The organism is Oscillospiraceae bacterium NTUH-002-81 (genome assembly GCA_032620915.1).
In the GTDB taxonomy this organism is placed as follows: Bacteria; Bacillota; Clostridia; order Lachnospirales; family Lachnospiraceae; genus JAGTTR01.
In genome coordinates, this window is the sequence record CP136052.1 from 212672 (window position 1) to 328014 (window position 115343).

The following is a 115343-nucleotide window of genomic DNA, read 5'->3' on the forward strand; positions in this document are numbered from 1 at the left end:
ATTACCCTTTGTGCCGGTGCGCAGCTGGAATCCGCACCGCTGGAGGCGGCCCGGGTGTTCCAGGGGGTTATGACCGATCAGGATGCGACGGTTTCTCCCAGAGATTTCTTCTGGGAAGGCGATAAATATGTGCTGGGCAACAGTACCTCTGCCGGGGATGACAGCCAGAATGCGGATGTATATGATCTGGCAGATTATGTGAGCTATAAAAACTGGAGAAAAGAGTAGTGGCAGTGAGAAAACACATGGAAACGGAGAAAAAGAATAAAGGCTATACGCTCATTGAGCTGGTGATCGTGGTGGCGATCTTTACGATATTGCTGGGCATTCTGTCCCCGTCCCTGAATGCCATTCCTTATTTTCGGATGCGCCGGGCGGCAGGCTCTGTCAATGAGGCGCTGAAACGGACGAAAACAGAGGCGATGAACCGGCTGGTGGGAGAGATGAAGCTGGAGTGGAAGGAAAACGACGGCTATTACATCAGCTATTATCTTGACCGGGGGAAAGTCGGCGGCACGTCCCATGTGCAGCAGGATCAGCCGGAGAAAATCGCTCCGGCCAACCTGACCATTACCTATACGGATAATCGGGGAACCTATGATTTGAAAACATTACCCAGCCATTCTCTGATTCTTACCTATGACCGGGCCAGCGGCGCATTTCTTCCCATTCAGTCTCAGGTCGTTACCCAGGAACTGATCCTGTCGGATCTGGAGGCGGGAAAGGATGTTACGTTTTACCCCATCGGACGGAATCAGTACTGCCAGAAGATCACGGTTACCGCTGGGAATCACAGCCGGTCGGTGGTGCTGAACCAGAAGGCGGGCACCTGTCAGCTGGTCAATGAGTAAAAACAGATAGAAGAGGTAGGAGCGGCGCGATGAAGAAGTGGCGTGAGGAAAAATTTGATAAAAGGATACGTCCGAAAAGAAAGCATCGGGTGTCTTCGTGTGGGGATAACCGAGGCGTGACACTGATGGAGATGGTGGTTTCTGTGGCGATCATCGGCATTTTTGGTGCCGTGGTGGCTGGGTTCGTGACTTCCGGCGCCAATTTTTACCGGAAATCTGCGGATACCGTGCAGGTACAGTCCGATATGCAAAATACGATGGACACGGTGGAAAATCAGATCATGAACGCCAGTGAAGGGATCGGATATACGGATAACGGGGACACCCGGGTACTGACGACAAACCGGCGGACATTTGTGGCAACCGGCAGCATGACGCCTTATACGGATGTGATCACCTGGAAGGCAGCAGAGGAGAAACTTTATTATGCGCGGACAAGCACGGACAGTTCGCTGGCGGCAGCAGAGTCGGTGCTGGCAGAGCATGTCACAGATTTCAGCGTAGATATGAGCCAGGCCAAAAGCGAGGGTGTGGTTCGCTTTTCCATTACCATCAACAAACGGGGAAAAGAGGAAACACAGGCATGTACCGTAACCCTTCGAAACGGTCTGGATATTGCCGGACAGCGGGACGGATATGATGCAGCAGAAATCATGCGGTGGATATAAGGAGGCAATTTCCTCATGAGAACATACAGAAAGCAGACCATGCAAAAAGGTGTGCAGAAAAAGAAGCACCAAAAAGTGCGCAAAAAAATACAGAAGAGATTGTATGGCGGTGCAGCGCTGGTACTTGCCGGTGCATGCGCCGCAGGTGTTTTCTGGCAGGGCAGTCTGTCGGCGGCGGCTTCGGCAGCCATGATGCCGGGCATCGAGACCATTGTCAGCGAGAACACGGAAGAAAAACCATTCCGTATTCTGGAGCTGGTGGACAACAGTGCGGATGCAGAGCTTGGCTGGCTGGTCAAAGGGCAGGAGCCTTATATCAAACTGTATAGCTATACATACACGGACGGGGAGGGCAACACCCAAACCGTACATTTTAACAGTCTGGAGGAAGGGCTGCAGCGGCTGCCTGCGGAACAGCGAAAAGCATTTGCCATGAATGTGCGCCTGGATGCGGACGGACAGATCGACGGGGCGGCATCCACCGGCATCAGCACCGTGGAACGGAAAGAGACCAAAGAGGAAGAGGCCCCGTTGTCTTATACGGATTATGAGGAAGCCTATTTCCTGACAGAGGATCAGAACGTGGATGACTGGAACGAGATCGTCCTTACCGATGAGGAAGGAAACCAGCGGGTGGATACGGTGCAGGTCAACGGATCCTATGTGGAAAATCTGGCCGGTACGGGTAATTACCGGAAACAGGAGCAGCAGTATTATCCCATCCGGGAAGGTGTGGAGGCAGACCGTACGCAGCTTGGGAAATACCGGGAAAATATACAGAATTTTTCCTATATTGAGGATGAAACCGACAGGGCAGCTTACTTTGTTACCTTTGCGGAAGTGCCCAATGAGGAAGTAAATGCGGCGCTGGAAGGAGATCCACAGGCAATTCTGTCCGAATATGATTATGCCAACGGCAAATACGGATATTATGAAAATGTATATGAGGCACTGACAGAGGAGACCGCGCAGCAGATTACTGCGGGAAATTACAGCTTTCCGGGAGAAAATCCGGACATGGATGGTATTGCTGACAAGGCGCTGCTGGTGCAGGATCATTCTGCTGCCGGTGCAGCTTCCACCCATGGCGGCAGTCAGGACAATCCGATGATTTACTGGGGAGAATCTATTGACAGTTATCCCTATTACAAATATACGCAGGCAGGTACCCTGTCAGAGGTGATGGCTGCCGCGGAGACTGCGGGCACTGCCGCGCAGCGAAACGATGGAGATATCACGGAAGAAGACGGGCAGTACTGGTACTGGCATGCGGATGCAGACGGCACACTGGAGCAGCTGGAGCTGAGCGTGGTTGTGGGGCGGCAGCCCGTGGATGATGCACATGTACAGCATATTTCCGAGGAAGTAACAGACAATTATTATTACCGGGTATGCCAGGTGTGGTTCTGCTGCCGGCCCGGGGAAAATGCGGTGACAGATCCTCTTTCCTACAGCTATTATGGCTGGTATTACCCGTCCTATCCCGACGGAGAAGACAGGTATCTTCCGGCGGGCGATCAGACGGCTACCCATTATGTATCTCTGGCGGAGTATGCGCTGGTGCCCGGCAACGGAGACTATGACTTTGTCCCGGGAGGAGATACTTCGGTTCCTGTACAGGTGGATCACCTGTATTACCGGGGCGGCTATGAAAACCATGACTGGATGAAACGGTATGTTTTTCATTTAAGTTCCGGGGAGGCCTTCGACGATTTCCAGATGGAGGTGGACACCCGGCTGGCATCTGATTTTACGAAAAAAAATATATGCGGGATCGGAGGATATGGCGGGAACCGGTATCGGCACTGTGCTGGAAGATGCACAAGACGTAAACCCGGCGGATTATGATCTGATCTATGTGAACGGTTCTTTATCTGCACAGACGGCTCAGGCAGTTTTGGATTCCGGGATTGCCTGCATCGTCAATGCCGACCGGGCCCAGACAGATGTGTTGAAAGATATCTTTGCAGCATTTATCAAAGATGCGGATGGGGATGGACACTATGTGACCCAGTATGTATATTTCTTCCGTGATCAGAATGCGGCGGGAACGGCTATAAGCAGTCTGGTCAACACCGGCTTCCATCAGGCGCTGTCCGCAACACAGACAGAGGGATTTGAGGAGATAACAAAGTATATTCAGCAGGAAAACCGATATCGTGCCCTGGGAGAAGATGGCACCCAGCTGGATCCGCTGAGCGAAGAGCTGTCTCAGGCCCGGGCACTGGAGTATATCATCAACTACCAGTACAAACGAAACGTGGTGACGAAAGAAAACATCCGGGTGCTGGAAATCATGCCGGATGTGAACTGCGGGCAGGTGACAGAGGAGGCGGTAAAGGAATGGATGGGGCTGGAAGGTGGTTCCAGGATCCGGCAGATCACAGCTTGCTGCTATGAACACAGTACAGGGGAAGGGCCGGAGCTTCTAACCGACCATGACACGACAACCTTTTGGCATTCCCAGTATAATAATAGAGCGCATACAGGAAAACATTATCTGGAAATTCATTTTGTGGAACCGGAAACGGTGAGTGGTTTTCTGTACACGCCCAGGCCGGGAGCCGGTGGTGGTGGCCAGAATGGTATTCTGAAGTCCTGTCAGGTAGATTTTTATGACGGGAACGGGAAACAGGTCACTGATAGCATTACAAAGGAAAATATCAGTTCTTCCAGTGACAGAAGTCAGAAGAAGGTTACCTTTGGAAAAACGATTTCCAATGTGTCAGTTATGAAGATTACTTTTCTGACAACGGAGGGAAATGGAACGAATCAGGAGAATATGTTTGCTTCAGGAGCAGAGCTGGGCGTTGTTTGTGCCGGTGATGACGGTGTGACCACATCCGTGACTGTGGATCAGATGACTGCTTCGGAATTTGTCGGCCATAAAGAAGACATTCTTGCCAAATACGATATGATCTATATCGGTGATGGAAAGCAAAGCACCAGCGATCCGCGCATCACCGGTGCCGAGAACCTGAGGTACAGTCACGTGGGCGCCGGGATCCGGACAACAGAAAGTACCACGGAGCTTCACAAGCTGCTGGGACAGCTGGATAATGAGTATGATGCAACCTGGAGTCAGAATGGACTGCGCCGGTTTGCTCCGTTTAATACCTACGGGGAAAATGGTGGCGGCTATTTCCGCGGGTCCGGCAATGATATGACCCGCGTGCAGATGGAGGAATTGCTGGAATTTGTCAAGAGCGGTTACCCGGTGGTGCTGGGCTCATCCCTGGTAAATGGAAGCAGGGTGAATGCCGGTGAAGTGGATACCTCATCCTATTATTATGAATTTTTATCAGAGGCAATTGCATACGATAATGTCATGAGCCTGTCTGATCTGACTGCAGGAAGAAAGAATCTGTCCTTTTTTGCCAACTTGTCCAAGCCGGTGATCCAGTTTACGGAGAAACCCAAGGATCCGCCGCGGCTGGGGGAGACGGCATCTGCGGACAGCGACTATGTTTCCGGGGAATTGCGGTATGTATTTACCATTGGCAATGACTCTGATTCTGCACCGGCCACGAACACGTATGACTGTGATCTGTATCTGGATCTGAACTTTGACGGTAACCTGTCACAGAAGGAATCTCAGAAAAAATATATGGTTATTCAGGATGCGGACGGCGTGGTGCTTTCTCCGGTGGAGGATGCAGATGGCAGTTCCCATTATGAATTGCGGGCCGGGAAAACATATACGATGACCAGAAAGCTTCCTTCAGATTATTTTAAACTGATTACCTGGAAGCTGGAGATCACCAGTAACCGGAACAGCTATATCCACACATCGGAGATCGGATATGCGAAGCAGAAAAATACCGGAGCCAAGCAGGTGATCAATGTTTTACAGCTCCTTCCCACCAGGTATACGTGGAAGCTGGAGACGGACAGCAACTTTACGCGGCTGGCCAGCCAGCTGGATGACTTTGATATCAACATAACGACAGAAGAGGTAACAAGGATCAACAGCTACAGCCGGGCGCAGATGGATCAGTTACTGTCCGACAAGCAGATGCTGGTATTGGGATTTGCGGATGTATATCAGGACATTTCCAATGCCAACGGACAGGTGGATGCCATCCTGGATTTTGTAAAATCAGGAAAGAGTATTCTTTTTGCGCATGATACGACTTCTTATGTCAATTATGATTACAATAAGATGTATAAGCAAATCGCTTCTACGGCTTATGGTGTGGATGAGAATACGAGTATTTACTGGGATCAGTGGTTGCATAATACGGCGAAGAATGTTACCTGGGGATTGTCCCTGAATACGGTATTGCGTTCTGTGGTGGGCATGGATCGGTATGGCATTACCTCGGATGCCCGGTTGGGAACCCAGACGGTATCTGCCCTGTTAAAAAAAGGGCAGGCGCTGACAGATGGCAACAGCGTCAGCTTCGCAGAACTGATGCAGGCAGCCGGTGATATTGCTTACCAGGCCGGCAGCAATCGAAGTACCAGTTATGCACAGACACAGGGGTACACCAATGGTCTGGTGGAATCTTATAAAATGGGTACGGGCAACACCCTGGTAACAAAAGCGACAAAACTGAATGACGGTGCCATCACCCAGTATCCGTTCCGTATGGGAGACACGCTGAATGTGGCGACAACCCATGGACAGTATTATCAGCTGGCGCTGGAGCAGGATCAGGATATCAATGGGAACAGCGACGGAGAGACAGATGTGGTTGTCTGGTATTGCCTTGCGGATAAGTATTATGCGAATTCGCCCAACGATGCCAGAAATAACTATTATTTCTACAGTAAGGGCAATGTGATCTACACGGGAGCCGGACATGAAACGGTGAAGGATGAAGATGAGATCCGCCTGTTTATCAACGCCATGGTGGCAGCGGCCAATGTTACTGCCGTGGAACCGTCAGTAAACTTTGTGGATCACTTAAGTCAAAAGGCTGCCATTGAGAGCAGCCGGTATTATGCCACCGACCAGACTGCCTGGACAGAAGGGGAAGGTAACGTGCTGGAACAGGATATGGACTTCTACATCGATGTCCGTGATTACAACATGGTCAGCATGGATTTGAGCCAGGAAGATCTGGACAGGCAGGAAATGACCATATCCTTCTACATCCAGGATGACAATGGACAGGTTGTTGCTGATGCGCCGGATGACAATGCCGGGCAGAAGCTTACGGACATTACAGCACAGATCGGCCAGCTTGTCGGATACGACGGCAGCACCATTGCCCTGGGAGATGACGGTACCTTCCACAGCAGTCAGAGTAATGCTTTCCGGCTCACTGTTCCGCACATAGAGCGGTATCTGCGGCAGGGCACCAGCGGCTATAAAAATAACTGCCGGCTGTATGTAAAAGTCACCAGTACCGTTTATCTGTACGGGCAGCCCAGAACCAGTACCAGCTGGGCGGGTATTGACCTGCGGCAGCGGCAGCTGTTTGATATGAACTAAAGAATAAAAATATTCCGGACGAAAAGAACCCTATCAAAGACTGTATAAATCTTTGATAGGGTTCTTTGGTTCTAAATATCCATGAAATCAGCTTTTTAGAAAAATTAATGAATGTGATATTCCTGCATCAGCTGTTCCCGGAAAGCGGGGTCATCCAGTGCGTGCTTCATATCATCAAACCGTTGGTCATCCAGAAGATGTCTGGTCAGTTCGCGTTCCTGCTCTGTATTCTTCTGTTCTTCCTTACGCCCCTGTTCATGTCCTTGCTCATACATCATTTGGTCGTGCTCAAAACTTTTCATATATTGCAGTGAAACCTCCCCGTCATGCTTGACCTGATCTACCATTAACTGGATCTCTCTCAGGTCCTCATTGATCGCATTGCTCTGGTTCGTGTTCTCCATGTAGCTAAGCAGCTGGCGTAAGCTTTTGGATATGTTGCCTTTTTTGCCCCGGGTGTACAACACCCAGGTCTCCGCATCATCGTTATACGGCAGTTCCGGTTCTTCCAGACATTTGTTTTTGATCGTGTATAGCACCCGGTCACAGCCGAAGGGATCATAATCGCAGATAAAGATCACATACACTTTCTTCAGTTTGCCGAAATTTTCTCCGGATTTCAGAGCCACCCTGTCAATGGCAGCATGATAAAACCGTGCCCACTTCGGAAAAGCTTTTATTTGTGCAGCATCTTTGTTATGATCCGGCTCTACATCATAAACCGTTGGTATTGCTTCGTCATGGATCTGAACACTGCCGTCTTCTTCGATATAGACATCCAATCTGGCACCACGAAGACCCGTATTCAAGCCGATAAACGTCTTCTGCGGATGAATTTTCAAATGCGGGAATTTCCGATCAAACAATGTCTCCAGCAACTTACGGATAAATGCTTCTCCTGTATCTGGATACGTCAGCATCGCGTTGAATAAAAAATCATCCAACAGGTTTAATTCTTCCAGCGTTTTCCTTCGTCTTTCCATTTTCATTCTCCTCCTTATGATGGTAGAGAAGAATGTGTGTTGTACAGACAATGGCGATACGTGTCCGTCCTCACCTTCTCCGCCATATTTTTTGTTTTTGCATATGGGGATTGAGTGACCGAACGGTCAAGAACTTTCCCAGATATGTAATTATAGTGTAGCAGACACATATTTTGGTGTCAATGAAATTATGTATTATAAGATGCTAATCTTCCTCAATGACCTGGATTTCCATATAGTCGAAGTCTACAGAGTCAATGAAATTGTCCTGCCGGAAGCGGGCCTTGGCATGGTGCTGAAACTCGCTGATGGTGGATTCCAGCCAGATGGGTTTGCTCAGGTCGAATTCATAGCAGGCTTCTTCCAACGCATGAAAAATCTTATGTGTTCTTGTATCTGCACTGTCATCGCAGATGACGGTATCTTTCATCAGATGATTGTCTTTCATCAGTTTAACCCAAAGACGAAACATGGATGCACCTCTCTTTGCATAGTCTGTTTTTTATTATAGCGCAGATTTTATTTTTTTCAAAGAGGAGAACGCTGCGTCATGATAAGTTCCCGGATAAATTCCTGTCAATTTCAAGTAGACATTTTCCCAGAATATGTTACAATACCATAGGCTGATCGTGGGATCAGCGCCCGGGACAGCCGGGCGGAAAGGAACTTGCATGGAATTTGTTTACGACAGGGATGGCAATGTGGACAGCTGGGAAGCGGTGATGTTTCTGTACAAGTCAGCGCTGAAGAAAATGACGCTGAATATGCAGATTTTGAACGATGAGTTTGAATACGTGCACCAGTATAACCCCATTGAACATATCAAATCGCGCCTGAAGGAGCCGGAGAGCATCGTAAAGAAGCTGAAACGGCACGGATATGACAGCACGCTGGAAAATATGGTGAAATATGTGAAGGACATTGCGGGCGTGCGGATCATCTGCTCTTTTACCCCGGATATTTACCGCCTGGCAGATATGATCAGCCGGCAGAATTATCTGAAGGTGCTGGAAGTGAAGGACTATATTAAGAACCCGAAGCCAAGCGGCTACACAAGTTATCATATGATCGTATCGGTGCCGGTGAATATCGAGGACCGTGTGGAAGACGTGAAGGTAGAGATTCAGATCCGTACGGTGGCGATGGATTTCTGGGCCAGTCTGGAGCACAAGATCCAGTACAAATATGAGGGACAGGAAAGTGCGCCGGAGTATATCAGTCGGGATCTGCGGGACTGTGCCAGAATTGTGGCAGAGCTGGACGAACGTATGTGGAAGCTGAACCAGGCAATCCAGGAGAATTAAAAAATACCCCATAAAATGAGGAGTGCCCCGACGGTTTCCCGCCGAGGCTATTATGAAAAAATTTATCTATGTGTGTAATGAAAAACATTACGTAAACGCCCAAATCTTTATTTTCTTTCGATGATTTTAGTATAGTCTTTAATTATGAATAAATTGTGAACAAACCTTAAACAATGTGTGAAAATGCACAAAAACAAAAAAATGAAAGAAAAAAATTTTTGAACAAATCTGATAAAAACTTCTGAAAAATCCGCATGCAAATTGCAAAAAACTTTCTGAGAAGGAAGAAATAGGCGGTTGTCAACGGAAAACCAAAATGATACAATGATTTATCATAAGAAAACAAAGATACGTTGGGGAAACGGGTTAAAAAAGAACGCAGGAGGATAACAATGGCAGGATTTATGGATATGCTGGGCAAGCGGCCGGAGACAGAAAGCGGCAGTTCTTATCAGAGAACGGTACTCCGTGAAGTGGCCAGGAAGCTGAATGATCTGGAAGAACAGAATGAGCAGAATGCGTTGGCAATAGAGGAAGTCCGGAAATTGCAGAGAACCGTATTGCAGCGGCTGGATGCAATGAAAATGGACAAGGAAGATGGTATTGGCGGACGGCCGGGAGCAGGGGATATCAGTGCCCGGACAGAGGGCATTAATGACCTGCAGAAGCAGATAAGAATGCTGACCCAACAGCTTTCTTCGGGGGTAGACCATCTGGGAACAGAGATTGGTGATATTGTCCGGAAGCTGGCAGATTTGGATGGACAGATACAGCAGGTACAGGCGCAGCAGGAGCAGCAGGTACAGGTGCAGCAGGAGCAGCTCCAGCAGATGCAGGCACAGGTTCAGGAGGAAGAACGTCCGGCAGAGGATGGGGAGTCCCTGAAGGATCAGCTGGATACGCTGCGGCTGTCTCTGGAGGATACGGTACACAAAGAAAATATCAAGTGTTTTCGGAATATTCAGGGAGCGCTGGAAGAGCAGGGCGACGGCAGAAGCTATGATCTGAATGCACTGCGCAAATATCTGAAGGTGATCGTATGGTTCCAGCTGATCACCATTGCGCTGATCGTGCTGCGGATTCTGGGACTTTTATAGGTGTTTTTGAAAATTTTGAAAAAATAAAAACCTCCGTGGAGAAATGTTTGAAATGCCGGAGTATCAGATTACATCTGACACTTTTGGAGATTCATCACATTAGTTCCCGGAGGTTTTATTTTGTTCTGTAAGCTTACTCGAAATGGAATCCCTTCAACAGTGCACCCAGATTGCTGCCGATCTCCTCAGCCTGAGGGATTTCCACAGCTTCTTCCTGGATCTCTTCGGAAGCCACATCGTTCAGTGCTTTCATGCTGAGGCTGATCTTGCCGTCCTTGATGCCGATGACCTTCACTTTTACGGTGTCCCCCTCATTCAAAACGGTGCGGGGATTTTTGATATGCTTGTCAGAAATCTGAGAAACGTGCACCAGGCCGGTGAGACCGTTGCTTAACCGGACAAAAGCACCATAGTCTTTCACAGATTCTACCACACCCTCGGTGACGAGGCCCACCTGCACGTTGGATACCAGCGCTTTTTTCTCTTCGGCCTCTTTTTCTTTCAGAATCTCCCGGGCGGAAAGCACCAGGCGATGGGCTTCTGCGTCAGCGGTGATGACCCGCACCTGAATCTCTTTTAACAGCCAGTCCTCCAGATTTTCCACATAGGAAAGGGAAAGCTTGGATGCCGGAATGAAGCCGCGGATGCCTTCCACGTAGGCGATGACGCCTTTGTTGACCACGCCCTTGATCTGTACAGTGAGATCAGTGCCGTTTTCCATATATTCCTTTAATTTATCCCAGGCGAGAACGTCATTGGCCTGTTTCCTGGACAGGAGAATGTTGCCGTTGCCGTCATCCAGACTGATGACCTCTGCGGAAACCGTATCGCCGATGGCCACGTCCTGTTTGATGGAAAAATCGGGGTCTTCGGTATAGTCTGCCAGGCGGATAATGCCCTCGGTGTAATATTTCAGATCCAGAATAACCTCAGACTCTGTGACACCGATCACGGTGCCTTCGATGATGTCGCCTTCCTCGATCTTGCGGAAGGAAGCTTCCAGTTCTTTGTTGTAAGATGCCATGGTTTCTTCGCTCATGGGTTCGGTCCTCCTCTAATTTGTTTCCAGTTATTATAACACATTCTTTTGGAATATGCTTGAATAATTTGTCAGAAAACGCTAGAATGATAAGGATTGTAATGTTACAGTTTCGGACGCAGATCCTGCGGACAGGCTGTGATAACAAAAAACGGGAACACCTGCAGGGCGGGGAGGAAATAGAAAGTGACGAAGGATGTAATCATTGGGATCAGTGGACTGCAGTTTACGGGAGAGAGCGGGGCGGACAGCCTGGAGATGATCGCGCCGGGAGAATATTTTTTGAGAAACGGACGCCATTATGTGAAATACGAAGAAGTGATCGAGGGATTTGCCGAGCGCAACCAGAATCTGGTGAAAATTTCGCCCAATAAGCTGGAAGTGACCAAGAAGGGACTTACCAACATTCACATGGTTTTTGAAGAAAATAAGAAAAATCTTACCTGCTACAGCACGCCTTACGGGAATCTGATGATCGGCATTGAGGGCGGCCCGGTGAGCATCCAGGAAACAGATGACAGGATCGAAGTCCGCGCCAACTATTCCCTGGACATCAACTACGAGCACGTGGCCAACTGTGAGATCAGGATGCACATCCAGTCCAAGGAGGCGCAGCAGTTTTCACTCACAGAAATGTAACAGCCGGTTTATTTTTCGGGTTCTTCGAAAGAATCCATACACTGTACCATACGGATATAACGGGAATCCCGGTCTTTGATGAGACCCGGGATTTCTTCTTTTCTGTAGGAATAGAAGCCTTCGCCGGATTTTACGCCCAGCTTGCCCTGCGCCACCAGATCCTGGAGCAGGCGGGAACCGTCCTTGTCATCACACAGATCCTCGAACAGATAATTGGATACGCTGTTGAAAATATCCACGCCGCCCATGTCTACCACACGGAAAGGCCCCAGGCAGGCGTAGCGCATGCCGATGACCAGGCTGCAGGCCAGATCCACTTCCTCCATGGAAGCAGCGCCGGATTCTACCAGGTGGGCAGCTTCCCGCAGCAGGGCGTACTGGAGACGGTTGGCAATGAAACCGGGGATATCCTTCTGTACCTTCACCGGCTTCTTGTCCAGCTTCCGGGACAGTTCCATGACAGCATCGGCTGTTTCATCGGTGGTCTTTTCACCCTTGGTGACCTCCACAAGCTGTACAATGTGGGGCGGGTTGAACCAGTGCATACCGGTAAAACGCTCCGGCCGATAGACAGCCGTTGCCATCTCTGTGATGCTCATGCCGGAAGTGTTGGTACACAGGATAGCATTCTCCGGAACCAGATGGGAAATCTCGTCCCAGAATTTTTTCTTCACATCCATGTCCTCACTGATGCTTTCGATGACCAGGTCAGCGTCTGCAAAGCAGGCTTTGTCGTTGGTAAAGGCGATCAGTTTGATGAGTGTCTGGGATTCCTCCTGGCTTACCACGCCCTGTGCCACCAGCGCTTCCTGGTTGACGCGGATGTTTTCCTGTGACCGGTCAAGGGTCTCCTGGCGGCGGCTGTAGAGCGTCACCGCAAATCCTTTCTGGGCGAAAATCTGTACGAGTGAAGTGCCCATGGTGCCGCCTCCGGCAATGATAATGTGTTCGGTGTTCATCAAATATCCTCCTTATTCTCCCTTTTTGAAAAATGATATCCAATACAAGAACAGGCCGCCCGAACATCTCGGACAGCCTGTATTTTCTGAAAATACGTTATTTGTTCTTGCTGCTGCGTGCTGCCAGTGCTTTCTCCTTTGTACGTGCCCAGAAGCCTTTCTTTTTCTGTTCCGTGGTATCAACCGCGCCGCGGAGCCCCTTCACTGCAGTGATGTAAATACCGCTGACAACCGCTTTGACTTCCTTCTTCACCGGAACCTGATCAAAAATTGCCTCGTCGCACATCAGGGTCATCACACGGGGACCAATCTTGGCCTTTACAATCGGCACCTTGGACCGTCTTAAGATCTTCGGTGACTGGTCGATGACGGTCTGCGGCAGGCCGGAATCCTTCAGGCGCATACGCTTCTTGTCAATGATCAGCATGGACATGGACTGAGCCATGGCATCCATCTGCTCGCGCTGTGCATCCTGCTTCTTCTCCATGCGCTTTGTGAAAAAATAAAGTGCAACGAATGCTGCGGTGAGCACCAGTGCGATTACAAGCAAAACAATAGTAAGTGTAGACATTTATACTATTCCTCCCGAATCCTTTCAAAATACAGAAAATATTGTAACATTCTTTAGGACAAAGTGCAAGGGTTTTAACGGTGTGGTTTTCATGTTACAATGAGGAAAAACAGGATGGTTCACAGGGAAAATGCCGTGATGTGTTTTGGGATACGAAAGGCACAGCAGCCGGATAGTTTTTCGGAAAAAAGGAGATAATATAGGAAAAGATCGAAAATCATGAATGGAAAATAAAATAACCGGCGGCGAAGGAGGATGGACGATGGAATTTGGAAATCTCTTTTCCTGGATCAGCCTGTGTCTCATGGTGCTGCTGGTGTTTTTTGAGCGGAAGGATCCGAAGACATTGTGGGCCTGGCTGCTGGTGCTTACGTTTATGCCGGCGGCCGGGCTTCTTCTGTATGTGCTGGCGGGGCAGAATTACCGGCGGAAAAAGCTGTTTCATCTGAAAGAAATGGAGGATGAGCTGCAGCAGACGCTGGCTGTGCAGGAGCGGCTGATGGCGCTGCCGGGAAAATCGGTAACGGAGCCGGAGATGGCGCAGTTTGACAGCCTGATCCGCTATAATCTGCAGGCGGCGGACGCGGTGCTCACTGTGGACAATCGCTGGGAGATTTTTACGGAGGGAAAGGCGCTGTACGGGGAACTGACGGCACAGATCCGGGCGGCGAAGACATACATTCACATTCTTTCCTATATTATACGGCGGGATGAGGTGTTTGCGGCGCTGGAGGAGGAGCTGGCGGAAAAAGCGGCAGAGGGTGTGACGGTGCGGCTGCTGGTGGATGCCATGGGCACCCGGGCGCTTGGAAGAAGGGATTATAAGCGGCTGCGGCAGAAAGGCATTCAGGTGGGCATCTTTTTTCCTGCGGTGCTGGGGCGACTGCAGCCGCGGCTCAATTACCGGAATCACCGGAAAATTATCGTGGTGGACGGTTGCGTGGGGTTCATCGGCGGGTTTAACATTGGCCGGGAATATCTCGGAAAGGATAAAAAGCTGGGGCACTGGCGGGATACCCATCTGAAACTGACGGGATCGGCGGCGCTTCTTCTGAATGTGCGGTTTGCGCAGGACTGGAATTATGCCTGCCGGGAGGATCTGTTTGCCCAGCGGGCGCTTTTTGCACCCAGAGCCGGGGATTACCAGGGGCATGCGCTGGTGCAGATCATTGCCAGCGGGCCGGATTCCAGATGGCAGCATATCCGCAACAACTATGTACGGCTGTTTCACGGGGCACGGAAGCGAATCTATATCCAGACGCCCTATTTTGTCCCAGATGAAGCCGTTTTGCAGGCGCTGCGCATGGCGGCCCTGTCCGGCGTGGATGTGCGGCTCATGATCCCGTGCAAGCCGGATCATCCTTTCGTCTATCGGGCCACCTGCTCCTATGCGGGGGAGCTTCTGGAGGCCGGGGCGCGATGCTTCCGTTATATGGATGGGTTTCTCCATGCCAAGTGTGTGGTGGTGGATGGCCTGGCCTGCTGCTGCGGGACGGCTAATCTGGACATTCGCAGCTTTTGTCTGAATTTTGAGGTCAATGCGGTGATCTATGACCGGGCGCTGGCAGGGCGGATGGAGGAGATTTTCCGGGAGGATCTGAAATCCTGTCAGGAAATCACCCGGGAAGCCTATGGAAAACGCGGGCTGGGCGTGAGGCTGGGAGAGCAGTTTTCCCGGCTGTTGTCGCCGATTTTATAAAAAAATGAAGAAAATTTGAGTGGGGTGCAACAGTTGAGGCGGGAAAAGACACTATAAGATAAAAGGGGTGGTGGAATGGAACAGGAAAACTTGTTGGTGAAGCAGGCGCAGCAGGGGGATGTCCATGCTTTTGCACAGCTGTATGAGTGCTGTTATCGGGATCTGTACCGGTTTGCCCTGTACAATCTGGGACAGGAAGAGGATGCCCGGGATGTGGTCAGCGATACAGTGCTGGCGGCTTTTGAGGGCATTGGGAGGCTGCGCAGCGCGGAGGCGTTCCGTGGCTGGATTTTTCAGATTTTGCTGAATCAGTGCCGGAAACAGCGACGGCAATATATGCATAAGACAGAAGAACTGACAGAGGAGCTGAAGGAGCGGCTGCCGGACGCGCAGATGGATCCCTGTGAATCCATGGATGTGCGCCGGGCATTTCAGACGCTGCCGGAAGAAGACCGGATGATCGTATCTCTGTCGGTGCTGGGCGGTTACAGCAGCGGGGAGATCGGGGCGCTTCTGCACCGGAACGCCAATACCGTGCGCTCCCGGCTCAGCCGTTCCATGCGGCGGATGCAGGTGCTTCTGGAAGGATAGGAAGGAGGATTGTGCAGATGGAAGAGAAAGACAGAATGAGAAGAGAAAACGTGCAAAACAGTGAGAATGCGTTAAAAGATACATATGAAAAGAAGTTGTCAGAAGAGCAGGTGGAGCAGGATGAGGTCGGAATAGATGAAGAAAAACTGACAGAAGAGCAGATGAAAGAGATCGGCGCAGTTATCCGGGCGGCGGCAGAGGATACACCGATCCCGTCGGAGTTGGAGCCGGAAGCCATCGAGGAACTGCTGCGGAAGCATCGGCAAGGCCAGGAGAGCACATCAGGTAAGGACGGAACGCCTGCAGGCCAGACCAGTGCATCTGACATAAACGGAACGCATGTAAGAGAGGCAAATACTTCTGATATAGATGAAACGCATGTAGGAGAGGCAAGTACTTCTGATATAGATGGAACATTCTCAGGAGTGGATCGTGTATGGGAAGAAAATGGTGATCGGCGAAGCAAGAAAAAGCGGCCGGGTTTTCTCCGTCATGCCAGAATCTACATCGGAGCAGCGGCTGCTGCAGTATTGGTGATCACGGCACTGTGGCGGTTCTCTGGTGGAGTTGATAACGGTTATACAGGGGATGAGACGACGATGGCGACCAGTGAAAGTGCGGAGGAATACGCAGAAGAACTGGCGGAAGGTGTCGTAGGAGGAAGATACAGCGGGCAGCGCATATGCTGCGGAAGGCACCACGGGCAGTGCAGACACAGCAGCAGATCAGGCAGATACGGCCCGGGCGGCAACCGGTGACGAGAGCACAGAGCGCATTCGAATCGCGAAAAGTTATGAGGAGATTTATGATCTGCTCAAAGAAAGCAATCTCACCGTTGATACCGGGGTGTTGTATTCCGTGGGAATCGATGCTGCGGGAGTTATGGAAGAGTCTGCGGTGGAAGATAGTGCCGCAGGCACCGGAAGCAGCGGAGCTGCCAGACAGGACACTTTGCGCAGCAGCGGCAGTGGAGAGACAACAAAGGCAACAGCGGTGGAAAGCGCAGAAGCTTCTGCAGATTATTCTGAGACGAATGTCCGGGAACAGGGCGTGGACGAAGCGGACATTGTAAAGACGGACGGCACTTATGCATATGTGGTTTCCTCCGGCAGCAACCAGGTGAACATCATCCGACTGGCAGATCTGACTGCCTGCGGCCGGGTGACTGCGGAGAACGGCGGCCGCATCCAGGAGATTTATGTGGAGAACGGGCGTTTAACCCTGCTGACGCAGGTGGAGACCACTGCTTTGACGAGACGGGCAGGCGTCGCAGCGGGAAGTGCTGGGGTGCAGGACAGCGACGGCAGCATATCAGGTGGCACCACAGGAATCACGGATCAGGACATACAGGAGACGCCCCAGGTGGACGTGATCTATGGTTCGGACTATCAGACAGAGTGCCGCCTGACGGTGTACGATATCTCAGACCCGGCACGTCCGGTGAAGCTTGGCGGCATTTCCCAGGAGGGCAGTTACCGGACTTCCCGCATGGTGGACGGCTATGCATACGTGTTTACCGACTGCTGGAAGGATTTTTCAGAGGGTACTGACCCTACAGCATATATTCCCGAGGCCAACGGGCAGAAACTGGCCAGCGGCTGCATTTATCTGCCGCAGACAGATGTGACGGGACATTATATCCTGATCAGTTCCGTGAATATGGAGGAACCCTCGCAGGTGAAGGAAGCCAAAGGCGTGCTCTGCGACGGAGACGAGTATTATATTTCCACAAACAATATGTATATCACCCAGATGCATTACAGTGCGGCGGGGGATGAGAGTACAGAGATTTTCCGGTTCGCTTTCCGGGATGGTGTGATCCGCGGTGCGGCGGTGGGTACCGTGCCGGGATACGTAAAGGACAGCTTTTGTCTGGATGAATACGACGGCCATCTGCGGCTGGTGACGACCCGGTGGAACCGTGGCTCCCAGATCAGCAGTCTCTATGTGCTGGATGGTGATCTGGATACGGTAGGCAGCCTGGAGGATGTGGCGCCGGATGAAGAGATCAAGTCCGCCCGATTTGTGGGCAGTCAGGGCTATTTTGTAACATTCCGTCAGACGGATCCTCTGTTCTGCGTGGATCTGTCCAGGCCGGAGGATCCCAGGATCGTGGGCGAAGTGAAGGTCAGCGGATTTTCCTCCTATCTGCATCTGTATGGGGACGGACTGCTGCTGGGCATTGGCAGTGAGGCTGACGAGGACACCGGACGGGAGACGGGAGCCAAGATTTCCATGTTTGATATCAGTGAGCCGGGACAGATGACAGAACTTGACCGCGTGGGCATGAAGGACATCAGCCTGTGGAATATCAGCGATTACCGTTCTCTGCTGGTGGAGCCGGAGAAAAATCTCATCGGTTTTTCCACAGACCGGTGGAAGAAAGGAAAAGAGGAAGCCGTTTACCATCTTTACCGCTGGGAAGAGGACAAAGGCTTTGTGGAGCTGCTGTCCTATGAGATTCCCCAGAAGAACGGCACAGATATTTCTCGCGTCAGAGGATTCTACGCAGGCAGTCGCTTTTATGTGGTCAGTGAGCGGGAGATCGCAGCATTTGACATGGAGGACGGGTTTTCTCAGTCGGGGACATTTTCTTTCGATTCTATTAAGAAGTAGTAAAAACTCTTTCCAAGCTGCCGAAAATATGGTTTAATAATACTGTTAAATAACGATCGTGCAGAATGAAATTTCGTTATGGTTCGTAAGTGGCATCTGCAAAGGTGTATCTTTCACAGATACGGGTAAAATGTAACAAATCTTTCTGCATGTCAGAGGAAAGGATCTATTATGAAGAAACAGACAGTATTTATGGCAGCAGTGCTGGCCGCCGTTGCTCTGGCGACCGGTTGTGGAGCAAAGAAGAGCGAAGTAAAGACCGATTATGTGGATGATTTAAGCAAATATGTGACCCTTGGCGAGTACAAGGGACTGGAATATGAGGAGACCTCCACGGAGGTGACAGACGAGGATGTACAGGCGGAGCTGGATTACCTGCTGGAATCCAAGGCGGATGTGGAGAAGATCATGGACGGCACCGTTGCGGATGGTGATACAGTGAACATTGATTTCACCGGTATGAGAGACGGTGTGGCATTCGACGGCGGCAGCGGTACTGGTTATGACCTGACCATCGGTTCCAACTCTTTCATTGATAACTTTGAGGAACAGCTCATTGGTATGAAGCCGGGTGACACGAAGGAGATCAACGTCACCTTCCCGGATCCCTATCCGAATAACCCGGATCTGGCAGGCGTACCGGTTGTGTTTGAGGTGACTGTGAACTATATCTGCGGTGAGAACATCATCCCGGAGATGAGCGATCAGTTTATCGCAGACAACACCGATTACCAGACGGTTGACGAGTACAAGGAATATGTGCGCGGCTACCTGAAGGATTATAAGGAGTCCACCGCAGACTCTGACAGAGAACAGGCACTGTGGCAGCAGGTGATGGACAACTGTACGTTTGTAGAGCTTCCGCAGGATAAGGTAGACGAGGAAGTAGAGAATATGTACAATTCCTACGAGCAGTATGCAGGCTACTACGGTCTGGAGATGGCTGATTTCCTGGAACAGATGGGCATGAGCGAGGAGGATTTCCGTACAGAGCTCACTTCCTATGCAGAGAATCTGGTGAAGAGAAATCTGGTGTTCAATGCCATCGTGGAGAAGGAAGGCCTGACCGTCAGTGATGACGAGTACGAGAAGACCGCAGAGGAAAAAGCCACTGACTATGGTTATGAGTCCAAGGACGCCATGGAAGAGGCACTGGGCGCAGATACCATCCGTGAGGATATCCTGTGGGATAAGGTGCTGACCCTGATCGCAGACAATGCGACAGCAAAGCCCGCTTCTGATCCGACGGATGCGGCAGCTCCCGCGGATACAGCCGGTGATGAGACACCGACGGAAGCAACAGAGGAAGAAGGAGCAGAAGAGAATAATTGGCTCAAGTCATCAGACAAATAATAAGTAAAGCAATATTTGAGACCGCAGACCCCGAAAAGGGCCTGCGGTTATCATAAATTATAGGGGGACGGTTATGAAGGTATTGAATTTCGGATCACTGAACTATGATTATGTGTACGACGTGGATCATATCGTACAGCCGGGGGAAACCATCAATTCGCAGGGCATGGGAACCTTTTTCGGCGGCAAGGGTCTGAACCAGTCCATTGCCCTTGCCAAAGCCGGTGTCGCTGTGTACCAGGCCGGTCTGGTGGGCGAGGACGGCGCAGATTTTTACAGAGTGTGCAAGGAAAACCATGTGGACACTACATATCTGGGGCAGGTGGACGGCAAGAGCGGCCACACCATCATTCAGGTGGACAGGAACGCCCAGAACTGTATCCTGCTTTACGGCGGAAGCAACCGGCGGATGACGAAGGAATACATCGACAGCGTGCTGGATCATTTTGAGGCGGGAGACATCTTGGTGCTGCAAAATGAGATCAACTGTCTGGATTATGTGATCGACCGGGCGTATGAGAAGCAGATGACCATTATCCTGAACCCGTCGCCCTACGACAGCGGGCTGGACAGCTGTGACCTGACGAAGGTGTCTGTATTCCTCATCAATGAGGTGGAAGGACGGCAGATCTCCGGCTACGCGGAACCCCAGAAGATTCTGGATGTGATGCGGGAAAAGTTCCCGGCATCGAAGATCGTGCTGACACTGGGCGGAGACGGTTCTGTGTACGCAGACGGTGAACAGCAGATCAGGCAGCCCATCTACAAAGTAAAAGCAGTGGATACAACAGCTGCCGGAGATACGTTTACCGGATTTTTCGTGGCAGGTCTTGTGAAAGGACTTCCGATGAAGGAAGTGCTGGATCTGTGTGCAAAAGCAGCGGCCATCGCTGTTTCGAGAAAAGGTGCTGTGGCATCGATTCCGACCATGGATGAGGTACTGCACACCGAGCTGTAGGAGAAAAAGATGACAGATAAGATCCTGATTGTGATACCGTCCCTGGAGCCGGATGAAAAGCTGGTGGAACTGACCGGGGAACTGAAACGGGAAGGATTTTCCCACATTTTGATCGTGAATGACGGGAGCGGCCCCGCGTATGATGATATCTTTGCCCGGGCGGTGGCAGAGGGAGACTGTCGGCTACTGACCCACAGTGTGAACCAGGGAAAGGGCCGTGCCATGAAGACGGCGTTCAATGAATTTCTGCTGCACCCGGATGGATGTGAGGGCGTTGTGACGGTGGACTCCGATGGTCAGCACCGGCCTGCGGATATCCGCAAATGCTGTGAAGCGCTGCTGGCGCACCCGGACAGCCTCATTCTGGGCAGCCGGAATTTTGATGAGAAGGGCGTGCCGCTGAAAAGCAGCTTCGGTAATAAGCTGACCCGGAAGATTTTCGGATTCTTAAGCGGCATCCACATCCGGGATACCCAGACCGGGCTGCGGGGATTTTCACCGGCACTGGTCCGACGGTTCCTTTCTACGCCGGGAGAGCGGTTTGAGTACGAGATGAACATGCTCATGGATTGCCGGGAGTACAACATTCCGGTGCTGGAGGTTCCCATCCAGACCGTGTATCTGGAGGGCAATGCCTCCACCCATTTTCACCCGGTGCGGGATTCCATCCGCATTTATGCCATTTTCGGGAAATTCCTGGCCACGTCGCTGTCCTCTTCGGTGATCGACATTGTGCTGTTTACCGTGTTTTCCGGAATTTTACAGTGGCTGCACCTGGGGCATGTGATCCTAGCGGCGACCGTGGGTGCCCGGGTGGTTTCTTCTATTTATAATTTTCTGATGAACAAGGGCGTGGTATTCCGGTGCGAAGGAAAAATCCAGACCACCTTTTTCAAATACTATGCACTCTGTATCGTACAGATGCTCTGTTCCGCAGGGCTGGTGGCGTTGTTTGTGAAGCTGCTGGGTATCCATGCTACCATTGTGAAAATCGTGGTGGATACGCTGCTGTTTCTTGTCAGCTTTCGGATTCAGAAGGAATGGGTATTTAAAAAATGACGATATTTATTGCGATTGGAATTGTGGTCTGTCTGGCAGGCCTGTATACGAGAGTGGGGGGCAGACGGTTCGAGGAGGTTCTGCCCCTCTCGCTGTTTTCTGTGGTGCTGATGCTCTATGTGGCCGGTATGGCGGGGCAGCTTTTCATGGGCAGAAATGTGGTTTTGGCTGTCGGCGTGGGCAGCGGTCTGGTCTGTCTCTATTTTCTCATCCGGGAAAAACGTACCTTTCTTGACCGGGTACTGACACCGGGCTTTGCGGCGTTTGTGCTGATCACCCTGTTTTTCTGGTGGAACAGCGAAGGCCGGGTGTTCATGCAGTGGGACGATTTTTCCCACTGGGGACTGGTGGTAAGAAACATGCATTTCTTTGGAAAGCTGGGAAATGTGGCGGAGGCCACCACCAAGTTCAAGGATTATCCTCCGGCCACCTCTCTGATGGCTTATTTTTTCACCAGCTTTGGAAGCTTCAACGAGACAAATGCCATCCGGGGGCTGGGCGTCATGAGCTATGGCTGCATGCTGCCGTTGCTGCGAAAGGTGGAGTGGAAGCAGAAGCAGTCCGTATGGGGCGGCGCTTTTCTGATGGTGATTGCGTTTCTTCTGCCCACGGCGCTGCACAAAAATACATACGTGGGACTGTATGTGGATGCCTTCCTGGGCGTGCTCTATTTCTTCGTGGTGTACGCCATCGTCACCTACGAGGCGGGATGGTTCCGGGCGCTGAACGTGGCGGCTGGCTGTATGATGCTGGCGCTGACCAAGGCTTCGGGAACCGGGCTTGCGGCTATGGCAGTGGTGTTCGTTCTGGTGCCGCTGCTTTTGACCGCAAAAGACCGGACGGAGCGAAAAGCACTGCTGTGGGACGGCATTTTCGGTGCAGCGGGCCTTCTCATCGGAAAAAAATCCTGGGATATTTACCTGTCGCTTTCGGGAACGGAGCGGGCGTGGAGCGCTTCGGAGATCAGCCTGCGGGGCATTTTGGATCTGTTTGTGGGAAAAGCACCGGAATATCGGATCATCACGGTGAAAAAGTTCTGGCAGTTTTTCCTGACGGAGCCCATGGGCGGCTGGATCGTCTCTTTCCCGCTGGCGGTGTGGTTCCTGCTGTTTGTGATTTTTGCGGTGCTGTTCGTGTATCTGTGCAGGCCGGAAGACCGGAAGCGGTTCCGGGCCGTGTTTGCTGGGCTGATCGTGGGATTTGTGGTATATCTGCTGTTTTTGCTGGTGTTGTATCTGTTTTCCTACTCGGAGTACGAGGCCATGCGGCTGGCGTCCTGCGCACGGTATACGAACACGTATCTCATCGGCATGCTGGGCTCCTACATCGGCATTTATGTCTGGTATTTCCACAGGGAGGAAAAACAGATGATGCTTGTTTCGGCGCTGGCGCTGGTGGCCACGGTTCTGTGCATGACCAACTATGGCGTGAACGATGTGCTCATTCATCCGATAGAGGCGGCACAGACGTCCCAGAAGCTGAAGGATGGCTATTACGGGGCACTGCGGTTCCAGAACAAGCTGGATTATACGAAGGACCGGGTATATGTGATCTCCCAGAACAGCAATGGGCTGGACTACTGGGTGCTGCGCAATATGTTTACCCCTGTGCAGATCAATGCCAATTATACATGGAGCATCGGCGTCAAATATGGAGACGGGGATGTGTTTACCGCTTATAAAAATATTTACAGCTGGTCGGATGACCTGCAGCAGTTCGATTACGTGTATCTGTTCCGGGTGGACGAGGCGTTCGCGGAGCAGTTCGGCGTACTGTTTGACAATCCGGCGGATATCGGCAATGACCGGATGTACCGGGTACGGCACGAAGGAGGAGAACTGGTACAGTTAAGCTTTGATGCGGACATGAGTAGTTACTAAAGGAAAGATCAGTCTGGTCAGTTCAGCCATGGGCTCTCGTGATTCGCTTTTCATGCGAGCATGACAGCTCATCCACGAGATCCCATGACTGAACTGGTGGAAAAATAATTGTTTTTGTGGTAAAATATCAGGAAAAGTTTTTCTGTGGAAAACGGGAGGAAGAAGAGATGGAATACGTAACACTTGGGAAAAGTGGACTTCGCATATCAAGACTGGGCTTTGGCGGCATCCCGATCCAGAGGATCGACCGGGAGGGCACGAGAGTGCTGGTAGATCGTCTGGTGGAGGACGGCATCAATTTCATTGACAGTGCCAGAGGCTATACCGTCAGCGAGGAGTATCTGGGATACGCGCTGGAAGGCAGAAGGGAGAAATTTGTTCTGGCAACGAAATCCATGGCCCGGACGAAGGAAGCCATGGAGGCTGATATCGAGAAGAGCCTGCACAATTTCCGGACAGACTATATCGACCTTTATCAGGTGCACAACCCCAGTATGGAGCAGCTGGAGCAGGTGATGGCGCCCGGCGGTGCGCTGGAAGCGCTGATGGAAGCCAAAGAGGCAGGGAAGATCGGCCATATCGGCCTGACGGCCCACGCGGAGGCGGTATTTGAGAAAGCACTGGAGCTGCCCTGGGTGGAGACGATCATGTTTCCTTATAATATTGTAGAAACCCAGTGCACGCATCTCATTCATGCGTGTGCGGAGAAAAATATCGGCTTTATTGACATGAAGCCGCTGGCGGGCGGCGCCATCGAGGATGCCGACCTGGCCATGCGTTTCGTCTGTACGAATCCGGATGTGACTGTGGTCATTCCGGGCATGTACAATCTGGACGAGATCACACAGAATCTGCAGGCGGTGCAGCGCACGGAAGCGCTGACTGCTGAGGAAAATCAGAAGATCGAAGCAGTCCGCAAAACCCTGGGCAGCAATTTCTGCCGCCGGTGTAATTACTGTGCTCCGTGTACGGTTGGCATCCCGATTCCCAGCGTCTTTCTTTTCGCAGGATATCTGGAGCGCTATGGACTGGGAGACTGGGCGAAGGACCGGTACGGCAGCCTGAAGGTGAAGGCCAGTGCCTGTATCGAATGCGGCGCCTGTGAGCCCCGCTGTCCGTACGAGTTGCCCATCCGGGAGATGATGAAGCGGGCTGCAGAGGAATTTGGCGAGTAGGAAGGAAGTAACAGAAAAAGAATGTCAGTGGTAGATAAGTTTATTGATTACGTGCATGACGAGGTGGTGGAGCACCCGGAGAAAAGCTGGGAGAAGATGGTGTTCGGCTTCCAGGCCAACAAGCTGAAAACCCGGATTTTGCCGAAGAAAAACCTGTCGAAAGGCTATCAGAAGCTGGAGACAATGATGATGGCACTGGTGGCGGATGCGCTGAAGGATCAGGGAAGCTACGTGTGGGGCAATATTTTTGCACCCTGTGAGATCATGGAGGCACTGGGCCTTCGTACCCTTTCCATTGAGTGCCTGTCCTGCTATTTTTCCGGCTATCATCTGGAGGACTATTTCATCGACCGGGCGCAGAACAGCGGCATTGCACCGACCCTTTGCTCCTACCACAAGACGTTTATCGGCGGCGTGGAGAGCGGCGCGGTGAAACGCCCGGAATATGCGGTGACCACCTCCCTGTCCTGTGACGGCAACCTGAACACCTTCCGTTATCTGGAAAAAAAGATCGGCGTGCCGTACACGTTCCTGGATGTGCCGTACGCGGACGATGAGGCATCGGTGGACTATCTGGCAGAACAGCTGAAAGAATTTGCGTATCGTCTGGCGGAGCACTGCGGCAGAAGCTTTGACGAGGAAAAGTTAAAAGAGATCATCCGCACGGAAAACGAGACAAGAGATCTGCTGGAACAGTTTTTCCAGCTGCAGAAGGATCACTGGTATCCCGGGGAACTCATCAGCCACCTGTATCTCATGATGGGGACGCACCTGATGATGGGTACCAGGGAACTGCGGGATCTGGCGGCTTTTCTCGTGGAGGATATCCAAAAATATCCGGCCTTTGACGGCAAGCGCATCCTGTGGGTGCATCTCATGCCTTTTTATCAGGAAACGCTGAAAGAATATTTTAACGAAAATCAGAAATACCAGATCATTGCCAGCGATATGGAGCTGGACGGCCCGAGACATCTGGATGAGAATGCCCCGTTCCGGGCGCTGGCACAGAAGATCATTGCCAACCTGTTCAACGGTTCCTATTCTCATAAGGCGAAGGTCATCGGCGATCTGGCGGAGGAATTACAGCCCGATGCGGTCATCCATTTCTGCCACTGGGGCTGCAAGCAGGCGGCGGGCGGCAGTATTCTTCTGAAAGAAAAAATGCAGGAGCTGGGCATCCCCATGCTGATCCTGGACGGGGACGGCATCGACCGGCGCAACAGCCATGACGGACAGATCCGCACAAGGCTGGAAGCATTTCTGGAAATGCTGGAGGCGGAGCAGAAAGTATGTTAGGTTATATTTGTAAATACACGCCGGTGGAGATTTTTGAGGCCATGGGCATCGAGACGAAGCGGATCGAGCCGGAGGTGACCAGCTTCGGGCAGGCCGATCTGCGCATGCATCCCAACATCTGCAGCTTTGCTAAGGGGGTGCTGGAGGATGTGATGGCTGGGGACTATGACGGCCTGATCCTCACCACCTGCTGTGACAGCATCCGGCGGCTGTACGATGTGCTCAAAGAGCAGTACCCGGAGAAATTTATCTATATTCTGGATGTGCCGCGGATCACCAAGGAAGCGGGCATTACCCTGTATGAGCAGCGCATCCGTGCCATGATCAGAGCCTGCGAATCCTATTACGGGAAAACTTTTGAGGAAACGAAGCTGGCAGAGATCCTGGCGGCCAGAAAGGACAGTGCGCCGATTTCCGTCAGCCCGAACCGGGCCAAAGGAACGCTGAACATTGGCATTGCCGGTGCCAGGGCCGGACAGCTGCTGAAGGACATTCTGGAGGAACAGGGCGTGCACACGGCCTTTGACCTGACGTGCACCGGCCTGGATCGGAAGGTTCTCTATGAGCCGGAGCAGGTGCTGACCGGCTACACGAGAGGACTGCTGAGCCAGTTTCCGTGCATGCGGATGGAGGCGGCGTCCAACCGGGACGAGCTGATCTTACGCTACGCGGACAGCGTGGACGGCATCATTTACCATACGGTACAGTTTTGCGACAATTATGCATATGAATACGCCTGGCTGAAAGGGATTTTGAAGAAACCCATGCTGCTGCTGGAGACGGATTATACAAAACAGAGCAGAGGGCAGGTGCTGACAAGAATTGAGGCTTTCCTGGAATCGCTGGGCAAGGCGCGGGGAGGCCCGAGAGACATCGGAGGGGACGGCATGAAATATGTACTTGGCGTGGACAGTGGTTCCACATCCACCAACGCGGTTATTATGGACAGCGACCGGCATCTGCTGGCGTCGGCGGTGGTGCGCACCGGTGCCAAGGCCGGGGAGAGCGCAGATCGGATTCTGACGGAGGTGCTGGAAAAAGCGGGCCTGAGAAGAGAGCAGCTTTCCTGGATCGTATCCACCGGGTATGGCCGGGTCAGCATTCCCTATGCGGATGAAAATGTGACGGAGATCAGTTGCCATGGCCGGGGCGCCCATTATTTTAACCCGGATATTCGGACAATCTTGGATATCGGCGGGCAGGACAGCAAGGCCATCCGCCTGAAAGCGGACGGCGAAGTGGCGGATTTCGTCATGAATGATAAATGTGCGGCGGGCACGGGCCGTTTCCTGGAAATGATCGCCCGGACGCTGGAAGTGGACATTGACGATCTGGGGCCCATCGCCCTGCAGTCCACGGAGGAGATCGAGATCACCAGCATGTGTTCGGTATTTGCCGAGTCCGAGGTGATTTCCCTGATCGCCAACAATAAGGAAAAAGCAGACATTGCCAACGGCATCTGCCGTTCCATCGCGGGCAAGGCCTGGTCGCTGATGAAGCGGGTGGGCATGGAGCCGGGCTTTATGATGACCGGCGGCGTGGCCAAGAATCCGGGGGTGGTGAAAGCTGTGGAAGACCGGATCGGCGCCAAACTGTATATATGCCCGGAGCCGGAGATCGTGGGCGCGGCGGGAGCTGCGCTGTATGCGCTGGATCGAGTGACAGGTAAGGTGTAAAGTGATGAGCGCAAAAGAAAAGGAAGCGACGTCGAAGACGGCATTTACTTTTCTTGCGCCATCAGCGAACGAACTATCTGCAATAGCAGATGATAAAGCGCGTCAGCGCGGGTTCGTGAGCCTGAGTTCGTGCTACACTGTGAAAATAAGCACGGAAGTGTGAATGATAATAAAAAGCGGAGGGAAAACGATGAACAGCAACAATCCAAAGTATGTGGGAAAGAAGAGAAAGACCAGTCCGGTGCCGTATTTTGCGGTGCTGGCATTTCTGATCCTGGCTTACCTGATTTCCTCAAAACTGCGAAGCTCCAATCAGGAGGAGCGTCTGTCTGGCATCAAGGTGGAGAAGGAGGTCAGTGTGCTGCTGACAGAGCTGGGCTATCCGGGGGATGACCCGACGGTGGCACCGGCTGACGGCTGGGAGTGGCAGGAGGACGAGGATCCCCAGTGCTGGCTCAATCCGGAGACCGGCGGCAGAATGGTGCCGGTGCTGAAGGAAGACAGTACGCTGGATCACTGGTATTATTTAAGCTCTCACGGCAAGACATACGTGATCCAGGAAGATGGCACCTACGTGCCGGAGGAGTAATTTACAAAGATGCAGTTAATGTATGAGATCCCGGACAGCTTCTGGAGCCTGTTCCGGTCAGTCAACAGGGCCGCCTATATGGAGGCCCTGTTGATTCTGAATGAAGAATATCAATATAACAATTATTTTCTGAGCAGGGATGTGTGTATACAGATCCTTGGTGATTTTTACGCAAAAAAACGGGTGGCCCTTGCCCGGGAGGACAACGAGAACGACCAGGAGGCCAGCGAGCCCCCCGCGTCCCGGATCCTGAACTGGCTCATCCGCACGGGCTGGCTGCGGCGGCAGGAGGATTATGAGAGTCTGACGGCAAACATCGTCATTCCTGATTACGCGGCGGTATTTCTGGAGGCCTTCGAGCGGCTCACTCAGGAGGACAGCGGCGAGACCGACATCTATATTCAGAACATTTATGCCACGCTTTTTTCCTTTCGCACAGCGCCCACGGCCAACGAAGGCATGCTGAAAACAGCGCTCATCAACACGCGGCAGCTGAACCGGTCGCTGCAGACGATGCTTCACAGTATGGAGGGGTTTTTCGGGCGTCTGCTGGAACAGACCGATTACGGTGCCCTGCTGGGTGAGCATCTGAACGGTTACGTGGAGGATGTGGTGGGTCAGAAATATCATATCCTGAAAACCGGGGACAATTTTTACCGCTATAAAACGGATATCAAAAAATGGCTCCGGGAAATGCGGGAGGACGAGGACTGGCTGGCAACGCTGCCCCATGCGGAGGAGACGCTGGATCTCGTCGATGCCATTGAGCGGGGGTTTGACGATATCGAGCACCGGATCGAGAGCATTGACCGGGAGCACAGCAAATATGTCCGGGCCACGGTGACGAGACTGGGGTATCTGCTGAACCGGGAGGAGGACATGAAGGGCCTGCTGGTGCAGCTGATGACGGCCATTGGCGGGGAAAATATGGATGAGCGGCTTGCGGAAGCCGCCGGGCGGATGAACCTGTCCAGTCTGGACATTCTTTCGGAAAAATCCCTGTACAAGCCGAGAAAGCTCCGGGCGGATTTCATCAGCCAGATGGAAGAGCGGGAGGAAGAGACGCCCCAGCTGTCTACCAGAGAGGTGCTGCGCCTGAACCGGATGCAGGGCCGCTACAGCCGGAAAGAGATCCGGGAATTTCTGGACAGCCATGCCAGGGACGGCGTGTTCCGGCCTGACGGCGATTCTGTGCGGACACCGGCGGATTTTGAGAAACTCATTCTGGCCTATGACGACAGCCTGCGCCGGGACAGCCGCTATGTGGTGACGGACACCGGGAAGCGGATACAGGCCAATGGATACAGTTATCCGGCGCTGATCTTCACAGAAAAGAAGAAAGAATCTGCCTCGAAGACCGGTGATATTACGGATAAGGATAACCAACAGATAGAGGTCGAATGGGATGAGACTGCGAATCGGGTCGGCCAGCTGAATTGACAGGTTGAAATCGGGAAGGCAGAAGGAGACGTGAAATGATAGAATACTACGAGCAGCTGATGAATGAGGAGCAGCAGGAGCTGACCCGCATCATCAAGCTTTTATTCCGGCAGACGTTTTTGCTGGAGCATAAATATGAAAAAAGAAGCGGCCGGTTTGTGCCCAGCCAGGACTTCCGCATTGCAGACCGGCATCTGGAATTTCTGAAAGCTTATTTTGCCGTGGCTGGCATCCAGGTGTGTGAAAACAGTCATATGGGGCTGATCTATTTGCAGGGAGAAACGATTGTGGGGGAGAAGCTGCCACGGCTGGCCAGCATTTATGTGTTGGTGCTGAAGCTGATCTATGACGAGCAGATGGCAGCGGCGTCCTCCAGTGTGCAGGTGCATACAACGCTGGGTGAGGTCAATGGCCGGGCCGGTGAGTTTGGCCTGTTGAAAACCACCCCGTCCCCCACGGAGCTTCGCCGGACGGTTACCTTGCTGAAACGGTATCAGATCGTGGAGCCGCTGGACGTGATGGAGGATCTGGGGGCGGAGAGCCGACTGGTCATCTATCCCAGTATCCAGGCCGTGCTGCTGGGCGACGATATCCGGGCGCTGCTGAAACTGTACAGTGGCAGTACCGAAGACAGCGAGGAAACGGTGGACAGCAGAGAAGCCGAAGAAGAAGTGGCGGAAGATAATGATGAGGATACAGCAGATAGCAGTGAAAACGACGGAAAGGAGAATTCGATTGGAGAATCAGAAGACGACGGAAGAGAAGCCCTTTCAGGCGCTGTCTCGGATCTGCCTGAACAACTGGCATTACATAGACAAAAAAGTGCTGTCTTTCCGGGACGGCATTAATTTCTTTACGGGCCATTCCGGCAGCGGAAAATCCACCGTCATTGACGCACTGCAGGTGGTGCTCTACGCCAACACGGACGGCCGGGCATTTTTCAACAAGGCGGCGGCGGATGATTCCGACCGAAGCCTCATCGAGTACCTGCGGGGCATGGTGAGCATCGGCGATAACGACGAATTTTCCTATCTGCGGAACCGGAATTTTTCCAGTACCATCGTGCTGGAGCTGACCCGGACGGACACCGGGGAGCGGGAGTGTATCGGCATCGTCTTTGATGTGGAGACGGCCTCCAACGACATTTCCCGGATGTTTTTCCGCCACAGCGGGCCGCTGCCGGAGCATCTGTACCGGAAGGAAAAGCGGTGCATGGCGGCAGCCGAGGTGCGGGAGTGGATGCAGACGAATTTTTCTGCGGAGGATTATTTCTGCACGGGACATAATGAGCGGTTCCGCCGCCAGCTGTATGAAAATTATCTGGGCGGTCTGGATATGGAAAAATTCCCGCTGCTGTTCAAGCGGGCCATTCCCTTCCGCATGAACATCCGGCTGGAGGATTTTGTCAAAGAATACATTTGTATGGAAAAAAATATCCGCATCAGTGATATGCAGGAGAGCGTGCTCCAGTATGGCCGCCTGCGGAAAAAGATCGAGGATACCCAGGCGGAGGTGCGGGCGCTGGAAGAGATCTGTGACGGTTCTGCCAAAGCGGCGGCACTGGAGGAAAAAGAGGGACGGCTTTCCTATGCTCTGGGCCGTCTGTCGGTAAAACGGCAGCGGGAGCTTTTGACCTCCCTTTCTGCCCAGCGGGACAACGCGGGCAAGGATGTGGCGCTGCTCAAAGAAAAAGAGACGCAGCTGCAGGAACAGATCACAAAGGCGCGGACAGAACTGGAGGAGATCATTGGCCGCCAGAAAAGCAGTGGCTGTGAGGAAATTCAGGCGCAGCTGGAGGCGGTGCGCGAGGTCATCCATCATCTTCACGGCAGCCGGGAGCGGTGGCAGCGCACCAGCGAGGCCCTTTCCGGCTGGGAGGAACTGGAGGATGCGCCCAACCAGATGCTGTGGGATATCGAGAAATTCCAGGAGCAGTCCATCACCGAGGAAGAACTGCAGCGATTGAAACAGGCCATTGCCGATCTCCTGAAGGAAAAACAGGAGGAAGAGCGGGAACTCCGGGGCCGTCAGCGGGAGCTGAAACGGCAGAGGAAGCAGACGGAAGAAGAGTTAAAGGAATTAAAACAGGGCCGGAAAGCCTACCCCAGGGAGCTGCATGAGGCACAGCAGCTGCTGCGCAAAGCCCTGCGGGAGCAGGCCGGAAAACCGGTGGAGGTCCATGTGCTGGCGGATCTGCTGGACATCCGGGATGAGACGTGGCGGAATGCGGCAGAAGGATATCTGGGTAACAACCGGCTGGCGCTGGTGGTGGAGCCTGCCTATGCGGCGGCGGCCATGGAGATTTACCGGAACATGGATCGGAAGAAATACTGCCGGGTGGCGGTGCTGGATACCGAGAAAATCGCAGCCGGTGGTTTCCGCATCCAGGAGGGCTCTCTGGCGGAGGAACTGGTAACCGATGTGCCCTACGTGAAGGACTGTATTGCTTTCCTGCTGGGACGGGTGCGCAAATGCCAGACCGTGGAGGAGCTGCGGGGCAGCGGCACCGGTGTGACGCCGGATTGCCTGTGTTACCGGGGGTTCCGGCTCTGGCACATGAACCCGGAGGATTACACCCGTCGGGCGTACATTGGCGAGGTCAGCCTGCGGGGCCGGATCCGGCGGCTGGAAGAGACGCTGGAAGGGCTGGCAGAGCAGGAGGCAGAGACCCAGGAGCAGCTGGCAGCGTATGAGCAGCTGTTTTCCATGGAAACGCTGTCCTATGCGTCTGCAGATTACATGGGCTGGCTGGCAGACATGCGCCAGATCAAAGGAAAAGAAAAGGAACAGCAGGCGCTGGAAAAGCGGCTGGAGCAGCTGCGCACCTCTGACCTGCAGGCGCTGGAAGAGCAGAAGCAGGCCTGTGAAGAGCAGATCCGGGACAAGGAGGCAACGCTGCGGGGTATCATCGGTGATATCCGCAGCCGGGAGGATGCCATTTCGGACATGAACCGGGCGCTCATCGGCGAGAACGTGCAGCTGGAAGAGCTGAACCGGGCATTCCCGGTGGATGCGGCCAAAGAAACGGCGCTGCGGGAACATCAGGAGGCTGTGTCGGGACAGGAGAGCTTTGAGGCGGCGGAAAACCGGCTGAACCGGGAAATCCGGCGGCTCCGGCAGAGTGCAGAGGAAGCCTATGCGCAGCTGACAGAACAGAAGACCGCCTACCTGCGGGCCTACCCCAACCGGAGCTTCCCGGCATCGGATAAGGACTGCACGCCCTACGCGGAGCTGTTGTCCCAGCTGTCCTGCAAGGATCTGGAAACTTTCCAGAAGAAAGCCCAGGAGCAGGCCCGGGCATCGGCAGAACATTTCCGGGACGATTTTATTTTCAAGATCCGCAGCGCTATCCGGGAGGCCATCCAGCAGAAAGACGAGCTGAACCGGGTCATCCGGCGGCTGAATTTCGGAAAAGACCGTTACGAATTTGTCATTTCTAAAAATAAAGGAATGGACGGCAAGTACTACGATATGTTCATGGATGATGCGCTGCAGATCCAGCCGTCAGGGCTGCCGGATCAGATGGAAAACCAGCTGAACCTGTTTACCATGGAGCACGAAAGCCAGTATGCGGACGTGATGAACGAGCTGATCTCCATTTTCATCCCGCCGGAAAATGCCACACCGGAGGAGCTGGAGGAGGCCAAGCGAAATATGGCGAAATACTCCGACTACCGGACATACCTCTCCTTCGATATGCAGCAGATCGTGGCAAACGAGGACGGCAGCGTCATGAAGCTTTCCTTAAGCAAAATGCTGCGCAAAAACTCCGGCGGCGAGGGGCAGAACCCCCTGTATGTGGCACTTCTGGCAAGCTTTGCCCAGGCGTACAGGATCCATTCTCCCATTCAGGGACGGCGGATGCCCACCCTGCGGCTGGTGGTGCTGGACGAAGCCTTTTCCAAGATGGATGCGGAGAAGGTGGCCAGCTGTATCGAGCTGATCCGGGGGCTGGGCTTCCAGGCCATCATCAGCGCCACCAACGACAAGATGCAGAACTATCTGGAAAATGTGGACAAGACCTTTGTGTTTGCCAACCCGAATAAAAAGAGCATTTCCATCGAAGCCTTCGAGCGGGAAGAATTTGCGGAACTGCGTGGTACGTTAGAAGATTAACAGTCTGAATTTTTGGAACAGATGCCGAAAAACCAAAATTTTTAAAAGAGAATCTCGTTAAGAAAGTGTAAAAACAGGGAGAGAACAGGAATGTACAGAAAAAAGTACATGATTGTTCTCTCCTTTTGGTTGCGAAATGCGGGAAAAGATGGTATTATGTGTTCGTTAAATAACAAACAAGAAAAAACAACAATAACAAACGAACAAACAGGAACAACAAACAAAAGCAGACAAGCAAAGGAGAAAAAGCATGAGCAGATTTACATTACCCAGAGATATTTATCACGGAAAAGGATGTCTTGAAGAGCTGAAGAACCTGAAGGGCAAGAAGGCTGTCCTCGTTGTTGGCGGCGGTTCCATGAAGAAACAGGGCTTCCTGGATCGCGCAGTTGCATACCTGAAGGAAGCAGGTATGGAAGTACAGCTGATTGAGGGTGTTGAGCCGGATCCGTCCGTTGAGACTGTTATGAAGGGCGCAGCTGTGATGAGAGAGTTCGAGCCTGACTGGATCGTATCCATGGGTGGCGGTTCCCCTATCGACGCAGCAAAGGCTATGTGGGCATTCTACGAGTACCCGGATACCACCTTCGAGGATCTGTGCATTCCGTTCAATTTCCCGGAGCTGCGTCAGAAAGCAAAATTTGCAGCCATCCCGTCCACTTCCGGCACGGCAACAGAGGTAACTGCATTCTCCGTAATCACCAACTATCAGACCGGTGTGAAATATCCGCTGGCTGACTTCAATATCACCCCGGATGTGGCAATCGTTGATCCCGATCTGGTTGCAAACCTTCCGACAAAACAGGTGGCTTACACCGGTATGGACGCACTGACCCACGCCATCGAGGCATACGTTTCCACCCTGCACTGTCCTTTTACTGATCCGCTGGCACTGCAGGCCATCGAGATGGTACTGGAAGACCTTCCGGCTTCCTACAGAGGCAATATGGATGCCAGAGAGCAGATGCACTACGCACAGTGCCTGGCTGGTATGTCCTTCTCCAACGCTCTGCTGGGAATCGTACATTCCATGGCACACAAGACCGGCGCTGCCTTCTCCACCGGACATATTCCGCACGGATGTGCAAATGCTATTTACCTTCCGTACGTAATCCGTTATAATGCAAAGGAGCAGACCGCTGCATCCAGATATGCAGAGATCGCACGCAGAATGGGACTGGACGGCACATCCGAGAAAGCACTGATCAACAGCCTGTGCGAGAAGATCGACGACTTTAACAGACAGCTGAACATTCCGAAGACGCTGAAAGAGTTCGGCATCAACGAGGAAGAGTTCAAGGAGAAGGTTGCCAAGATCGCAGAGCTGGCCGTTGGCGACGCCTGCACCGGTTCCAATCCGAGAGCCATCGATCCGGCAGCAATGGAGAAACTCCTGACCTGCACATACTACGGAACAGAGGTGGACTTCTAATCTGATTGAATCAAAGAGGAGGCACAAGCAATGAAGGAATTGAAAGCCGGCATAATCGGCAATGATGAAGTGATCGTAACAGAGGCAAACACAGCAGCAGCCATGGGAAGCGGTACCCTCCCGGTATTTGCCACACCGGCACTGGTAGCGCTGATGGAGAAAACCGCCCAGGAAAGCGTACAGGATGCGCTGGAGGAAGGCTGCGGCAGCGTGGGAACCTTGATCTGCGCCAAGCATGTGAGCGCTACCCCCATTGGCATGAAAGTCACATGTAAGAGCGAACTGGTGGCAGTAGAAGGCCGGAAGCTGGTGTTCAAGATCACGGCCAGCGATGCCTGCGGAATTGTGGGAGAAGCTGATCATGAGCGCTTTATCATCCAGAACGAGAAATTCCTGAAGAAAGCCAACTCTAAAAACGAGCAGTAACTTTTTCATGCTTTGATACGAATTTCCATAAAAATAGAACATGTAAACCAGAAGAGGGTATGCGTTCGGCCTGTGGGCCGGGGCATACCCTCTTTTGGACAGAGCTGTGATTATTTCAGAGGCAAGGGGCAGATTCCCTTAGAATTCTTATCCACTGTATACAAAATCCCGTTATAAATATCGCACCCATAAGAAGCATTATAATCCCCTGCCGCTGCCACAACCTCGGGCTGTGCATCACCGGAAAGGGCCAGTTTCATGAGCGCATTGTCCTGTTCAAAATAGATGGCGTTTTCATCCGCATTGATGAGCCGGATGGAAAGCGGTTTGTCGGAAGTGAAGAGTTCCCGATCATGATTCCCCTGTAAATCGCACAGGCGAAGGGTGGATTCGTCGCTTTGATAAACGATGGCATCATTCATAAAGAGACACTGTTTTTCGTAAATATCAGCAATATGCTGCCTGTTTTCTCCAAAAAGCGGTGTGAATGTCAGTTCGTTGAAAGCTTCATCCTTGTAGCAGACTTCATAGAGCCCATGATACAGCTGTGCCGAGGCAGCACAGTCCAGTGCCGGAGCCGGGGTGCCGTTGGCAAAGGCGGTGGGATCGCTGTCACACAGGTCACTGTTTTGGTAGAGCTGCGCGTAGGAATTGGAGGCGTCCAGCGGCATTAGACTGCCATCATCCTGCACCTCATAGGCGGCGGTGCCATCGGAAGAGCTTCCCGTTACGAATAAGATATTGTTCAATGCATGTACGGTGAAACTTTTGCCTTCCAGCAGACAGGTGATGCCCGTTCCGTCAGCACTCAGCGATATAGTTTATTTTCCAGGGCAGGCTGGGACGTCTCTGCCGAAGTTCCCATTTTGGTATAGAAAAGAAAGCCGTTAGATGCGGTCATACTGAAAATGCTGCCGGATTCCTCCGTGGTTCCAAGCAAACTCCCGCTGGTATCCCGTATCTGTAAGCCAGAGGATGGATCCCGGAGGCAGAGTTTGCCATCCAGGACAACCAGACTGCGGTTGTAGGGGTTGAGTGCCTGAGCAGATGACGCTTCTTGTGTCGATGCGTTATTTTCACCGGAGAGGGAGGCGCTCGCAGAAGAATTTCCAGATGCGTCTGCCCCATTTTTTGTGGTATTAGTGTCCCCATCTGCTATTGTTGCGCTATCTGCGTTTTCATCCGTTATTGCTGCGGAATCTTTGTTTTCATCGGCTGTTCCTGTAGCATTTCCCTCTTCATCGGTTGTTTCTTGGGAAGCCTCTGTCTGTGTATCTGCATTTCCGTTGTTGCTACATCCGGTGAACGCAAAGCCACACGCCAAGGTCAGTAGGGAAAGGGAGAGAAATTGTTTGAGGATTTTATTTTTCATATGCTTCGCCTCTTTTCTGTAAAATAAAAATCAAGCTTCTTTCCCTGTATTTTACAGGATAAGCAAGAAAAAATCATTATTTTTGAAATATTTCAAATAAAAAGTTGCAAAGAAAGTCACCTGTTCTTTTCACGAGGAACAGAGCGGCCTGCTTATTTCTGATATTCTGCCAGCTGGGTGAGTTCTTTCATTCGTTTGAGGCATTCCTGCTGGCCGGTGGAATTCAGCATATGGAAATAAGCCAGAAGTCTTGCTTCCTGAGAGGAAAGATGCTCTGCGTAAGTGTGGGCTCTTTGAAGCATGTTTTGAGATGGTTCCTGATCGTACAGGGATAACGGGCTGATTTCCAGAACGGCAGCGATTTTTTGAACAGTGCTGTTATGAGGGTTGGAATTTTTCTTTTCAAACTGGCCGACCGCGGCAGCAGAAATGCCGAGTTTTTCGCCCAGTTCTTTTTGTGTGAGTCCGGCATTTTTCCGAGCCCGGCGGATATTTTCTCCAATGTCCATGATGGGTGCTCCTTTTGTATTGACAGATTTAAAAAAAATTCTTATACTATATTTAACAAGACAGCCGGAAGATAGATGAAGCCTATCCGTCCCGGCGCAATAAGTTGCTAAGTAAGCTGCCTATTCTTTTTGCGGGGAACAGGGCGGCTTACTTATTTTTCAAATTCAAAATTGCAACGATTAAGAGACCAAATGTCAGAATAACCATGAATTCCTCATATGTACTCATAAGCATCACATCCTCCTGTCAAGAATCAGAACGGATGACATGCACGCCCTCCCGGCTGCCCGGGTAAATATATTATTTTGTGTGGATTTTAGTTTAACATATCTATACATAAAAATAAAGTCAAAGCTTTAAAATAAAACTTTGACTTTATTTATAATGATATTCTTTATTTGAAAAATTTCTTATACTCCTCCATTGTGTCGGTGATTTTGTCCAGAAAACAGGGCGCCGACTCGAATCTTTCAGAAAATCTTTAAAAAATCTTTAACCTTTATAGAGGGGAAACTTATACTTTGCATGTTATCGTAAGAACAAGAAACGAGGGATGCAAAGTGAAAATCTTACTGACAAGTGACTGGTACGAACCGGTCGTCAACGGCGTGGTGACGTCTGTGCGCAATCTGAAACGGGAACTGGAAAAAAGGGGACATGAGGTGCGGGTGCTCACCTTATCGGAAAACCGGGATTCCAGGAAAGAGGGGGATGTTTATTACATCCACTCCCACAGTGCAGGGCTTGTTTATCCCAATGCCCGGGTGACGCTGCCTGTTGCCCATCCGTATGTGCAGGAGCTGATGGACTGGAAGCCGGACATTGTGCATTCTCAGTGCGAGTTCACCACCTTCTGGTTTGCAAGGCGGATCGCTTTCCGCACCGGCGCACCGCTGATCCACACGTACCATACCATCTATGAAGACTATACCCATTATTTTTCTCCCAATAAAGCAATGGGAGCTGCGGCAGCCCGCCTGCTTTCCAGAAAAGTGCTGGATCAGACGGACGCCGTCATTGCGCCCACGAAAAAAGTAAAAGCGATCCTGGAGCGCTACATGGTGGAACCGGCCATTTTTACGATTCCTACGGGCATCGATCTGGCTCCGTTTGCCGATGGCGTCCGGGAAAAACAGCTGCGCACGCCCGTTGCCGATGAGGCGCCGGTGCTCATCACCGTGGGGCGGCTGGCAAAAGAAAAAAATATCGAAGAAATTCTGGAATTGCTGGCAGACGCGCGGGGACAGCAGTACCGGTATCTCCTGGTGGGGGACGGCCCTTACCGGGAAGTGCTGGAAGCAAAGGTGCAGGCGCTGGGGCTGACCGACCGCGTCATCTTTGCCGGGATGGTTTCCCCGGAACAGGTTGCTTCCTATTATAAAAAGGGTGACATTTTTGTCTGTGCCTCCGGCAGCGAGACCCAGGGGCTGACGTATATTGAGGCGCTGGCTTCCGGGCTGCCGCTGGTGTGCCATAAGGATGCCTGTCTGGAGGATGTGCTCACGGACGGGTATAACGGCTGGCAGTATGAAAATGCGCAGGGATTTTTTGACGGCCTGGAAAATCTGTGGAAAAGCGGGGACAGCTACCGAGAGGCTTCTGCCCATGCGGCAGAGCAGGCCCATATTTTCTCCGCGGCACATTTTGCAGAGCAGGTGGAGCACGTCTACCGGCTGGCGCTGTGGAGCGAAAAGGAGGCGGAGCAATGGAACGGGAACAGCTGCGCGGCAATCTGATAAAACTGCTGACGGCGGTGGGCCTTGTGCTGATGTGTGGCTTCGTTGTCTACGGGATCGCTGCGGGGCTTTTCACCTCTCAGCAGAAAATGGAGGTATTCTTACGGCCCGCAGGACTGTGGGCGCCGCTGCTTTTCACGGCGCTGCAGGCCATCCAGGTGGTGATCCCGATCCTGCCCGGCGGCATCGGTTGTCTGGGCGGCGTGCTCATGTTCGGGCCGGTGATGGGTTTTCTCTATAATTATGTGGGCATCTGCCTCGGCTCGGTGGCGGCTTTTCTGTTATCCAAGCGGTACGGGCAGCCTTTTGTCCGGTCTGTGGCGGGGGGAGCGCACCTATGAAAAATACGCCGGGTGGCTGGAAAAGGGAAACAGGTTTGACACCTTTTTTGCACTGGCGATTTTCTTCCCGGTGGCGCCGGACGATTTTCTCTGCTATCTGGCGGGGCTGACCCGCATGAGTCTGAAAAAGTTTTCAGCTATTATTTTTCTGGGAAAACCGGCGTCCATCGCCCTGTACAGTCTGGGGCTGCACAGCATCATGGCGCTTCTGGCAGCCCAGAGTGTTTAATATATATAGAAGGGATGGGGCGGATATGAAACTGTTGCTGTATACAGGGGGCCGCAGCCTGGTGGAAAAAAGCGGTATCGGGCGGGCCATTGCCCATCAGGAGCAGGCATTTGCGGCAGGCGGCCTGGATTATACGGAAAATGCGAAGGATGCATACACGGAAATTCATCTGAACACGGTTTTCCCGGATTCTCTCTGGATGGCGAGAAAAGCCAGAAAACAGGGGAAGCGGGTGATCTATCACGGGCATTCCACGCGGGAGGATTTTTGCAATTCCTTTGTAGGCTCCAATCTGCTGGCGCCGCTGTTCGGCAAGTGGCTCCGGCTGTGCTACAATTCGGCGGATCAGGTGGTGACGCCCACACCCTATGCGGCAAGGCTGCTGGGCACCTACGGGCTGAAGTCATCGGTGGAGGTCATTTCCAACGGGGTGGACACGTCCTTTTTCTGCAGAGAAAAGGGGGATGGAGCCCGGTTCCGCCGTGCCTTCGGCCTGGCAGAGGAACAGCCGGTGGTGATGTCCGTGGGGCTTCCCATTGCGCGGAAGGGCATTCTGGATTTCCTGGCGCTGGCAGAGCGTTTTCCGCAGGTGACCTTTTTCTGGTTCGGGGCGCTCACAGGCGCTCTGCTTCCGCCCAGAATCAAACATGCCCTGCAGCAGGCACCGGACAATGTGCGTTTTCCGGGATACGTGGGCCGGGAGACGCTGCGGGATGCCTACGCGGGCAGTGACCTGTTTCTTTTTCTCACAAAGGAAGAGACCGAGGGTATTGTGGTGCTGGAAGCGCTGTTCATGAAGATTCCGGTGCTGATCCGGGACATCCCGGTGTACGACGGCTGGCTGGAGCACGGGGTGAATGTATACAAGAGCAGCAGTCTGGAGCAGTTTCGGACGATGATGGCGCGGATGCTGCAAAAAGGAAGCACCTGACCTGACGGAAGCGGGCTTTCGCACGGCCGCGGGAAGAGATATCCATGTGATCGGGCAGTGTTACCGGCAGCTTGCCGCGTGTCTATGATATCATTTGCAAATTCCCTCTTCCATTTTTTCAGAGAATGTGTTATCATGCATCTATCAAATGCGATGAAAAGGAATAGTATCTCTGAACCTGATTGCAGAAAGCTGCTGGGTGATGCGAAGCAGCAGACGGAACAGAGGGAACTCGCCTTGGAGCAGCTGCTCGAAATCCCGCGGGAGAGTAGGTGTAGACGGAAGCCCACCGTTACAGGGGAAGAGCATACGATATCAGGAGAGAATCAAGTATCTGGTGTCCGTGCTTACAGAGTGCATGAGATTGATCATGAATTAGAGTGGTACCGCGTAAGACATAGTCTTTCGTCTCTAATCGCTTCCGGGCAGTGAGATGAAGGGCTTTTTTTATACCTTATACTTAACCTATACCGATCTGTCGGAAGTATCACTTTGTGTGGATAGTTTGAACGAAGAAAAGGAGAGAATGAAGATGCAGAATTACAAAAAGTATCAGAGAGGTTATTTCCTGCCCCCAGTACCATCCAATGAGTGGGTAAAGAAGGATTACATTGAGAAGGCACCCATCTGGTGCAGCGTGGACCTGCGGGACGGCAACCAGGCGCTGATCGAGCCCATGAGCCTTGACGAGAAGATAGAATTTTACAAAATGCTGCTGGAGATCGGTTTCAAGGAGATCGAGGTAGGTTTCCCGGCAGCCTCCGATACCGAGTATCAGTTCTTAAGAACACTGATCGAGAATGATATGATCCCCCAGGATGTGACGATCCAAGTGCTGACCCAGGCAAGAGAGCACATCATCCGCAAGACCTTCGAGGCCATCAAGGGAGCACCCAACGTGGTGGTACATCTGTACAATTCTACATCCGTGGCACAGCGGGAGCAGGTATTTAAGAAGTCCAAGGAAGAGATCATGAAGATCGCTGTGGATGGCGCCAAGCTTCTGGAGGAGCTGGCCCAGGGCGAGGAAGGCAACATCACCTTCGAGTACAGCCCGGAGTCCTTCCACGGCACAGAGGTGGACTATGCCCTTGATGTGTGCAACGCCGTGCTGGACGTATGGCAGCCCAGACCGGACCGGAAGATCATCGTGAATATTCCGGCAACGGTGGAGACCGCCATGCCGCACGTATTTGCCAGCCAGATCGAGTACATCAGCAAGAACATCAAATATCGTGATAACGTGGTACTTTCCATCCATCCGCACAACGACAGAGGCTGCGGCGTGGCTGACGCAGAGCTGGGCGTACTGGCGGGCGCAGACCGGGTAGAGGGTACCCTGTTCGGCAACGGCGAGAGAACCGGTAACGTGGATCTGGTAACCGTAGCCATGAATATGTATGCTTACGGCGTGAACCCGGAGCTTGACTTCTCCAACATGCCGTCCATCGAGGCACGCTACGAGCGCCTCACCAGAATGAAGGTACATGAGCGGCAGCCTTATGGCGGTTCTCTCGTATTTACCGCCTTCTCCGGTTCCCATCAGGATGCCATTGCCAAGGGTATGGCTTACCGGGAAGCACAGGAGCGGGATTACTGGACCGTGCCTTATCTGCCCATCGATCCCGAGGATGTGGGAAGAACGTACGATTCTGATGTTATCCGCATTAACAGCCAGTCCGGTAAAGGCGGCGTGAACTATATCCTGAAGCAGAGTCATGGCATCTCCCTGCCGGATAAGATGCGTGAGGAGATGAGCTACACCGCGAAACGGGTATCCGACCAGGCCCATCAGGAGCTGACACCGGAGTGGATCTACCAGATCTTCTGCGACAACTATATCAATGTGGACAAGAAGTTCCACATCACCGAGTGCCACTTCGTTCAGGAGGACGGCATTCAGGCCAAGGCAACGGTGGAGAGCGAAGGCCGCACCGCCGTCATCAACGGACAGGGCAATGGCCGTCTGGATGCGGTGAGCAACGCCATCCGCAGCTATCTGGATGTGGACTACGAGCTGGTGGACTACGAGCAGCACTCCCTGACCAAGGGTTCTTCCTCCAAGGCTGTTTCCTATGTGTCCATCACCAAGGACGGACAGACCTTCTGGGGTGTGGGCATCGACGAGGATATCATCAAATCCTCCTACCAGGCACTGGAAGTGGCGGTGAATAAGATTCTGGACTAATCTGTTCATAAGAATATTCGAGTGAACTGTTTACAAGACTTTTACAAAAACAGAGTTCTGTTTTAAAACAAAAAAGAATATGCTTTCCTGCAGGGGAAACCGGGTTTCGGCCCGGTTTCTTTTTTTTTTGTTGCGTGAATGGCGCGGCTGAACTGTTTTTATTGTAATGAGAAGGAGGAAATCATATGCTGACAGATAAACAATTATTTTTATTTGATATCGATGGAACGCTTTGCCTGGGGGATACGTGGATCGACGGCGCCAGAGAGCTGCTGGCGCTTTTGAAGGCCCAGGGGAAGCACTATCTTTTTCTTACCAACAATTCCACCAAAAGTCAGCTGGATTATGTGGAAAAGTTTCAGAAAATGGGGCTGACTGTGGATAAAGAAGAAATCCTGACGGCATCCATGGCCACGGGCATTCTCCTGCGGGATCTGTATCCGAACCGGAAGTTTTACGCGCTGGGTACCCGTTCCTTTGAGGAAGAGATGCGAAGCTACGGGGTGGAGCTGACCACGGACCCGGCGGAGGCAGAAGGGCTGCTGGCGGCTTACGATGCGGAGCTTACCTATGGCAAACTGGTGGACGCCTGCCACATTTTACAGCGGGCGGAGCTTCCCTTCATTGCCACCAACCCGGATCTGGTGTGCCCAGACGAGGTGGGCTTTGTGCCGGACTGCGGTTCCATCTGCCAGATGCTGGAGAACGCCACAGGCCGGAAACCCCGGTATGTGGGAAAGCCCAGTTCTTTTATGGTGAAATATGCGCTTCAGAAGCAGAAGATGCACAAGAGCCAGGCGGTTTTTGTGGGCGACCGGATGTACACGGACATTCTGTGCGGCGTCAAGGCAGGGGTGGACACCATCGCCGTGCTGACCGGAGAAGTGCAGGAAAAGGATCTGCCGCAGTACGAATACCAGCCCATCTATGTGTATCCTTCTGTAAAGGAGGTTTACAAAGACCTAACAAGAGGTTTACCGGGAGATGTAGCTAATCTTTACAAAAGGGCAGTAGGATAGCACTTGTAACGAGAACACAACAAAATGAGGAGACAGAACATGAAAAACAAATTTGTGAAAATGACAGCAGCCGTTCTGGCAGGCATGATGCTTCTGACAGGCTGCGGACAGAGTGCAGATTCTACCGGCGCAGCAAATGACAGCGCAGCACAGGGAACGGAAAATACGACAGCGGATGCCGCAGCAGACAGCACGGCTTCTGGTGATAAAGTAAAGATCGAGTACTGGCACTGCAACGCAGAGACCCAGGGAGGGCTCACCGTTGACGAGCTGGTGAAGCAGTTTAACGAACAGAACGACCACATTGAGGTTGTGGCAAAATACAACCCGGATATGTACAAAGGTCTGATGCAGAACCTGCAGGCAGAGACCGCAGCAGGCAACACGCCGGCGCTGGTGCAGATCGGCTGGGCGTTCCTGGACTATTTCTCCAACAACTTTTCCTACACCACACCCCAGCAGGCCATCGACAAGTTCGACACCGAAGACAAGGATTTCCTGAGTGACAATTTCCTACCCAACGTGCTGGATCTGGCAGTGAACAGCAACGGCGAGCAGGTGGGCATCCCCTATTCCTTAAGCAGCCCGGTACTGTTCATCAACCGTGATCTGTTAAAAGAGGCAGGCCTTTCCGAGGATGGCCCGCAGACATGGGAAGAGGTGAAGCAGTTTGCAGAGACTGTGAAAGAGAAGACTGGAAAATATGGCTTCTACATGCAGGAGCCCGCAGACTTCTGGGCACAGCAGGGCCTCATCGAGAGCAACGGCGCCAGCATGCTGACCACAGACGCTTCCGGCAAAGCCCAGGCAACCTTTGCTTCTGACGAGGGCGTGGAGGCATTCCAGCTGTACGCAGACATGGTAAAGGATGAGAGCGCCCTGCACATTTCCTGGGAAGAAGGCTGCCAGAGCTTCATCGACGGCAACGTGGCCATGATGTATACCACCATTGCCAGACGGGCAGCCGTACAGAAGAGCGCCCAGTTCGATGTGGCAACGGTGAAATCCCCCACCTGGGGCGACAAGGCCCGCAAGGTACCGGCAGGCGGCTGCTTCCTGGCCATCACCGCCCAGAGCGACGAGCAGATCCAGGCAGCATGGGAGTTTGAAAAATACCTGTACAGCGTAGAGTCTATGGCAGCATGGACCATCGGCACCGGCTATGTACCGCCGAGAAAAGATGTGGCAGACGCAGAGAACGGCCTGAAATCCTTCCTGGCAGAGAACGAGATGATGAACGCAGCCATCGAGCAGATGGACGGCGTGGTATCCTGGACTTCCTTCCCGGGAGACGCAGGACTGCAGGCAGAGCAGTTGCTTCTGGACATGAGAGACCAGATCCTGGGCGGCCAGGTGAGCGTGGCTGACGGTCTGAAAAATACACAGGATCAGATTAACGCCCTTCTGGACGCACAGTAAGACAGAAATAGAAGGAAGATTACATGGAAGAATTCCCGCAGACAGCCGGAACCAGACCGGGGCCTGCGGGTTCTCTCATACAGGAGGCCTCTGATTTGAACGAAAAGAAGAAAAATACCGTGTTGGGATATGTGTTTCTCATCCCGTCACTCATCGTCTTTGCAGCGTTTATGTTTTATCCGCTGGCGAAAACCATTTACCTGAGCTTTTTCGACTGGAACATGATCAAACCAGTGAAAAAGTTCGTGGGACTGGCCAACTACAAGCTGATTTTTGCCGATCCCAACACGTACAAAATTATTGGAAATACCGTGGCTTATATTCTGATCCTGCTGGTGGTGAACTTCATCGCGCCGTACATCTTATCCTTTATCCTGTCGGCGGTGATCAAAAAAAAGAAAAATTTTTACAAGGCAGCCTTTTTCCTGCCCAGCGTGATCTCTCTGGTGGTAGGTTCCATCCTGTACACCTGGATCTTAAATCCCATCTCCGGGCCGGTGGCCATCATCGCCAAAGCCTTCGGCATCACCCTTCCCATCTGGTCGAAAACCGAGGGCTGGGTCATCGCGGTGCTCAGCGTTATCACCTCCTGGAAGGTGTTTGGCTATAACTTTATCGTCATTCTGGCCGGGGTGTCCGGGGTATCCACAGAGGTCATCGAGGCGGCCCGGCTGGACGATGTGCCCAACTGGAAAATCTTCCGGGATATCGTGGTGCCCATGAGCTCCGCCACTGGCATTTACGTGTTTATCATCACCATTGTACAGGGGCTCCAGTATGTGTTTACCCCCATCAAGGTGGTGACCCAGGGCGGCCCCAACTATGCCAGCTCCAACATGATCTACCAGTCGTACCACGAGGCGTTCACCCTGTACCGCACCGGCGTGTCCTCGGCAGTATCCGTGCTGACCATGGCGCTGTTCATCGTTCTGCTGCTGTTGGAATTCCGGTTTGTGGAGAAAGGGGTATACTATGAAAACTAATCATCGACAGATCGGCTGGCATATTTTGCTGTGCATCATCGTATTTCTGCTGCTGATGCCCATTATTTTTGCCGTATCCAATTCCTTCAAGACGCTGACGGATGCGTTCAACACCGTTTTCCAGGTGATCCCGCTGCATCCCACGCTGGAAAACTACATCCATGTGTTTGAGAAGCTGCCCTTTGTGCGCATCACCCTGAACACCTTTGCCATCGCGGCGGTGGTGACCATCTTCAAGACCATCACCAGCCTGTTTGCGGCGTACAGCTTCGTTTATTTTGATTTTAAGGGAAAAGGGCTGCTCTATTTTATCATGCTGGCAACCATGTTCATCCCCTTTACGGTGACCATGATCCCCAACTACCTGACCATCTCAAAAATCGGTCTGGCGGATACGCTGTTTGGCGTGATGCTGCCCCAGCTGGCGGATGTGCTGGGTATTTTCCTGCTGCGCCAGTCCATGCGGGGCATTCCCAAATCCCTCATTGAGGCGGCCAAAATGGAAAATGTGGGAAACTTAAAAATCATGCGGGACATTGTGATCCCCCTGGTGAAGCCGTCCCTGATCTCCACCGGCATTATTTTCTTTATCAATTCCTGGAATGAATACGTGTGGCCGGTGCTGATCCTGAAAACCAAGGAAAACTACACCCTTTCGCTGGCGCTGCAGATGTATATCAGCTCCGAGGGCGGTACGGAATTCACCATCGCCATGGCGGTGTCTGTCATGACCATGCTCATCCCGCTACTGCTGTACATCGTGTTCCAGCGCTATATCATCAATACCTTTGCCATGTCCGGCATCAAGGGCTGACGGGGAAATGGAGGATTTTATGAAAAATATTGTATTTGACCATGTGGATAAGGCCTATGGGAAAAACGTGATCGTCAAAGATCTGAATCTGGAAATCAAAGAAGGGGAGCGGCTCATCCTGCTGGGACCTTCGGGCTGCGGCAAATCCACCACCCTGCGGATGATCGCCGGGCTGGAGGACATTACGGCGGGCACCATTTCCATGAACGGCGCGGTGATGAATGAGGTGCCCAGCGGCAAGCGCAGCGTGTCCATGGTGTTCCAGAACTACGCGCTGTTCCCGCACATGACGGTGGAAAATAACATCACCTACGGATTAAAGGTACATAAAATGGACCCGAAGGAGATCGATATCCGGCTGGAGGAAGTGCTGGAAATGCTGGATCTGAAGGGACTGGAAAAAAGAAAGCCCAAGGATCTGTCCGGCGGCCAGCGACAGCGGGTGGCCCTGGCCCGGGCGGTGGTGAAGCGTTCCGATTATTTCCTGCTGGACGAGCCCCTCTCTAACCTGGATGCCCAGCTGCGCCTGCGGGCCCGCAAGGAGCTGGTAAAAATCCATGAGCTCTATCACCAGACGTTTGTCTACGTGACTCACGACCAGATCGAGGCCATGACGGTGGGCCACCGGATCGCTCTGATGAACCAGGGAAAATTGCAGATGCTGGATACGCCATCCAATGTATACAACCGTCCGGCCAACGTATTTACGGCAAAATTCATCGGCTCCCCGTCCATGAATATCACCGAGAGTACCTATATGGACGGTCAGCTGAAAATCGATGGTCAGCGGATCGAGCTGCCGGATATGTGGAAGGAGCTGGCGGCCAGACAGTCATCCAACCGGCTCTATTTCGGCATCCGGCCCGAGCATGTGAAGCTGTCCACGGAGAGGCTGGACAACGCGCTGGCAGGTACCGTGAAGTATGTGGAGGATTATGGCAACCGGTTCGGCGCCTATGTGGATGTGGGCGGCGTGGAGTTTATCGCTGTGGGGGAGGAAAAGATGCCTCCTGCCGGAGCGAAGGTGTACTTCCGCCCGGATTTTGAACGGATCCATTTGTTTGATTATGAGAGCCAGGAATCCATTGGATATCCCAGCCGTCTGAATAAGGAGAAAATCGATGGAAATATTAATCAGTACGAATATGTATCAGGCATGTGATTTTGCAAAAGTATTGGAACTGACGGACGCTTTTTCCCAGGAGCGGGTGGGTGTGGAGGTATTCTCCATGTTCCACGATCCCGTATTTGCGGATGTATTGCGCGCTTCGGAAGAAAAACTGTCCACTCTGCCCATCAGCTTCCACGGGCCTTACGCCCAGACCGAGCATTCCCGTCCCAAGGGAACCCCGGCCTATGAGCGGAGCATGGGCTTCTACCGGGAGATGCTGCCCTTTGCGAAGCGGCTGCACAGCAGCTACGTGGTGTTCCACCACAACAACTGCAAGGTGCTGGATGTGGATCGGGAAGCCATGTTACAGACTGCCGATGAGAACCTGCGGGAGCTGACCGCCCTTTCCGAGGCGGAGGGCATCCCGGTGGCGGTGGAAAATGTGGGCATTAAGTCCATGGGCAATGTGCTCATGAACCAGGAGCAGTTCATTGTGGAATGCCGGAAGCTGCCCAACCCGGTGCTCATCGACATCGGCCACGCCCATGCCAACGGCTGGGATCTGCGGCACGTCATGGAAGCGCTGCAGGACAAGATCATTTCCTACCATGTGCACAACAACGATGGCGTCCATGACTGCCACCAGCGCATTTATAACGGCACGCTGGACTTCAATGCCTTCCTGTACGATGTGCGGGAGCTGACGCCGAAGGCAGACCTGGTGCTGGAGTATGCGCCGGATGTGGCGGCGGATCAGGCGGGGATACTGAAGGATGTGAAGACCCTCTGCCAGTTCCGGGAGACGGTGTAGGAGGAAGCTGATCTGTCCAAATTCCCCTGCGTTGATGGAATATGTATACAAATATAGAATATCCCGTGGAATTGACCGAATCTTTGAGGACGGTTTTCCCACGGGATATTTTTTGTATCAGGTACCTTGGCATTGTATGCCCTAGGCGAAGTGGCATCATTTACTTTGCCTTTTGTAATAATTCATCAATGCTCCGCAGCCCGTCAATCTGCGCCCATCCGGTGGGGGCGTATCGATCCAGCTCGGACAGGGTCATTTCCTGGGCGCCCAGGCGGACGCCGCCTGCAAAATCGATCCGCCCGGCAAAGGGCAGGTCAAAGGGGGCTTCCTCCATGGCCCGGGTAAAGTTCTCCCAGGTGGGTGTCTCCCCGTGGAGCCGTTTCAGCGCCTCACAGAACACATAGGCCGCCATCCAGCCGCAGTGGGCGTAGGCATGGAGCGCATAGTCCCCCAGCCACTCCGAGGCCTCCTCCAGATTGTGCAGGTGTTCGTTCTGATAATCCACCCAGCTGGGGGCGTACAGCCGGTATTGCCCCAGCACATCGTCAAAAATCTTAAAGGCTTCCGTGATGATCATATTGACATAGCTGGTGATGGCCGGGCGGGTGTTCTTCTGTCTTGCCAGTTCCAGTGCCGCCGGGGCAAAGGCCGCCCGGGAGCAGGCCAGCACAATGGCATCCGGGTTGTGGGACAGCACCTCTGCCACCACCTCCGGCAGCGCCTGTTCCAGCGCCTCCGGCGCAATGGAAACGCCCCGGGCCGTGCAGGGGAGAGAAAGCTTGCCGCACTGACGATGGATGCCGTCCATGATATCCCGGCCGGTGTCATCCTCCGAGTAAATCACACCGATGGAGGAGGCGTGCAGGTCGGAGACACACCGGGCCACCAGCCCGCGGCCCTCGGTCACATAAATCGTCTGAATGGGAAAACAGCGTCTGCCCTCTGCCGGGGTCTGTACCTGTTCCCCGTACAGATCGTGGATGGCGGTGAAAAAATACACCACTGGCATGCCGCTTTCTTTTACTCGATCCAGAGTGGCCGACACCACCTCAGAGCCGAAATGGCCAATATATGCAAAAACCTCTTCTGAGAGAAAGTGTTCTAACAGCTTCTGTCCCCTGACAGGATCATTGCCGTCATCCTGGTGAAGAAAGCGGATCTTTCTTCCGTCAATGCCGCCGGCAGCATTGACCATGTCAAAATAGGACCGGATCCCGGCGTTCATGGGATCGCCGCTGGCAATGTAGGGGCCGGACATCGGCGCGCTGTTAGCGACGATGATTTCTGTATCAGTGATGCCTTTCATTTATGCATCCTCCCTTGTCGTTATAGTTGATTCACTGGCTGCAAGTGCATCGATCAGTTCCCGGATCTGCTGAATGGATGCGTTTCTTGCGTAGGGCTGGAACTGCCGGTACTGGATCGTCTGGGAAAGATAATCCCAGAAGGCAGAGGCCATATTGGGCTCTGTCAGTTCGAACAGGATCGGCGGGTCGTCTTCCTTTAGGATCATGACGCCATTTTCTTCGTTACAATACAAAGAATAGCCATCTGCTTCGTCCGGCGCGATAAATACGTTGAAATTCTCATACAGGGTGAGCAGCCGTAAAATGTTCTGCAAATGGTCTGTGTAGGTCTGGGCGTTGTAGAAGATCTGCATGTCACGGTCCGTGGTGATGCTGCCGACCAGGGCTTTGCCGGAGAGGATGTCCTCTGGTTTTGCCAGGCGGATGATCTGGAATACCGGATCTGTTTTCAGTTTTTCTTCAAACCGGGCCGAGTACCGGGAAAAGCTTTCCAGAAAATCTTCGGTTACCTGCGCGGGAAGGGGATGGGAAATGCTTTCCAGTACCCGGGGCGGCAGGGTGATGAGAGACGGTGCATCAGAGCGGGAGATCAGGCTGCCGCCTCTGCCTTCAAAGGAAAACAGTTCCGGCAGTACCAGCCGGATGTTTTTTGCCGGATGGATCTTGATCAGTGGTTTGCACAAGGCCAGGTAGCTGTAGAATTCGTTGGTAAAGGAATCCACGGTCAGCTTGTCGGTAGACATGAAGTTGGCGGTGGTTTCCATGTTTTCACCGATGGAGGTGGCGAATACGGCCGCTTTGCCGGACACCACCGACAGGGTCCGCTTATAAACCCCGTCCCGGAGTCTCGGGTAGTAATAGGGTTCTACGGCACCGCTGGTGTAAAAAGGCAGCCACTGGTGGATCACGTCCAGCATTTCGTCAATATCCCGGCTTACTTTGTGGATGACCTTGATCTTATAGCCTTTCAGGATCAGCTGCCACAGAAGGGTAAACCATTCCTGGGAAAAAGAGGAATTGTCCAGCATCCATTTGGAGTTCTCGTCCGAAAACAGCAGAAGCGTCCCGGGTGCGGGTTGCTGCAGCGCCAGATTAAACAGCGCGATCGTCGCCTGCCGCCGTCCCTCCATGCCGTAAAACATCCGCAGATCCTGGCCGTCTTTCTTCGCTGCTTCCCGCTCGGCTGCCTGCCGCTTGGATGCGTTGGCCGAGGATGGTTGGGACAGATCGGACAGCAGTGTTTCCAGCCGGGAACCCGACGTCTCCTCCTTTGATTCCAGCCACTGGAAGAGGAGCAGAGACAGTTCATCCACATCCTGCATGGATGAGATTGCCGGCTGGTTCATGGCCGTTGCCAGCGCTGATCGGATATATTCTTCGGTACACCGTCTGGCAAAAAAAGAGGCGATGGATCGCAGATAGTCTGCATGCGGCACGCTGCGCTCTCCCCCTGCGCAGACGGCTGATGTAAGACGGATCCAGGGAAAGATGTTTTGCCAGCATATTGTTTGGCGTGTTTGTTAAATTAAGCAAAAAGTTCAGTTTCTCTGAAAATTTCATGTAACCCTTCTTCTTTCTTCCTTACAGTACGTTGTATAGCTGTTGCTTACAGTATATCAGACGAAAAGAGCAGATTCAACGTTTGTCACGGAGCGTGACAAGGGGAGGCATTGACAAAGAATAAAAAAACTTTACAATAAAATTATAGAAAAAAGATCGGGGCGGGCCAGTCAGCCATAAAATTTGGCTCCGGAATCATAAAAGGGGAATAAATGGAACAGGCACAGGGTGTTTTTGAGGATAAAATCATCGTCGCCAACAGTGCGGCAACCACCGGGATTTTTGCGACAACGGGAGATCCGCTGAACGCAGGTATCCGGGCATATTTTGATATGGTGAATGCAGAAGGCGGGATCGACGGCAGACAGCTGATTTTTCTGCATGAGGATGATGCCTATGAGCAGGGGCGGGCGCAGACGGCACTGCGGCATTTTCTCCGGGAACGGAAGGTGTTTGCTTATGTGGGACATTTTGGTGCTCCTGCTGTGCGGGCAACGCTGGAGGAGATTCACGCATCCGGGATGCCGGTGGTGTATTTTGCCACAGGTATCGGGGAATTATATAAGGAAAAGGCAGAGACGGCAATGGACGGCGCCTGTTGTTTCCCAATCCAGCCCATCTATATCACCGAAGGCCGGGTGATGGTGGCCCGGGCGGTGGGCAATTTTGGCGCCAGAAGCATCGGTGTCATTCAGACGATGGACGATACGGGGAAGGATCTTGGTGCAGGTGTGAAAATGGCCTGCGAGAAGCTGGATCTTCCCTGTGAGATTTTCCAGATCCGGGCAGACGCCTGGGATGCGGATCGGGCAGCGGAAGGGATCAAAGCCCGTCAGCCGGATTTTGTCATTGTGGCAGCGGCGCAGGCGGCAGCGCCGGAGATTATCCGTACGCTGGCGGCCCATCATGTGAGAATTCCGGTATTTACCACCTATCTGAATATGGTGCTGACACTGGCCCAGCAGATTTTGCCGGTGACAGAAGGAATGTTTCCGGTGTATGCCTCCGGCTGGCTCAACTATGAGGAAGAGCGGGGGAAAAACCTGGAAGCAGCCTCAGAATGGCTGGGGGATTATGCCATGAACACGTATGCGCACTGCGGCTGGATCGGCGCCCATTTCCTCTGTGAGGGACTGCGGCGGCTGAAAGGACATGCGGTGACCTGGGAGAGCTTCCGGGAAGCGATGGAGGAGCGACCCATCATGAATCCCTTTGGCGGCATGATCGATTATGCCAGAGGCCGGCGGCTGGGAACCCAGGAGATGAGTATGTGGAAGCTGGATGGAAAAGCACTGATCGGCTGGAAAGAGGTGGACGGCCTTCGTTCCATCGGTGAGATCTTGCGGGGAATCGCATAATAGGCTATACTGGAAGAAAAGAACCGTTGCAGACTGATGTGCGACCTGCAGCGGTTCTTTTTGTACAATAACTGTATAAGGAGTAAAAGTTAATTGTCCAGGAATTCGCGGACTTTCTCAGCAAAGAGGTCTGTCCGTAAAATACCGGCCATGTGACCGTAGTCACTGTCCAGAATGTAAGACTCGGCATTGCCTCCCAGCGTGTTGATGCGGTCTGTCACCCAGGTGATGAACTCCCACGGGTGCAGGGCATCCTGTCTGCACGGTACGGCCAGTACCTTTGCGCGGATGCGGGATAATGCTTTGTCCAGATCGCCGCCGTAGGGGCGGGATACGTCATAATTGATGCACATACGACAGGTGTAGATCCAGTGGTTCAGATCTGTGTACGGAACAGACTGCATGACAACCGCGTTTAACGCTTTTTCGAAGGTGGTCTGTCCGGTGACACTTTCCAGGTTTTCCTGATCCTTCATGGTCTCTCTCGGGTAAACCCGTTCAAAGAAACCGGCGTGGAAAGCGGCTACGTTCATCATCTGCATGGCCAGCGCCAGACTTTCTGTGGGCTGTTTTTCCTGGTCGTAGTAATTGCCGTTGTTCCAGAGCGGATCCAGCTGTGCCACACGGATGCCGTGCTGCAGCGGGCTGAAGGAGCCGTATACCGGATGTCTCGGTGTGCCGATGACCGGAATGATCTTGTCCATCATATCCGGGTAGGCAACCGCCCACTGCCAGGAACACATGGCACCGAAGGACGGACCCATGACTGCTTTTAAGTGGGTGATCCCGAGAGATTCCAGCAGAAGCTTCTGGGTGTTGACAACGTCAAGCACTTCGGGAACCGGGAAATCCAGTGCATACGGTTTTCCTGTGGAAGGATTGAGGGTCATGGGGCCGGTGGTGACAACGGTGGGATTCTTGGGCCCGCAGTTGCACAGGTTATCCGAACAGATGACGAAATATTTATCTGTATCAACTGCTTTGCCTGGGCCGATGAGGCCGTCCCAGAAGCCGCTTACAGCGTCGTCCTCCGCATATTTTCCGGCACAATGGCTGGAAGCGGAAAAGTAGTGAGCAACAAGAATGGCATTGCTCTTGTCTGCATTCAGCGTGCCGTATGTCTCATAGCCCATCTGGACCGGGAGTGTACGGCCGTTCTGAAAGGAAAAGGAATCAATATGAAATACTTTTTTTTCTGCGATCAAACTCATAGAACTGTTTTCCTCTTTTCCTGATGAAATAAATGTTAAACGATACCTGCCAGTGCCATGATGATACAAAGGATGGTCAGGAAGATCGGCATGATAACGGTCAGAGGGAATACATGCTTGTAGGATCCCTTCGGTGTTACGCCGCATACGGTACACATGGTAATGAAGGTTGCGCAGTGCGGCAGAGTGTCCAGACCACAGCAGGCGATAACCATCAGACGATGGAAGGCTGCCGGGTTAATGCCTAAGTTCAGGTAGCTCTCCAGCATGGAGTTTGCGAAGATCTGCAGACCGCCAAGTGCTGTTCCGGTGATACCTGCAACGACGTTGACGGCAACGGCTGCGGATACGTACGGGTTGAAGGTGTGGGAAAGTCCCATAGCAAAATCCAGGAAATACTGGAAGCCGGGCGCGTTCTGTACAACACCTGCGAATCCCATTACACCGCCGGTCAGCATCAGAGCTGTGATGGAAGACCAGAAACCGGTGCAGAAGGTGGAAAGAACTTTGCCTTTCAGGGCAGAATAGTTAAATACAATAACGAGAACCGCTGCGGCCAGCAGAGAGGTGTTGATGCAGTCGATGGTTCCCATCTTCTCTTTTAAGAAGAACATCATTAAAATAACGACAACCAGAGGCAGGATGGAAGACCAGAACGGCGGAAGAGATTTCTCACCGGTCTCCTCGGCAAGATCTGTGCCGGATACCACATAGCCGTTTCCTTTTGCCTGCTCCTTCTTTGCTGCGATGGTGACGTATACGCAGGCAATGACAAGACCAACGATGCAGGCGATGGTTCCCATGACAGGTGCTGCGTAAGCGTTTGTGCCAAGCGCAGTCTGTGTCAGGATCGCATTGGTACTGGTGGGGTTGCCCGGCAGGCAGAGGCAAAGGGTAACGGATGCGCAGAGGAAAATACCAGGCATCAGTTCCTTGGTAATGTTTGCCTTACGGAACATGGGAGCGGCGATGGGGTATACTGCAAATACGATAACGAAAGCAGAGATACCGCCCATTGCCATCAGCAGCGTAACAACGATGCAGGCTACCGGCGCCCATTTGGTACCGAACAGCTTGAACAGCTGGGTGGCAACCGATTCGGCAGCGCCGCTGATCTTCATCAGTTCGCCGTATGCTGCGGCCAGACCGAAGATCAGGAAATAACTTCCTGCGAAATTTTTCATGCCGGTTGCGTAGGAATCGGAAAACGTTCCCCAGAACGGCATACCATTTGTGATGATGACGATTGCCGCTGCGATCAGAGAGGAGACGAAAGCGTTGACGCCTTTGTAACTCAGAACGATCAGGGCAGCAATGCCAAGGAGCAGACCAACTACACCTAAAACACTCATAAATAAAACCTCCTAATGATTTGATAAACTGATTGTAAACGAAATAAAAAATAAATAAAATATGTCTAAAGGGTTTGTCAATGACAGGGGAATTGTCATAAAATATGACATGATATGACAGAAAAAATATAAAATATGAATAAAAATGAAAAGAAACAAAGGAGAGAGACATGACAGCAACAGTGAAAAACAGAGGAAAAGAACTTTTTCTCGATATTTTTTATGACATCGCGGGGTCTTTATTCATGGCCATCGGTATTTTCTGCTTTATGGAGACGGCGGATATTGCGCCGGGCGGCGTATCGGGTGTGTCGATTATGATCAAGTATCTGTTCGGCGTGCCGGTGGGCTTTATGAGCCTGTGCATCAACGTGCCGCTGCTGATCCTGGCATGGAGATACAAGGGACGGGCCTTCACGATCAAAACGCTGAAAACGCTTTTGTTCAATACCATCATTCTGGATCTGGTTGTGACACCCTATTTTCCCCAGTACACCGGTGACCGGATGCTGGGCTCTATTTTTGGCGGCCTGTTTATGGGCGCGGGGCTGGCGCTGATCTTTATGCGGGGCAGCACCACCGGCGGCACGGATATTTTATCGTATCTGCTGGAGCTGAAATTTCCCCATATCCCCATCGGGACCATGCTCATGTTCATTGATTTCGTGATCCTGTCGGCTTCGGTGATGGTGTTCGGCAACATTGAGACAGGCCTGTTCGGCATGGTGGCGCTGTTTTGCCAGACAAAGGTCATTGACGGCGTGATCTACGGTATGGACAAGGGAAAAGCAGTTATGATCATGTCTCCCAGAAATCAGGCGATTGCCAACCGCGTGCTGGAAGAGATTGACCGCGGCGCCACATTCCTGAACGGCAGAGGTGTGTATTCCGGGAAAGACATGGAAGTGCTCTATGTGGTTGTCCGGGTGCCGGAGTTCCACCGGTTGAAGGAGATCGTCCGAGAGGAAGATCCACGGGCATTCATGACGGTGGCTGACGCCAGCCAGATACTGGGAGAGGGATTCCGGGAGTTAAAGAAGGATTAATACAATCTTTACGCCAACCATTGCATTCCTGCGGTATAATGGTATATGATATAGTGATACCAGTGGACGAAGGTCTGAGCCTGCGCATGCTTGCATGCAGGCAGGTGAAAGAACTTAGGACGCGCCCCGGCATGAGCATAAAAGTGAAGCGATAGCTTCACAATATGCGAATGATGGGAGAATTGCGGGAGTGCGAAGCACGAAGCAATTCGTAGGGTGTCACGTAAGATTATTAAAGAAAATGAAAAAGGGAACAGGATATGAATGTAATTATTGTTGGATGCGGACGAGTGGGTTCGACCCTGGCCGAACAGCTGGGGCAGGAAGGCCACGACGTGACCGTAGTAGATGAGGATGGCGCCCGTGTGCAGAAGGTGCTTGCAGATAACGACATTATGGGCGTGATCGGCAACGGCGCCAGCCACAGTGTGCTGATGGATGCGGGCATTGAGCAGGCGGATCTTCTGATCGCCGTGACGGATTCGGATGAACTGAACCTGTTGTGCTGCCTGCTGGCGAAGAAGGCGGGAGACTGCCAGACCATCGCCCGGGTCAGGAATCCGGTGTACAGCCAGGAGGGTGAGTTTATCAAGAAGAGCCTGGGGCTTTCCATGATCATCAACCCGGAGCTGGCGGCGGCAGCAGAGATCGCAAGAGTGCTGCGTTTCCCGAGAGCCATGGAGATCAATACCTTTTCCAGGGGCCGGGTGGAGATGCTGAAGTTTCGGATCGAATCGGGATCAATCCTGGAGGACTGCTCTCTGCTGGAATTCCGGGAACGGATGCACTGTGAGGTGCTGGTGTGCGCGGTAGAGCGGGGTACGGAGGTATTTATCCCGGATGGCCGGTTTGTGCTGAAAGCGAAGGATCGGGTATCCATTGTGGCAACCCCGCAGAATGCGGCTGCTTTTTTCCGGAAGATCGGTCTGGACACGCACCACGCCAAGGACGTGATGCTGATCGGCGGCGGAAGGATTGCCTTTTATCTGACGAAAATGCTGCTGGAAACGGGTATTCAGGTGAAAATCATCGAGCAGAGGAAAGAGCGCTGTGAAGAGCTGAGTGTGCTGCTTCCCAAAGCGATGATCATCAACGGAGACGGAACAGATAAGGAGACGCTGGTGGAAGAGGGCCTGGAACGTGCAGGCGGTTTTGTGACACTCACCGGCCTGGATGAGGAGAATGTGATCCTGTCTCTGTTTGCCAAGACATGTTCCAAGGCGAAGTTGGTGACGAAGATCAAGCATATCAACTTCAATGAGGTGATCAATGAGCTGGATCTGGATACGGTGATCTATCCCCAAAATATTACGGCAGAATATATTTTACAGTATGTCCGGGCAAAACAGAATGCCCAGGGAAATAACGTGGAGACGCTTTATAAGATCATTGAGGATCGGGCGGAGGCGCTGGAGTTCCGTATCCAGGGCGAGGGCCCGGTGACCGGAATGTCCCTGGAACAGCTGTCGTTGAAACCGAATATTCTGATCGCCTGCATCAGCCGCGGCGGCCAGGCCATCATCCCCAAGGGCAGCGACTGTATGCTGCCGGGCGATTCGGTCATTGTGGTGACGACAAATCACGGATTGAAGGATATCAGTGATATTCTGAAGACTGTTTAGACTGGAGATTGGGAGAAAAATGAATTATGCAATCATAAGGTATCTTCTGGGCTGGGTGCTGATTTTCGAATCGTGTTTTCTGACGCTGCCCTGTATCACGGCAGTGATCTATCAGGAGCGGGAAGGCTTTGCGTTCCTGGCGGTGCTGGCGCTCTGCCTGGTGCTGGGCATGCTGCTCACTGCACGTCGGCCGAAGCGGGATACGTTTTACACCAAAGAAGGATTTGTGGTGGTGACCCTTGCCTGGGTGCTGCTCAGTGCCATGGGTGCTCTGCCATTTGTGTTTAACGGCGATATCCCCAGCTTTACCGACGCACTGTTTGAGACGATTTCCGGATTTACAACGACCGGCGCCAGCATTTTAAGTGATGTGGAGGGGTTGTCCCGGTGCAGCCTGTTCTGGCGGAGCTTTACCCACTGGATCGGCGGTATGGGCGTGATCGTGTTTATCCTGGCGGTGCTGCCCATGACCGGCGGAAGCACCATGAACCTCATGCGGGCGGAGAGCCCGGGCCCGTCTGTGGGAAAACTGGTGCCCAAGATCCGGCAGACAGCTATGCTTCTGTATAAGATTTATTTTTTCATGACGGTGGTCGAGATTATCATCCTCATTGCAGGCGGTATGCCGGTATTTGATGCGCTGACGACGTCGTTTGGTACAGCAGGCACCGGAGGTTTTGGTATCAAAAACAACAGCATGGCCGGTTACAGTGATTTCCTCATCAATACGGTGACGGTGTTCATGATCCTGTTCGGCGTGAACTTCAACGTGTATTACCTGATTTATGCAAAAAAATTCCGCAAGGCGGCAGCTTGCGAGGAGATGCACTGGTATTTCCTGATCATCGCGGCGGCCATCGGTGTGATCACCATCAATATCCGGGGTATGTTCGGAAGTCCGCTGCAGGCACTGAAGCATGCGGCGTTTCAGGTGGGCTCTATCATTACGACAACGGGTTATTCCACCACGGACTTTGATATGTGGCCTCAGCTGTCCAGGACGATCCTCGTGGTACTCATGTTCATCGGTGCCTGCGCAGGCAGTACCGGTGGCGGAATAAAGGTGTCCCGTATTCTTGTGCTGGTAAAAACGGTGAAAAAGGAGCTGGACTCCTTTGTGCACCCCAGGCTTGTAAAGAAAATCCATCTGGAAGGCCGCCCCATTGAGCATGAGACACTGCGTTCCATCAACGTGTTTACCATTTCCTATCTGGTGATCTTTGCGGCTTCCGTACTGGTCATTGCGCTGGATGAATTTGACCTGGTGACCAATTTTACAGCGGTGGCAGCCACATTTAACAATATTGGACCCGGTCTTTCCAAGGTGGGGCCGACAATGAATTTCGGCAGTTTTTCCGTGCTGAGTAAATATGTGCTCATGTTTGATATGCTGGCCGGCCGGCTGGAGCTGTTCCCTGTGCTGCTGTGCCTGTATCCGTCCACCTGGAAAAAGTTCTAGCAGAAATATTTTATGTGTATAGAAAAATTTCATAAATTTCTATAATATTTTACAATTTTTAATTTCACGATTCTTGTATTTCTGACAGGATTGTCTTATGCTATAGAAATATAGATTACAGTTCACGCATGTGTTCCTGCGGACTGATTTCATGCTCGCATGAAAATCTGGACGCGGGAATATATGCAGGGAACGCCGCGGTATGAGCAAAAGTGAGCTGCAAAGCAGCGGAGAGCATCAGGGATGCGGTTTTGCGAATGGCGTGTGTGAACTGTAGGGAGTATTAGGAGGCGTGACGGCGCATGGGCAAGATCATAGGAATTGACCTTGGTACAACGAATTCCTGCGTGGCTGTAATGGAAGGCGGACAGCCGACGGTGATTGCAAATGCAGAAGGGTTTCGGACGACTCCGTCAACGGTGGCATTTACAAAGGACGGTGAACGGCTCGTTGGAGATGCGGCCAGACGGCAGGCGATCACCAATGTGGACAGAACCATATCTTCCATCAAGCGACAGATGGGAACGGATTACAAGGTTTCCATTGACAAGAAGAAATATACGCCCCAGGAGATTTCTGCGATGATCCTGCAGAAGCTGAAAAGCGATGCAGAGAGCTATCTGGGAGAGCCGGTGACAGAAGCGGTGATCACGGTGCCTGCGTATTTTAACGATTCTCAGCGGCAGGCGACGAAGGATGCCGGACGGATTGCCGGTCTTACGGTGCAGCGGATCATCAATGAGCCGACGGCAGCCGCTCTGGCCTACGGACTGGAGCATGAGGCCGAGCAGAAGATCATGGTGTATGATCTGGGCGGCGGAACCTTTGATGTGTCGATCATTGAGATCGGCAACGGCGTAGTAGAAGTGTTATCCACTTCCGGGGATAATCACCTGGGCGGCGATGATTTTGACGAGCGGATCGCCAGTTATCTGATCCGCGAATTTAAAAATAAAGAGCATATCGACCTTTCCAAGGATCAGGTGGCGTGCCAGCGGATCCGGGAGGAGGCGGAGCGGGCGAAGAAGGAGCTGTCCTGTGCGTCCAGCGTGCAGATCAATCTGCCGTTTATCGCCATGAACGAAGAGGGCGGCAAGCATTTGTCCCTGACCCTGACCCGCATCGTGTTCAATGAACTGACCCATGATCTGGTGGAGCGGACGGTGATCCCGGTGCACAATGCGCTGCGGGATGCCAAGATCTCTGCATCGGATCTGAGCAAGGTGCTGCTGGTGGGCGGCGCCACAAGAATTCCTGCGGTGCAGGAGATGGTACACCGGCTGACCGGCAAAGAACCGGCGAAGCGGCTGAACCCGGATGAGTGCGTGGCGCTGGGCGCTGCGGTGCAGGGCGGCAAGCTGGCCGGTGAAGCGGGACTGAATGACATCCTTCTGCTGGATGTGACGCCACTGTCCCTCTCTATTGAGACGGTGGGCGGTGTTGCGACCCGACTGATTGAACGTAATTCCACGATCCCAACAAGATACAGTAAGATTTTTACCACGGCCATGAGTTTTCAGACGGCGGTGGAGATCAAGGTGCTGCAGGGAGAATGCCCCAAGGCCAGAGACAACAAGCTTATCGGCAAGTTCCGGCTGAAAGGCATCCGCAGAGCGCCCAGGGGTGTGCCGCAGATCGAGGTGTGTTTTGACATCGATGCCAACGGTATCCTGAAGGTATCGGCCAAGGATCTGGGCACCGGACAGGAGCAGCACATTGTCATCACCTCTACCACCAACATGTCGGAGAAGGACATCCGACAGGCGGAGCTGGAGGCAGCGGATTATGAGCAGAAGCAGAAGTTCCTGCGGCAGAAGAAGGCCGAGGACGGCGGACGCAGCGCCAAGGCCGTGTCGCGAGCGTAAGAGAATAGGAAAAGCAATTTACCCCGGAGGTTGTCTGACTTCCGGGGATTTTTTTGCAGGTCACTTGTATGTTTGCGAATGGAGCAGGGAAACCGGAAAATTTTTCTATGCAGCTTGATTCTGTCTTGGGGTATTGTATAATGATATTAAAGATAAAATGCTTGTACAAATAGATGACGGTTTTGGTTTTTGACATGGGCATGGTATGATGAAAGGATAGAAGACACGCCGGGGAGGGAATGCTATGACAGCACGGGAAAGCCGCGAAAGCGGACGGAAAGAACAGATACTGGAAAGTGCATTGCACCTGTTTTTGGAAGAGGGATACGACAGCACCTCCATGCGGAAAATTGCGGATGCGGCGGGCTGTGCGGTAGGTCTGGCATATCATTATTTCGAGACGAAGGACGAAATGTTTGCGCAGACGCTGGACTATTTCTTTCAGCCTTACGAACAGGAAATGCGGGTGCTGGCGGCGCAAAAGGACAAAGACCTGTATGGGCTTCTGGAGGACTGTTTTTCTTATGTTGTGAAACAAATTTCTGCATTTCGGAAAAATCATCCGGGAGAACTGCACTGGATGGTTCGTCAGGCGCTGCGGGAACGGGCGCTGGAGCTGCTGGAACAGACCGTGATGGACATCCTGAACGGGGATGCGGCAGATGGTGTCTGGCTGGCGCTGCCAGTGGAGGACGCGGCTGCTCTGCTGGGACAGGGCCTGGGAAGTCTGCTGCTGCAAGAGAGTGCTGTGCGTGGAGCTTTCCGGGGCAGTGCGGGTGATTCCCATGCGTCGAAGGAATCGCAGCTGGTACAGACGGCTATGCGGGCAGCAAGACAGATTCTGGGGGATGCGGTGGAAGTCCCGAGAACATCACAGATTTTGAATCCTTCGATGGAAGATCCGTCCAGGCGACCGGCGAAAAGGAATGAGAATGAAGCCGGCGGAAATAAAAAGGAGAAGGGAAAGAAAAAGAAGAGTAAGAAGAATAAACAGGGAAAATAAAAATAGAATGATACGAGGAGGGCGTGTACAAAATGGATGCGATTGTGTATACATCAAATACGGGATTTACGGAAAAATATGCGAAGCTGTTGGGCGGGAAGCTTTTCCTGCCGGTGTACTCCCTAGAAGAAGCAAAAGGAAAACTGGCAGCCGGGGCGGAGATCATTTATTTGGGCTGGCTCATGGCCGGGACGGTGAAGGGCTATAAGCCGGCGGTCAGGCGGTACCGAATCCGCGCAGTAGGCGCGGTGGGGATGGCTGCCACCGGGACGAACACGGATCAGGTGCGAAAATCTAATCATCTGCCGGAGAAGATTCCGGTATTTACCCTGCAGGGCGGGTATGACAGTTCCCGGCTGAATCCGGTGCACAAAGCGATGATGAAAATGGTGGAGAAGATGTTTGTCCAGAAGCTGGAGGATAAGCTGGATCGCTCACCGGAGGAGGATGCCATGCTGGACATGCTGCTGCACGGCGGCGACTATGTACGGGAAGAGAATCTGGCAGAGCTTTTACAGTGGTACGAGACGCGATAGAGACAAAATAGAGAGTGATCGAACTTCATTGCACAATAGGATACGATAAAAAATCACAAAATCCCCGCTGTCAGTTGCCGGAAATCATTGGCAATGACAGGGGGGATTTTTGTTTAGCCCAGGTGTCGTAGCTACAAATTAAAACTGAAAAATAATTCCGACCACAGCGGATGCCACGATGTAAACGATCGGGTGCTTATCAAACTTTTTGATGGTAATGTAAACCACAATCGCCAGAAGGATGGCTTTATAGTTGAGCACCGACGGAATGGATGCCAGCCCAGTGAAATTCTCTGTGTGGAACAGCGCCAGCAGTGCCACGGAAATGCCAGCGGAGGCGATCATGGCTGTGGAAGCAGGGCGCAGACCGGAGAAAATGTCAGACACCAGCTTGGATTCCTTGAAGGCGTCCAAAATTTTGGCCACGATAATGATGACAATGATGGACGGGAGCACCAGCGACAGCGGCGCCAGGAAGGTGCCGATAACGCCGAAGGAGGTAAATCCCACGTAGGTCGCCATATTAATGCCCATGGGCCCCGGAGTGGACTCGGAAATCGCGATCATGTTGGAAATATCGGTGGCTGTAAACCAACCGGTCTTGGCTGACATGGCGTAGAGGAAAGGCAGGGTAGCCAGACCGCCGCCCACGGAAAACAGGCCTGTTTTGAAAAATTCCCATGCAAGTCTCAGATAAATCATGCCTCTTTGCCTCCCTTCATCGTTCTCATACCGTTCAGAGCGCCGAACAGACCGGCCAGGATAACCAGCAGCGCCGGAGACAGATTGGTGAACAGTGCCAGCGCCAGAATGACGACAAAGACGCCGATGGCGGTCTTGTTGATCAGGGATTTTTTACCCAGCTTGACCACCGCGTTAAAGATCAGGACACAGACACAGGCGCGGACACCGGCAAAGGCGTGGCCTACAGCGGGGATATCCGCGAAGCCCTTGATAAAGGCGGCGATGATGGTAATGATGACCATGGACGGGGCGATGACGCCCAGGGTTGCCACGATACCGCCAATCACACCCCGCAGCTTATATCCGATAAAAGTGGCCGTATTCACGGCAATGATGCCGGGGGTACACTGGCCGATGGCGAAATAATCCACCAGCTCTTCCTCTGTGGCCCAGTGTCGGGCTTCTACGACTTCTTTCTGCAGCATCGGGAGCATGGCGTAGCCGCCGCCGAATGTGAAGCCGCCGATGCGGGCGAAGGTCACAAACAGATCCCATAATTCTTTCATAACAAACACTCCTTCTAAAATTATTTCTGAAATATTGCGAGAACGCTTGCGGTTCCCACGGACTACTGGTATCATAACACATAGAAAACCATATGAAAAATATTTATTTCCTATATAATTTATTCGAAAATTATATAGATAGAAAAATGAAAGGTGAGGATCAGAACAATGGATATCAGGCAGCTGCAATATTTTGTGCGGATCGCGGACGAGGGAAGCATCACCGGGGCGGCCCGGAGCTTACACATGTCTCAGCCGCCGCTGAGCATGCAGATGAAGCTGCTGGAGGAAGAGCTGGGCGTGACGCTGTTTGACCGGGGCAGCCGCACCATTCGCCTGACAGATGCGGGAAAGCTTCTGTACAATCGCGCTCAGGGCATTCTGGAGCTGTCTGGCGCGACCGTTCGGGAGTTGAAGGATTTCGGCAACGGTCTGGCAGGAACGCTGCGTCTGGGCCTCATTTCCTCGGCGGGCACCGGGGAGATTGGGCGGCGGATGCGGCGCTTTTCTAAAAAGTATCCCGAGGTGCGCTATGAAATATCCGAGGGAAACACCTATGAATTGCTGGAAATGCTGCGGCAGGGACGCATCGAGGTGGCGCTGGCCCGGACGCCGTTTCCTACGGAAGGATTATCCTGTGTTTATCTGGAGGCGGAGCCTATGATGGCTGTGGGAGAGGCTTCTTATTTTGACGGAATCCCGGAAAGAGAGATCTCTATTGGTCAGTTGACCGGCAAGCCGCTGATCATTTACCGGCGCTGGGAACCCATCATTCTGGGTGCCTTTCATGAGTGTGGCGCAGAACCGGAGATTTTCTGCAAAAACGATGATGCCAGGACGACGGCAATCTGGGCAGATGCAGGACTTGGCGTGGGGATTTTGCCGTATACGGCGGCTCTCCGTGGCTGGTCAGAGGGAATTGTAAAGAAGAAGCTGACAGATGAGAAATTAAATACAAGAATGGCAGTGGTATTTCGAAAAGACCGGTATGTGTCCGGGATCGGGAGAAAATTTGCGGAGGAGTTTTAACACTTCCGGCTGATCTGTTTGTGTTTGCGAAAATAAAAGGCAGAACCGGCACAACCCTTGCGGATTTGTACCGGTCCTGTCTTTTTGTTTCTTATGGCATTAGAAAAGATTTTGTCTTACTCGAAAGGAATAACAGCTCCATCGTAAGTCTCGTTGATGTAATTCTTGATGTCGTCAGACTTCAGTGTGTCTACCAGAGCTTTGATTGCATCAGAGTTCTCGTTGCCCTCTTTTACTGCGATGACGTTTACATATGTTTTGGCAGCTTCGGAATCGGATGTCTCGTAAGCGAGAGCGTCTTTTCCTACAGAATAACCGGCCTCCAGGGCATAGTTGCCGTTCAATACAACATAGGCGGTCTCGTCAACGACACGGGCAACCTGTGCTGCCTCAAGCTCAACGATTTCCACGTTCTTCGGGTTTTCTACGATGTCGGTCTTGGTTGCTGTCAGGCCTGCACCATCTTTCAGCTTGATGATACCGTTGTCCTGCAGTAACAGAAGTGCTCTTGCCTCGTTGGTGGTATCATTGGGAACTGCGATGGAATCGCCTTCGGCCAGTTCGTCCAGGCTCTTCTTTGTTCCGGGATAGATACCGAAGGGGCTCATAGTGAATGCCGCCGGCATTTACCAGATGTGTACCTTTCTCTTCGTTAAAGCTGTCAAGGTAAGGAATGTGCTGGAAGTAGTTGGCATCGAAATCGCCGCTCTCTACAACCAGGTTGGGCTGTACATAATCATCAAAAACTGTGACCTCAAGATCATAGCCCTGTTCAGCCAGAAGCGGTTTCGCCTGCTCCAGGATCTCAGCGTGCGGTGTTGCGGATGCGGCAACCTTGATGGTAGTCAGCTCGCCGTCAGCAGCCTTGGCAGTGTCAGCAGTGTCCTCTGCGGCATCTGTGGCCTCTTCCGTCTTGTCTGTTGTGTCAGCAGCTTTGTCGGAAGAAGAGCTTCCGCAGCCTGTCAGTGCACTTACTGCAAGGGCACCGGTTAAAAGAAGTGCTGTTAATTTTTTCATAATGTTCTCCTCCTATTTTCGTTTATCTAAACGGCTGGCAAGGAAATTGCCAATCGTCTGGAACAGTTGTACAAGGACGATCAGTAAGATAACCGTCACAATCATGATGTCCACCTGGTAGCGGTAATAGCCGTACCGGATGGCGATGTCTCCCAGGCCGCCGCCGCCGACGGTGCCGGACATGGCAGAATAGCCGAGGATCGTGCCTGTGGCAAGGGTTGCGCCTGCAATGAGAGAGGTTCTGGCTTCTACCAGCAGTACCCTGCAGATGATGCGCAGATTGCCTGCGCCCATGGAACGGGCAGCTTCAATGACACCGGCGTCCACTTCCTTTAAGGAAGTCTCAACCATACGGCCAATGAAAGGAACCGCAGCGACAACCAGCGGAACGATGGTGGCTGTGGAACCGTAGCTCTTGCCGACGATGGCTCTCGTCAGCGGAATGAGCAGGATCAAAAGGATCAGGAACGGGATACTGCGGACTATGTTGGCGATGGCGTCCAGCACTTTGTAAAGCACCGGATGCGGCGTCAGGCCGTCTTTGTCGGTGACTGCCAGCAGCACACCCATGGGAAGCCCGAACAGGTAACCCAGTGCTGTAGACACCAGGGTCATGTAAAGCGTCTGCCCGATCCCTGTAATAATCATATCAATAATTTCACTCGTCCACATAATCGTCAGCCTCCTCCAGGTCCAGTCCGTGTTCTCTTAAATAAGCTTTCATTTCTTCAGCGTGTTTGCTGTCGGCAGGGATCTCCAGGATCATCTCGCCCTTGGCAACGCCACCGACATTCTTTGTATCTGCCTTCAGAATGTTCACAGGCTCTTTAAAAGTCAGGATTAAATTGGAAATAACAGGCTCGAAAGCGGAATTCTCGGAAAATACAATCCGTATCTTCTCTCCGCTCTGGATCAGCGGCCGTGATAACATCGCGTCGGAATCCACATCCTGTCCGCGGTCTTTGCGGATCAGCTCCCGGGCTACCTGAGATCTGGGATGTGTGAAGATCTCAGAAACCAGACCTTCTTCCTCTACCACGCCTTCCTTCATGATGGCCACGCGGTTACAGATTTCGCGGACAACAGACATCTGGTGAGTGATGATCACGATGGTAATGCCAAACCGGCGGTTGATATCCTTCAGAAGCTCCAGGATCGAGGAGGTCGTCTGGGGATCCAGTGCGCTGGTGGCCTCGTCACAGAGCAGGATCTTCGGGTCGGAGGCAAGGGCTCTTGCGATGGCAACCCTCTGTTTCTGACCGCCGGAAAGCTGTGACGGATAAGCATCTATCTTGTCTTTTAAGTCCACCAGTTCCAGCAGCTTAACGGCGCGTTCTCTGGCTTCCTTCTTTCTCTTTCCCTGTATATAAAGCGGGAAACAGACATTTTCCAGAACAGATTTCTGCATCAGCAGATTGAAGTGCTGGAAAATCATGCCGATCTGCTGGCGCTGTGCCCGGAGCTCCTTCTCGGAAAAATCAGCCAGGGACTTGTCGCGGATCAGCACCCGGCCCGAGGTGGGAACCTCCAGAAAATTCATACACCGTACCAGGGTACTTTTTCCTGCGCCGGACATTCCAATGATACCGAAAATATCGCCCGATTCAATGGAAAGACTGATGTTTTTTAATGCATTTACCTCTCCGTATTTGGAGTGGTAAGTTTTGCTCACATTTTCAATAACAATTTCAGACATGTCTTCACCTTTCTAACTTTGCTTGGTGCTTTTTTAATATAGCACGTTGTTTCCCAAAATGCTAATTCAAAAAACTTACAGCTGGCTATAGGATAAAACTATAACAAACCTTTGTCGCGGAATTTGGAGATTTCCGCCAGATACTGCTGGCCAATGCGGCTGATCTTGGTGCCCTTGCGGGCCAGGTAGCCGATGGTCATGACCTCATTGGAATCCAGCTTTACGGCACAGTAGTCCGAACCGTTGAGCTCCTCGCAGATGATGCCGGAGCACAGCGTGTAGGCGTTCAGGCCGATCATCAGGTTCAGCAGCGTGGCCCGGTCGTTGGCCTTGATGATCCGTTTGTATTCATAGGTGCTCAAAACCTCTTCCGCAAAATAAAAGGAGCCGTGAGCGCCCTGATCGAAGGACAGGCACGGGTATTCCCGCAGATCCTCCAGCGAGATCAGCTCCTGGTTGGCCAGCGGATGGCCCTTCCACAGATATACATAAATGCCGCAGCGCAGCAGTTCGTGGAATTCCAGGCCGCAGTCCCGGAACAGCTTGTACAGCACCTTCTGGTTGAAATCGTTCACATACAGAATGCCGATCTCGCTGCGGAAATTTTTCACGTCGTCGATGACATCGTAGGTCTTTGTCTCATGCACGGCGAATTCATATTCATCCATGCCGAACTGCTTTACCAGCTCCACGAAAGCGCTGACTGCGAACGTATAGTGCTGCATGGAAACGCTGAATTTCTTCTTGGTTTTTTCCTTGGCGATGTATTTGGACTCCATGAGCTGGTACTGTTCCAGCAGCATGCGGGCATAGCCGATGAATTCCTCGCCCTCCGGCGTCAGGGCAATGCCCCGGTTCGTCCGCAGAAAAAGCTCCGTGCCGGTCTCGTCCTCCAGCTCCCGGATGGCCGCAGACAGGCTGGGCTGGGAGATGAACAAAAGCCGGGCGGCCTCATTCATGGAACCGGCTTCCGCCACCGTCACCGCATATTTACATTGGGTCAGAGTCATAGCATTCCTCCCTTAGCACACGTTTTATGGGAAAAGGATTTTTCCTAGGTACGGGATCTTTTTCACAAGTAAAACCACTGCCAGCGCGATGAAGTACACCGGGATCTCGCCAAACAGCTGCCAGCCGTAAGAATATGTTTCCACGCCGGTGACCATACCGAACAGCTCCATGGTCAGCATGTGGATCAGATAGACGCCAAAGCTGGCGCCCGATACCACCGAGAGGAGCTTCCGGGCCCGGGCATTGTCAAACAGTCGAAACTGTCGGTTCCGGAAAAACAGGAATACGGCGATGGCAAAGCCGTAGCTGGCAAAGGACTGATAATCAATGAGGTCTTTGTCCAGACCTCCCTTCATGGCGGACATGGAAATTGTCCCTCTATACATATAGAAGGCACAGGCGATGCCCACCGCGTAAATGCAGGCGCACACCGGTCTGGACGGCTGATTGTTGGCCAGATAATAGCCCAGCAGTGCGTAGGGCAGAAACCCCATGGCCATGGGGAAAATAATATGGTCGCTGTAGCCTAGGTGGATCTGATCGGCAAAAAACGGGAAAACAGAGGTAAAGAAAATCCCCATCAGTGCCATATAAAGGAAATATTTGTCATTCTTCCGGCCGCCCCGGGCGATCAGGGACAACACAGGGATACACAGATAAATGGCAAACAGCGGGAAGAAAAACCAGTACACGGTCTCGATGCTGGACGTCAGAAAAAGGAATACCACATGCTGAAAATCCTCCAGTTCCACCAGACCCTGGCTGCACTGTTTGACAAGCAGGATGCCGCTCCAGATCAGCAGCGGGATCAGCGTCCGCAGAAACCGCCGTTTGATAAATTCTGCCGTGGAATACTTCTCACGGTAATTCATTAGATTTGCCCCGGAGATCATGAAAAAAGCAGGCACTGCGAAGTGACAGATCACCTGAACGAACAGGCTCAGACGCCACAGACCGGCTCCCGGATCGTAAGAATACAGAACCGAGTTGCAGTGGAGCCAGATCACACAGATGCAGGCCAGAATATTCAAAACATCAAAATATAAAATTCGTTTCTGAGGCATGAAGGATTGATCCTTTCCGCTGCTGCGCAGCTCATTTTTGCTCATGAAAAGGCGCTGGTTTCGTATATTCGTGTATTGCAGAAATCATCACAGTTCACGCGCGCCATTCGCAAAACCGCATCTGCGATGCTCTCCCGCTGCTGCGCAGCTCATTTTTGCTCATAACAAGGCGCTGGTTTCGTGTATTCGTGTATTGCAGAAATCATCACGGTTCACACGCGCCATTCGCAAAACCGCATCTGCGATGCTCTCCGCTGCTGCGCAGCTCATTTTTGCTCATGAAAATGCGCTCCCTTCGTACCTTCATGCGGCCAGATTTACATGCAAGCATGCAATCTGTCCCCAAGAAGCTACGAGTGAACTGTGAACTCAAATATACCATGAATACGGGATTTTTACAAGGTTTTCAGCAGCTTTTCGATGGTCTGAGCGACCCCATCTTCTGCGTTGGAGGCAGTGACCATATCCGCGATCTGTTTCAGGATTTCCGCCGCATTTCCCATGGCAACTCCGATACCGGCAAAGGACAGCATCTCCGCATCGTTTTCCGCATCGCCGAAGGCCATAACCTGGGCGGAAGTAATGCCAAGCAGCTGCGTCAGTACCCGAAGGGCACTTTCCTTGGAAGCTGATCCTGCGGCAAATTCAATGAAATGGGGGGCGGAGGAGGTTACATACAGATCAGGAATCTTTCCGGCTGCTTCCCGCAGAGCGGCTCTCGCTTCGGGGGCTGTCAGCACGGCACTGATTCCTTCGACCGGAGCAGAACTGCTGCGGATCAGCTGCCCCATGTCCGGGCAGGGGCGACGGGTGGCCTGCACGTAGGCGCAGGAGCGGGGCGGCAGGTGAAAGGCCTCCGGATTTTCCACGTAATCCGCAGAGGCATAGGCAGTGCCGTCGATATAAGCCTCTATGGGGCAGGAAAAAGTATCCAGCAGCGGCAGCAGCTGCTCCAGATTTTCCCGGCTCATGGCGTTGGTGTAGATACGCTTTTCCTCCGGCATCTGGTAGATACCCGTGCCGTTGGAGGTGATGATATAGCTGATGGCGGGAAGAGCCCTGACATCCGTAGGCAGCGCACAAAAGGCCCGCCCGGTGGCGGCTGCGATGAAAATGCCCTGTTCGTGGGCGCAGGTAAGCGCCCGGGCTGACCGGGAGGTTAAAAGTCCTTTTTCATTTAACAGTGTACCGTCCAGATCCAGGGCGATGAGGCGGATGTCGTGCGTCATAGAGATGGCCTTCCTTCTATAAATAAGTATATTTATTTTACTGTAGGACAGAGGAACGGGGAATGTCAAGAAGGATGAGAATGTCGGAAGATGTTTGTCATTTAATACAACTATACAATCAGCAAAAAATTGGCTATACTGTAAACATGAGAACCTGAAAACAGAGGGGATGGATTGTTATGAATGTGATGCCAATTCCGGAATTGATCGCGCGGGTGACAGAAATTTGTAAAAGGAATGGAGTAAAGCGTCTGGATTTGTTTGGCTCTTTTTGCGACCGGAACTGCACTGCCGACCAGTGACATTGATTTTGTGGTGTATGGCTGCAAGGATATCCTGAAGTTGGAAAAGGATTTGGAAGAAATTGACACGCTGCGTAAGATAGATGTATTTGATTTTGATCATATTCATAATGAATATCTGCTGGAGGACATCAGAAAATATGGAAAACAAATATATTAACCGATATCATACTTTTTGCAAAACGTTGAAGAATCTGGAGAAAAGCCTTACAGCAGATCCAAAGGCTGATTTTGTGCTGGAGGGGACGGTTCTGAATTTTAACCTGACATTTGACATTGCCTGGAAGGTGATGAAGGATATTCTGGTGAAAAAGATGGGAATCCTGGATTTTGCGACAGGTTCTCCCAGAGAAACTTTGCAGCAGGCGTTTACCAACCGGCTGGTTGATGATGATCGGTGGATGCAGATGCTGCGGGACAGAAATCAGTTGGCGCATGACTACGATGGGAGTTTTGCGGAGGAGAGATTTCAGGATATCATCCAGGTCTATTATCCGCTGATGGAGAAATTTCGGGAGAGAGCGGCAGAGTATTATTGATTCAGGTACGTTTACAAAATTCGACAAGCTGTGTAAAATAGAGCCAGAGATGTTTTTCAGGAAGGATTACGAAGGATGGAACTGACATTTGCAGAGCAGGTAAAAATACTTCTGAAGCGGAGGAAGATGACGATAAAGGATCTGGCGGATCTGATCGAGGTGCAGACCGGGAAAAAAATGTCCCGGCAGAATCTGACGCAGCAGCTGGGCCGGGATAATTTTCAGGAAAAGGATATGCGCATGATCGCAGGGGTGCTGGGATGTGCCATGCAGATCGCGATCATCAGCGACGATCTGGGAACGGATGGCCAGGTATCCTATGTGCCGCCCATGGAATATGGCGCAGTGCCCGGTTACGGGCAGCCGGACTATGGCCTTTCTTCCGGTTATGGAGCGGCAGGCCGGGCACCGGCGGCGGAGGTTACCACGTCCCGGGACGGCAAGGTGGTGACCACGCTGATGAAGCACAACCACCGGAAGAAGCCGATCCTAGGAGAGATCAATCCGCTGACCGGGGAGGAATACAGCAGCAATACGGTGCGCACCCATCCGGTGCTCAGCGGGTATGTACAGGTGTACGATGACACCGAGCACAAATGGACGGATCTGGTGGAGGCGGATTTCCTGCGGTTCCAGGAGGAAAAGCACGCCATGATGGGCAAGGACTACGAGCCGCCTATTTATATCGACTGATCTTCTGCAGCTTCGGTCTGCTCTTCCTCCAGTTTTTTCAGATCCCGGAAAAACCGGAGCAGAAACGGAATGCAGCAGGCAACGGTGAGCAGGTCAGCCAGCATCTGTGTCATCTGTACGCCGGTCAGCTGCCAGTATTTGGGCAGGATCAGGATCAGCGGCAGGAAGAAGATGCCCTGTCTGGCAGAGGACAGGAAGGTGGCTGTCCAGTATTTCCCGATGGACTGGAACAGCATGTTGGCCATGACACTGATGGGAAGCAGCACCAGGGATACGCACTGGCAGCGCAGCGCGAAAGCGCCGATCTCGATCACCGCAGCGTCATCGCTGCGGAACAGCATCATGATCTGCGGCGCCAGCAGGAAACCGACAGCAGACAATACGGCAAGCATACAGATTCCTACGGTCAGAGAGAACCGGAAGGATTCCCGCACGCGGCCGTATTTTTTTGCGCCGTAATTGTAGCCGACCACCGGCTGGAAGCCCTGGCCGAACCCGATCAGGGACGAGAAGATGAGCATAAAGCATTTGCCCACGATGGACATGGCGGCCACGGCAGCATCCCCGTAGGCAGCAGCGTTCACGTTCAGCAGTACGGTGGAAATGCTGGCGAGTCCCTGGCGGAACAGGGATGGCAGGCCGGTTTTGATGATGAGCAGGTAGGTTTCTGCGTCGGTGGCCACTTTGCGGATATGCAGGCGGATAATGGTCTTTCTGCGCAGAAAACAGGACAGCAGGATGAGAAAACTGATGAGCTGGGACAGGATGGTAGCGATGGCAGCGCCGGCAATGCCCAGATCGAAGCCATAAATGAAGATCGGATCCAGAACGATGTTCAAAATGCCGCCAAAACTGATGCCGATCATGGAAAAGGTGGCTTTGCCCTCTGCCCGTAGGATATTGTTCAGCACATAGGAAGCACACATGATGGGCGCACCCATGAGGATATATCTGGCATAATCAATGGCATATGGCAGGATGGTGGGCGTGGCGCCAAGGGCGGTCATCAGGCCGGAAATGTAACGCAGGCCAAAGATGGTCAGCAGCAGGCCGAGAAACACAGAGGTATAGAAGGCGGTGGCGGAGAGTACCTGCGCCCGCTCTTCATTCTTCTGGCCCAGCAGCCGGGAAATGTTGCTGCCCGCGCCCATGCCCAGGGCAAAGCCTACTGCCTGGATCAGGGCCATCAGGGAGAATACGATGCCCACGGCACCGGCGGCACTGGTGCCGATCTGAGACACGAAATAAGTGTCGGCCATGTTGTACACCGCTGTCACCAGCATGCTGATGATGGTGGGAATGGCCAGGCTGGAGATCAGCCGCCCCACCGGAGTGGTGGTCATTTTGATGTACTGCTGTTCGTTTTTGGTATCTGTATGCATGTGAAATCCCCCTCTTATTTTTTTCCTAAAAAACAGCTGCCTTCGAAGAAAAATGCATTTTCTCCAGAAAGACAGCTGTTCATAAGCATTCTTATGTGTTGTACGCTGTATGCTCCTTGCAGTTATACCTGCGCCAGCTTGCGGATGGCGTCGGTATCGATCATGCAGGAAAAGTGTTCATCCAGATATTCATCGGTCTGGTACGGCTGCCGGATGCAGGTACCATACTCGGAAAGAATGTTGCAGGATTTGTTGAAGTCCTCCAGCGGAGTACTTCCCCGCTTGATCCGCAGATAGTATGTCTGCTCAGCCGGATCCTTGTAAAGGCTGCTGGGGCCGGTAAAAAAGGTATCCAGTACATGGGAAGCGTCGATGACGTGATCCAGGTTCCCGAAACAGAACAGCCGGATCAGTTCTTCCGTCTTCTTCCGGTTCTGACCGGTTCTGGCGGGCGCCTTGGCCGGGCCTTCGGAGATCTGGGAAGCAGTCTCATCCTCCTCCTGGGCAGCTTCTGCTTCGGCTACTTTCTTCTGGAACATATCCAGGATCTCATCCGCACGTTCGGACAGGCCGATGGTGCTCAGGCCGAGGATCTCATCCATCTCATCCTTCAGATGCGGGGCAAACCTGGAAAAACGGGTGTCCAGCTCTTCCGGATCCTCCACCTTCGTGACGAGCAGCACGACAGAATCGCGGGATACGGGAATTGCTTCTATCATCAGCGGAATATCTTCTGCCTCAAATCCAAATTCGGAAAACGCCTGCTGCATCATATCGCGGAACAGTAATTTGGCCTTGTCGGTGCCGTAGGCAAGCTCACTGAGCTTAATGTGCCGTGTCTCCAGATCTTCTCTGGTGAGCGTGCACTTGATCTGGTTGTCGCTCACTTTCTCAATTCTCATATTATCACATCCTTATAAAAGAATAGAAAACGCAGTTGTTACTATAGTATAAACAAAAACAGGCAGGATGTAAAGAATTTTGGACGGGGAATCCATATCCAATACGTGAAAAAAATGTGAAAAAATGATGAACACAGGATAAAAATGGAAAATAGCTTGTCAAGGTATCGGGCTGCGGATAAAATAGCAGTCAGAAAGTTTTTTCGGTATCGGAAAGGAGCGATGAGGGGAGCATTTTCCGAAACACCGTTCATCTATTCTATTTTATGCAGATCTAAGGAAATCGTTTCAGACAGAAAATGTACACTGTCTGTCTTATGGGAAGGAACACATCCTGTCGTTTTGTCCCATATCCGGATCCTTTTTCGGATCCAAACAATCATCAGAAACAGACGATATAGTTGGAAAATGCGGGAAAGAATGCCGGAGAAACCTTCTGACTTTCTGCTAAAAGGCAGCATCACATCCGAAACTGCACGGCGACGCGCCGGAAACAAAAAGGAAGCTGTCTGCTGTTTATATATCACGAACGGGCGCGGAGCAGCTGCGGGGCTGGGTGAAAAACGGAGGAGGTGTATATTGAAGGACGACAGGAGAAGGGAAGCAGAGGAAATGACTGCGGAACTGAAGGGGTATGTAAGAGAAGGGGTTTCCCTCTGGCTGGACGGTCAGCGCTGCAGTCCGGGAAGGGCGGCATCTGCGTGTCTTCTGCGGGAAGACAGCTGTTATATGCGGGATTACGTGTGCGATGAGCAGAACCGGGTAGTGGCGATCCATTTTGACCGGGTGGAGCCGGAGGAAGAACGCTCCCTGCCGTATGGAAGGGGTTATGCCGGATTTTCCGGCAGCCGCAGAAATCAGGGGCCGGGAATGCCGCCGAGAAGATACGGGAGAAACTCCCGGGACGGAGCCCTGCGATAAAACAAAAACAGGAAAACACGAAATACTGGTAAGAAAGGAGAGCGCAGACCGGAACGATTCCTCTGTTATGCGGACTGCGCCCGGAGCAAAAACAAAAAGACGCCGGGAGTGCCCTTACATGGGGCACTCCTTTTGCCTGGAAAATCAAAAACGATTTGCGCGGATACTTGCGAAAACAGAAAAAATGTATTATGATAAACAGACAACATCTTTTTCAAGGAGGAATGGGTCATGGCACAGGTGACAAGAGATACGAACATCGGCGATCTGCTGAGAATTGATATGGGAGTTGCTCCGATCCTTATGGGAATCGGCATGCACTGCCTTGGCTGCCCGGCTTCTCAGGGCGAGTCTATTGCAGAGGCTGCTATGGTACATGGAATCGATCCGGATGCTCTGGTAGACGAGATCAATAAATTCCTGGCAGAGAAGCACTGATTTTTAACTGCAAAGGTGGATAGCGGGCGTTCAGCATGTGTTGGATGCTCGTTATTTTTACACTTTTTTAACCTTAAAAAGCCTGTTGAAACTTTCAGAATAATTGACAGACGACAGAGGAAATGATAGTATAAAAATCAATCAAAGCATATACTTTTTCATTAGCTAAGGAGGAAATGCAAATGAAATTATTTAGTGTAAAACCGGATCTGTACAAATATGCCACAGCGGCAGAATTTGCAAAAGAATTCGAGATCGGAAAAGGAGACCTGGTCATCACCAACCAGTACATTTATGAGCCTTTCTTTGGCGCTCTGAACCTGGGCTGTGACGTGATCTTCCAGGAGAAATACGGCGCAGGAGAGCCTACCGATGAGATGGTAGAGGCGATCTACGCAGACAGCCAGAAGATGGGAGATCATAAGAGAGTGATCGCCATCGGCGGCGGCACAGTCATCGATATTTCCAAGCTGTTCTCCCTGAAGAACGTAAGCCCGGTAGATGATCTGTATGACGGCAAGCTGGAAGTCGTAAAGGACAAAGAGCTGGTTCTGGTACCGACCACCTGCGGAACCGGAAGTGAGGTTACCAACATCGCGATCTTGGCACTGCTGAAGAAGAACACCAAGAAGGGCCTGGCTGTCGATGAGATGTACGCAGATCACGCAGTACTTGTTCCGGAGCTTCTGAAAGGACTTCCGTTCAAGTTCTTCGCAACGAGCAGTATCGACGCGCTCGTTCATGCAGTAGAGTCCAGCCTTTCCCCGAAGGGCAACGAGATCACCCGTATGTTTGGCTACAAGGCCATCGATATGATCTTAAATGGCTACAAGAAGATCGCAGAAGAGGGACAGGATGCAAGAATTCCGCTCCTGGGAGATTTCCTGGCTGCTTCTACATATGCAGGTATCGCATTCGGCAACGCAGGATGTGCAGCTGTTCATGCAACCAGCTATCCGCTGGGCGCAAAATACCATGTGGCACACGGTGAGTCCAACTATGCCATGTTCACAGGTGTGATGAATAAATATATGTCCATCCGTTCCGACGGTGAGATCGCAAAGCTGAACGCTTATATCGCAGGCATTCTGGGATGTGATGTTGCAAACGTATATGAGGAGCTGGAGAAGCTGCTGAACCACATTCTGCCGAAGAAAGCGCTGCATGAGTATGGCGTGACCGAGCAGGATCTGGAGGAGTTTACCGATTCTGTACTGGAGAACCAGCAGAGACTTCTGGCCAACAACTTCGTACCGCTGAGCCGTGAGCAGATCCTGGAGATCTACAAGGTTCTGTATTAAAATAATGGAGACTGGTTCACTGGATCAGTGATTTACAGGCAAATAAAAGGACGGGAACCCGGGAATGTATCCGGGAACCCGTCCTTTTAAAAAATTTTTTTTCTAAAAATGATTACGCCTCGATCCGTATTTCCACGCGGTTGCGCTGCCTCTTGGCCTCGTAAAGCATATGGTCTGCCTCGTCGATCTTGTCTGTGTCAGGATTGTGGGAGTAGATGCCTCCAATACTGATGGTGGGATGAAGATCCGGATATTTATCCATAGAAATCTCACTGACATCCCGGCGGAAGCGCTCCAGCTTATCTTTAAAAATGTCTGTAGGGATATCCCCGCCGAAGATCACGAGAAATTCGTCGCCGCCGTAGCGAATGACATAATCCGTAGAGCGGACGGTAGATTTCAGCTTCTGTACGATGCGCTGCAGCACCGCGTCCCCGGCCATATGGCCATAAGTGTCGTTGATGACCTTGAAATGATCCACGTCGATCATGGCAACCGCCGGATTGTCCTCGCCGGTGAGATAATGCTCCGTGTAATAGCGGCGGTTGTAGGCGTTGGTCAGCGGATCGGCATAAATCTGCTGGATATAGTCGGACAGTGACTGGGCAAAATTCTCCCTGCCGCTGGCACCGAAAATGCTGTCTTCCTGGATGTAAGCCACCAGCTCCAGGGCAAAGGGCTTTTCGTCCACATCGATGCACATGGAGATGACATGGCAGACCTCGTGGCCGATGACCTCGAATTTCTCTATGCGTGTCTTGTTACAGCAGGCGCGGGCGGAAATGCAGTTGTTGCACACCTGATCCCGGTTCCAGACCGTATAACATTTGTAGGGAGAGGGCTCCAGCTCGTTGGCGTCGTTTAACGTATATTGTGTGTTGTTTGTAATATCGACAAGACGCACGATATCAAAAACAAGATGTAATTCCTGAATAAGGGAAATAATTTTCTGATGTGTCATAATAAGCCTCCTGGCTTTTCTCTTTTATTATACATGATTTGCCTTAGACTCAGGTTCCCCGCGCGATCGCGCTCTACTGCCTGCTGTCGCAGGCGGAACCTTCGTTAATGGCTCGAGAAAAACAAATGTCTGCTAACGCAGCCGCTTGTTTTTCTCTTCGCTCATTATATCATAAATTATGCAAAAATGAGAGGAGTTAAATGAGATTTTGGCAGGATTTTTGAAAAATAAAGAAAAGTTTTGAAAAAAATGGAAATAAAAAAGGGCCGGGCATCTGCTTTTCACAGATGCCCGGCCTCTGAGGGGGCAAAAATCATCAGCCTTCGATGGCAATGTGCCGGTTCTCTTCTACCGCTTTCGCAGGTTTCTTCGGAACAGACAGTCTCAGAATGCCATCTTCGAATTTGGCATGAATGTCTTCCTGGCGAACATTCTCGCCCACATAGAAGCTTCTTGTCATGGCGCCGGCATAACGCTCTCTGCGGATGTAGGTGCCCTTCTTGTCTTCTTCGTCTTTATCCAGACCCTTTGCAGCCTCGATGGTCAGATAACCATCCTTCAGGGATGCGGTGATCTCATCTTTCTTGAAGCCCGGCAGATCAATGTCTACTTCGTAGCTGTCTTCGGTCTCGCGGACATCGGTTTTCATCATATTTTTCGCATGTTTTCCGTAAAGGGGATTCTTTGTACCAAAGAAATCTTTCTCAAACGGGAAATCCATCCAATCATCAAATAAGTTTTCTCCAAAAATACTAGGCATCATCATAAGTCATGTCTCCTTTCATTGACTTTCAAAAACCATACAGTGCAATCGCACGTTCGGAGAAATCCGAGGTGTATCATTTTGCGGAACGCAGATAAAAGATATCCGGAAACTTTTTGGAAGCTCTTTTCAGAAGCTTCTTTTGGAATCCTCTTTCGAAGATCCCTTTCCGATCTCCCTTCCTTTGTTCTATGTGTAATATAACATCTATTATTAGCAATGTCAATAGGAGAGTGCTAATTTTTTGTGAACTTTCTGTGAAATCTATGCGGTTTTCTTCCTTCGCTGGGAGATGATCAGACCGATAAAGATCAGCACCGATCCGGTGATGGAAGCCGCCGTCATCCGTTCTCCCAGGACAAACATGGAAAGGATGACAGTGACTACCGGGGAAACGTAGATGTACACGCTGGTTTTCACGGCGCCGATCCATTTGGTGGAAATGTTCCACAGCAGGAAGCCTAAGGCGCTGGCGCCCAGTCCCAGGAAGAGAAAGTTGGAGAAGACCTCCGGCTTTTTCAGAAGCGCCGGTTTCCAGGAAGCGTGCTGTTGTATGAGCACCGGCAGCAGAAAGAGCATACCGTAAAAATAAATCCTGCGGGTGACGGCGATCATCGGATAATTCCACTCGCCGATTTTTTTCACCAGAGCGGAATAACAGCCCCAGGAAATCATGGCGAGGAATGCCAGACCGTCGCCCAGCGGGTTGATGTTCAGGTTTTTCTGGCCGCTCATGCTGATGAGAATGACACCCACGATGGCGACTATGAAGCCAATGTAAAAGTTGGCACCGGATTTTTCACTGGGGAAAAAGAACCCCACCATGACGGCGACGAAAAAGGGCGCGCAGGCGACGATGATGCCCACGTTGGAGGCATAGGTCATGGTCAGTGCGGTATTTTCCAGCATAAAGTACAGGACAAGGCCGAACAGACCGGCTCCGGCGAAGGTCAGTTCCTGCCGGGGATCTTTCAGCTTCAGATGGTGCGGGTAGAAGAGGAGCAGTGCCAGAAAGGCCAGCACCACCCGGGTAAACAGTACCTCTACGGGCAGAAAATAGGTCAATAAAACTTTGGTGGATACGAAGGTGGCTCCCACATCATCTGGGTGCCGCAGGCAAGTACATGCCCGAAAATCTGTTTTTTGTCGTTGGTCATATTGGGGTCCTCTCTTATCGGTCGGTGTATTTTGTATCAGGCACATATCTGCCACCTGGTGTATGCAGGACGATACGTGTGAGTAAGTGTATGTTATTTCCTGAGCAGTTTAAGTAAGTCATTCGCTTCCTTAAGAAATGCTTCCTCAGTTTCCCAGTGCGGATGCTCCGCAAAATCCGGGACGGATGCCAGCAGGATGGGCGGCAGCTCCCGGGTGGAGACGATCATTTCCCGCAGCTCACCCCGCAGCATATCATCGTCGATCTGCTTCCAGGAAGCATTTTCCTCCGGGGTAAGGTCGTGAAGGCCGAAAGCTTCTAGGATAACGGCCATGATCCGGTCTTCGATTTCCCGGTAATTGTCCAGATGGATTTTCACCGGACGGATGATATCAGAAATGTATGCTTCGCTGGCATCGTGGAGCAGGCAGGCCAGGACAAGGCGATCCGACCAGCCACGGGCACGGGCTTCTCCGGCACAGTTGATGCAGTGCTGTCCCACGGAATAGAAGCGATCCAGATGGCCGCCGCCGCGGCAGAGCAGGCTTAAGGCGTGGGCGATGTCCTCCAGGGAGACATCAGACGGCTGCATGTGCAGCGGATCAAACTGGCGGCCCGTCCAGGTATTCATCACATTGGGGGAAGGGTTTTTGATATTGTTCATGGAAATACTCCTTCATAAATTTGAATCGTTTGTTATCGTTCGCCCATGTGGTTCGCAAAACCGCAGGAATCTACGAATGGACGATAATAACATATTGTACACCAAGGGAGGAGGGGTTGACAACAGGCACGATCTGGCACATAATAAGCAAAGAAAGATATACCCGATGGGGTATCGGGAGGTGTAAGGAATGAGACAGTGTATGGATGCGGACAATCTGCACCGGCGTCTGAAGAAAATCATCGGACAGGTACAGGCCATTGATCGGATGATCGATGAGGATGTGCCTTGTGAGGATGTGCTGGCCCAGATGAATGCGGCAAAATCAGCCATTCATAAGTGCGGGCAGATCGTGCTGGAAGGACATATCCGGCATTGCGTCAAGGATGGTCTGGAGCACGGAGATCCGGATCGGACCATCGAGGATTTCACGAAAGCGGTGGAACGGTTTGCCAATAGTGTGACACGTTCTACGCCGAAAACGGTGGGAATAACCGACAAAAGCGTAGCCTAAAGTCACAAATAATTTAATAAATGTGGTTTTAGAGAACTGCATAACTGAAATTTCAAATGAAGGGGTAACGCCCTGAAGGGAATTCACTAATACTCCGAATAGCGTTAGTCGGATACAGACGATTAAGGTTATAAGCTCGGGGAAGTCGTGCGAAGCACACCCTAACACTGCAAGGTGAGGAAAGGTTTGTAGAGGTACAAGCTGTGTGTGACAGTGCGGGTGGGGTTGCCATATGGTTAGAATGACCAGTAAGGCGGTCTGACAAAATTCCGAATGTACGGCTCTAAACGAATGGCTGGCAGAAATGCCAGTGTACCAGTAGGTACGCAAGTGGGGTAAAGTAAAAGTTGTTAGTATGAAATACCCTCTGTGTTTACAGGACACAGGTATCTATAAAGATAATACTTGCAGGGCTAAAGGAATGACCTAAGTGACAACAATCCTAAGTTATGTGGAACGTGGAAAGCAACCAATACGGGAACTGACTGTATCAGTGACAAAGTACCGTAGTTGTGTCGAAAAGGAAAGGTATAAAGGAATCCTTTCTACAATAAGCACATTTATGGTTGTGAGAGTAGTGGCACAGTACCGATGAAACCGTGATAATAAGCGGTGGAGGGATAGCCACAAGCCGATACTAAGATTTCCTTTATGTCTATATAGTAATCACCAAATGGAGATTTTCATAGCTGTCGAGGTGAGACGAAGAAAAAATCATTCTCCAATAAGGAGTTGGTTACTATGGCAAAACGAATTGTAAATAAAGCAGAAAGAAATGCAGAAAGATATGACGCAAAAGAAACTGGATATCAGTTATATGAAGGCAGTCTGAAAGGTAATAAATTTGACAGGCTTATGCCCCTGATAGTATCAGAGCAGAATATCATACTTGCATATCGGAATATCTGCAAAAATAACGGGAGCAAAACCCCTGGAACAGATGGGAAGACAATAACAGAAATTCAGTCACTCCCAATCGAAACGGTCATTAAAACCGTCAGAAATAAATTGAACTTTTATCAGCCTAAAAAGGTCCGGCGTGTAGAAATACCAAAAGACAATGGAAAAACCAGACCATTAGGAATCCCAAGTATATGGGATAGACTGATACAGCAATGTATTCTGCAAATACTGGAACCGATTTGTGAAGCAAAATTTCATGAACGAAATAATGGGTTCAGACCATACAGGTCAACGCAAAATGCGATTGCTCAATGCTATAAAATGGCACAGTTGCAAAATCTGCATTTTGTAGTAGATGTGGACATTGTTGGATTCTTTGACAATATTGACCATAATAAGCTGATTCGGCAGTTGTGGGGACTTGGAATACAGGACAGGAAACTGATTATGATAATCAAACAGATGCTAAAAGCAGAAATCCTGTTTAATGACATTGTAATTACCCCGGAAACAGGTACACCACAGGGGGGATTTTATCCCCACTTCTTGCAAATGTAGTATTGAATGAGCTGGACTGGTGGATTGCTAATCAATGGGAGATGTTTAAAGTCAAAGATGGAAAATCCGGACTGGAATTTTACAGGACTGATAAGGAGGGAAATATCCTCACAATAGACAGGTCACCAAAGTGGAAAAAGCTGAGGGAAAAGACAGAACTTAAAGAAATGTACATCGTAAGGTATGCAGACGATTTTAAGATATTCTGTCGGGACTATGTAACAGCTAAGAAAGCCATGTATGCAACAAAACTATGGCTTGCAGAACATTTACATCTGCAAACAAGTGATGAGAAATCTGGAATCACAAACTTGCGTAAGAACTATACAACTTTTCTTGGAATCAAATTTAAAGTTGTTCCAAAAGGTGATAAATGGATAATCCGTTCACATATAGCCGACAAAAGTAAAGATAAGGTTATCAATAAGCTGCGGACTGTCTGGAAAGATATCAAAAATCCAAGCAAGCAAAGCGAAATTGATAAAAACATAAGTCTTTACAATTCAATGGTTATGGGTATGCACAATTATTATTGTATGGCAACAATGGTATCAGCAGATTTTGCAGAAATCGCCTATAAAGTGAATGGGAAAAGTAACGGTATGAACCACAATAACCGATGTTTTCCGATAACAAAAACGGGTGAGATAACCAGTAAATTTATCCAACAAAAGTATGGAAAGTCAAAGCAGTTCCGATGGATAAAAGGAAGAATGATTATTCCAGTAGGGTATGTGGCGTATGAATATCCAAAATACAAAAGGCGGGAAGTCAATAAATATGTGAGGAAGTATTCAGACATCGAAAACTGTATCAGTTATGATGTTATGAAATATATGATGGGAAATGCACATCTTTATCCGACCTTGGAGATGGCAGATAATGCCCTTTCAAGGTATATAGCACAAAAAGGAAAATGTGCAGTAACACACAATGCCCTGTCAATAACAGACATGGTATGTATACACATAAAACCGTGCAAAGGTGAGCGAAATGACACATATAGGAATTTGATAATTTTATCCAAAGATGTGTCAAAATTGGTTGATGCAACAGAAAATAAAGTAATAAAGAAACTGTTGCAGAATTTAACATTGACCGTGGAAATGCAAGAAAAAATAAACAAACTCCGAAAATACAGGGAGTTGGAAGAAATACAATTCGAGGACTATATAGGCACTAAAATGTAATCTTAGTCGGTGGAACGCCGTGTGATGGGAAACTATCACGCACGGTGTGGAGTGGGGGGAAAAGCCCGAGGTGGTAACACCAGAGGCTTACCTATCACTATTGGGATAAGCGGAAAGATGGACATCCCATAACCCAATATATATAAGCTGAGAAGAACTCTGTGTAAAGCAGGGTTCTTTTTTCGTAGGAAATTATGCCGACTAAATATAATATGTCAGCTAAAGCAGACGATACCTGATGTACAAAGTGTTGAAGAGTTTGAAACGGACTTGTCTGTTTTTTATGCATGCAATACTGCGTCTGAGGAGCAAGGGTGGAACAGATGCAGGATATGGAGAAAAAGCAAATGATAAAATATATCAAGTAGAATATTGACAACCAATACCCCTATAGGTATATTATATACACATACCACGTTGGGTATAAATGAGATAAAACATGTGTATATAGAAAGGGGATCTTTGCGTATGAAAGCGCTGATGGAGAAGCTGGAAGGGCTTCTGGAGATTGGAGGAACAAAGAAGGATATCGCATTTCTGGCTGTTTCTGCCGTTGCACTGCTGTGCAGTATTTTTCACGTGGTATCATTGCCGTTTCAGCTGGATATGGCTTGGGTGGCCATCATCCTGTGCGGTGTGCCGATCATTCTGGAGGCCATCATCGGCCTGGTGACGGCGTTTGATATCAAAGCGGACGTGCTGGTGTCGCTGTCGCTGATCGCGTCCGTGGCCATCGGGGAGATTTTTGCGGCCGGTGAGGTGGCTTTTATCATGCAGCTGGGCGGTCTTCTGGAGGAGCTGACCGTGGCGAAAGCCAGAGCCGGGATTGAGAAGCTGGTGCACCTGACGCCACAGACAGCCAGGGTCATCCATGGCGATGCGGAGAAGATCATCCCCGCCGATGAGGTGCAGGTGGGGGATCTGCTGCGGGTGCTGCCCGGGGAGATCATTCCGGTGGACGGGGTGATCACGGCGGGGCAGACGGCGGTCAATCAGGCGGTGATGACCGGAGAATCCCCTGCCGGTGGATAAGCAGGCGGGGGATGAGGTGTCTTCGGGAACGGTCAACCAGTTCGGCGCTTTTGAGATGAAGGCCCAGAAGGTAGGGGAGGACAGCTCCATTCAGCGGATGATCCGTCTCATTCAGTCTGCGGATGCGGGAAAAGCAAAGATCGTGGGCATGGCGGACCGCTGGGCCACCTGGATTGTGGTGACGGCGTTGACAGCGGCATTTCTCACCTGGCTGATTTCCGGGAAAATCATCCGCGCGGTGACGATCCTCGTTGTTTTCTGTCCCTGTGCCCTGGTGCTGGCAACACCTACGGCGATTATGGCCGGTATCGGCAATGCGGCAAAGCACGGGTTTCTTGTAAAAGAGGGAGATGCGCTGGAGCGGCTGGCGACCGTGAAACGGATTGCTTTTGACAAAACAGGTACGCTGACCTACGGAAAACCGGAGGTGATCGCGGTGCGCGGCCTGGACGGCGGGATGGATGAGGATACGGTATATCGTCTGGCCGCCGCTGCGGAAAGTCTGTCCGAGCATCCGCTGTCCAAACGGATGATGCGTACCATCCGTCTGAATCTGACGTTTTCCATGACGCTGAACTTTGTGGCGATCATTCTGGCCATCACCGGCATTCTGAATCCGGTGGCCGGAGCGCTGGTGCACAACAGTGGCTCCGTACTGGTTATCATCAATTCGTTCTTTGTACTGCGTTACCAGTGGAAGAATGAAAATAAATGATGTGGGATAACAAAAAATGCGGGGGCTGCATTATGCAGCTCCCGCATTTCCGTAAGGGCTGGAAGCTTTCATGGCTTCCTCGAATTCCCGTAATTTCTGTCGTGCCTGTGGGCTGACGCTGGTCGGTACCTGGATCTGGACTTTGACGTACAGATCGCCGTGAACGGAAGGGTTCTTCATGGAGACGATGCCCTTGCCTTTCAGACGAATCCTGGAACCGGACTGGGTGCCCTCCCGGATCTTGCACAGCACGGTGCCGTCCAGGGTACGTACCGGTACCTCGCCGCCGCACACAGCGGTGGTGAAAGGAATGTTGACGGTGGTCTCCACATCCATGCCGTTTCTGGTAAAGCCAGGCTTGTCGGCCACATGTACCTTCAGCAGCAGGTCACCGGCCGCACCGGAACCGAAGCCCGGATTGCCCTTGCCTTTCAGGCGGATGCTCTTGCCATCGTCGATGCCTGCGGGGATGTGTACCTGCAGGGACTGTCTGCTGCCCTTCGGGTCATCTGACCGGGACAGGTGGATGATCTTGTCACATCCAAAAGCCGCTTCATCGAAGCTGACGGAAATATCCGCGTGCAGGTCTTCTCCCTTCTGGCTGTAGGAATTGCCGCCGAATCCATCAAACCCGCTGGCGGAGCCATTTCCAAAACCGCCGAATCCGTGAAATCCACTGGAAGAGCCGTGGAAGCTACCGGAGCGGCCGCCTGTACTGCCGAAGCCTCCGTTTCCGAAAATATTTTTCAGGATATCGTCCATGTCGCCGCCTTCAAAGTGGAATTCCTGATAGCTGCCGTCCGGGCTTCGGTAAGCGCCGCCCCTGCCGGAACCGAAACCGCCGAATCCACCGCCTGCTGCGCCGTCGGCACCCATACTGCCGTCCAGCCCGGCATGACCGAACTGATCGTAGATTTTTCGCTTCTTCTCATCGCTGAGCACTTCGTAGGCTTCTGTCGCTTCTTTGAACTTCTGCTCCGCTTCTTTATTGCCCGCATTGGTGTCCGGGTGGTATTTTTTCGCCAGTTTTCGATATGCTTTCTTCAAAGCCGCGGCATCGGCAGTTCTGTCAACGCCCAGCACTTCGTAATAATCTCGTTTATTTCCCATGACTGCCACCTCCTCTATGACTGTCAGATCAAAAATCAGGATCACCCTGAAAATAATATACAAAATAGCAACAGGTGCTGGAAGATACCAGCACCTTTGTTATAACTGTAATATAACATATGTTCTTTGCGGTGTCAAGCGGAGGAACCATATTTTTGCAAAAATTTTCTACTTGCGGATGACAGGGATTTCTGTGGTGTCCCGCTCGTCCAGATGGGAGAGGTAATGCTTCGTTTCTTTGGAAATGACACCGGACAGTAGCAGGATGGCGATCAGGTTGGGGATTGCCATGAGTGCATTCAGGGTATCGGCCATATCCCACACAAGATTCAGACTGATCAGTGGCCCTGCAAGCAGAACGAGGATGTACAGGATGCGGTAAACCGGGAAGGCTTTGCGTCCAAATAAATATTCTACGCACCGCTCACCGTAATAGCACCAGCCGAGGATCGTCGAGTAGGCGAAGGTGATAATGCCGATCACCAGGATGAAGCTGCCTATATAGGGTAGCTGCCGGAAGGCCAGAGTGGTGAGATCGCCGCCATCGGTAATGCCGGACACATCAATGGCCGGATTTTTCATGATGCTGGTGACGAGCACCAGTCCGGTCATAAGACATACGACAACCGTATCCCAGAAGGTTCCGGTGGAGGAAACCAGTGCCTGGCGGACAGGGTTGCGGGTCTGAGCAGCAGCGGCCACGATAGGAGCGGATCCCATACCGGATTCATTGGAGAAAAGGCCACGGGCGATACCGTAGCGGGCCGCGGTCATCATTCCGGAACCGATAAGTCCGCCTGCAGCTGCGCCGGGGGTAAATGCCAGCTGACAGATGGCCTTAATGGAAGGGATAATATAATCATAGTTGAAGCCGAGGATGATGATACAGCCCAGCACATAGAAAAGCGCCATGAAAGGCACCAACTTTTCACATACCCGGGCGATGGATTTGATGCCGCCGAAAATAACAAGGCAGGTGAGGGCGGCCACCAGGATGCCGGTGATCCAGGGGGCGATCCCGAGGTTGGTTTTCACGATCTTGGCAATGGCATTGACCTGTACGCCGCAGCCGATGCCAAAAGAAGTCAGTGCTGCCAGAAACGCGAAAATGATACCCAGCCATTTGGCATGCAGACCCCGTTCCAACGCATACATGGCGCCGCCCATCATCCGGCCATCCTCCGTTTTTACCCGGTATTTTACTGCAACGAGGGATTCTGCATACTTGGTGGCAATGCCGAAAACGCCGGTGAGCCAGCACCACAGTACAGCGCCGGGGCCGCCCAGGGCGATGGCCGTGCCCACACCGATGATATTTCCGGTGCCGATGGTGGAAGCCAGCGCTGTGGTCAGGGCGCCGAACTGGCTGATGTCGCCGTGGGCGTCAGGATCTTTCGTAACGGACAGCTTGATGGCCGTGAAGGTTTTCTTCTGGATAAAGCCGGTCCGTACCGTCATAAACAGATGGGTGCCGAACAGAAGGATGATCATGGGAGGCCCCCACAGGTATCCATTGATAAAGGTAATAAAGGTTTGCATGGCGTTCAGCATAGACAGTCCTCCTTAGGCAGCCCCGTCAGACGGTTTTGCATTTTTGTTTTAATGTATGAGAGTTTACCACATAAAATGCAGAAGTGTCTATATAAAAACGGAAAATACCCTTAAATTTCTGGGTAAAATAAAAAACACAGAAAATAAAACGGTTAAAGCGGAAAACGACCAAAGAGGGGGACGGTGGGAGAAGAAAAATACAGAGATTTTTCCGGTGAAAACCGGTCAGAAGTTTTACTTTTGGGTGATTTTCAGGTATGATAAGAGCAGAATGAAGAAAAAAAGAAAGAAAATGAGGACGATTTGTCTGATGACGATGCTGTGTATGGGGCTTTCCGGCTGCGGAAAACAGCAGGAACCGCTGACGGCTGCATTTCTGAAGGTGGGGGAAAGCCGATGCCATCGTGATATCCCGGGGAGAGGAGGCACTTCTGATCGACACCGGGGAGGAGGACGATGGAGAAAAGATTCTGGAATACATGGAAAGTCAGGGCATCCGTCAGGTGCAGACGATGATCCTTACCCATTTTGATAAAGATCATGTGGGCGGCGCGGATCATATTTTACAGGGCATTCCCGTGGAACAGGTGTTGGAACCGGATTATGCAGGCAGTGGGAAACAGTATCGGGAATATGCGGACACGAAGGAAAATGCCGGAGAGGTCAGGGCTGTGACGGCGGAGGAGACGTTCTCCTTTGCCGGGGCGACGGTGACGGTATATCCGTCGGCACTGACCCTGGAAGGCATTCTGGACTCCGGGGAAAAGGAATATGACAATGACCTGTCGCTGGCCGTGCGGCTGGTGGACGAGGACAATACATTCTGGTTCCTGGGAGACGCCAAGGTGCTCCGTATCCGGGAACTGCTGGATACGGAAGTTCTGACTGGCGGCTGCCAGGTGCTGAAGCTCCCCCATCACGGCAGATACAGTACCGAGACGCGGCCTCTTCTGGAGACGGTGAAGCCGGACAACGTGGTGATCTGCTGTTCCGGGAAAAATCCGCCGGAGGAGGGAGACACTGCGGGAGCTGGAGCGATTGGACATTCCGGCGTGGGAGACTGCGGATGGGAATGTGTATGCCGTCAGCGACGGGAAAACCGTGCGGATGCGGCAGGGCAGGTAAAGCTCGATGAGAAGAGACCGGTAGACCGCCGAACGAGTGGCGTTCTGCTGCTTCAGGAAAAATTCGCTGGAGGAAGAGATTCTGCGGGAGCTGGAATGCCAGAAAATCCCGGTGTGGAGACCAAGAATGGAAATAAAAATGAAGAAGAAAGAAGGACAGAACATGAAAGAACCAACATTAGTGATTATGGCAGCGGGAATGGGAAGCCGTTACGGCGGCCTGAAACAGATGGATCCCATGGACAGCCAGGGACATATCATCATGGATTTTTCCATCTATGATGCGATCAGAGCCGGTTTTCAGAAAGTGGTATTTATCATCAAGAAAGAAAACGAGGGTATTTTCCGGGAGCGGATCGGCAGCCGGATAGAGAAAATCATGAATGTGACCTATGTTTTTCAGGAGCTGGATGCGCTGCCGGAAGGGTATACGGTACCGGCGGACCGGGTAAAGCCTTGGGGAACGGGACACGCGGTGTTAAGCTGCCTGGGCGCAGTGGACGGGCCGTTTGCGGTGATCAATGCCGATGACTATTACGGCCCGGAGGCATTTTCTCTGATTTACCAGTATCTCACCACCCATCCAGACGATGAGAAATACCGCTATGCCATGGTGGGCTACATTCTGTCCAACACGCTGACGGAGAACGGCCATGTGGCACGGGGCGTGTGTGAGACGGATGCGGCAGGGTATCTGACCTCCATCACCGAGCGCACCCGCATCGAGAAGCGGGGGGATGGCGCAGCCTACACTGAGGATGATGGAAAGACATGGACGGCGCTGAGCCCGGAGGCTACGGTGTCCATGAACCTGTGGGGCTTCCATGAAAGCTTTCTCGGAGAGCTGAAAAACCGGTTCTCGGCATTTTTTGGATGAGGCGCTGGTCAACAACCCGCTGAAGGGAGAATATTTCCTGCCGTCGGTGGTGGAGGCATTGTTGGAGGAAGGGAAGGCAACGGTGCAGGTGCTGAAATCCGCAGACCGCTGGTACGGCGTCACCTACAAGGAGGATAAGCAGATGGTCATGGATGCCATCTGTGATATGAAAAAACGGGGACTGTACCCGGATGCGTTCTAAAGAAGGACAGAAAGACGGATAGCAGGAAGGATAGAAGGTTCTCCTGTGAAAGTGGCAGGAGGATCACCTGCCAGAATAGGAAACTGATTAAAAAGTATTATATATAGAAGAAACACGATCGTCACCATCGAAATTCTCTGACAGGAAAAGAAGTAAGAAAAGGCCCGCGGCACTGTGGAAGTGTCACGGGCTTTGTGTATCAGCTGCGCTGTATCCGGCAGCGTTATTTCTGGCTGTTCTTATTTTCCAGGGCGGCCGCGATGAAACCGCGGAACAGCGGATGCGGGCGGTTCGGTCTGGATTTCAGCTCCGGATGCGCCTGGGTGGCAACGAAGAACGGATGATCCGGGATTTCAATCATCTCCACGATTCTGCCGTCCGGGGAAATGCCGGAAAGCATCATGCCGTTATCGCTCAGCGCCTGTCGGTAATCGTTGTTGACCTCGTAACGGTGTCTGTGGCGCTCATGGATGACTTCTTCACCGTAAAGGGCATAAGCCTTGGAATCCTTATTCAGGACACAGGGGTAGGAGCCCAGCCGTAAGGTGCCGCCGATATCCTCCACGCCGTTCTGATCGGGCATCAGGTCGATGACCGGGTGCGTCGTCTTCGGATCCAGCTCGATGCTGTGGGCGTCGGTGTATTTCAGGACATGTCTTGCATATTCCACAATGGAAAGCTGCATGCCCAGGCAGAGGCCCAGGAACGGGATATTGTGGGTGCGGGCATATTCGATGGCCGTGATTTTTCCCTCAATGCCGCGGCTGCCGAAACCGCCGGGAACAAGAATGCCGTTCACATCGCCCAGAAGCTCTGCCACATTATCCGGGGTCACCGTCTCGGAATCCACCCATTTGATGTTGACAACCGAGTGGCTGGCGATGCCGCCGTGCTTCAGTGCTTCCACCACACTGATGTAAGCGTCATGCAGCGTGATATATTTTCCGACCAGGGCAACGGTCACTTCGCTGGTGGGATGCTTCAGGGCGTTGACCATATTTTTCCAGTCTTCCAGATCCGGCTCCGGGCAGTCCAGCTTCAGGCACTCGCAGGCAACCTGGGCCAGGTGCTCCTTTTCCATGGCCAGCGGTGCCTCATACAGATATTCCACGTCCAGGTTTTGCAGCACGTGAGAGCTGGGCACATTGCAGAACAGGGCGATCTTGTCCTTGATGCTCTGATCCATGGGCATCTCTGAACGGCAGACGATGATATCCGGCCAGATACCCATGCCCTGCAGCTCCTTGACGGACGCCTGGGTGGGCTTCGTCTTCATTTCCCCGGAGGCATGCAGGTAAGGGATCAGGGTAACGTGGATCAGGATGGCATTCTCATGTCCCACCTCATGCTGGAACTGCCGGATGGACTCCAGGAAGGGCTGGCTTTCGATATCACCCACGGTACCGCCCACCTCAATGATGGCGATGCGGGTGTCTGTGTCAGTAAAATTGCGGTAAAAGCGGCTCTTGATCTCGTTGGTGATGTGGGGAATGACCTGTACGGTGCCGCCGCCGTAGTCTCCCCGCCGTTCTTTCTGCAGAACCGTCCAGTAGACCTTACCGGTGGTCACATTGGAGTTCTTATCCAGGCTCTCATCGATAAAACGCTCATAGTGTCCCAGATCCAGGTCTGTCTCGGCACCGTCATCGGTGACGAACACCTCGCCGTGCTGGATCGGGTTCATGGTGCCGGGGTCGATGTTGATATAAGGGTCAAATTTCTGCATGGTTACCTTGTAACCGCGGGCCTTCAGCAGCCGGCCAAGGGAAGCAGCGGTGATTCCCTTACCCAGACCGGACACAACGCCGCCGGTTACGAATACGTATTTTACTGGCATAATCCATCCTCCTGTGTTTGAATCAATGACTGGTCTTCTTATAATCATGGTATTATACAACCAAAGAATTCAGAAATCCACTTTTTTTTATGAAAATTTAAAAAACGTAAAATGAAATTTCACATTCCGCTTATTGATTTGTGGAAGAATTATCTCTATAATATTAGTATTGCAAAACAGGAGGAACACTATGGATAATAATAACAACAGGAAAAACAGTCCCGGCGGGGGCCGTAATCCGAAGAATAGAACGAATATGCTCATATTCATGATCCTGGCAGTGATCGTGCTGTCATCCATGTACTTTATGCGCAGTATTTATTCTGACGCCACAGAACAGGAGGTTCCCTATTCCGAGTTCGTGGAACTGGTGAAGGACGGCAAGGTGGACAGTGTCGTCATGAAGTCTGACCGGATCACCTTTGAGATGAAGGAGGATGCGGATAAGAAGGAAGTCTCCGGGCTGTCCGGTGCCCAGGTGACATATTACACCGGTGTTTTCCCGGATGAGGATTTGAAAAATATGCTGGCGGAGTATGGTGTGACGACTTACTCCAGGGAGGTGCCGGATACAACGGGCGCTGTGCTGTACAGTATCCTGAGTTATCTGATCCCTATCGTTCTTATGGTGGGCGCATATGTGTTTATCATGGGCCGTATGTCCAGAGGCGGCGGTATGATGGGCGTCGGCAAGAGCAAGGCGAAGGTTTATATGCAGAAGGAGACCGGTGTGACGTTCAAGGACGTAGCCGGTCAGGACGAGGCCAAGGAATCCTTACAGGAAGTAGTTGATTTCCTGCATAACCCCGGAAAATATACAAAGATCGGTGCCAAGCTGCCCAAGGGCGCGTTGCTGGTGGGCCCTCCGGGAACCGGTAAGACGTTGCTGGCAAAAGCGGTGGCAGGAGAAGCAAACGTGCCCTTCTTTTCCCTGTCCGGTTCTGATTTCGTGGAAATGTTTGTGGGTGTGGGTGCGTCCCGTGTCCGCGACCTGTTTGAGGAAGCCAAGAAGATGGCGCCCTGTATCATTTTTATTGATGAGATCGATGCCATCGGCAAACGCCGCGACAGTGGACTGGGCGGCGGCAATGATGAGCGGGAGCAGACGCTGAACCAGCTGCTGTCCGAGATGGATGGTTTTGATACGTCCAAGGGGCTGTTGATCCTGGCGGCAACCAACCGGCCGGAGGTGCTGGATCAGGCGTTGTTGCGACCGGGCCGTTTTGACCGGAGAGTTATCGTGGACAAGCCGGATCTGAAAGGCCGTGTGAATATCCTGAAAGTGCATTCCAAGGATGTTCATCTGGATGAGACTGTCGATCTGGAAGCAATCGCGCTGGCAACCAGCGGTGCGGTGGGTTCCGATCTGGCCAATATGATCAATGAAGCTGCCATTCTGGCAGTCAAGGACGGAAGAAACATGGTTTCCCGGAAGGATCTGTTCGAGGCCGTGGAAGTCGTTCTCGTTGGTAAGGAGAAGAAAGACCGGATCCTCAGCAAGGAAGAGCGCCGCATCGTTTCCTACCACGAAGTGGGACATGCGCTGGTCAGCGCCCTGCAGAAGGATTCCGAGCCGGTACAGAAGATCACCATCGTGCCCCGTACCATGGGCGCTCTGGGCTATGTGATGAACGTGCCGGAGGAAGAAAAGTATCTGAACACGGAGAAAGAGATCCGTGCTATGCTGGTGGAATTTGTGGCGGGCCGTGCGGCGGAGGAGATCGTTTTTGATACGGTAACCACCGGTGCAGCCAATGATATCGAGAAGGCCACCCGGATCGCGCGGGCCATGGTGACCCAGTACGGTATGTCGCCGAAATTTGGCCTGATCGGTCTGGAGACGGTGGAGAACCAGTATCTGTCCGGCAGAACCGTGCTCAACTGCAGCGATGAGATGGCGGCAGAGGTTGACCGGGAAGTCATGCAGATCCTGAAGGATTCCTACGCGGAGGCCAAACGGCTTCTGACGGAGAACCGGGAAGCACTGGACAAGATTGCGGCATTCCTGATTGAGAAAGAAACCATCACCGGCAAAGAATTTATGGAGATCTTCCATCAGGTGCGCGGCGACCAGCCAGAGAGCACAGAAGGGGAGAAATCCAGAATCTCCGAGAAGCAGATTGGATTGCCGGAGGCTGCGGAGTCAGTCAAGACAGAGGAACCCGCTGCGGCAGGTGAGACTGCTGTGACAGGCGAAGAAACAGCAGAACACGTTGCAGAGACGGATGTTGCCAGAGCAGAGATAGCTGAAGGAGCAGAAGCTGAGCAGGCTGCAGCGAAAGCAGAGACAGAGGACGTTGAGTAGAAGTAGACTGTAACGGAGGCTGAGACGGCAGAGAAGAACGCCAACGAAGATCGTTGCCGAGAGTGAGTAATTGCCGGGCACGATTCGATATGGGAGATGCTTTAACCTGTGCAGGGAGATACTGCGATATATGCGATGTCATCTGTTTCAGATATATAAAAGTTAGATATGGATACAAGAAAACACGGAGCCTCGGGGAATTTTCCCCGGGGTTCTGTTTGCTTTCCGGCAAGTTTTCCTATTTGACAGAAAGCCCGCTTTTCGCTACACTTGGGGGTAGAAAATGACAGGGTGACCGGGAGGCGTGTATATGGAGAAAATGGCCTGGATTTCTTATCTTCGGGAATTAAATGTGCTGTCACTGACGCTGCGTATCGTGCTGGCAGTGTTTTGCGGTGGAATCATCGGTTATGAGCGGGGAAAACATCAGGAGGCAGCGGGGTTTCGTACCCATATCCTCGTCTGTGTGGGTTCTGCCTGCACCATGCTGGTGGGACAGTACATGGTGACGGTGCTGGGACAGAATACCGATCCGGCCCGTATCGGCTCCCAGGTGGTAAGCGGCATCGGTTTCATCGGCGCGGGTACGATCATTCTCAACAGCCGCCACCAGATCAAGGGCGTGACGACGGCGGCAGGCCTCTGGGCGTCTGCTGCCATGGGGCTGGCTGTGGGTGTGGGCTTTTATGAGTGCGCCATCATCATGTGCATCGTTTTGCATTTTACGCTGAAACGGCTGAACCAGATGGACGATCAGTATGTCAAGCTGACGACAGATGCCAGGATTTACATGGAATACGAGAAAGATTTCCATTTCAGTCAGGTGGTCCGTGCCTTGCGGGAAAACGGCTGGCGGATCGTATTTCTGGAGCCGGTAACGGAGGAAAGCGCCGTGGGCGCATCCGTGCAGTTTATCATGCGCGGGGAGGAAGACAAAGGCGTTTCCAAAGAAGAAATGCTGGAAAAAATCCGCAAAATGCAGGATATCTGGTATATAGAAGAGCTGTAGGAGGAAGAGAACATTGGAACTGCGATTTTCAAATCAGGATCTGAAAAAGCTGATCATTCCGCTGGTCATCGAGCAGGTGCTGGCGATCTCGGTGGGCGTGGCCGACACGGTCATGGTATCCCATGTGGGCGAGGCGGCGGTGTCCGGGGTGTCTCTGGTGGACATGATCAATGTCCTGTGTATCCAGCTGTTTGCAGCACTGGGTACCGGCGGCGCGGTGGTGTGCGCTCAGTTTATCGGACAGAAGCGCAAAGAACCGGCCTGCCAGTCCGCAGATCAGCTTATTCTTATCTCCGCAGTCATCAGTGTGATGGCCATGGCGGTCTGCCTGGCTTTTGGCGAGCCCATCATTCGGCTGGCTTTTGGAAAAATTGATGCAGATGTGATGGAAAATGCCAGAATTTATCTCATGATCACCAGTCTGTCTTTCCCGTTTGTGGCCGTTTATAACTCCTGTGCTGCGCTGTTTCGGGCCATGGGTAATTCCCGGATCTCCATGCTGACCTCCCTGGTGATGAACATCATCAACATCAGCGGCAATGCCATCCTTATCTTTGGCCTGCACTGTAAGGTGGAGGGCGTGGCTATTCCCTCAGTGGTTTCCCGGGCGGTGGCGGCGGTCATCATGCTGCTCCTTATTCGCAATCCAAAGCTGCCGGTACATACAGGCCGGAAAATCTGCCTGCGCTTTGAACGGAAAATGATCGGCCGGATCCTGGGCATCGGCGTGCCCAGCGGCATGGAGAGCTGTTTTTTTAATCTGGGAAAGATCGTGGTGCTGTCCATCATCTCTGCCTTTGGCACAACACAGATCGCAGCCAATGCGGTGGCAAACAATGTGGACAACGTATGCTGTATTCCGGGAAATGCCATGGGGCTTGCCATGATCACCGTCATTGGGCAGTGCGTGGGTGCCGGGGATGTGGAGCAGGTAAAATATTACACGAAAAAGCTGATGAAAATCACCTATGTTACCATGTCGTCGCTGATCATTGTGATCCTGTTGTCCCAGCCGCTGATCTTCCGCATGTATAACCTCTCTCCGGAAACCATGGCGCTGGCGAAAATCCTCATGAGCATGCATAACATCACGGCGCTGTTTCTTTGGCCGCTGGCGTTTACTTTTCCCAACATGCTCCGCTCCTGCAACGATGTGGCCTACACCATGGTCGTTTCCATCGTGTCCATGTGCGTCGGGCGGATTTTGTTCGGATTTATCCTGGGAAAATATATGGGCTACGGTGCCATCGGCGTGTGCGCGGCCATGCTTCTGGACTGGGTGTTCCGCCTGACCTTTTTCCTCATCCGGTATTTTCGGGGCAACTGGAAGAAAACCATGTTCCGGTATGCGGGGTAACTGGGCCGTCTGTCTGGATGGCGGGCGGAATTTTTGGAAACCCCTTGTAAATAAAGAGGGGTTCCACTATAATAAAAAACAGTGAGCAACACAAAAATTGTGAGAGAAAACGAAACAAAGGAGGAACTGCCGTGAATAAGGAAATGGTGATCGTGCTTGATTTCGGCGGGCAGTACAACCAGCTGGTTGCCAGACGTGTCAGAGAATGTAACGTATACTGCGAAATATATTCTTACAGAACCGATATAGAGAAGATCAAAGCAATGCATCCCAAGGGAATTATCCTGACAGGAGGACCAAACAGCTGCTATGAGCCGGATTCACCGACTTACACAGAGGAGCTTTTCAAACTGGGGATTCCGGTGCTTGGTCTCTGCTATGGCGCACAGCTGATGTCTCATGTACTTGGCGGAAAAGTAGAGCGCGCAGAAGTAAGAGAGTATGGAAAGACAAAAGTTCTGATTGATAAAAAGACATCCAAGGTATTCGAGGGGGTATCTCCTGAGACTATCTGCTGGATGAGCCATTTTGACTACATTTCCAAAATCGCGCCCGGCTTCGAGATCACAGCCCATACGGCGGACTGCCCGGTGGCAGCCGCTGAAAATGAGGCAGAGAAGCTGTATGCGATCCAGTTCCATCCGGAAGTACTTCACACCGCAGAAGGCACGAAGATGATCAATAACTTCGTAAAAAATGTCTGTGCATGTGCAGGCGACTGGAAGATGGACGCCTTTGTAGAGCATACAGTAAAAGAAATCCGGGAGAAAGTCGGAGACGGCCGGGTACTTCTTGCCCTGTCCGGCGGTGTGGATTCTTCCGTTGCAGCGGGCCTTCTTTCCCGGGCCATCGGAAAACAGCTGACCTGTGTATTTGTGGATCATGGCCTCCTTCGTAAAAATGAAGGCGACGAAGTGGAAAACGTATTTGGCCCCAATGGACAGTTTGACCTGAATTTTATCCGTGTCAACGCACAGGAGAGATATTACAAGAAACTGGCCGGTGTCACCGAGCCGGAGGCAAAACGGAAAATCATCGGCGAAGAATTCATCCGTATTTTTGAGGAAGAGGCAAAGAAGATCGGCGCTGTGGATTTCCTGGCGCAGGGAACCATTTACCCGGATGTGGTAGAGAGCGGTCTTGGCGGAGAATCTGCGGTGATCAAATCCCATCACAATGTGGGCGGCCTTCCGAAGAATGTTGATTTCAAAGAAATCATCGAGCCCCTTCGTGATCTGTTCAAAGACGAAGTGCGCAAAGCAGGTCTGGAGCTTGGCATCCCGGAGAAACTGGTATTCCGTCAGCCCTTCCCCGGTCCGGGGCTTGGCATCCGCATCATCGGCGAAGTAAATGCAGAAAAAGTGCGGATCGTACAGGATGCAGATTACATCTACCGTGAGGAAGTTGATAAAGCAGCGGAAGCCTATAAGAAAGAGCATGGCATCGCTCCCGCATGGATGCCGAACCAGTATTTCGCAGCCCTCACCAACATGCGTTCCGTTGGCGTTATGGGTGACGAGAGAACCTACGATTACGCCGTGGCACTGCGTGCCGTCAACACCATCGACTTTATGACTGCTGAGTCTGCTGAGATTCCCTTCGCAGTTCTTCAGACGGTGATGAGCAGGATCATCAATGAGGTGAGAGGGGTCAATCGAGTATTCTATGATCTCACCAGCAAGCCGCCGGGAACGATTGAGTTTGAGTAAAAAAATGGAGCTCGGAAATCCAGTGTTTATGCGGGTTTCCGGGCTCTTGTTATGTGATTTGAGTACAAATTGAGTGTAAAATTTAGACAATTGGGGGATCTAAAATCAAATCTGATATTTCGATTATTTTATTAATATAAATGGTATAATAGCTACTAGAGGTTCTACGATTTATTTTTGTTAAATAACTATCTGGTTCAATAAATGTTCCATTTCCTAAACACGTTTTGATATATTTTGTTCTTGATTCGTTACTTTCATGTGCTATGTAATTGCGTAAGGTAATCATTTGGTTAAAAAGAGTATTATTATCAGCTACATTGAAAATAATGTTAAAGGGGCTGTTTACAAAAATGTGAGGTGCTAATGTTTCGATTTTTTTGATATAATCAATGTATTGCTTGTCACCTCGTAGAATTGCACGTAAATGTTCCTCATCGGTAAAAGCTAATTTCCTTTGAGGGCAGTATCCCTTACTGCTTGGAACACCAATACAATAACTTTCAAAAATTTTTGAGAGATATTGTTCGAACTTTACATATATTTTAAAAAAACTGGCTTCATATAATAAGGCTATATTAGGTTGCAAGGAAGCATTACATTGTTGGATATAGGTTTTTAAAGCGTCATTTTCCATTATAAATCCCCTGCAATATAGTTGCTTAAGAACTTGACTCGTTCAAATCTTTCTGTTTTATTTGTTGTTCTAGTACGATGTAACTTCTCAAATTCAGTAAATTCAACATACATATCGTACCATGAAGCTTTGTCTATGATACAGCGTTCAAAATGATTTTCAAACTGTGCAAGTCTATCTAATAAACAAGGCATATGTTCGCTTATGTGTTCACTTGAATATTCGGATTTGCGAGGTGCATCTAAGACTGGCAATCCATATAATTGATGGACTAATGCAGCAAAAAGGGTATAAAAATATTGTTTTCCAGAAAAACAATGAATGTTGCCATTAAGGTATTCATAGATAGAATTTATTACCTTCATTGTTAAATCAAATTTGGGCTTAATGGTTTCATAATCATCAAAAGATTTATCAAATTTGCCGTAAAGCCTGTCTATGCTTGTAGGAGTATCGGAATCAATACCATTAATAAAAATATTCAATAACATTGAAACTAATTCAACATCATCCATTCTAGAAAACTGTTTGTCGGTAAAAATTTTGTTATTGTAAAAAATATCACGATATTCTGCAGCCGTATTGTATGCAGCGACTTTAAATTCGCCCCAGAATTTTGAGTTTCGGATTTCTTGGCGATTTAATACGCAATTGTTCGTGTTTAAACGTGCAAACATATCATAAATAACGGTATCATCTTTTTCACTAATTACTTCTACAAACAAATCATAATCTAAAAATTGCTCTTGGACATCTTCATCTAAATCTTTATAATACATTCCGCCAAATTCTTCATTGTGAGATTTTGAAATTGAAAATTTATTATCAACGAATTCCGTAATAGCACGTAATCGTTGTTGGCCGTCAATGATTTCTCTATAAGTTTTTTTTGTGGCAACATCTATTGCTTGTCGCATAAAGATTGGAGGAATAGGCAAACCTCGAAGAATAGTATCAATTAAGTATGATTTTGCCTTTTCGTTCCAAACGCTATTGCGCTGATATTTCGGAGATAATTCTAATTCCCCATTGTCATACCACTGTAAAATATCATTGATTTGAATTATTTTAGGTGCTTTTTTTTTGAGCATAGCTATGACCCCATTGATTTTCATGATTTTACCTCCTCATTTAAGGATATAGAATAGTATGTAATCCTATGAAGAGATAATACATATATTATATACGATTTTATGAAAAAAAGAAATATTAGACAAAAAATAGAACGCCGTCGCAACGCCGTCCTTACAAAAACACATAGGTTTTTATGATTCTGAAAATATTATATGCGTGTTGCTCCGATTTGTCAATATTTCCTGGCCAAAATGTCTTGACAAATTATAGCATTTTTTCAAAAGAACGCAGAAATAACTTTGCATGCAAATTCGTAATTGCTTTTGATTAATTCATTACTTTTAAAGAAACTTTTTTTTCTCTGGCATTCGATTGAAGAACAAATATTTCAGTTCTTTTATTCTATGATGCCTCACCTTATCGGATACTACTAATTTGTATACATAAAGTAGGCAAGTAAATTCCAACATAGGTCTACATGACAATTTCTTCTGTCGCTGATTTGAATTTATAGAGATAATTTTAGAAATTTCTTGGCTTATCTCTTGAGGAGCTCTTGAAGTTCCGTGTGCCAAATCAGTCAAAATACAATTATTGTGTGCAGCTCCATTTCTAAGGCTTTTAACCAAATTTATTACAGGTGTAGATAACTTCGGAAAATTTCTGGAAGAATAATAAAATTCATAAAATTTGATAAAGTCTCCAAATGTAAGCATCTCTAGCAAAACCCATGCAGGACAATCATCATATGCAACAATTTTATTTTCCTTTTTCTGCTTTGCTGTATTATATATGCGTTGAATAGTAAAATATTTATGAATCAAATCACTTGTAAAGGGGGAAGAACTGGTGGCTTCGAGTTTTCCAATAATATAAGTGTTTTGAGCTAAAAAGCATTTTACAATATCATAACCGTCTGTAGACGGATCGCTTTCAATGTCTTTTAACATTTTAACTTTCAAGTCGTGCTCAATGTCCAAGCACATTTTTGAAACAATAAAACGAAAATGCATATCAATAGTAGATAATTTTTGCAAATATGCAAAGTCTAAACAGATGTATTTGCCGTTATTGATACCTTTTGTATGTTTTTGATAGTTTTTTCGGTATGCGGCTGTTCGGAGATAATTATTAATATTTGCCAAGTAGTTTTCTGCATCGCTTTCAGAGGTATGTTTAAAACTAATACCTTTTTCGTTTTTCATCTTTGCAATTAGTTGCTGAGCTGTTTGTTTTGGTTTGTCGGTTCTATTTCCCATAGAAAATCTTCTTTCTGAATCTGTGTTTATAGATTTAGTTATTAAAGTAGTCTGAATTTACTTTTACTTTAACCTCGTCAGAAGTATCAAGCAATATCTGACTTTTCTGTAATTCCAATTCCACTTTTTCTTTTGTCTCTACAATTTCTTCAATCGCAGCCTTAGTAGCATCATGCGGATTATTCCCAGCAGATTTCAAAGCACTCTGGTAGATAAAGTTCATTTTTTCCCATTTTAACAGGTCATTGAATACCTTGTAACTTCTGATATTCAACAAAGCATCCTGTAATGCCAGAGTATGTGCTTTCCCTCTGTTGGTATATCCGATTTCGAGATAAGAAGAAAGAATCGGATTCAGATGGATAGATACAGTATCGTCCTTTAACATCTTGTCTTCTCCACGCTCTCCGCTGATCTGGAGGATGCCGGAATTACAAAGGACCATAAGTACGCCCATCAGATCACCGACTGTTTCCAGACGAAGTCCGGCAGTGTCACTGCCATTCAAAGCATTATAACTGACACCGAGTGCAGCTGCAATTTTCTCTAACTGAGGAGGTTGTGGCTGCATTTTATTGGTTTCGTATTTTCGGATAGAAACCGGATGGATGCCGGTCAGTTCAGCCAGTTTATCTTGCGTGATGCCGATTTGCTTTCGGCAGTATTTGATTTTTTTCTCCTATGGTCATTTTTATTGTCCTCCATGTATCGAGATGGCTACATTATACCATGTTTGAAAAAATTTTTCTACTGGCATTTCAAAATACTTGACAATAGTGAGGTCGCTACATATAATAGAGATGCAAAATGTAGCGATAACGCTATAAAAAAGGAGGATGCATATATGGAAGAAAACAACAAGATTTATATTACTGCAAATGAACTCGCAGAAATGCTGGGTGTTTCTGTAGGTCATGCTTATAAACTGATCCGTAAGCTGAATCAGGAACTGGAAAAAGAGGGATTTCTGGTGATTGCGGGCAAAGTTCCCAGACGCTATTTTGAAAAACGCTGGTATGGTTTCAGTGCATAGGAGGTGATCGAATGAAAGCGGAAAAAGACAAGAAAACAGGGAAATGGTTGATTCAGTATCGTTATACAGATTGGCAGGGGAAACGCCGGAAATCCACTAAACGAGGTTTTGCAACTAAAAGAGAGGCGGAGGAATGGCTTAGAAATTTCCTTATTACGAAAAAAGCAGACTTTGATATGAAGTTTGAGGATTTTTGGAAGATGTATTGTGCAGATATGGAGACTCGTCTGCGGGAGCATACCATGAGAACGAAAAAGTATATTGTGGAGCTGAAAATTCTCCCGTATTTCGGGAATAAGCGGGTAAATGATATTACTGCAGCTGACATCCGACAATGGCAGAATGAGTTGATTAAAATGGGGTACTCACCCACTTATCTGAAAACAATCAATAATCAGTTGAGCGCAATCTTTAATTATGCGGTTCGATATTACGATTTGAAAAGCAATCCCTGTGCAAAAGCTGGAAGTATGGGTAAGAGTAAGGCAGAAGAAATGGATTTCTGGACAGTAGAGGAATTTAGAAAGTTTATCGACAGTGTTATGAACAAAAGGCTTTCTTATATGGCATTTATGACTTTATACTGGACGGGAATGCGTTTGGGAGAGCTTTTGGCACTGAATCCGAAAGATGTAGATTTGGAAAAGAGAACAATTTCTATCACAAAATCATACCAACGTCTTGGTAAGAATGATGTGATCACTCCACCAAAGACACCGAAAAGCAAGAGGGTGATTACCATTCCGGAGTTTCTGGCTGCAGATATCAAAGATTATATGGACAGCTTATATGATTTGCAGGAGGACGATAGGTTGTTCCCCATTACAAAATATTATCTGGAGCATGAAATGCAGCGAGGAATTAAAGAAAGTGGCGTAAAACGGATAAGAGTACACGATTTGAGGCATTCCCATGCAAGTATGCTGATTGAACTGGGATTTTCACCGCTGGAGATTGCAAATCGGCTCGGGCATGAAAAGGTGGAAACTACGCTGAATACCTACGCACATCTTTATCCAAACAAGCAGACAAAACTGGCTGAACGGCTGGACAGTGAATATAGGGAGGATTTGTAATGAGTGGATTAGATAAAGATAGAAAACGCAATCAGACAGTTTGTTTTCGGATGACACCTGAGGAACGCAGAGAATTAGAAGCGCGCATTAAAGTGAGTGGACTGCCGAAAGGAAAATATTTCATTCAGTCCGTACTACATCAGGAAGTAAAGATTGCGGTTGGTAAATATCAAAGTGATCGGTTAAGCCTTGAAATAAGGCGGTTGTGGGAACGTCTGGAACATCTGGAAACAGAGGATTTCTATGAGGTGCTGGCAGATTGCCGGGCATTAATGCAACAGGTAATTGAAATCACTGGTGATGATTGTTCAGTAACATGGAAAGCAAGTGATTTTAAAACAGAGATATTGGAAGATGAAAAGTAAAAGCCTTTAAGTGTCGGCAAACACCTAAAGGCGGAGACTTGGTAGAAAATCCAAATCAAATACTAAGGTTATTCTACCAAAGTCTCCACTTTCTTTCAACAGAAAATGGAGGTAATTTTGGATAACAGAAGAGATGAACCGAATTTAAAACTGATAAATATGGAACAGGTAGAGGTAGAAAAAATAGATTGGCTGCTTTATCCCTTTATTCCCTTTGGGAAAGTTACGATCGTGCAGGGAGATCCCGGTGAGGGCAAGACCACAATGGTACTGCAGATTATTGCAAAGCTGACAAAAGGCGAGGCAGTATTACCATCGGGCAGTGATGAACCAGCCTTGGAGGCAAAAACAGTGGATCTGGAGCCGGTAAATGTAATTTATCAGACTGCAGAGGATGGATTGGGCGATACCATTAAGCCCCGACTTCTTTCAGCAGGTGCAGACTGTTCCAGAGTGATGGTAATTGATGATAACGATCAGGCGTTGACTATGATGGATGCCAGATTAGAAGAAGCTATCATAAAGACAAAAGCACGCCTTGTAGTTTTAGACCCGATACAGGGTTTTCTGGGGGCTGCTGTAGATATGCACAGGGCAAATGAAATTCGCCCCTTGATGAAGCGTGTAGCGGTGCTTGCTGAGAAATATCATTGTGCGATTATTTTGATTGGTCATATGAACAAAAACAGTAATGGGAAATCGTCATACCGTGGACTTGGCTCTATTGATTTTCAAGCGGCAGCCAGAAGCGTACTGATTGTCGGAAGGATCAAGGATGAACCAGAAATTCGTGTGGTGTGTCATGTGAAAAGTTCCCTTGCACCGGAAGGAAAATCCATTGCATTTCGTTTGGATAAAGATACTGGATTTGAATGGATTGGGGAATATGACATCAGTGCAGATGATTTGTTAAGCGGAGACAACCGGGGGCAGAAAATTCACGAAGCAAAGGAATTTTTAAAGGAAATTTTGGTATCCGGTTCTGTAGCCCAGACAAAGGTGGCAGAAGAAGCAGAAAGTCGGGGGATTAAAAAGAAAACACTATGGAATGCGAAGAAGGAACTGGAAATTGAGTCTGTGAAGATTGGTAATCAGTGGTTCTGGATGTTGCCTGAATAGTATTGGGAAGATGGCAAGATTACCATCTCTTTAAGAATAGGGAATCTTGCAATCTTGAAAGGAGCTATGAATGAAAAATGTACAAGTACCGCAGCAATTATTTATGAAACTGCTCCGATATCATCTGCTTGATGATGATAGTTGTGCCGATGATGTGAAAAAAGGATTGGAGCAGAAAATGAACACTATGGTGGAACGTGAATTATATACGAAATCAAAAACCGCTCCAACAGAGGAAGAACGGGAAAAAGCTCGCCAGGAGTATCTGGACAGGCGAGGAATACAGGCTGACTTTCGATGGTAATTCTTCTTTGGATGCCATATGACAGGGGCGTGGCACGCTCCTGTATAAATGGCAGACAAGGAAAAGTTGCAGATGTGAGGACGGAAGTTTTTGTAAGACATCTGAAAGGAAGCCATGATTCAGGGCATTCTTGGTAGGGATTTTGAATGTATCTGGAAAGGAGACTGGACAATGAGAGAGGGAAGACTTGGTTACAACAGTAGTAGCGAAAGATATGGCATCTTGTTATCGGACTTATGGATTGATACCGGATTGCATTGTGGGGAATGCCTGCAGATTTTGCTGGATGGCAGATGGGTACAGACCCGGATGGAAATGGATGCTGAGCGGAACTGGTATCTGGTGGGCACACCGTATCGTGGTGACCTGGAATATATTCAGGCAAGGATATAACAGGGCACAGACATACCGACCGAAGGGAAGAAAAGCTCCTGGCAGGGCGCAAGGGTACTTTTGATGGACGGTACGGCTGTCGAAAGTGCTTTTGTGTTACTTTTGACAAAAGTAACAAAACCGCCCTAACGGGCATGAATACAATTTATGTGCCGTATCCGGCACTATTTAGAGAATGTGAGGTGAAAAAATAGGATGATGAAAAGAACAATCAGCGGTATGACAGGAACAGGTTCTCTTGCGCATAACAGAAGGGATTTTATTGCAGAAAATGTTAATCAGAACAGAGTATATCTGAACATTTGTTACCGGGATGAAAATCTGAAGGATGTTTACAAAGAACTGTTTGATGAATCGGTAGAACGGTATAATGTCGGGAAAAGAAATGATCGGAAGATTACGAATTATTATGATAAGATTCAGCATGGAAAGCAGGAGAAGTTGTTCCATGAAGTAATTTTCCAGATTGGAAATAATAAAGATATGGCTGCCGGGACACCAGAGGGAGATCTTGCGGTGAAAGTATTGGATGAATATATGCAGGATTTCCAGAGACGAAATCCAACACTCCGGGTATTTTGCTGCTATCTGCATCAGGACGAAGCTACCCCACATCTACATATTGATTTTGTACCTTATGTGACCGGATGGAAGGGAAAAGGAATGGATACAAGAGTCTCGTTGAAACAGGCGTTGAAAAGCCTTGGATTTCAAGGCGGTGCCAAGCATGATACAGAATTGAATCAATGGATCAATCATGAAAAAGAAGTTCTGGCAGAGATTATGGAGCGGCATGAAATCGAATGGGAGCAGAGAGGAACTCATGAAGAACATCTGGATGTGTATAATTTTAAGAAGAAGGAACGTGCAAAAGAAGTAAAGGAGCTGGAGCAGAAAATAGAAAATTTGACAGCAGATGTAGAAGCGACAGAATCAGATATAAAGGCGCTTAATCAGGAAAAAGCTGATGCAGAAAAAGCCAGAGATCAAGTCAGGGAAAGCAAAGAACAGGCGGACAAAGAACTGAAGCATATGGAGAAGCAACGGAATCAGTTACAGCCAATCATAAATAGTATTGATAAGGAATTAAAGAATTCCGGGCAAATTAAATTAGTGTTGCCAGAAGTCGGGGCACTGGAACTGGCGTCTACATACCGCAATAAAAAGATTAAACCTCTGTTCGCTAAGATGAAGAATTATATTGCAGGATTATCTGCAAAGGTGATAGAACTTTCCAGAGAAGCAGAAAAATGGAGAGATAAATATCAGCAGTTGAAGAAAGATTATGATGATCTAGAAAAGGATGCTGATAAGGTGGCGGATATGTGCAATCAGTTGTGTGATGATGTAGATAAGCTGGAAGTAATATCAGATAAATATAAAAGAGCACTACGGATATTTGGCAGTGATACTATAGAGTCGGCAATTTGGCGTGATATTCAGAAGGAAAAAGCACTGGAAGAACAAAAACGAAAAGAGCAGATGCCGAGAAAACTGAGTGACAGGCTGCAATGGGGCAGAGAAAGAAGCCAGGAGCACAATATGCAGCAGAAGAAAAATAAAATCAAACACAAAGAAATGGAGTTGTGAGAATATGAAAAAACATATATAGGATGCGAACGATATGTAAGTTAGCTACATTATAGTAAGCACAGAGAGCAGTCGGAAGGCTGTTCTTTTGCTAATATAAGAATGGTGTTTGGAATGTGAGTGTGATAAAATGAGAAAAAGACAGATGGTGTTTAGCAAGGAGATATGTAATGTTTGGAACAGTTATTATAGATGCGTATAGAAAAGAAGAAGCCTTGGAAATGGCAGATGCTATCGATGATTTATGTTCTCCGACAGATAACTACGGTTGGGCTTCGGCAGGAATTTATTGTTTTTGGGATTACTATGCGGAAGCAGTTCTCTATATTGGATTAGCAGGCGACCTAGCGGAAAGATTTAAACAGCATAATGGGATTTTACCAATTAAAGAGGGATCGAAACAAAAACAAATTGAAGATTATTTTTCAAGAAATGAACGATTGGGTTACACAATATTTGTGCAATCGCCGTTATCTCAACCGTTGGTTCATAGAAACAGAAAAGTGTATGAGAAATTTGCAAAGCAGCAGAACTCTCCAATTGAGGATATGTTAAGTGAGCAAGGACGAGATGATATAAAGAGAGTAGAAGGCATATTAATTGAGTCATTCCGAAGAAAGTATGGTCATTTTCCTCTATGGAATAGTATGGGTGGTTCTATGGTGGGACAAACAAAAGTAATGGAGAACAATATTAATATTGTAAATAGTTTTTGTCAACCAGATAATTACGCAATAAATCCTATAGTATCACGCTCTACAATTCGAGAATTGTCTAGGAATCCAGAATGGGAATGGTACGAGAATTATTTGCATGCTGCAAGAATGAATTTACTTATATTAGGAATGGAATATGACGAAGCATTGGAGTTTATAAATAAAAATGATACACTTGGTACATATGAACGAATGAAGAAAAGCGGATATTTAAGAAAACGATTGATTGTTTAGATTTTTCTTCAAAATGAAAAATCGTAATTCAGTTTATAGAACTGAAAATTATCGGGAATCATGAGGTGAATGTATGCATTTGGGATTTTCATATATTGGATTGATTTTTCTTATCATGTTGATGATTCCAAACTTATATTGGACGAAGAATCAGCCAAAGGATTACGAAAAATATGTACATAATGAAAACAAAATCTTGCTGTTGTTTGAGAGAGCCGGCGAAGTTTTAGTGACTTGTTTGTTGCTGATTTTCAGTGATTTTAATATTCAAGGTATTACAGCATGGATGATTTGGTTAATTGCTGCATTTGTGCTGATGATTATGTATGAATTATATTGGATACGATATTTTAAAAGTGAAAAGACGATGAAAGATTTTTATAGCAGTATAATGGGTATTCTTGTTGCAGGTGCTACTCTTCCAGTTATAGCGTGTTGTTTGATTGCTATATACGGACGAAACCCAATGTTATTCGTGTCTACAATAATACTGGGGGTAGGACATATTGGCATTCACTTAAACCATAGGAAAGAGTTATAAATTCTGGTTATGATAAGAAATTTACAAAAGTGTCTCATTGCATAAAATCGGAAAGATGTATATTCTTAGATCAGGAGGTGGCGGATATGGCTAATGAAGATAAGAAGGATTTTAATGCAATGCTGCAGGATAATAAAGATATGCCAAAGTTTCAGATAATCACGGATGTAAAGAGCATTGAAAAATATGGTGGAAACAAAATGTACTTTGCACCGCCCATTGCTTATGATGAAGTGATGAAAAAAATTCCATATGGTAAAGTGATTACAGTTGGAAAGATAAGAGAATTTTTTGCAAAAGAGAATGATGCAGATTTTACAGAACCTATAACTGCCGGAATTTTTGTATCTATTGCTGCCTGGGCAAGCCATCAGAGATTGAAAGATAAAACTCCTTACTGGAGAACGCTGAAAGCAAATGGTGAATTGAATGAAAAGTATCCCGGAGGTATCCAGGCACAGAAAGTAAGACTGGAAGCAGAGGGACATATCATTCTTCAAAAAGGCCGGAAAAATATCAGATATTACGTAAAAGATTACGAAAATTTTTTGTTTGAAATGGATTAATCTGTACCAGACACGCAATGTCTGGTGGAAAATCAGGTGATTCTCGGTTTGTGTCGTGGGATTTTTTGAAATAATTGGTAAGCTGTAGGTGAAAGAGAGGTAGAAACATGGACACAAAAAAGATAGGAGCTTTTTTGAAACAATGCCGTAAGGAAAAAAATCTTACACAAGAACAGCTTGCAGAAAAGTTTGGCGTATCGGCGAGAACCGTTTCCAGATGGGAGACAGGTGTTTCCCAAACAAAAAGATATTAAGAAACAGCCCATGTTTACCTGCTTGCAAACAAAAGAATATTGCTACTAGACTAAGAGATACTACATAAGTGTGTTGGTATCTCTTTTTTGTTGCCGTGAAACAGCAGACTATTTCATTTCTGCTTGATTACCTTAAAACTTATTAGTCTATGGTTTGTCAAGGGCTTGTTGCGTGAGAAATGCTGAATATCACCCTTTACAAAACATAGGCTGATAAGTAACTTTTCAAAAGCAGAAAAGAAATGGCAATGCTTATAACAATATGATATAATGCAGATGAAGACAAAAAAGGAATTTGTCGAGCTGGTTAGTTCGAGATAATTTTGAGTTTGTTAAGATGTGGTGCACTTGATGGAATCACAGGTACGACATCATATTATGGAGGATGAAATAGATGATAGGTTTGATTGTTGCGAGGTCAAAGAATAATGTTATAGGCAAGAATGGTAATATACCATGGAAAATAAAGGGAGAACAAAAGCAATTTAGAGAGTTAACAACGGGTAATGTGGTTATTATGGGGCGAAAGTCTTATGAAGAAATCGGTCATCCGTTGCCTAATAGAATGAATATTGTTGTTTCCACCACAACAGAGTATCAAGGAGATAATTTAGTTTCAGTTAAATCATTAGAAGATGCATTATTATTGGCTAAAGGACGAGATGTATACATATCTGGTGGATATGGACTATTTAAGGAAGCTTTGCAAATAGTAGATAAAATGTATATCACAGAAGTAGATTTAAATATTGAAGATGGAGATACATTCTTTCCAGAATTTGATATCAATGATTTTGAAGTTTTGATAGGGGAAACACTTGGTGAGGAAGTGAAATATACGAGAACATTTTATGTAAGGAAAAAATGAATTGAGTAAATTTTGGATTTAGGGTGTTTTCATAAATATATTGCTTTTTATGCATATATAAATTGTTGTAAGACAAATTCCAGTTGAACAAAATCGCTGCGCGATGGCCTGCCAAGGCTATGGCGCAGTTTTTCTTTACACTTTAATAAAAAGCAGTGGAAACCAAGTCCTACAAGTAGTATTGTTAAGTCACCACAACCAACAATCAAACAGGATCGACATCCCCACTGCCTATGATAAGAATACCATTGAGCTGCCTTTCTGGCAAGCAGTTTTATTATGCTAATGCTCCTCCATGTAAGCAGTGTTTATACATTTACGATTTACTTTACATGGAGGATTTTATTATGTACGAAGAAATTTTTAATCAGATTAGATCTGCTGCGAATAAACGGAATCTCAAGGATTCCACAATTCATGCATACTGTACCAGTGTTGCTCATTTTTTGAACCACACAGCCAAGGATATAGATGCATTAACAACTGACGATGTTGATACATTCCTAACTGAAAAGAAACTTTCCGGGATTTCACCAGAAACATACAATCACTACCATTCAGGAATCCGCTTCTTTTACAAAAAAGTATTGAAGATGAATTGGGATGATGATGACATACCTCGTATGAAAAGGGACAGAAAGTTACCAGCGGTGCTTACAAAAGCAGAAATATCAGCTATTCTTGATGCTACACCAAATCTGAAGCATAAAGCTATGATCGCTACTATGTATTCAGGTGGACTTCGTGTTTCAGAAGTCACACACCTTCATTATGATGATATTTCACGCACGAACAAAACCATACACATCCGCGATGGAAAAAGCCGATCTGACCGTTATACTTTGCTTGCAGACCGGACGCTTGAAATATTGACAGAATACTGGTTTCAATGTGGCAGGCCAAGAGGGATTCTGTTCCCAAGTTCATGGACAGGGGATTATCTTACAAAAGATAGTGTCATTCAATTTTTTCGTGAAAGCGCCGAAAGAGCAGGCATTCAAAAACACGTCTCCACACATTGTTTGCGTCATAGTTTTGCAAGTCATCTGTTTGAGTCAGGCTGCGATATAAAATATATTCAGGCTCTTTTGGGACATCGTGATCCAAAATCAACAGAGATTTATCTGCATGTAAGCAATAAAACTCTGCTTGGTATTAAAAGCCCATTTGATGAGATGGGTGGTGAATGATTATGGATAAATCATGTACGATACAGGATGTATTTGAACGGTTCTATCCTTCCTATGAAAAGAGGAGTAACCCTCCTGCTCATCACAGAAAAACGGCTTATCACATCAGAAACTGTAAAACAGGAGTTTTTGGTGTAAATATCAGTGTTTGTGAGGACTGCGGATGTATCAGTGTTCACAACAACTCCTGCAGAAGCAGATGCTGTCCCATGTGCCAGGAGTTTCCGAAAGAGAAATGGATTGATGCACAAAAAGAGAACGTATTGGATGCACCCTATTATCATGTAGTATTCACAGTTCCTGAGGAATTGAATTCCATTATTTACAGCAACCAGAAGCTGTTATATGATGCACTGTATCATGCTGCTTCAGCCACATTGAATGAATTGTCAAAAGATGCAAAGTATCTGGGAGCTGATATAGGGTATATCTGCATTCTTCATACCTGGGGCTCTGCAATGAATTATCATCCTCATATTCATACCATTGTTCTTGGAGGTGGGCTTGATGATGAAAATAAATGGAAAGACACAGGTGGAAATTTTTTTCTCCCATATGGTGTCATCTCAAAAGTGTTCCGTGGAAAATATCTGGATGAGTTAAAAAGCCTGTGGAATGATTCTAAGCTTAAATTTCATGGTACAGCAGAGAAATATCAGAACAGCTATCGTTTTAAAGAACTTCTTGATAAGTGTTATGAAAAGAACTGGGTCACTTACTGTAAAGAAACTTTCAATGGTGCACAGTCGGTTATCAATTATCTTGGAAAATATACCCACAGGATAGCAATCAGTAATCATCGAATCAAATCCATGACGGATACGACAGTTACATATGCAGTAAAAGACTATAAAAACGAAGGCCACTGGAAAGAGAAAACAATTTCAGGAGAAGAATTCATCCGTCGATTCATGATGCATGTTCCACCCAAACGATTTGTCAGAATCCGGCACTATGGTCTGCTATCATGTAGAAACAAGAGAAAAAAGATAACTCTCTGCAGAAACCTGCTTGGATGCAAGAAATACATTTCTACATTAAAAAATCTAAATGCAGTAGAAATGATAAAGGTTTTGTATCACATTGATGTATGCAAATGTTCTTCTTGCGGAGGGAATATGGTATCACCCCGCAAAGATAAATACAGTTCTTCTTTTCATGCACATATGAGATGTTAAAATCTACAATTGCATAGAATAAATGGCTTCCGCATAGGAGGTTTGTTTGTCATGCCTGAAATTGATTTCTTGAATAAAAAAACTTTTACCAAAACACCCAGTATGATAAACTTAAGGAAAAGAGCAACGATTGAATCCCCATAGCTATCGGCTAAAGGGACGCGACTTTGTTCACCAAGGTAAAATCGAAATTGATGTAAACGAAAGGGCAGTTTTTATCAGAACTCAAGGCTGCTTTTTCGTTTACACCAACTCCGATTGTTTCCTTAACAGTTTATCGCACTGTTTAAAAATATAATCCGTTAACTTTCTTATCCAGGAAGAAAGCTGACGGATTTTTTTGCGCTTTATGACGAGCAAACAGGGTAGAGGCTGATTGCACATTGAAAATAAACTTGTTTCCAGCAAAAAAAGCTTCAATGATGGCTAGCAAAAATTAAGAAGCATTTCAATCAGTCCACCATGGCACTTTTATTTTATGTTATACTGTTTTATATAATTTTTTTTGCCCTTGTATTTGCACTTATCAGAGTTCATAAACACTGATGGGACGATATAACACAAGGGAAAAAATAAGGGAAAGCTCACCTGCGACAAATCCAGTGTTTTCAAGGGTTTGCGGAGAATTTAATAACAAAATATAATAGTTATTAAATCTCTTAAAACAGGTGAAATCTCAATCGGAAGTTGTGGAGGTAGAAAAACATGTATAGAATATATAGTGCACTTATCGAAATTGTTGCGGCAGCTGTTTTTATAATTCCTATTTGGTGCATATATAACAAGTTATGTTTTCATAGCTGGAAACGAACTATTATTTATATGGTATTTGGGTTTTATTTTACTGCAGTCTTAGCACTTGTAGGCTTTCCTAATATAGCATCTCTGAAAATTGATTTTGCAGTGAACGTTATCCCGTTTTTGGATATGGTTTCGGATTTCATTAATGCTTGTTTGAATATACTTTTATTTGTTCCATTTGGTTTCTTTTTGCC

The 115343-nt window shown here is 49.9% G+C and carries 99 protein-coding genes, 8 pseudogenes and 1 other annotated feature (2 of these 108 running past the window's edge); of the genes and pseudogenes, 74 read left to right on the forward strand and 33 right to left on the reverse strand.

Annotated features, from left to right (window positions below; translation table 11 throughout):
* The 5 genes in view from RJD28_01055 to RJD28_01075 are tightly spaced (at most 29 nt apart) and all read left to right on the forward strand, a layout consistent with a single transcriptional unit that may run on beyond the window.
* On the forward strand, positions 1 to 228 hold the 3' end of the coding sequence (locus tag RJD28_01055) for a hypothetical protein (GenBank protein WNV58186.1). The gene continues 2196 nt to the left of window position 1, outside the view; the window shows 228 of its 2424 coding nt (coding positions 2197–2424); its start codon lies off the left edge, out of view; it ends in the stop codon at positions 226 to 228.
* Positions 228 to 851, forward strand: coding sequence for a prepilin-type N-terminal cleavage/methylation domain-containing protein (locus tag RJD28_01060; protein ID WNV58187.1), 624 nt, complete (start codon positions 228 to 230; stop codon positions 849 to 851). Before RJD28_01055 ends, RJD28_01060 begins: the two co-directional genes overlap by 1 nt.
* 29 nt (positions 852 to 880) lie before the next feature.
* Positions 881 to 1519: a prepilin-type N-terminal cleavage/methylation domain-containing protein gene (locus tag RJD28_01065; protein ID WNV58188.1), complete on the forward strand. Its 639-nt coding sequence runs from the start codon at positions 881 to 883 to the stop codon at positions 1517 to 1519.
* A gap of 15 nt (positions 1520 to 1534) precedes the next feature.
* Positions 1535 to 3367 (forward strand): hypothetical protein, encoded by a 1833-nt coding sequence (locus RJD28_01070; protein ID WNV58189.1) that lies wholly within the window; start codon positions 1535 to 1537, stop codon positions 3365 to 3367.
* Positions 3303 to 6959: a DUF5057 domain-containing protein gene (locus RJD28_01075; protein ID WNV58190.1), complete on the forward strand. Its 3657-nt coding sequence runs from the start codon at positions 3303 to 3305 to the stop codon at positions 6957 to 6959. Before RJD28_01070 ends, RJD28_01075 begins: the two co-directional genes overlap by 65 nt.
* 104 nt (positions 6960 to 7063) lie before the next feature.
* Here the strand turns inward: RJD28_01075 and RJD28_01080 are convergent, their stop codons facing one another.
* On the reverse strand, positions 7064 to 7942 hold the full coding sequence (locus RJD28_01080; protein ID WNV58191.1) for an Rpn family recombination-promoting nuclease/putative transposase: 879 nt from the start codon (positions 7940 to 7942) through the stop codon (positions 7064 to 7066).
* 205 nt (positions 7943 to 8147) lie between these two features.
* Entirely contained in the window at positions 8148 to 8414 is a 267-nt protein-coding gene (locus RJD28_01085; protein ID WNV58192.1) for a hypothetical protein, read from the reverse strand.
* Between the two features lie 199 nt (positions 8415 to 8613).
* Here RJD28_01085 and RJD28_01090 point away from each other — a divergent pair, with 199 nt between their 5' ends.
* Together RJD28_01090 and RJD28_01095 are read left to right on the forward strand one after the other, a co-directional pair.
* Entirely contained in the window at positions 8614 to 9246 is a 633-nt protein-coding gene (locus tag RJD28_01090; protein ID WNV58193.1) for a GTP pyrophosphokinase family protein, read from the forward strand.
* A 392-nt stretch (positions 9247 to 9638) separates the two neighbouring features.
* Entirely contained in the window at positions 9639 to 10343 is a 705-nt protein-coding gene (locus RJD28_01095) for a hypothetical protein (GenBank protein ID WNV58194.1), read from the forward strand.
* 133 nt (positions 10344 to 10476) lie between these two features.
* On the opposite strand, the gene RJD28_01100 is transcribed toward RJD28_01095, so the two are convergent.
* A complete protein-coding gene (locus RJD28_01100; protein ID WNV58195.1) occupies positions 10477 to 11382 on the reverse strand; it encodes a S1 RNA-binding domain-containing protein in 906 nt (301 codons plus the stop codon).
* Positions 11383 to 11568: 186 nt separating this feature from the next.
* Here RJD28_01100 and RJD28_01105 point away from each other — a divergent pair, with 186 nt between their 5' ends.
* The gene (locus RJD28_01105; protein ID WNV58196.1) at positions 11569 to 12021 is read left to right on the forward strand and encodes a DUF1934 domain-containing protein; all 453 of its coding nucleotides are present in this window, start codon (positions 11569 to 11571) and stop codon (positions 12019 to 12021) included.
* An 8-nt stretch (positions 12022 to 12029) separates the two neighbouring features.
* Here RJD28_01105 and RJD28_01110 read toward each other — a convergent pair whose 3' ends face one another.
* Positions 12030 to 12980 carry a 3-hydroxyacyl-CoA dehydrogenase family protein gene (locus RJD28_01110; protein WNV58197.1) on the reverse strand — a complete coding sequence of 317 codons (951 nt, stop codon included), beginning with the start codon at positions 12978 to 12980 and terminating at the stop codon, positions 12030 to 12032.
* 97 nt (positions 12981 to 13077) lie between these two features.
* The gene (locus tag RJD28_01115; GenBank protein ID WNV58198.1) at positions 13078 to 13551 is read right to left on the reverse strand and encodes a hypothetical protein; all 474 of its coding nucleotides are present in this window, start codon (positions 13549 to 13551) and stop codon (positions 13078 to 13080) included.
* Between the two features lie 262 nt (positions 13552 to 13813).
* On the opposite strand from RJD28_01115, the gene cls reads away from it, so the two are divergent.
* From cls to RJD28_01200, 17 genes are all read left to right on the forward strand, one after another.
* Entirely contained in the window at positions 13814 to 15250 is a 1437-nt protein-coding gene (gene cls / locus RJD28_01120; protein WNV58199.1) for a cardiolipin synthase, read from the forward strand.
* Between the two features lie 75 nt (positions 15251 to 15325).
* Positions 15326 to 15841: an RNA polymerase sigma factor gene (locus tag RJD28_01125; GenBank protein ID WNV58200.1), complete on the forward strand. Its 516-nt coding sequence runs from the start codon at positions 15326 to 15328 to the stop codon at positions 15839 to 15841.
* Positions 15842 to 15858: 17 nt separating this feature from the next.
* A complete protein-coding gene (locus tag RJD28_01130) occupies positions 15859 to 16599 on the forward strand; it encodes a hypothetical protein (protein WNV58201.1) in 741 nt (246 codons plus the stop codon).
* A 100-nt stretch (positions 16600 to 16699) separates the two neighbouring features.
* Positions 16700 to 18457: a beta-propeller domain-containing protein gene (locus RJD28_01135; GenBank protein WNV58202.1), complete on the forward strand. Its 1758-nt coding sequence runs from the start codon at positions 16700 to 16702 to the stop codon at positions 18455 to 18457.
* Between the two features lie 171 nt (positions 18458 to 18628).
* Complete coding sequence (gene tig, locus RJD28_01140; protein WNV58203.1) at positions 18629 to 19810, forward strand: trigger factor; 1182 nt, start codon at positions 18629 to 18631, stop codon at positions 19808 to 19810.
* Between the two features lie 73 nt (positions 19811 to 19883).
* Positions 19884 to 20768: a ribokinase gene (locus tag RJD28_01145; GenBank protein ID WNV58204.1), complete on the forward strand. Its 885-nt coding sequence runs from the start codon at positions 19884 to 19886 to the stop codon at positions 20766 to 20768.
* 9 nt (positions 20769 to 20777) lie between these two features.
* Positions 20778 to 21827 (forward strand): bifunctional glycosyltransferase family 2/GtrA family protein, encoded by a 1050-nt coding sequence (locus tag RJD28_01150; GenBank protein ID WNV58205.1) that lies wholly within the window; start codon positions 20778 to 20780, stop codon positions 21825 to 21827.
* Positions 21824 to 23707: a hypothetical protein gene (locus RJD28_01155; protein WNV58206.1), complete on the forward strand. Its 1884-nt coding sequence runs from the start codon at positions 21824 to 21826 to the stop codon at positions 23705 to 23707. The genes RJD28_01150 and RJD28_01155 overlap by 4 nt, the downstream gene beginning before the upstream one ends.
* A 167-nt stretch (positions 23708 to 23874) precedes the next feature.
* Positions 23875 to 24882: an aldo/keto reductase gene (locus tag RJD28_01160; protein WNV58207.1), complete on the forward strand. Its 1008-nt coding sequence runs from the start codon at positions 23875 to 23877 to the stop codon at positions 24880 to 24882.
* A gap of 21 nt (positions 24883 to 24903) precedes the next feature.
* On the forward strand, positions 24904 to 26178 hold the full coding sequence (locus tag RJD28_01165; protein ID WNV58208.1) for a 2-hydroxyacyl-CoA dehydratase family protein: 1275 nt from the start codon (positions 24904 to 24906) through the stop codon (positions 26176 to 26178).
* A complete protein-coding gene (locus RJD28_01170) occupies positions 26172 to 27854 on the forward strand; it encodes an acyl-CoA dehydratase activase (GenBank protein WNV58209.1) in 1683 nt (560 codons plus the stop codon). Before RJD28_01165 ends, RJD28_01170 begins: the two co-directional genes overlap by 7 nt.
* 190 nt (positions 27855 to 28044) lie before the next feature.
* Positions 28045 to 28443, forward strand: a complete 399-nt coding sequence (locus RJD28_01175) for a hypothetical protein (GenBank protein WNV58210.1) — start codon at positions 28045 to 28047, stop codon at positions 28441 to 28443.
* Between the two features lie 9 nt (positions 28444 to 28452).
* Positions 28453 to 29883: a DUF5716 family protein gene (locus RJD28_01180; protein ID WNV58211.1), complete on the forward strand. Its 1431-nt coding sequence runs from the start codon at positions 28453 to 28455 to the stop codon at positions 29881 to 29883.
* Positions 29884 to 29918: 35 nt separating this feature from the next.
* Positions 29919 to 30731: a DUF4194 domain-containing protein gene (locus RJD28_01185; GenBank protein ID WNV58212.1), complete on the forward strand. Its 813-nt coding sequence runs from the start codon at positions 29919 to 29921 to the stop codon at positions 30729 to 30731.
* On the forward strand, positions 30619 to 33999 hold the full coding sequence (locus RJD28_01190) for an SbcC/MukB-like Walker B domain-containing protein (protein ID WNV58213.1): 3381 nt from the start codon (positions 30619 to 30621) through the stop codon (positions 33997 to 33999). The genes RJD28_01185 and RJD28_01190 overlap by 113 nt, the downstream gene beginning before the upstream one ends.
* 250 nt (positions 34000 to 34249) lie before the next feature.
* Positions 34250 to 35431 carry an iron-containing alcohol dehydrogenase gene (locus RJD28_01195; GenBank protein ID WNV58214.1) on the forward strand — a complete coding sequence of 394 codons (1182 nt, stop codon included), beginning with the start codon at positions 34250 to 34252 and terminating at the stop codon, positions 35429 to 35431.
* Between the two features lie 30 nt (positions 35432 to 35461).
* Positions 35462 to 35857, forward strand: a complete 396-nt coding sequence (locus RJD28_01200) for a thioesterase family protein (GenBank protein ID WNV58215.1) — start codon at positions 35462 to 35464, stop codon at positions 35855 to 35857.
* Between the two features lie 110 nt (positions 35858 to 35967).
* Here the strand turns inward: RJD28_01200 and RJD28_01205 are convergent, their stop codons facing one another.
* The 3 genes from RJD28_01205 to RJD28_01215 all read right to left on the reverse strand — a co-directional run bounded on the left by RJD28_01205 (position 35968) and on the right by RJD28_01215 (position 37738).
* Complete coding sequence (locus RJD28_01205; protein ID WNV58216.1) at positions 35968 to 36606, reverse strand: hypothetical protein; 639 nt, start codon at positions 36604 to 36606, stop codon at positions 35968 to 35970.
* 59 nt (positions 36607 to 36665) lie between these two features.
* Positions 36666 to 37229 carry a hypothetical protein gene (locus RJD28_01210; GenBank protein WNV58217.1) on the reverse strand — a complete coding sequence of 188 codons (564 nt, stop codon included), beginning with the start codon at positions 37227 to 37229 and terminating at the stop codon, positions 36666 to 36668.
* Positions 37230 to 37381: 152 nt separating this feature from the next.
* Entirely contained in the window at positions 37382 to 37738 is a 357-nt protein-coding gene (locus RJD28_01215; GenBank protein WNV58218.1) for a helix-turn-helix transcriptional regulator, read from the reverse strand.
* A 561-nt stretch (positions 37739 to 38299) separates the two neighbouring features.
* On the opposite strand from RJD28_01215, the gene RJD28_01220 reads away from it, so the two are divergent.
* From RJD28_01220 to RJD28_01270, 11 genes and pseudogenes are all read left to right on the forward strand, one after another.
* Complete coding sequence (locus RJD28_01220; protein ID WNV58219.1) at positions 38300 to 39475, forward strand: glycosyltransferase family 4 protein; 1176 nt, start codon at positions 38300 to 38302, stop codon at positions 39473 to 39475.
* Entirely contained in the window at positions 39445 to 39816 is a 372-nt protein-coding gene (locus tag RJD28_01225; GenBank protein WNV58220.1) for a hypothetical protein, read from the forward strand. Before RJD28_01220 ends, RJD28_01225 begins: the two co-directional genes overlap by 31 nt.
* The gene (locus RJD28_01230) at positions 39782 to 40045 is read left to right on the forward strand and encodes a VTT domain-containing protein (GenBank protein WNV58221.1); all 264 of its coding nucleotides are present in this window, start codon (positions 39782 to 39784) and stop codon (positions 40043 to 40045) included. The genes RJD28_01225 and RJD28_01230 overlap by 35 nt, the downstream gene beginning before the upstream one ends.
* Positions 40046 to 40070: 25 nt before the next feature.
* A complete protein-coding gene (locus RJD28_01235) occupies positions 40071 to 40976 on the forward strand; it encodes a glycosyltransferase (GenBank protein ID WNV58222.1) in 906 nt (301 codons plus the stop codon).
* Between the two features lie 144 nt (positions 40977 to 41120).
* Positions 41121 to 41392, forward strand: a binding site (T-box leader).
* 116 nt (positions 41393 to 41508) lie between these two features.
* Positions 41509 to 43155, forward strand: a pseudogene (locus tag RJD28_01240) (2-isopropylmalate synthase).
* Positions 43156 to 43349: 194 nt separating this feature from the next.
* Positions 43350 to 44183 carry an HAD-IIA family hydrolase gene (locus tag RJD28_01245; protein ID WNV58223.1) on the forward strand — a complete coding sequence of 278 codons (834 nt, stop codon included), beginning with the start codon at positions 43350 to 43352 and terminating at the stop codon, positions 44181 to 44183.
* A 39-nt stretch (positions 44184 to 44222) separates the two neighbouring features.
* A complete protein-coding gene (locus tag RJD28_01250; GenBank protein ID WNV58224.1) occupies positions 44223 to 45602 on the forward strand; it encodes an ABC transporter substrate-binding protein in 1380 nt (459 codons plus the stop codon).
* Positions 45603 to 45697: 95 nt separating this feature from the next.
* Positions 45698 to 46585, forward strand: coding sequence for a sugar ABC transporter permease (locus RJD28_01255; GenBank protein ID WNV58225.1), 888 nt, complete (start codon positions 45698 to 45700; stop codon positions 46583 to 46585).
* The gene (locus tag RJD28_01260) at positions 46575 to 47399 is read left to right on the forward strand and encodes a carbohydrate ABC transporter permease (GenBank protein WNV58226.1); all 825 of its coding nucleotides are present in this window, start codon (positions 46575 to 46577) and stop codon (positions 47397 to 47399) included. Before RJD28_01255 ends, RJD28_01260 begins: the two co-directional genes overlap by 11 nt.
* Positions 47400 to 47418: 19 nt before the next feature.
* Complete coding sequence (locus RJD28_01265) at positions 47419 to 48561, forward strand: ABC transporter ATP-binding protein (protein WNV58227.1); 1143 nt, start codon at positions 47419 to 47421, stop codon at positions 48559 to 48561.
* Complete coding sequence (locus tag RJD28_01270; protein ID WNV58228.1) at positions 48521 to 49321, forward strand: sugar phosphate isomerase/epimerase; 801 nt, start codon at positions 48521 to 48523, stop codon at positions 49319 to 49321. Before RJD28_01265 ends, RJD28_01270 begins: the two co-directional genes overlap by 41 nt.
* A gap of 160 nt (positions 49322 to 49481) precedes the next feature.
* Here the strand turns inward: RJD28_01270 and RJD28_01275 are convergent, their stop codons facing one another.
* Together RJD28_01275 and RJD28_01280 are read right to left on the reverse strand one after the other, a co-directional pair.
* On the reverse strand, positions 49482 to 50627 hold the full coding sequence (locus tag RJD28_01275; GenBank protein ID WNV58229.1) for an ABC transporter substrate-binding protein: 1146 nt from the start codon (positions 50625 to 50627) through the stop codon (positions 49482 to 49484).
* Positions 50628 to 52064 (reverse strand): hypothetical protein, encoded by a 1437-nt coding sequence (locus RJD28_01280; GenBank protein ID WNV58230.1) that lies wholly within the window; start codon positions 52062 to 52064, stop codon positions 50628 to 50630.
* Between the two features lie 336 nt (positions 52065 to 52400).
* Here RJD28_01280 and RJD28_01285 point away from each other — a divergent pair, with 336 nt between their 5' ends.
* Positions 52401 to 53546 (forward strand): ABC transporter substrate-binding protein, encoded by a 1146-nt coding sequence (locus RJD28_01285; GenBank protein ID WNV58231.1) that lies wholly within the window; start codon positions 52401 to 52403, stop codon positions 53544 to 53546.
* Between the two features lie 89 nt (positions 53547 to 53635).
* On the opposite strand, the gene RJD28_01290 is transcribed toward RJD28_01285, so the two are convergent.
* Both RJD28_01290 and RJD28_01295 read right to left on the reverse strand, forming a co-directional pair.
* Positions 53636 to 54757, reverse strand: a complete 1122-nt coding sequence (locus RJD28_01290; GenBank protein ID WNV58232.1) for a homoserine O-acetyltransferase — start codon at positions 54755 to 54757, stop codon at positions 53636 to 53638.
* A gap of 35 nt (positions 54758 to 54792) precedes the next feature.
* Positions 54793 to 56109, reverse strand: coding sequence for a GntP family permease (locus RJD28_01295; GenBank protein WNV58233.1), 1317 nt, complete (start codon positions 56107 to 56109; stop codon positions 54793 to 54795).
* A 170-nt stretch (positions 56110 to 56279) separates the two neighbouring features.
* Here RJD28_01295 and RJD28_01300 point away from each other — a divergent pair, with 170 nt between their 5' ends.
* From RJD28_01300 to RJD28_01325, 6 genes and pseudogenes are all read left to right on the forward strand, one after another.
* The gene (locus tag RJD28_01300; GenBank protein ID WNV58234.1) at positions 56280 to 57155 is read left to right on the forward strand and encodes a YitT family protein; all 876 of its coding nucleotides are present in this window, start codon (positions 56280 to 56282) and stop codon (positions 57153 to 57155) included.
* A 260-nt stretch (positions 57156 to 57415) separates the two neighbouring features.
* Entirely contained in the window at positions 57416 to 58777 is a 1362-nt protein-coding gene (gene trkA, locus RJD28_01305; protein ID WNV58235.1) for a Trk system potassium transporter TrkA, read from the forward strand.
* Positions 58778 to 58796: 19 nt separating this feature from the next.
* On the forward strand, positions 58797 to 60236 hold the full coding sequence (locus RJD28_01310) for a TrkH family potassium uptake protein (protein ID WNV58236.1): 1440 nt from the start codon (positions 58797 to 58799) through the stop codon (positions 60234 to 60236).
* A gap of 302 nt (positions 60237 to 60538) precedes the next feature.
* Positions 60539 to 62065: pseudogene (gene dnaK, locus RJD28_01315) on the forward strand (molecular chaperone DnaK).
* Positions 62066 to 62345: 280 nt separating this feature from the next.
* The gene (locus tag RJD28_01320) at positions 62346 to 63104 is read left to right on the forward strand and encodes a TetR/AcrR family transcriptional regulator (protein WNV58237.1); all 759 of its coding nucleotides are present in this window, start codon (positions 62346 to 62348) and stop codon (positions 63102 to 63104) included.
* A gap of 32 nt (positions 63105 to 63136) precedes the next feature.
* Positions 63137 to 63640, forward strand: coding sequence for a hypothetical protein (locus RJD28_01325; protein WNV58238.1), 504 nt, complete (start codon positions 63137 to 63139; stop codon positions 63638 to 63640).
* Positions 63641 to 63778: 138 nt separating this feature from the next.
* Here the strand turns inward: RJD28_01325 and RJD28_01330 are convergent, their stop codons facing one another.
* Positions 63779 to 64342, reverse strand: coding sequence for a chromate transporter (locus RJD28_01330; protein WNV58239.1), 564 nt, complete (start codon positions 64340 to 64342; stop codon positions 63779 to 63781).
* Positions 64339 to 64890: a chromate transporter gene (locus tag RJD28_01335; protein ID WNV58240.1), complete on the reverse strand. Its 552-nt coding sequence runs from the start codon at positions 64888 to 64890 to the stop codon at positions 64339 to 64341. The genes RJD28_01330 and RJD28_01335 overlap by 4 nt, the downstream gene beginning before the upstream one ends.
* Positions 64891 to 65058: 168 nt before the next feature.
* Between RJD28_01335 and RJD28_01340 the strand changes: the two genes are divergently transcribed.
* Complete coding sequence (locus tag RJD28_01340; GenBank protein ID WNV58241.1) at positions 65059 to 65919, forward strand: LysR family transcriptional regulator; 861 nt, start codon at positions 65059 to 65061, stop codon at positions 65917 to 65919.
* A 116-nt stretch (positions 65920 to 66035) separates the two neighbouring features.
* Here the strand turns inward: RJD28_01340 and RJD28_01345 are convergent.
* From RJD28_01345 to RJD28_01370, 6 genes and pseudogenes are all read right to left on the reverse strand, one after another.
* Positions 66036 to 66936 (reverse strand): annotated as a pseudogene (locus RJD28_01345) (MetQ/NlpA family ABC transporter substrate-binding protein).
* Between the two features lie 12 nt (positions 66937 to 66948).
* On the reverse strand, positions 66949 to 67608 hold the full coding sequence (locus RJD28_01350) for a methionine ABC transporter permease (protein WNV58242.1): 660 nt from the start codon (positions 67606 to 67608) through the stop codon (positions 66949 to 66951).
* Positions 67595 to 68632: an ATP-binding cassette domain-containing protein gene (locus RJD28_01355; GenBank protein ID WNV58243.1), complete on the reverse strand. Its 1038-nt coding sequence runs from the start codon at positions 68630 to 68632 to the stop codon at positions 67595 to 67597. Before RJD28_01355 ends, RJD28_01350 begins: the two co-directional genes overlap by 14 nt.
* A gap of 98 nt (positions 68633 to 68730) precedes the next feature.
* Positions 68731 to 69642, reverse strand: a complete 912-nt coding sequence (locus RJD28_01360) for a LysR family transcriptional regulator (GenBank protein ID WNV58244.1) — start codon at positions 69640 to 69642, stop codon at positions 68731 to 68733.
* A 24-nt stretch (positions 69643 to 69666) separates the two neighbouring features.
* Positions 69667 to 70707 (reverse strand): acyltransferase family protein, encoded by a 1041-nt coding sequence (locus tag RJD28_01365; GenBank protein ID WNV58245.1) that lies wholly within the window; start codon positions 70705 to 70707, stop codon positions 69667 to 69669.
* A 395-nt stretch (positions 70708 to 71102) separates the two neighbouring features.
* A complete protein-coding gene (locus RJD28_01370) occupies positions 71103 to 71936 on the reverse strand; it encodes a Cof-type HAD-IIB family hydrolase (protein WNV58246.1) in 834 nt (277 codons plus the stop codon).
* 261 nt (positions 71937 to 72197) lie between these two features.
* Between RJD28_01370 and RJD28_01375 the strand changes: the two genes are divergently transcribed.
* The 3 genes from RJD28_01375 (at position 72198) to RJD28_01385 (ending at position 73470) form a co-directional block, all read left to right on the forward strand.
* Positions 72198 to 72398, forward strand: coding sequence for a nucleotidyltransferase domain-containing protein (locus RJD28_01375; GenBank protein WNV58247.1), 201 nt, complete (start codon positions 72198 to 72200; stop codon positions 72396 to 72398).
* The gene (locus RJD28_01380; protein ID WNV58248.1) at positions 72379 to 72777 is read left to right on the forward strand and encodes an HI0074 family nucleotidyltransferase substrate-binding subunit; all 399 of its coding nucleotides are present in this window, start codon (positions 72379 to 72381) and stop codon (positions 72775 to 72777) included. The genes RJD28_01375 and RJD28_01380 overlap by 20 nt, the downstream gene beginning before the upstream one ends.
* A 75-nt stretch (positions 72778 to 72852) precedes the next feature.
* Positions 72853 to 73470, forward strand: a complete 618-nt coding sequence (locus RJD28_01385) for a hypothetical protein (GenBank protein WNV58249.1) — start codon at positions 72853 to 72855, stop codon at positions 73468 to 73470.
* Here the strand turns inward: RJD28_01385 and RJD28_01390 are convergent.
* Complete coding sequence (locus RJD28_01390) at positions 73458 to 74852, reverse strand: MATE family efflux transporter (protein ID WNV58250.1); 1395 nt, start codon at positions 74850 to 74852, stop codon at positions 73458 to 73460. The genes RJD28_01385 and RJD28_01390 overlap by 13 nt on opposite strands.
* A 122-nt stretch (positions 74853 to 74974) precedes the next feature.
* Entirely contained in the window at positions 74975 to 75754 is a 780-nt protein-coding gene (locus tag RJD28_01395; GenBank protein WNV58251.1) for an adaptor protein MecA, read from the reverse strand.
* A 579-nt stretch (positions 75755 to 76333) separates the two neighbouring features.
* Between RJD28_01395 and RJD28_01400 the strand changes: the two genes are divergently transcribed.
* The 3 genes from RJD28_01400 (at position 76334) to RJD28_01410 (ending at position 78414) form a co-directional block, all read left to right on the forward strand.
* On the forward strand, positions 76334 to 76675 hold the full coding sequence (locus tag RJD28_01400) for a hypothetical protein (GenBank protein WNV58252.1): 342 nt from the start codon (positions 76334 to 76336) through the stop codon (positions 76673 to 76675).
* Positions 76676 to 76906: 231 nt separating this feature from the next.
* Positions 76907 to 77113 (forward strand): DUF1858 domain-containing protein, encoded by a 207-nt coding sequence (locus RJD28_01405; protein WNV58253.1) that lies wholly within the window; start codon positions 76907 to 76909, stop codon positions 77111 to 77113.
* A 182-nt stretch (positions 77114 to 77295) separates the two neighbouring features.
* Complete coding sequence (locus RJD28_01410; protein ID WNV58254.1) at positions 77296 to 78414, forward strand: 4-hydroxybutyrate dehydrogenase; 1119 nt, start codon at positions 77296 to 77298, stop codon at positions 78412 to 78414.
* Positions 78415 to 78526: 112 nt separating this feature from the next.
* Here RJD28_01410 and RJD28_01415 read toward each other — a convergent pair whose 3' ends face one another.
* From RJD28_01415 to RJD28_01430, 4 genes are all read right to left on the reverse strand, one after another.
* A complete protein-coding gene (locus RJD28_01415; protein ID WNV58255.1) occupies positions 78527 to 79375 on the reverse strand; it encodes a GGDEF domain-containing protein in 849 nt (282 codons plus the stop codon).
* Positions 79376 to 79691: 316 nt separating this feature from the next.
* Entirely contained in the window at positions 79692 to 80141 is a 450-nt protein-coding gene (locus tag RJD28_01420) for an Hsp20/alpha crystallin family protein (GenBank protein WNV58256.1), read from the reverse strand.
* A gap of 261 nt (positions 80142 to 80402) precedes the next feature.
* Entirely contained in the window at positions 80403 to 81341 is a 939-nt protein-coding gene (locus tag RJD28_01425) for a DMT family transporter (protein WNV58257.1), read from the reverse strand.
* A 47-nt stretch (positions 81342 to 81388) separates the two neighbouring features.
* Positions 81389 to 81958 carry a phosphohydrolase gene (locus RJD28_01430; protein WNV58258.1) on the reverse strand — a complete coding sequence of 190 codons (570 nt, stop codon included), beginning with the start codon at positions 81956 to 81958 and terminating at the stop codon, positions 81389 to 81391.
* A gap of 190 nt (positions 81959 to 82148) precedes the next feature.
* Between RJD28_01430 and RJD28_01435 the strand changes: the two genes are divergently transcribed.
* From RJD28_01435 to RJD28_01445, 3 genes and pseudogenes are all read left to right on the forward strand, one after another.
* Complete coding sequence (locus RJD28_01435; protein WNV58259.1) at positions 82149 to 82472, forward strand: metal-sensing transcriptional repressor; 324 nt, start codon at positions 82149 to 82151, stop codon at positions 82470 to 82472.
* Between the two features lie 855 nt (positions 82473 to 83327).
* Positions 83328 to 85123: pseudogene (ltrA, locus tag RJD28_01440) on the forward strand (group II intron reverse transcriptase/maturase).
* A 480-nt stretch (positions 85124 to 85603) separates the two neighbouring features.
* Positions 85604 to 86870, forward strand: a pseudogene (locus RJD28_01445) (HAD-IC family P-type ATPase).
* 30 nt (positions 86871 to 86900) lie between these two features.
* Here RJD28_01445 and RJD28_01450 read toward each other — a convergent pair.
* A complete protein-coding gene (locus tag RJD28_01450; GenBank protein WNV58260.1) occupies positions 86901 to 87980 on the reverse strand; it encodes a J domain-containing protein in 1080 nt (359 codons plus the stop codon).
* A 168-nt stretch (positions 87981 to 88148) separates the two neighbouring features.
* The gene (locus tag RJD28_01455) at positions 88149 to 89531 is read right to left on the reverse strand and encodes a sodium:alanine symporter family protein (protein ID WNV58261.1); all 1383 of its coding nucleotides are present in this window, start codon (positions 89529 to 89531) and stop codon (positions 88149 to 88151) included.
* A gap of 404 nt (positions 89532 to 89935) precedes the next feature.
* On the opposite strand from RJD28_01455, the gene RJD28_01460 reads away from it, so the two are divergent.
* Positions 89936 to 90937 (forward strand): MBL fold metallo-hydrolase, encoded by a 1002-nt coding sequence (locus tag RJD28_01460; protein WNV58262.1) that lies wholly within the window; start codon positions 89936 to 89938, stop codon positions 90935 to 90937.
* Positions 90819 to 91734 (forward strand): annotated as a pseudogene (locus RJD28_01465) (sugar phosphate nucleotidyltransferase). Before RJD28_01460 ends, RJD28_01465 begins: the two are co-directional and overlap by 119 nt.
* Before the next feature lie 223 nt (positions 91735 to 91957).
* On the opposite strand, the gene RJD28_01470 reads toward RJD28_01465, so the two are convergent.
* A complete protein-coding gene (locus tag RJD28_01470; GenBank protein ID WNV58263.1) occupies positions 91958 to 93571 on the reverse strand; it encodes a CTP synthase in 1614 nt (537 codons plus the stop codon).
* 190 nt (positions 93572 to 93761) lie between these two features.
* On the opposite strand from RJD28_01470, the gene ftsH reads away from it, so the two are divergent.
* From ftsH to guaA, 4 genes are all read left to right on the forward strand, one after another.
* Positions 93762 to 95876, forward strand: coding sequence for an ATP-dependent zinc metalloprotease FtsH (gene ftsH, locus RJD28_01475; GenBank protein WNV58264.1), 2115 nt, complete (start codon positions 93762 to 93764; stop codon positions 95874 to 95876).
* A gap of 310 nt (positions 95877 to 96186) precedes the next feature.
* A complete protein-coding gene (locus tag RJD28_01480) occupies positions 96187 to 96885 on the forward strand; it encodes an MgtC/SapB family protein (protein ID WNV58265.1) in 699 nt (232 codons plus the stop codon).
* A 13-nt stretch (positions 96886 to 96898) separates the two neighbouring features.
* Positions 96899 to 98242 carry an MATE family efflux transporter gene (locus tag RJD28_01485; protein ID WNV58266.1) on the forward strand — a complete coding sequence of 448 codons (1344 nt, stop codon included), beginning with the start codon at positions 96899 to 96901 and terminating at the stop codon, positions 98240 to 98242.
* Positions 98243 to 98373: 131 nt separating this feature from the next.
* Positions 98374 to 99951: a glutamine-hydrolyzing GMP synthase gene (gene guaA, locus RJD28_01490; protein WNV58267.1), complete on the forward strand. Its 1578-nt coding sequence runs from the start codon at positions 98374 to 98376 to the stop codon at positions 99949 to 99951.
* An 82-nt stretch (positions 99952 to 100033) separates the two neighbouring features.
* Here the strand turns inward: guaA and RJD28_01495 are convergent, their stop codons facing one another.
* The 4 genes from RJD28_01495 to RJD28_01510 all read right to left on the reverse strand — a co-directional run bounded on the left by RJD28_01495 (position 100034) and on the right by RJD28_01510 (position 103591).
* Positions 100034 to 100588, reverse strand: a complete 555-nt coding sequence (locus tag RJD28_01495; GenBank protein ID WNV58268.1) for a hypothetical protein — start codon at positions 100586 to 100588, stop codon at positions 100034 to 100036.
* Positions 100588 to 101703 carry a DUF262 domain-containing protein gene (locus RJD28_01500; GenBank protein WNV58269.1) on the reverse strand — a complete coding sequence of 372 codons (1116 nt, stop codon included), beginning with the start codon at positions 101701 to 101703 and terminating at the stop codon, positions 100588 to 100590. The genes RJD28_01495 and RJD28_01500 overlap by 1 nt, the downstream gene beginning before the upstream one ends.
* Positions 101704 to 102003: 300 nt before the next feature.
* The gene (locus RJD28_01505) at positions 102004 to 102921 is read right to left on the reverse strand and encodes an Abi family protein (GenBank protein WNV58270.1); all 918 of its coding nucleotides are present in this window, start codon (positions 102919 to 102921) and stop codon (positions 102004 to 102006) included.
* Positions 102922 to 102955: 34 nt separating this feature from the next.
* Entirely contained in the window at positions 102956 to 103591 is a 636-nt protein-coding gene (locus tag RJD28_01510; protein WNV59531.1) for a helix-turn-helix transcriptional regulator, read from the reverse strand.
* A gap of 174 nt (positions 103592 to 103765) precedes the next feature.
* On the opposite strand from RJD28_01510, the gene RJD28_01515 reads away from it, so the two are divergent.
* From RJD28_01515 to RJD28_01585, 15 genes and pseudogenes are all read left to right on the forward strand, one after another.
* Complete coding sequence (locus RJD28_01515) at positions 103766 to 103954, forward strand: HTH domain-containing protein (protein ID WNV59532.1); 189 nt, start codon at positions 103766 to 103768, stop codon at positions 103952 to 103954.
* An 11-nt stretch (positions 103955 to 103965) separates the two neighbouring features.
* Positions 103966 to 105030 (forward strand): site-specific integrase, encoded by a 1065-nt coding sequence (locus RJD28_01520; protein WNV58271.1) that lies wholly within the window; start codon positions 103966 to 103968, stop codon positions 105028 to 105030.
* Positions 105030 to 105395: a hypothetical protein gene (locus RJD28_01525; protein ID WNV58272.1), complete on the forward strand. Its 366-nt coding sequence runs from the start codon at positions 105030 to 105032 to the stop codon at positions 105393 to 105395. The genes RJD28_01520 and RJD28_01525 overlap by 1 nt, the downstream gene beginning before the upstream one ends.
* Before the next feature lie 105 nt (positions 105396 to 105500).
* Positions 105501 to 106514 (forward strand): AAA family ATPase, encoded by a 1014-nt coding sequence (locus RJD28_01530; protein WNV58273.1) that lies wholly within the window; start codon positions 105501 to 105503, stop codon positions 106512 to 106514.
* Positions 106515 to 106584: 70 nt separating this feature from the next.
* Entirely contained in the window at positions 106585 to 106818 is a 234-nt protein-coding gene (locus RJD28_01535; protein WNV58274.1) for a complexin-2, read from the forward strand.
* 171 nt (positions 106819 to 106989) lie between these two features.
* A complete protein-coding gene (locus RJD28_01540; GenBank protein ID WNV58275.1) occupies positions 106990 to 107211 on the forward strand; it encodes a DUF5348 domain-containing protein in 222 nt (73 codons plus the stop codon).
* Between the two features lie 195 nt (positions 107212 to 107406).
* On the forward strand, positions 107407 to 108801 hold the full coding sequence (locus RJD28_01545; protein ID WNV58276.1) for a plasmid recombination protein: 1395 nt from the start codon (positions 107407 to 107409) through the stop codon (positions 108799 to 108801).
* A gap of 170 nt (positions 108802 to 108971) precedes the next feature.
* Positions 108972 to 109751, forward strand: a complete 780-nt coding sequence (locus RJD28_01550) for a hypothetical protein (protein WNV58277.1) — start codon at positions 108972 to 108974, stop codon at positions 109749 to 109751.
* 73 nt (positions 109752 to 109824) lie between these two features.
* On the forward strand, positions 109825 to 110292 hold the full coding sequence (locus RJD28_01555; GenBank protein WNV58278.1) for a hypothetical protein: 468 nt from the start codon (positions 109825 to 109827) through the stop codon (positions 110290 to 110292).
* Between the two features lie 86 nt (positions 110293 to 110378).
* Positions 110379 to 110858 carry an MGMT family protein gene (locus RJD28_01560; GenBank protein WNV58279.1) on the forward strand — a complete coding sequence of 160 codons (480 nt, stop codon included), beginning with the start codon at positions 110379 to 110381 and terminating at the stop codon, positions 110856 to 110858.
* Positions 110859 to 110965: 107 nt separating this feature from the next.
* Positions 110966 to 111094, forward strand: a pseudogene (locus tag RJD28_01565) (helix-turn-helix transcriptional regulator).
* A 412-nt stretch (positions 111095 to 111506) separates the two neighbouring features.
* Positions 111507 to 112002: pseudogene (gene dfrF, locus RJD28_01570) on the forward strand (trimethoprim-resistant dihydrofolate reductase DfrF).
* 325 nt (positions 112003 to 112327) lie between these two features.
* Entirely contained in the window at positions 112328 to 113170 is an 843-nt protein-coding gene (locus RJD28_01575) for a tyrosine-type recombinase/integrase (protein WNV58280.1), read from the forward strand.
* Positions 113167 to 114348, forward strand: a complete 1182-nt coding sequence (locus tag RJD28_01580) for an IS91 family transposase (GenBank protein WNV58281.1) — start codon at positions 113167 to 113169, stop codon at positions 114346 to 114348. Before RJD28_01575 ends, RJD28_01580 begins: the two co-directional genes overlap by 4 nt.
* A gap of 705 nt (positions 114349 to 115053) precedes the next feature.
* Positions 115054 to 115343 carry the beginning of a VanZ family protein gene (locus RJD28_01585; GenBank protein WNV58282.1) on the forward strand. The gene runs 304 nt beyond the window's last position, so 290 of the gene's 594 nt are visible here — the first part of the coding sequence; the start codon lies at positions 115054 to 115056; the stop codon falls past the right edge of the window.

Bases quoted from the DNA above. Each gene is read 5' to 3' on its own strand.
- RJD28_01065 (WNV58188.1), top strand. From the start codon at position 881: ATGAAGAAGTGGCGTGAGGAAAAATTTGATAAAAGGATACGTCCGAAA.
- RJD28_01070 (WNV58189.1), top strand. From the start codon at position 1,535: ATGAGAACATACAGAAAGCAGACCATGCAAAAAGGTGTGCAGAAAAAG.
- RJD28_01075 (WNV58190.1), top strand. From the start codon at position 3,303: ATGGCGGGAACCGGTATCGGCACTGTGCTGGAAGATGCACAAGACGTA.
- RJD28_01080 (WNV58191.1), bottom strand. From the start codon at position 7,942: ATGGAAAGACGAAGGAAAACGCTGGAAGAATTAAACCTGTTGGATGAT.
- RJD28_01085 (WNV58192.1), bottom strand. From the start codon at position 8,414: ATGTTTCGTCTTTGGGTTAAACTGATGAAAGACAATCATCTGATGAAA.
- RJD28_01090 (WNV58193.1), top strand. From the start codon at position 8,614: ATGGAATTTGTTTACGACAGGGATGGCAATGTGGACAGCTGGGAAGCG.
- RJD28_01095 (WNV58194.1), top strand. From the start codon at position 9,639: ATGGCAGGATTTATGGATATGCTGGGCAAGCGGCCGGAGACAGAAAGC.
- RJD28_01100 (WNV58195.1), bottom strand. From the start codon at position 11,382: ATGAGCGAAGAAACCATGGCATCTTACAACAAAGAACTGGAAGCTTCC.
- RJD28_01110 (WNV58197.1), bottom strand. From the start codon at position 12,980: ATGAACACCGAACACATTATCATTGCCGGAGGCGGCACCATGGGCACT.
- RJD28_01115 (WNV58198.1), bottom strand. From the start codon at position 13,551: ATGTCTACACTTACTATTGTTTTGCTTGTAATCGCACTGGTGCTCACC.
- cls (WNV58199.1), top strand. From the start codon at position 13,814: ATGGAATTTGGAAATCTCTTTTCCTGGATCAGCCTGTGTCTCATGGTG.
- RJD28_01125 (WNV58200.1), top strand. From the start codon at position 15,326: ATGGAACAGGAAAACTTGTTGGTGAAGCAGGCGCAGCAGGGGGATGTC.
- RJD28_01130 (WNV58201.1), top strand. From the start codon at position 15,859: ATGGAAGAGAAAGACAGAATGAGAAGAGAAAACGTGCAAAACAGTGAG.
- tig (WNV58203.1), top strand. From the start codon at position 18,629: ATGAAGAAACAGACAGTATTTATGGCAGCAGTGCTGGCCGCCGTTGCT.
- RJD28_01145 (WNV58204.1), top strand. From the start codon at position 19,884: ATGAAGGTATTGAATTTCGGATCACTGAACTATGATTATGTGTACGAC.
- RJD28_01150 (WNV58205.1), top strand. From the start codon at position 20,778: ATGACAGATAAGATCCTGATTGTGATACCGTCCCTGGAGCCGGATGAA.
- RJD28_01155 (WNV58206.1), top strand. From the start codon at position 21,824: ATGACGATATTTATTGCGATTGGAATTGTGGTCTGTCTGGCAGGCCTG.
- RJD28_01160 (WNV58207.1), top strand. From the start codon at position 23,875: ATGGAATACGTAACACTTGGGAAAAGTGGACTTCGCATATCAAGACTG.
- RJD28_01165 (WNV58208.1), top strand. From the start codon at position 24,904: ATGTCAGTGGTAGATAAGTTTATTGATTACGTGCATGACGAGGTGGTG.
- RJD28_01170 (WNV58209.1), top strand. From the start codon at position 26,172: ATGTTAGGTTATATTTGTAAATACACGCCGGTGGAGATTTTTGAGGCC.
- RJD28_01175 (WNV58210.1), top strand. From the start codon at position 28,045: ATGAACAGCAACAATCCAAAGTATGTGGGAAAGAAGAGAAAGACCAGT.
- RJD28_01180 (WNV58211.1), top strand. From the start codon at position 28,453: ATGCAGTTAATGTATGAGATCCCGGACAGCTTCTGGAGCCTGTTCCGG.
- RJD28_01185 (WNV58212.1), top strand. From the start codon at position 29,919: ATGATAGAATACTACGAGCAGCTGATGAATGAGGAGCAGCAGGAGCTG.
- RJD28_01195 (WNV58214.1), top strand. From the start codon at position 34,250: ATGAGCAGATTTACATTACCCAGAGATATTTATCACGGAAAAGGATGT.
- RJD28_01200 (WNV58215.1), top strand. From the start codon at position 35,462: ATGAAGGAATTGAAAGCCGGCATAATCGGCAATGATGAAGTGATCGTA.
- RJD28_01210 (WNV58217.1), bottom strand. From the start codon at position 37,229: ATGAAAAATAAAATCCTCAAACAATTTCTCTCCCTTTCCCTACTGACC.
- RJD28_01215 (WNV58218.1), bottom strand. From the start codon at position 37,738: ATGGACATTGGAGAAAATATCCGCCGGGCTCGGAAAAATGCCGGACTC.
- RJD28_01225 (WNV58220.1), top strand. From the start codon at position 39,445: ATGGAACGGGAACAGCTGCGCGGCAATCTGATAAAACTGCTGACGGCG.
- RJD28_01235 (WNV58222.1), top strand. From the start codon at position 40,071: ATGAAACTGTTGCTGTATACAGGGGGCCGCAGCCTGGTGGAAAAAAGC.
- RJD28_01245 (WNV58223.1), top strand. From the start codon at position 43,350: ATGCTGACAGATAAACAATTATTTTTATTTGATATCGATGGAACGCTT.
- RJD28_01250 (WNV58224.1), top strand. From the start codon at position 44,223: ATGAAAAACAAATTTGTGAAAATGACAGCAGCCGTTCTGGCAGGCATG.
- RJD28_01260 (WNV58226.1), top strand. From the start codon at position 46,575: ATGAAAACTAATCATCGACAGATCGGCTGGCATATTTTGCTGTGCATC.
- RJD28_01265 (WNV58227.1), top strand. From the start codon at position 47,419: ATGAAAAATATTGTATTTGACCATGTGGATAAGGCCTATGGGAAAAAC.
- RJD28_01270 (WNV58228.1), top strand. From the start codon at position 48,521: ATGGAAATATTAATCAGTACGAATATGTATCAGGCATGTGATTTTGCA.
- RJD28_01275 (WNV58229.1), bottom strand. From the start codon at position 50,627: ATGAAAGGCATCACTGATACAGAAATCATCGTCGCTAACAGCGCGCCG.
- RJD28_01285 (WNV58231.1), top strand. From the start codon at position 52,401: ATGGAACAGGCACAGGGTGTTTTTGAGGATAAAATCATCGTCGCCAAC.
- RJD28_01290 (WNV58232.1), bottom strand. From the start codon at position 54,757: ATGAGTTTGATCGCAGAAAAAAAAGTATTTCATATTGATTCCTTTTCC.
- RJD28_01295 (WNV58233.1), bottom strand. From the start codon at position 56,109: ATGAGTGTTTTAGGTGTAGTTGGTCTGCTCCTTGGCATTGCTGCCCTG.
- RJD28_01300 (WNV58234.1), top strand. From the start codon at position 56,280: ATGACAGCAACAGTGAAAAACAGAGGAAAAGAACTTTTTCTCGATATT.
- trkA (WNV58235.1), top strand. From the start codon at position 57,416: ATGAATGTAATTATTGTTGGATGCGGACGAGTGGGTTCGACCCTGGCC.
- RJD28_01310 (WNV58236.1), top strand. From the start codon at position 58,797: ATGAATTATGCAATCATAAGGTATCTTCTGGGCTGGGTGCTGATTTTC.
- RJD28_01320 (WNV58237.1), top strand. From the start codon at position 62,346: ATGACAGCACGGGAAAGCCGCGAAAGCGGACGGAAAGAACAGATACTG.
- RJD28_01325 (WNV58238.1), top strand. From the start codon at position 63,137: ATGGATGCGATTGTGTATACATCAAATACGGGATTTACGGAAAAATAT.
- RJD28_01330 (WNV58239.1), bottom strand. From the start codon at position 64,342: ATGATTTATCTGAGACTTGCATGGGAATTTTTCAAAACAGGCCTGTTT.
- RJD28_01335 (WNV58240.1), bottom strand. From the start codon at position 64,890: ATGAAAGAATTATGGGATCTGTTTGTGACCTTCGCCCGCATCGGCGGC.
- RJD28_01340 (WNV58241.1), top strand. From the start codon at position 65,059: ATGGATATCAGGCAGCTGCAATATTTTGTGCGGATCGCGGACGAGGGA.
- RJD28_01350 (WNV58242.1), bottom strand. From the start codon at position 67,608: ATGTGGACGAGTGAAATTATTGATATGATTATTACAGGGATCGGGCAG.
- RJD28_01355 (WNV58243.1), bottom strand. From the start codon at position 68,632: ATGTCTGAAATTGTTATTGAAAATGTGAGCAAAACTTACCACTCCAAA.
- RJD28_01360 (WNV58244.1), bottom strand. From the start codon at position 69,642: ATGACTCTGACCCAATGTAAATATGCGGTGACGGTGGCGGAAGCCGGT.
- RJD28_01365 (WNV58245.1), bottom strand. From the start codon at position 70,707: ATGCCTCAGAAACGAATTTTATATTTTGATGTTTTGAATATTCTGGCC.
- RJD28_01370 (WNV58246.1), bottom strand. From the start codon at position 71,936: ATGACGCACGACATCCGCCTCATCGCCCTGGATCTGGACGGTACACTG.
- RJD28_01380 (WNV58248.1), top strand. From the start codon at position 72,379: ATGGAAAACAAATATATTAACCGATATCATACTTTTTGCAAAACGTTG.
- RJD28_01385 (WNV58249.1), top strand. From the start codon at position 72,853: ATGGAACTGACATTTGCAGAGCAGGTAAAAATACTTCTGAAGCGGAGG.
- RJD28_01390 (WNV58250.1), bottom strand. From the start codon at position 74,852: ATGCATACAGATACCAAAAACGAACAGCAGTACATCAAAATGACCACC.
- RJD28_01395 (WNV58251.1), bottom strand. From the start codon at position 75,754: ATGAGAATTGAGAAAGTGAGCGACAACCAGATCAAGTGCACGCTCACC.
- RJD28_01405 (WNV58253.1), top strand. From the start codon at position 76,907: ATGGCACAGGTGACAAGAGATACGAACATCGGCGATCTGCTGAGAATT.
- RJD28_01410 (WNV58254.1), top strand. From the start codon at position 77,296: ATGAAATTATTTAGTGTAAAACCGGATCTGTACAAATATGCCACAGCG.
- RJD28_01415 (WNV58255.1), bottom strand. From the start codon at position 79,375: ATGACACATCAGAAAATTATTTCCCTTATTCAGGAATTACATCTTGTT.
- RJD28_01420 (WNV58256.1), bottom strand. From the start codon at position 80,141: ATGATGATGCCTAGTATTTTTGGAGAAAACTTATTTGATGATTGGATG.
- RJD28_01425 (WNV58257.1), bottom strand. From the start codon at position 81,341: ATGTGCCTGATACAAAATACACCGACCGATAAGAGAGGACCCCAATAT.
- RJD28_01430 (WNV58258.1), bottom strand. From the start codon at position 81,958: ATGAACAATATCAAAAACCCTTCCCCCAATGTGATGAATACCTGGACG.
- RJD28_01435 (WNV58259.1), top strand. From the start codon at position 82,149: ATGAGACAGTGTATGGATGCGGACAATCTGCACCGGCGTCTGAAGAAA.
- RJD28_01450 (WNV58260.1), bottom strand. From the start codon at position 87,980: ATGGGAAATAAACGAGATTATTACGAAGTGCTGGGCGTTGACAGAACT.
- RJD28_01455 (WNV58261.1), bottom strand. From the start codon at position 89,531: ATGCTGAACGCCATGCAAACCTTTATTACCTTTATCAATGGATACCTG.
- RJD28_01470 (WNV58263.1), bottom strand. From the start codon at position 93,571: ATGCCAGTAAAATACGTATTCGTAACCGGCGGCGTTGTGTCCGGTCTG.
- ftsH (WNV58264.1), top strand. From the start codon at position 93,762: ATGGATAATAATAACAACAGGAAAAACAGTCCCGGCGGGGGCCGTAAT.
- RJD28_01480 (WNV58265.1), top strand. From the start codon at position 96,187: ATGGAGAAAATGGCCTGGATTTCTTATCTTCGGGAATTAAATGTGCTG.
- RJD28_01495 (WNV58268.1), bottom strand. From the start codon at position 100,588: ATGGAAAATGACGCTTTAAAAACCTATATCCAACAATGTAATGCTTCC.
- RJD28_01500 (WNV58269.1), bottom strand. From the start codon at position 101,703: ATGAAAATCAATGGGGTCATAGCTATGCTCAAAAAAAAAGCACCTAAA.
- RJD28_01505 (WNV58270.1), bottom strand. From the start codon at position 102,921: ATGGGAAATAGAACCGACAAACCAAAACAAACAGCTCAGCAACTAATT.
- RJD28_01515 (WNV59532.1), top strand. From the start codon at position 103,766: ATGGAAGAAAACAACAAGATTTATATTACTGCAAATGAACTCGCAGAA.
- RJD28_01520 (WNV58271.1), top strand. From the start codon at position 103,966: ATGAAAGCGGAAAAAGACAAGAAAACAGGGAAATGGTTGATTCAGTAT.
- RJD28_01525 (WNV58272.1), top strand. From the start codon at position 105,030: ATGAGTGGATTAGATAAAGATAGAAAACGCAATCAGACAGTTTGTTTT.
- RJD28_01530 (WNV58273.1), top strand. From the start codon at position 105,501: ATGGAGGTAATTTTGGATAACAGAAGAGATGAACCGAATTTAAAACTG.
- RJD28_01535 (WNV58274.1), top strand. From the start codon at position 106,585: ATGAAAAATGTACAAGTACCGCAGCAATTATTTATGAAACTGCTCCGA.
- RJD28_01540 (WNV58275.1), top strand. From the start codon at position 106,990: ATGAGAGAGGGAAGACTTGGTTACAACAGTAGTAGCGAAAGATATGGC.
- RJD28_01545 (WNV58276.1), top strand. From the start codon at position 107,407: ATGATGAAAAGAACAATCAGCGGTATGACAGGAACAGGTTCTCTTGCG.
- RJD28_01550 (WNV58277.1), top strand. From the start codon at position 108,972: ATGTTTGGAACAGTTATTATAGATGCGTATAGAAAAGAAGAAGCCTTG.
- RJD28_01555 (WNV58278.1), top strand. From the start codon at position 109,825: ATGCATTTGGGATTTTCATATATTGGATTGATTTTTCTTATCATGTTG.
- RJD28_01560 (WNV58279.1), top strand. From the start codon at position 110,379: ATGGCTAATGAAGATAAGAAGGATTTTAATGCAATGCTGCAGGATAAT.
- RJD28_01575 (WNV58280.1), top strand. From the start codon at position 112,328: ATGTACGAAGAAATTTTTAATCAGATTAGATCTGCTGCGAATAAACGG.
- RJD28_01580 (WNV58281.1), top strand. From the start codon at position 113,167: ATGATTATGGATAAATCATGTACGATACAGGATGTATTTGAACGGTTC.